The 115,343-nt window shown below is 59.7% G+C and carries 106 protein-coding genes and 2 riboswitches (2 of these 108 only partly in view); of the genes, 26 read left to right on the forward strand and 80 right to left on the reverse strand.

The window, feature by feature from the left end:
* The 40 genes from K419_RS0103900 to rnr form a co-directional block, all read right to left on the reverse strand.
* Positions 1-614, reverse strand: the 5' portion of a protein-coding gene (locus K419_RS0103900) for a glycosyltransferase (RefSeq protein WP_026840429.1). It extends 148 nt beyond the left edge of the window; the window shows 614 of its 762 coding nt (coding positions 1-614); its start codon is at positions 612-614; its stop codon lies beyond the left edge, outside the window.
* Between the two features lie 4 nt (positions 615-618).
* A complete protein-coding gene (locus tag K419_RS0103905) occupies positions 619-1,857 on the reverse strand; it encodes a glycosyltransferase family 4 protein (RefSeq protein ID WP_026840430.1) in 1,239 nt (412 codons plus the stop codon).
* Positions 1,858-1,860: 3 nt separating this feature from the next.
* Positions 1,861-2,634 (reverse strand): class I SAM-dependent DNA methyltransferase, encoded by a 774-nt coding sequence (locus tag K419_RS0103910; RefSeq protein WP_026840431.1) that lies wholly within the window; start codon positions 2,632-2,634, stop codon positions 1,861-1,863.
* Positions 2,631-3,749 (reverse strand): DegT/DnrJ/EryC1/StrS family aminotransferase, encoded by a 1,119-nt coding sequence (locus tag K419_RS0103915; protein ID WP_026840432.1) that lies wholly within the window; start codon positions 3,747-3,749, stop codon positions 2,631-2,633. The genes K419_RS0103910 and K419_RS0103915 overlap by 4 nt, the downstream gene beginning before the upstream one ends.
* The gene (locus K419_RS0103920; RefSeq protein ID WP_026840433.1) at positions 3,742-4,182 is read right to left on the reverse strand and encodes a cupin domain-containing protein; all 441 of its coding nucleotides are present in this window, start codon (positions 4,180-4,182) and stop codon (positions 3,742-3,744) included. Before K419_RS0103920 ends, K419_RS0103915 begins: the two co-directional genes overlap by 8 nt.
* Entirely contained in the window at positions 4,179-5,045 is an 867-nt protein-coding gene (locus K419_RS22720; RefSeq protein WP_026840434.1) for a hypothetical protein, read from the reverse strand. The genes K419_RS0103920 and K419_RS22720 overlap by 4 nt, the downstream gene beginning before the upstream one ends.
* A 14-nt stretch (positions 5,046-5,059) precedes the next feature.
* Positions 5,060-6,073, reverse strand: a complete 1,014-nt coding sequence (locus K419_RS0103930; RefSeq protein WP_026840435.1) for a glycosyltransferase — start codon at positions 6,071-6,073, stop codon at positions 5,060-5,062.
* Complete coding sequence (locus K419_RS0103935) at positions 6,063-7,436, reverse strand: class I SAM-dependent methyltransferase (RefSeq protein ID WP_026840436.1); 1,374 nt, start codon at positions 7,434-7,436, stop codon at positions 6,063-6,065. Before K419_RS0103935 ends, K419_RS0103930 begins: the two co-directional genes overlap by 11 nt.
* Positions 7,437-8,246, reverse strand: coding sequence for a glycosyltransferase family 2 protein (locus K419_RS0103940; RefSeq protein ID WP_026840437.1), 810 nt, complete (start codon positions 8,244-8,246; stop codon positions 7,437-7,439).
* Positions 8,234-9,064: a 6-hydroxymethylpterin diphosphokinase MptE-like protein gene (locus K419_RS21545; RefSeq protein ID WP_084154110.1), complete on the reverse strand. Its 831-nt coding sequence runs from the start codon at positions 9,062-9,064 to the stop codon at positions 8,234-8,236. Before K419_RS21545 ends, K419_RS0103940 begins: the two co-directional genes overlap by 13 nt.
* A 23-nt stretch (positions 9,065-9,087) precedes the next feature.
* Positions 9,088-9,837 (reverse strand): SDR family NAD(P)-dependent oxidoreductase, encoded by a 750-nt coding sequence (locus K419_RS0103950; RefSeq protein ID WP_026840438.1) that lies wholly within the window; start codon positions 9,835-9,837, stop codon positions 9,088-9,090.
* Positions 9,834-10,778 carry a phosphoglycerate dehydrogenase gene (locus K419_RS0103955; protein ID WP_026840439.1) on the reverse strand — a complete coding sequence of 315 codons (945 nt, stop codon included), beginning with the start codon at positions 10,776-10,778 and terminating at the stop codon, positions 9,834-9,836. Before K419_RS0103955 ends, K419_RS0103950 begins: the two co-directional genes overlap by 4 nt.
* Entirely contained in the window at positions 10,775-11,461 is a 687-nt protein-coding gene (locus K419_RS0103960) for an acylneuraminate cytidylyltransferase family protein (protein ID WP_026840440.1), read from the reverse strand. Before K419_RS0103960 ends, K419_RS0103955 begins: the two co-directional genes overlap by 4 nt.
* A gap of 127 nt (positions 11,462-11,588) precedes the next feature.
* Entirely contained in the window at positions 11,589-12,551 is a 963-nt protein-coding gene (locus K419_RS21550) for a glycosyltransferase (protein ID WP_051292861.1), read from the reverse strand.
* Between the two features lie 29 nt (positions 12,552-12,580).
* On the reverse strand, positions 12,581-13,465 hold the full coding sequence (locus tag K419_RS22725; protein WP_051292862.1) for a class I SAM-dependent methyltransferase: 885 nt from the start codon (positions 13,463-13,465) through the stop codon (positions 12,581-12,583).
* Complete coding sequence (locus K419_RS0103975; protein ID WP_026840441.1) at positions 13,466-14,431, reverse strand: radical SAM protein; 966 nt, start codon at positions 14,429-14,431, stop codon at positions 13,466-13,468. It lies immediately after the preceding gene.
* Positions 14,432-14,479: 48 nt separating this feature from the next.
* Complete coding sequence (locus K419_RS21560) at positions 14,480-15,235, reverse strand: FkbM family methyltransferase (protein ID WP_226377617.1); 756 nt, start codon at positions 15,233-15,235, stop codon at positions 14,480-14,482.
* A gap of 10 nt (positions 15,236-15,245) precedes the next feature.
* Positions 15,246-16,082, reverse strand: coding sequence for a class I SAM-dependent methyltransferase (locus tag K419_RS22730; RefSeq protein WP_026840442.1), 837 nt, complete (start codon positions 16,080-16,082; stop codon positions 15,246-15,248).
* Entirely contained in the window at positions 16,082-17,380 is a 1,299-nt protein-coding gene (locus tag K419_RS0103990; protein ID WP_026840443.1) for an ABC transporter ATP-binding protein, read from the reverse strand. The genes K419_RS22730 and K419_RS0103990 overlap by 1 nt, the downstream gene beginning before the upstream one ends.
* Positions 17,380-18,243, reverse strand: a complete 864-nt coding sequence (locus K419_RS0103995; protein ID WP_026840444.1) for an ABC transporter permease — start codon at positions 18,241-18,243, stop codon at positions 17,380-17,382. The genes K419_RS0103990 and K419_RS0103995 overlap by 1 nt, the downstream gene beginning before the upstream one ends.
* Positions 18,233-18,961: a glycosyltransferase family 2 protein gene (locus tag K419_RS0104000; RefSeq protein ID WP_026840445.1), complete on the reverse strand. Its 729-nt coding sequence runs from the start codon at positions 18,959-18,961 to the stop codon at positions 18,233-18,235. The genes K419_RS0103995 and K419_RS0104000 overlap by 11 nt, the downstream gene beginning before the upstream one ends.
* A 4-nt stretch (positions 18,962-18,965) precedes the next feature.
* Positions 18,966-19,958 (reverse strand): glycosyltransferase family 2 protein, encoded by a 993-nt coding sequence (locus tag K419_RS0104005; protein WP_026840446.1) that lies wholly within the window; start codon positions 19,956-19,958, stop codon positions 18,966-18,968.
* On the reverse strand, positions 19,955-20,794 hold the full coding sequence (locus K419_RS0104010; RefSeq protein ID WP_026840447.1) for a decaprenyl-phosphate phosphoribosyltransferase: 840 nt from the start codon (positions 20,792-20,794) through the stop codon (positions 19,955-19,957). The genes K419_RS0104005 and K419_RS0104010 overlap by 4 nt, the downstream gene beginning before the upstream one ends.
* Positions 20,791-22,518: an ArnT family glycosyltransferase gene (locus tag K419_RS0104015; RefSeq protein ID WP_026840448.1), complete on the reverse strand. Its 1,728-nt coding sequence runs from the start codon at positions 22,516-22,518 to the stop codon at positions 20,791-20,793. The genes K419_RS0104010 and K419_RS0104015 overlap by 4 nt, the downstream gene beginning before the upstream one ends.
* On the reverse strand, positions 22,499-23,362 hold the full coding sequence (locus K419_RS0104020) for an ABC transporter ATP-binding protein (protein WP_026840449.1): 864 nt from the start codon (positions 23,360-23,362) through the stop codon (positions 22,499-22,501). Before K419_RS0104020 ends, K419_RS0104015 begins: the two co-directional genes overlap by 20 nt.
* A 9-nt stretch (positions 23,363-23,371) precedes the next feature.
* Positions 23,372-24,232: a hypothetical protein gene (locus tag K419_RS0104025; RefSeq protein ID WP_026840450.1), complete on the reverse strand. Its 861-nt coding sequence runs from the start codon at positions 24,230-24,232 to the stop codon at positions 23,372-23,374.
* Positions 24,229-25,074, reverse strand: coding sequence for an ABC transporter permease subunit (locus K419_RS0104030; protein ID WP_455423167.1), 846 nt, complete (start codon positions 25,072-25,074; stop codon positions 24,229-24,231). The genes K419_RS0104025 and K419_RS0104030 overlap by 4 nt, the downstream gene beginning before the upstream one ends.
* 105 nt (positions 25,075-25,179) lie before the next feature.
* Positions 25,180-25,569 carry a hypothetical protein gene (locus K419_RS0104035; protein ID WP_026840452.1) on the reverse strand — a complete coding sequence of 130 codons (390 nt, stop codon included), beginning with the start codon at positions 25,567-25,569 and terminating at the stop codon, positions 25,180-25,182.
* 36 nt (positions 25,570-25,605) lie between these two features.
* On the reverse strand, positions 25,606-25,830 hold the full coding sequence (locus K419_RS0104040) for a type IV pilin protein (protein ID WP_026840453.1): 225 nt from the start codon (positions 25,828-25,830) through the stop codon (positions 25,606-25,608).
* Positions 25,831-26,053: 223 nt separating this feature from the next.
* Positions 26,054-27,427, reverse strand: a complete 1,374-nt coding sequence (locus K419_RS0104045) for a sigma-54-dependent transcriptional regulator (RefSeq protein ID WP_026840454.1) — start codon at positions 27,425-27,427, stop codon at positions 26,054-26,056.
* Between the two features lie 98 nt (positions 27,428-27,525).
* Positions 27,526-29,142, reverse strand: a complete 1,617-nt coding sequence (locus K419_RS0104050; RefSeq protein WP_026840455.1) for a two-component system sensor histidine kinase NtrB — start codon at positions 29,140-29,142, stop codon at positions 27,526-27,528.
* Between the two features lie 4 nt (positions 29,143-29,146).
* Positions 29,147-30,367, reverse strand: coding sequence for a type II secretion system F family protein (locus tag K419_RS0104055; protein ID WP_026840456.1), 1,221 nt, complete (start codon positions 30,365-30,367; stop codon positions 29,147-29,149).
* A gap of 41 nt (positions 30,368-30,408) precedes the next feature.
* The gene (locus K419_RS0104060; protein WP_026840457.1) at positions 30,409-31,509 is read right to left on the reverse strand and encodes a type IV pilus twitching motility protein PilT; all 1,101 of its coding nucleotides are present in this window, start codon (positions 31,507-31,509) and stop codon (positions 30,409-30,411) included.
* Positions 31,510-31,524: 15 nt separating this feature from the next.
* Positions 31,525-33,231, reverse strand: coding sequence for a type IV-A pilus assembly ATPase PilB (gene pilB, locus K419_RS0104065; RefSeq protein WP_026840458.1), 1,707 nt, complete (start codon positions 33,229-33,231; stop codon positions 31,525-31,527).
* 55 nt (positions 33,232-33,286) lie between these two features.
* Positions 33,287-34,159: a shikimate dehydrogenase gene (aroE, locus tag K419_RS0104070; RefSeq protein ID WP_026840459.1), complete on the reverse strand. Its 873-nt coding sequence runs from the start codon at positions 34,157-34,159 to the stop codon at positions 33,287-33,289.
* A complete protein-coding gene (locus tag K419_RS0104075) occupies positions 34,159-36,018 on the reverse strand; it encodes a glycosyltransferase family 117 protein (protein ID WP_026840460.1) in 1,860 nt (619 codons plus the stop codon). Before K419_RS0104075 ends, aroE begins: the two co-directional genes overlap by 1 nt.
* A complete protein-coding gene (locus K419_RS0104080) occupies positions 36,015-37,037 on the reverse strand; it encodes a lysylphosphatidylglycerol synthase transmembrane domain-containing protein (protein WP_026840461.1) in 1,023 nt (340 codons plus the stop codon). Before K419_RS0104080 ends, K419_RS0104075 begins: the two co-directional genes overlap by 4 nt.
* 28 nt (positions 37,038-37,065) lie before the next feature.
* Positions 37,066-38,037, reverse strand: a complete 972-nt coding sequence (locus K419_RS0104085; RefSeq protein ID WP_026840462.1) for a bifunctional riboflavin kinase/FAD synthetase — start codon at positions 38,035-38,037, stop codon at positions 37,066-37,068.
* Between the two features lie 15 nt (positions 38,038-38,052).
* Positions 38,053-38,901, reverse strand: a complete 849-nt coding sequence (gene tatC, locus K419_RS0104090) for a twin-arginine translocase subunit TatC (protein WP_026840463.1) — start codon at positions 38,899-38,901, stop codon at positions 38,053-38,055.
* Positions 38,902-38,982: 81 nt separating this feature from the next.
* Positions 38,983-41,196, reverse strand: coding sequence for a ribonuclease R (gene rnr, locus K419_RS0104095; protein WP_026840464.1), 2,214 nt, complete (start codon positions 41,194-41,196; stop codon positions 38,983-38,985).
* A 227-nt stretch (positions 41,197-41,423) separates the two neighbouring features.
* Between rnr and K419_RS0104100 the strand changes: the two genes are divergently transcribed.
* The gene (locus tag K419_RS0104100; protein ID WP_026840465.1) at positions 41,424-43,553 is read left to right on the forward strand and encodes a lytic transglycosylase domain-containing protein; all 2,130 of its coding nucleotides are present in this window, start codon (positions 41,424-41,426) and stop codon (positions 43,551-43,553) included.
* Between the two features lie 88 nt (positions 43,554-43,641).
* A complete protein-coding gene (locus tag K419_RS0104105) occupies positions 43,642-44,919 on the forward strand; it encodes an Hsp70 family protein (RefSeq protein ID WP_026840466.1) in 1,278 nt (425 codons plus the stop codon).
* A gap of 59 nt (positions 44,920-44,978) precedes the next feature.
* On the opposite strand, the gene K419_RS0104110 is transcribed toward K419_RS0104105, so the two are convergent.
* The 13 genes from K419_RS0104110 to K419_RS0104170 form a co-directional block, all read right to left on the reverse strand.
* A complete protein-coding gene (locus K419_RS0104110) occupies positions 44,979-45,776 on the reverse strand; it encodes a M48 family metalloprotease (protein ID WP_026840467.1) in 798 nt (265 codons plus the stop codon).
* Between the two features lie 100 nt (positions 45,777-45,876).
* Positions 45,877-46,590: a fatty acid desaturase CarF family protein gene (locus tag K419_RS0104115; protein ID WP_026840468.1), complete on the reverse strand. Its 714-nt coding sequence runs from the start codon at positions 46,588-46,590 to the stop codon at positions 45,877-45,879.
* A 169-nt stretch (positions 46,591-46,759) separates the two neighbouring features.
* Entirely contained in the window at positions 46,760-47,815 is a 1,056-nt protein-coding gene (gene modC, locus K419_RS0104120; RefSeq protein ID WP_026840469.1) for a molybdenum ABC transporter ATP-binding protein, read from the reverse strand.
* 1 nt (position 47,816) lies between these two features.
* The gene (gene modB, locus K419_RS0104125; protein WP_026840470.1) at positions 47,817-48,500 is read right to left on the reverse strand and encodes a molybdate ABC transporter permease subunit; all 684 of its coding nucleotides are present in this window, start codon (positions 48,498-48,500) and stop codon (positions 47,817-47,819) included.
* 49 nt (positions 48,501-48,549) lie between these two features.
* Positions 48,550-49,296, reverse strand: a complete 747-nt coding sequence (modA, locus tag K419_RS0104130; RefSeq protein ID WP_026840471.1) for a molybdate ABC transporter substrate-binding protein — start codon at positions 49,294-49,296, stop codon at positions 48,550-48,552.
* 22 nt (positions 49,297-49,318) lie between these two features.
* On the reverse strand, positions 49,319-50,701 hold the full coding sequence (locus K419_RS0104135; RefSeq protein WP_026840472.1) for a DVU_1553 family AMP-dependent CoA ligase: 1,383 nt from the start codon (positions 50,699-50,701) through the stop codon (positions 49,319-49,321).
* Positions 50,698-52,113 (reverse strand): radical SAM (seleno)protein TrsS, encoded by a 1,416-nt coding sequence (gene trsS, locus K419_RS0104140; protein ID WP_026840473.1) that lies wholly within the window; start codon positions 52,111-52,113, stop codon positions 50,698-50,700. The genes K419_RS0104135 and trsS overlap by 4 nt, the downstream gene beginning before the upstream one ends.
* A gap of 5 nt (positions 52,114-52,118) precedes the next feature.
* Positions 52,119-52,556, reverse strand: a complete 438-nt coding sequence (locus K419_RS0104145) for a DVU_1555 family C-GCAxxG-C-C protein (protein WP_026840474.1) — start codon at positions 52,554-52,556, stop codon at positions 52,119-52,121.
* Positions 52,553-53,239 (reverse strand): DVU_1556 family methyltransferase, encoded by a 687-nt coding sequence (gene trsM, locus K419_RS0104150; RefSeq protein ID WP_026840475.1) that lies wholly within the window; start codon positions 53,237-53,239, stop codon positions 52,553-52,555. Before trsM ends, K419_RS0104145 begins: the two co-directional genes overlap by 4 nt.
* Positions 53,240-53,261: 22 nt before the next feature.
* The gene (locus K419_RS0104155) at positions 53,262-53,744 is read right to left on the reverse strand and encodes a DVU_1557 family redox protein (RefSeq protein WP_026840476.1); all 483 of its coding nucleotides are present in this window, start codon (positions 53,742-53,744) and stop codon (positions 53,262-53,264) included.
* Positions 53,745-53,819: 75 nt separating this feature from the next.
* Positions 53,820-54,353, reverse strand: coding sequence for a 4Fe-4S dicluster domain-containing protein (locus K419_RS0104160; protein ID WP_012531048.1), 534 nt, complete (start codon positions 54,351-54,353; stop codon positions 53,820-53,822).
* On the reverse strand, positions 54,340-56,310 hold the full coding sequence (locus tag K419_RS0104165; RefSeq protein ID WP_026840477.1) for an aldehyde ferredoxin oxidoreductase C-terminal domain-containing protein: 1,971 nt from the start codon (positions 56,308-56,310) through the stop codon (positions 54,340-54,342). Before K419_RS0104165 ends, K419_RS0104160 begins: the two co-directional genes overlap by 14 nt.
* Positions 56,311-56,401: 91 nt before the next feature.
* Entirely contained in the window at positions 56,402-56,590 is a 189-nt protein-coding gene (locus K419_RS0104170) for a hypothetical protein (protein ID WP_026840478.1), read from the reverse strand.
* A 172-nt stretch (positions 56,591-56,762) separates the two neighbouring features.
* Positions 56,763-56,883: riboswitch (molybdenum cofactor riboswitch) on the reverse strand.
* 108 nt (positions 56,884-56,991) lie between these two features.
* Positions 56,992-57,113, reverse strand: a riboswitch (molybdenum cofactor riboswitch).
* 371 nt (positions 57,114-57,484) lie between these two features.
* Here K419_RS0104170 and K419_RS0104180 point away from each other — a divergent pair.
* Positions 57,485-58,225 (forward strand): hypothetical protein, encoded by a 741-nt coding sequence (locus tag K419_RS0104180; RefSeq protein ID WP_026840480.1) that lies wholly within the window; start codon positions 57,485-57,487, stop codon positions 58,223-58,225.
* 2 nt (positions 58,226-58,227) lie between these two features.
* Complete coding sequence (locus tag K419_RS0104185) at positions 58,228-58,431, forward strand: hypothetical protein (protein ID WP_026840481.1); 204 nt, start codon at positions 58,228-58,230, stop codon at positions 58,429-58,431.
* A gap of 71 nt (positions 58,432-58,502) precedes the next feature.
* Here K419_RS0104185 and K419_RS0104190 read toward each other — a convergent pair whose 3' ends face one another.
* The 3 genes from K419_RS0104190 to K419_RS0104200 all read right to left on the reverse strand — a co-directional run bounded on the left by K419_RS0104190 (position 58,503) and on the right by K419_RS0104200 (position 60,329).
* Entirely contained in the window at positions 58,503-58,721 is a 219-nt protein-coding gene (locus K419_RS0104190) for a hypothetical protein (protein WP_026840482.1), read from the reverse strand.
* Between the two features lie 85 nt (positions 58,722-58,806).
* The gene (locus K419_RS0104195) at positions 58,807-59,613 is read right to left on the reverse strand and encodes an amino acid kinase family protein (RefSeq protein ID WP_026840483.1); all 807 of its coding nucleotides are present in this window, start codon (positions 59,611-59,613) and stop codon (positions 58,807-58,809) included.
* Positions 59,614-59,669: 56 nt separating this feature from the next.
* Complete coding sequence (locus K419_RS0104200; protein ID WP_226377618.1) at positions 59,670-60,329, reverse strand: hypothetical protein; 660 nt, start codon at positions 60,327-60,329, stop codon at positions 59,670-59,672.
* 543 nt (positions 60,330-60,872) lie between these two features.
* Between K419_RS0104200 and K419_RS0104205 the strand changes: the two genes are divergently transcribed.
* The 4 genes from K419_RS0104205 (at position 60,873) to K419_RS0104220 (ending at position 65,405) form a co-directional block, all read left to right on the forward strand.
* Positions 60,873-61,301, forward strand: coding sequence for a MarR family winged helix-turn-helix transcriptional regulator (locus tag K419_RS0104205; protein ID WP_026840485.1), 429 nt, complete (start codon positions 60,873-60,875; stop codon positions 61,299-61,301).
* 13 nt (positions 61,302-61,314) lie between these two features.
* On the forward strand, positions 61,315-62,580 hold the full coding sequence (locus K419_RS0104210) for a TolC family protein (protein WP_026840486.1): 1,266 nt from the start codon (positions 61,315-61,317) through the stop codon (positions 62,578-62,580).
* Between the two features lie 53 nt (positions 62,581-62,633).
* On the forward strand, positions 62,634-63,734 hold the full coding sequence (locus K419_RS0104215) for an HlyD family secretion protein (RefSeq protein ID WP_026840487.1): 1,101 nt from the start codon (positions 62,634-62,636) through the stop codon (positions 63,732-63,734).
* 120 nt (positions 63,735-63,854) lie between these two features.
* Positions 63,855-65,405, forward strand: coding sequence for a DHA2 family efflux MFS transporter permease subunit (locus K419_RS0104220; protein ID WP_026840488.1), 1,551 nt, complete (start codon positions 63,855-63,857; stop codon positions 65,403-65,405).
* A gap of 152 nt (positions 65,406-65,557) precedes the next feature.
* On the opposite strand, the gene K419_RS0104225 is transcribed toward K419_RS0104220, so the two are convergent.
* From K419_RS0104225 to K419_RS0104295, 14 genes are all read right to left on the reverse strand, one after another.
* Positions 65,558-65,827 carry a hypothetical protein gene (locus tag K419_RS0104225; protein WP_026840489.1) on the reverse strand — a complete coding sequence of 90 codons (270 nt, stop codon included), beginning with the start codon at positions 65,825-65,827 and terminating at the stop codon, positions 65,558-65,560.
* A gap of 75 nt (positions 65,828-65,902) precedes the next feature.
* Entirely contained in the window at positions 65,903-66,184 is a 282-nt protein-coding gene (locus K419_RS0104230; protein ID WP_026840490.1) for a peptidylprolyl isomerase, read from the reverse strand.
* Between the two features lie 40 nt (positions 66,185-66,224).
* Positions 66,225-66,944, reverse strand: a complete 720-nt coding sequence (locus K419_RS0104235) for a pyridoxine 5'-phosphate synthase (RefSeq protein WP_026840491.1) — start codon at positions 66,942-66,944, stop codon at positions 66,225-66,227.
* The gene (gene glmM, locus K419_RS0104240) at positions 66,937-68,301 is read right to left on the reverse strand and encodes a phosphoglucosamine mutase (protein ID WP_026840492.1); all 1,365 of its coding nucleotides are present in this window, start codon (positions 68,299-68,301) and stop codon (positions 66,937-66,939) included. Before glmM ends, K419_RS0104235 begins: the two co-directional genes overlap by 8 nt.
* Before the next feature lie 86 nt (positions 68,302-68,387).
* Positions 68,388-68,771, reverse strand: coding sequence for a YbbR-like domain-containing protein (locus tag K419_RS0104245; RefSeq protein WP_026840493.1), 384 nt, complete (start codon positions 68,769-68,771; stop codon positions 68,388-68,390).
* Complete coding sequence (gene cdaA / locus K419_RS0104250) at positions 68,768-69,526, reverse strand: diadenylate cyclase CdaA (RefSeq protein WP_026840494.1); 759 nt, start codon at positions 69,524-69,526, stop codon at positions 68,768-68,770. Before cdaA ends, K419_RS0104245 begins: the two co-directional genes overlap by 4 nt.
* A 47-nt stretch (positions 69,527-69,573) precedes the next feature.
* Positions 69,574-70,410 (reverse strand): dihydropteroate synthase, encoded by an 837-nt coding sequence (gene folP / locus K419_RS0104255; RefSeq protein ID WP_026840495.1) that lies wholly within the window; start codon positions 70,408-70,410, stop codon positions 69,574-69,576.
* Positions 70,410-72,248 (reverse strand): ATP-dependent zinc metalloprotease FtsH, encoded by a 1,839-nt coding sequence (gene ftsH, locus K419_RS0104260; RefSeq protein WP_026840496.1) that lies wholly within the window; start codon positions 72,246-72,248, stop codon positions 70,410-70,412. The genes folP and ftsH overlap by 1 nt, the downstream gene beginning before the upstream one ends.
* Before the next feature lie 178 nt (positions 72,249-72,426).
* Complete coding sequence (gene tilS, locus K419_RS0104265) at positions 72,427-73,800, reverse strand: tRNA lysidine(34) synthetase TilS (RefSeq protein WP_026840497.1); 1,374 nt, start codon at positions 73,798-73,800, stop codon at positions 72,427-72,429.
* A gap of 255 nt (positions 73,801-74,055) precedes the next feature.
* The gene (locus K419_RS0104270) at positions 74,056-74,568 is read right to left on the reverse strand and encodes a hypothetical protein (protein WP_026840498.1); all 513 of its coding nucleotides are present in this window, start codon (positions 74,566-74,568) and stop codon (positions 74,056-74,058) included.
* Between the two features lie 224 nt (positions 74,569-74,792).
* Positions 74,793-75,635, reverse strand: coding sequence for an oligopeptide ABC transporter permease (opp4C, locus tag K419_RS0104275; protein ID WP_026840499.1), 843 nt, complete (start codon positions 75,633-75,635; stop codon positions 74,793-74,795).
* 3 nt (positions 75,636-75,638) lie between these two features.
* Positions 75,639-76,619 (reverse strand): ABC transporter permease, encoded by a 981-nt coding sequence (locus K419_RS0104280; RefSeq protein ID WP_026840500.1) that lies wholly within the window; start codon positions 76,617-76,619, stop codon positions 75,639-75,641.
* 260 nt (positions 76,620-76,879) lie between these two features.
* On the reverse strand, positions 76,880-78,481 hold the full coding sequence (locus K419_RS0104290) for a peptide-binding protein (protein ID WP_026840501.1): 1,602 nt from the start codon (positions 78,479-78,481) through the stop codon (positions 76,880-76,882).
* Entirely contained in the window at positions 78,478-80,196 is a 1,719-nt protein-coding gene (locus K419_RS0104295) for a tetratricopeptide repeat protein (RefSeq protein WP_026840502.1), read from the reverse strand. The genes K419_RS0104290 and K419_RS0104295 overlap by 4 nt, the downstream gene beginning before the upstream one ends.
* A gap of 216 nt (positions 80,197-80,412) precedes the next feature.
* On the opposite strand from K419_RS0104295, the gene K419_RS0104300 reads away from it, so the two are divergent.
* From K419_RS0104300 to K419_RS0104320, 5 genes are all read left to right on the forward strand, one after another.
* Positions 80,413-81,969, forward strand: coding sequence for a bifunctional aminoglycoside phosphotransferase/ATP-binding protein (locus K419_RS0104300; protein ID WP_026840503.1), 1,557 nt, complete (start codon positions 80,413-80,415; stop codon positions 81,967-81,969).
* Complete coding sequence (locus tag K419_RS0104305; protein WP_026840504.1) at positions 81,966-82,214, forward strand: hypothetical protein; 249 nt, start codon at positions 81,966-81,968, stop codon at positions 82,212-82,214. The genes K419_RS0104300 and K419_RS0104305 overlap by 4 nt, the downstream gene beginning before the upstream one ends.
* A complete protein-coding gene (locus K419_RS0104310; RefSeq protein WP_026840505.1) occupies positions 82,214-85,477 on the forward strand; it encodes a SpoIIE family protein phosphatase in 3,264 nt (1,087 codons plus the stop codon). Before K419_RS0104305 ends, K419_RS0104310 begins: the two co-directional genes overlap by 1 nt.
* Positions 85,478-85,544: 67 nt before the next feature.
* Positions 85,545-85,886, forward strand: a complete 342-nt coding sequence (locus K419_RS0104315; RefSeq protein WP_026840506.1) for an STAS domain-containing protein — start codon at positions 85,545-85,547, stop codon at positions 85,884-85,886.
* A 32-nt stretch (positions 85,887-85,918) separates the two neighbouring features.
* Positions 85,919-86,344, forward strand: a complete 426-nt coding sequence (locus K419_RS0104320) for an ATP-binding protein (RefSeq protein WP_012531080.1) — start codon at positions 85,919-85,921, stop codon at positions 86,342-86,344.
* 15 nt (positions 86,345-86,359) lie between these two features.
* Here K419_RS0104320 and lgt read toward each other — a convergent pair whose 3' ends face one another.
* From lgt to K419_RS0104345, 5 genes are all read right to left on the reverse strand, one after another.
* Entirely contained in the window at positions 86,360-87,133 is a 774-nt protein-coding gene (lgt, locus tag K419_RS0104325) for a prolipoprotein diacylglyceryl transferase (RefSeq protein ID WP_026840507.1), read from the reverse strand.
* A gap of 102 nt (positions 87,134-87,235) precedes the next feature.
* A complete protein-coding gene (locus K419_RS0104330; RefSeq protein WP_026840508.1) occupies positions 87,236-87,733 on the reverse strand; it encodes a DUF4124 domain-containing protein in 498 nt (165 codons plus the stop codon).
* 43 nt (positions 87,734-87,776) lie between these two features.
* Positions 87,777-88,121, reverse strand: coding sequence for a histidine triad nucleotide-binding protein (locus K419_RS0104335; RefSeq protein ID WP_026840509.1), 345 nt, complete (start codon positions 88,119-88,121; stop codon positions 87,777-87,779).
* 96 nt (positions 88,122-88,217) lie between these two features.
* Positions 88,218-89,009, reverse strand: a complete 792-nt coding sequence (locus tag K419_RS0104340; RefSeq protein ID WP_026840510.1) for a TlyA family RNA methyltransferase — start codon at positions 89,007-89,009, stop codon at positions 88,218-88,220.
* 102 nt (positions 89,010-89,111) lie between these two features.
* The gene (locus K419_RS0104345; protein ID WP_026840511.1) at positions 89,112-90,953 is read right to left on the reverse strand and encodes a UbiD family decarboxylase; all 1,842 of its coding nucleotides are present in this window, start codon (positions 90,951-90,953) and stop codon (positions 89,112-89,114) included.
* A 277-nt stretch (positions 90,954-91,230) separates the two neighbouring features.
* Here K419_RS0104345 and K419_RS0104350 point away from each other — a divergent pair, with 277 nt between their 5' ends.
* The 6 genes from K419_RS0104350 to nhaD all read left to right on the forward strand — a co-directional run bounded on the left by K419_RS0104350 (position 91,231) and on the right by nhaD (position 100,002).
* Positions 91,231-93,720: a PAS domain-containing sensor histidine kinase gene (locus tag K419_RS0104350; RefSeq protein WP_026840512.1), complete on the forward strand. Its 2,490-nt coding sequence runs from the start codon at positions 91,231-91,233 to the stop codon at positions 93,718-93,720.
* A gap of 54 nt (positions 93,721-93,774) precedes the next feature.
* Positions 93,775-95,151, forward strand: a complete 1,377-nt coding sequence (locus K419_RS0104355; RefSeq protein ID WP_026840513.1) for a sigma-54-dependent transcriptional regulator — start codon at positions 93,775-93,777, stop codon at positions 95,149-95,151.
* 268 nt (positions 95,152-95,419) lie between these two features.
* Entirely contained in the window at positions 95,420-96,430 is a 1,011-nt protein-coding gene (locus tag K419_RS0104360) for a TRAP transporter substrate-binding protein (RefSeq protein ID WP_026840514.1), read from the forward strand.
* A gap of 81 nt (positions 96,431-96,511) precedes the next feature.
* Positions 96,512-97,180 carry a TRAP transporter small permease gene (locus K419_RS0104365; RefSeq protein ID WP_026840515.1) on the forward strand — a complete coding sequence of 223 codons (669 nt, stop codon included), beginning with the start codon at positions 96,512-96,514 and terminating at the stop codon, positions 97,178-97,180.
* Positions 97,177-98,556, forward strand: coding sequence for a TRAP transporter large permease (locus K419_RS0104370; protein ID WP_026840516.1), 1,380 nt, complete (start codon positions 97,177-97,179; stop codon positions 98,554-98,556). The genes K419_RS0104365 and K419_RS0104370 overlap by 4 nt, the downstream gene beginning before the upstream one ends.
* Before the next feature lie 162 nt (positions 98,557-98,718).
* Positions 98,719-100,002: a sodium:proton antiporter NhaD gene (gene nhaD, locus K419_RS0104375; protein WP_026840517.1), complete on the forward strand. Its 1,284-nt coding sequence runs from the start codon at positions 98,719-98,721 to the stop codon at positions 100,000-100,002.
* A 65-nt stretch (positions 100,003-100,067) separates the two neighbouring features.
* Here the strand turns inward: nhaD and K419_RS0104380 are convergent, their stop codons facing one another.
* Positions 100,068-100,640, reverse strand: a complete 573-nt coding sequence (locus K419_RS0104380) for a YcbK family protein (protein WP_026840518.1) — start codon at positions 100,638-100,640, stop codon at positions 100,068-100,070.
* A 234-nt stretch (positions 100,641-100,874) separates the two neighbouring features.
* Here K419_RS0104380 and K419_RS0104385 point away from each other — a divergent pair, with 234 nt between their 5' ends.
* Positions 100,875-101,186: a hypothetical protein gene (locus K419_RS0104385; protein ID WP_026840519.1), complete on the forward strand. Its 312-nt coding sequence runs from the start codon at positions 100,875-100,877 to the stop codon at positions 101,184-101,186.
* A gap of 82 nt (positions 101,187-101,268) precedes the next feature.
* On the opposite strand, the gene K419_RS0104390 is transcribed toward K419_RS0104385, so the two are convergent.
* Positions 101,269-101,970: a helix-turn-helix domain-containing protein gene (locus K419_RS0104390; RefSeq protein ID WP_026840520.1), complete on the reverse strand. Its 702-nt coding sequence runs from the start codon at positions 101,968-101,970 to the stop codon at positions 101,269-101,271.
* Between the two features lie 246 nt (positions 101,971-102,216).
* On the opposite strand from K419_RS0104390, the gene K419_RS0104395 reads away from it, so the two are divergent.
* Entirely contained in the window at positions 102,217-103,374 is a 1,158-nt protein-coding gene (locus tag K419_RS0104395) for a PQQ-dependent sugar dehydrogenase (RefSeq protein WP_226377619.1), read from the forward strand.
* Between the two features lie 227 nt (positions 103,375-103,601).
* Here K419_RS0104395 and K419_RS0104400 read toward each other — a convergent pair whose 3' ends face one another.
* From K419_RS0104400 to K419_RS0104415, 3 genes are all read right to left on the reverse strand, one after another.
* Positions 103,602-104,381, reverse strand: coding sequence for a DUF2459 domain-containing protein (locus K419_RS0104400; protein ID WP_026840522.1), 780 nt, complete (start codon positions 104,379-104,381; stop codon positions 103,602-103,604).
* Between the two features lie 253 nt (positions 104,382-104,634).
* On the reverse strand, positions 104,635-106,524 hold the full coding sequence (locus K419_RS0104405; protein WP_026840523.1) for a UvrD-helicase domain-containing protein: 1,890 nt from the start codon (positions 106,522-106,524) through the stop codon (positions 104,635-104,637).
* Positions 106,525-106,690: 166 nt separating this feature from the next.
* Positions 106,691-109,834 carry a PocR ligand-binding domain-containing protein gene (locus tag K419_RS0104415; protein ID WP_026840524.1) on the reverse strand — a complete coding sequence of 1,048 codons (3,144 nt, stop codon included), beginning with the start codon at positions 109,832-109,834 and terminating at the stop codon, positions 106,691-106,693.
* A 478-nt stretch (positions 109,835-110,312) separates the two neighbouring features.
* Between K419_RS0104415 and K419_RS0104425 the strand changes: the two genes are divergently transcribed.
* The 5 genes from K419_RS0104425 to K419_RS0104445 form a co-directional block, all read left to right on the forward strand.
* Complete coding sequence (locus K419_RS0104425) at positions 110,313-110,678, forward strand: hypothetical protein (RefSeq protein WP_026840526.1); 366 nt, start codon at positions 110,313-110,315, stop codon at positions 110,676-110,678.
* A gap of 1,279 nt (positions 110,679-111,957) precedes the next feature.
* Positions 111,958-112,650, forward strand: coding sequence for an Npun_F0296 family exosortase-dependent surface protein (locus tag K419_RS0104430; protein ID WP_026840527.1), 693 nt, complete (start codon positions 111,958-111,960; stop codon positions 112,648-112,650).
* Between the two features lie 501 nt (positions 112,651-113,151).
* Positions 113,152-113,841, forward strand: coding sequence for a response regulator transcription factor (locus K419_RS0104435; RefSeq protein ID WP_026840528.1), 690 nt, complete (start codon positions 113,152-113,154; stop codon positions 113,839-113,841).
* Positions 113,838-115,196, forward strand: coding sequence for a sensor histidine kinase (locus tag K419_RS21575; RefSeq protein WP_051292866.1), 1,359 nt, complete (start codon positions 113,838-113,840; stop codon positions 115,194-115,196). Before K419_RS0104435 ends, K419_RS21575 begins: the two co-directional genes overlap by 4 nt.
* Positions 115,197-115,244: 48 nt before the next feature.
* A protein-coding gene (locus tag K419_RS0104445; RefSeq protein ID WP_026840529.1) for a hypothetical protein crosses the window boundary here: on the forward strand, positions 115,245-115,343 show its 5' end (the start). Its footprint extends 1,140 nt past the window's final position; the window shows 99 of its 1,239 coding nt (coding positions 1-99); it begins with the start codon at positions 115,245-115,247; its stop codon lies beyond the right edge, outside the window.

Genomic DNA, 115,343 nt, shown 5'->3' on the forward strand with positions numbered 1-115,343 from the left:
ACACGGTCGGTAGCCGAAATCCCGTTCTGGTCGAAAAGGCAGATGGGAATGGAAACCAGGTCCACGGGGAGGTCCTTGCTGAAAAAGCGCACCCAGAGCTCACCGTCCATGGCGATCCGGTACCCTTGGTCGAAACGGCCGTACCTCTGGAACAGGCTCCGGCGCAAGAGGGTTGCCGGGTGCGGCACCCAGTACAGGGGAGGCCACACGCCGGAAAGGGGGGGATGGGCGTGCCGCTCGCCGGACTGCATCAGGGAGAGCTCGAAGATGACCGCTTCCGCGCGGGTCCCCTCCAGGATGCGCAGGAACAGTTCCGCGTCGAGGTCGGGATGCACCTCATCCCTGCCGTTCAAAAACCAGATCCAGTCCGAATCGGAGTTGTCGATGCCCCGGTTGAAGGCGCTGCCGATCCCCTCCGGCTCGCACCACAGATACTCGACGCTCTCCCGTGCGGCTTTCGCCTGCACAGCGTCCCTGACCGAAGCCGAGCTGCCGTCGACGATCAGGTGCGAGACGCCGGGCAACGCCCTGAGCCGCTTGGCGCTCTCCAGGGTGGCGGCCACGCCGCAAAGATCGTCCTTGGTTACGGTTATGATGGTGAGAAAACGTGCCATGAGGTCACCGCGCCAGCTTGAAATGACGATCGCTCCAGGTGCGCCGCACGCTCCCGAACTCGTCGAGCATGGAGCAGATCCCCTTGAAGTAGCTCTCCGCGGTAAGACGCGAGGCCCTGTCGGCCCCGCGGGCGACCAGCGTCTGCCGCAGCTCGCGGTCCCGGTGCAGCCGGTGCACGGCATCGGCGACATGGTCCGGGTCCTTTGGATCGACCAGCAGTGCTGCGTCGCCCATCTGCTCCTCGGCCCCGGCGACATCGGAGGCGATAACCGGGCAGTGATGCGCGAAAGCCTCTAGGGGGGGGAGGTTGTCCGGTCCGCAATAGGTAAGAAAAAACAGGGCGAAGGCTTGGCGATAGAGGGCGCTTAGATGTTCCCGGGGCACAAAGCCCAGGAAGTGGACCTGCTCATCCAGCCCCAGCTCGGAAACCTGGCTCCGGATGTAGGAGAGGTTCCCCTTGTCGGACCCCACGAAGACAGCCGGCAGCGTCAGGCCGTGCCTTCGCCGCAGCGCCAGAAGGCTTTGCAGCACGCCGTAATGGTTCTTGTGCGGCCAGAATTGCGCCGGGTAGAAAAGGTAGCCCCCCCGGATGCCGTAGCTCTCCAGGACGGCCAGGTCCTTGGCAGGATCGGAGTCCCAGTGAAAGGTCGGGGCAGGGAAAGGGAGGATCCTGATCCGTGCCGGGGGGATCTGGTAGAAGTTCATGATCTCAAGCATCCCGGCTCTGGTACCGGTGACGACATAGGCCGCGCGTTGCAGCAGGTGGCGGTATCCCTCTTCGCGCGACTCCCATTCGTGCTCGATGCTCACCTCAGGAAAGAAGGGGTTGACGCGGTGCTGCAGATCCCAGACCGTGGTGATGTACGGGATATCCTTGCAGAGGCAGGAAGGGACCACCGACCAGATCACGTCGATCCCCTCTTCACGCAGCAGCGCCTTCACGGGATCGGCCCAGCGGTCGAAGAACCGCGAAGACACGCGGCGGGAAACGGCGGCGGCGAAGCAGGCGATCATAACGCGGCAGGCCTTGGCGACGCGGTTTCCGCGATTCGGATCGTCGCACGGTACCACCTTCAAACCGGTAGAGAAACCCGTGGAGGCAACGGCGCTGGTGGTGAAGAAGACGAACTCGTGCCCGCTGGCAGGGCCCAGCGACTCTATGGCACGGAAGATCTCCTGCTGCAAGGTGTACCCGCCGCCGATGCTCGGCGCGTAGTCGCCCATGAAGACTGCAACCCTCATCGATTACCCCGCTTTCCCAACGAAGCATACCCCCCAGGTATCGTTCCCAGGCTCCTTGCCGGTCAACCACTCTTCGACCTGTGCCATGCTGAAGCCATTGCCGGCGTGGTAGCCGGCCATCTCCGGCATGAACAGGTAGCGCATCGTGTGCGTTTCGCTGAGACTATCCACTCTTCCCGTTGCTTTTTCCGTGATCAAGACCTGGTAGTGGACCGCCACGGTATTTGCGTTGCAGTTCACCTCCGGCTCTGCGATGCGGAGGATCTCCATGACGTCATCCTCGAGCCTTTTCACCCGAACCGCGGGAGGGTCAGAGAGCACCGCAGGGCCGTACCAGCAATCGAAGAGGAAGAGCCCCCCCGGAGCAACATGCGCCTTCGCCGTGGCAAAGGCTGCTTGCAGGTCGTCATTGGTTGTCTGGTAACTCATGACGTGGAAAAGTGAGACAACGACGTCGAAGGTTTCACCCAGTCGCGCCGTGCGGATATCCCCTTGAAGAAAGCGGAGTGCGGCCGACGCGGGATCGGAATGCATGTCAGCCAGACGCTTGGCCGCCATTGCCAGCATTTCCGCGGAGAGGTCCATCCCGGCAACCTGGTACCCAAGCTTCATCAGTTCGAAGTCGTGTCTGCCGGTGCCGCATCCAAGGTTTAGGATACTCTTGGCGCCCGGGCAGTGTTTGCGGATCAGCCTGTCGACATACCGCGCCTCGCCGGCGTAATCCTTGTCCTTGTACAGCAGGTCGTAGTAACGGGAGTAATCACTGAAGCAGTTCATCCGAGCACCTCTCTTACTCCCCTTGCCACCCTTTCCATCTCAGGTTCAGTCAGAGCCATGCCGCTTGGAATATAGAAGCCGCGCCTAGCCAGGCGTTCCGCGACAGGATAGCACTCGGCAGTGAACAACCCGCGTTTCTCGAACACGGGCTGCTCGTGCATGGGCCAGAAAAAAGGACGGGTGCCGATACCAAGGGCAGCGAGCCGCTTCATCGCCTCTTGCGCATCAAACGGCACCGTGTCTTCCAGCACCAGCCCGTAAACCCAATAGATGTTCTCGGCATAGCCGGTCCGGGGAAGAGGCATCTGGATTCCCGCCGTGCCCCTGAGCAACTCCGCGTAGCGCCCCCCCATGACCCGCTTGCGGGCGACGAACCGATCAAGCCTTTCAAGCTGGGCCAAGCCCAGCGCCGCTTGCAGATTGGTCATGCGGTAGTTCCAGCCGAGCTCCTCGTGCACGAAACGCCTGTGCGCCTGGAAGCAGAGATTACGCAGTCCTCTGCAGCGTTCGGCTAGATCGGGATCGTCGCAGACGACCATGCCGCCTTCACCGGTCGTTACGTGCTTGTTGGGGTAAAAGCTGAAGGTGCTGATGTCGCCGAATGAGCCACACGATCTGCCGCGGCAGGTCTGGCCGTGCATCTGCGCCGCGTCCTCTATTATCCTGAGATCGTGTTCTCTGGCCAGCTCGAGGATAGGGCCCATATCGACAGGGAGACCGTAGATGTGCACCACCATGATGGCCTTGGTACGCTCGGTGATCCTGCCGGCGACCTGCTCCGCCGACATGTTCCAGGTGACGGGGTCAGCATCCACCAGCACAGGCGTGGCGCCGGCCCGCACAACGGCGGCGGCGCAGGAGATGATGGTAAAGGTGGGAAGTATCACCTCGTCCCCGGGTCCAAGCCGCAGGGCCTGGACTGCGATGTCCAGCGCGCCCGAACCGTTGGCGACGGCTACGCCGTGCTGCCGCCCCACCCTCCCGGCGAACTGCTCCTCGAACTGGCGTACGAAGGGCCCTTCGGAGGAGATCCAGCCGGTATCGATGCACTCCTGCAGGTACTTTTTTTCGTTGCCGTCCAGCAGGGGCTCATTGACCGGGATGAAGTCACTCAATAGGTTTCACCACGGCATCTGCTGCAGTTATCCCCGCGAAGCGGGTCTTGTCAGCCTCGCCGGCGTACGGTCCCTGCTTCACCTCGACCATCTCGATCTCCTCCAGCGCCTCGAAGCCGTGGCCACCGGAAGCAAGGAGAATGACGTCTCCTGCCTCAAGGATCCTGCTTTCCAGATAGCTTCTGTCCTCGTCATAAAAGTCGACGCGCAACCTCCCTCGCTTGAGAAACAAGACTTCCTGCGTGTTAAAGACTTCGCGCAAGACCGGGTTGTGAACGTGGGGCAGGATGATCGCCCCGGCGGGATGCCTCATATAGGCTAACTGCTGTGAGAACGCATCGGGCGTGAAGAAGTGGACTCCCGGTTTTGCAAAGGAGTTGGTGACGATTATGGCCAACGGAGTGCCGGCGTGGGTCACTTGCTCAAATGTCACACTACCTCCCAAGGCAACTCGAGGAGTTCCGCTCTCTTGGCATCGCGTGCCGCCAGCACCTTCGGATGCGTCAGACAGGATTGCACCGAAACCTCAGGCAGGAAGGAACCCGCGAGGTCATTACGCACGAAGAAGGCGTTGAAACCGTATCTGTTGCACCCCACCAAGCGGTATCCTTTGCGGCGCGCCAGTTTCACGAAGGCAGACAAACTGGCTCCGAAATAATCGGGATGAACTGAGAACCTATCGAAGTCCGGGCGGTAAGGCACTGTCACAGACTCGTCAGGATAGAACAGGTCCTGGTACTCAACCATTACCACACGCGGCAACACAGCATCAAGGCTTTCCCAAAGCCAGTAGTCGACCCCGTCCACATCAAGGGAGAAGAGATCGATTTCGCCCGAGAAGCCTTCTTCTGTTATCAACTGATTGATGTTCTCCGCCGTGACCCAAGCCTGCCGCAGGCGCGGCGGCGACAGCCAGGTGTCCGCATGACGCTGGTAAAAGACCCCCGCTTCAGCTACGAGCTGGGCACTCCCCTCAACAAGCAGGGCGTGGCAGCCCCAGTTGGTTATGAGATTCGTGGTGTTACCACCTGACGGCAAACCAGCGGCTATGTCCAGCACCACCCTGTTGGTGAAGCCGATCAGGGCAAAAAGATATAGGAGCAGGCCGTCCTCGTCGGTTTGCGAATAGACCCTGAAACCGGTATCCCTGAAGCAGGGAAGCACGGCACCGCGGGACAGCATCTCCTGATACTGGAAAAAGAGATTACGCTGGATGAGTTGACTGTTTTGTCGCGATTCAAACGGTAGTGAGGCATCTAAGGCGTTGCCCAATTTTCTCAGCAGGAAATCTTTCATTACATCTCCGCTCATCACATCTTTATCTCGAGCTCGTCAGTGTCGCTGTTCAGCCAATCGTCGACTTCGACGATCTTACGGAAGTTGTCATCAAAGTACAATTTTTTATCGTAGACGTAACGGTTGTAGAGGTAGAGGATGCGCGCCGGCAAAAAGTGCCATGATTCCAGGCCGAGCAGGATCTTGGCCATGGTCATGACAACCAGTTTTACGGCGCCTACCGTTGAGCGCTTGAACATCTCAGGGAGTATCCGTCCTTTCCGGCGGTGGCTGCGGTATGCCGTGTAAGAATCGCAGAACCCCTGGTTGCCGACCCTCTTGAGGAGGTACTTTGCGGTCATCCTCTGCGGCGGGATGAGGTGGCGAATCACGGAGCGCCCCGTATAGGCGAACTTGTACCCCAGGGCCTTCACCTTCAGATTCAGGCCGGTCTCGCCATCGCCGACCCAGGTGCCCGCGGTGTTTTCGGGGTTGAAGCCTCCGGCGGCGAAAAACGCAGCGCGGCGGATGCCCTGATGACAGCTGTAGACCATGTCGTCGCGGGAAACTATCAACTCCTCCGCCTTGTCCCGGGCAGTGAGGCTCAGGTATGCGTTCCACAGGTGACGCTTGACCCAGGCCGGCGGCTCAGTTTGAAACTGGGGAAGGATGAGTCCGGTGGCGCAGCCGACATCGGGGAAAAGTTCGAAGACCCGGACCAGTTCGGACAGAAGCCTGGGATCTGCCACCATGTCGTCGTCGGTGAAGTACAGGATCTCGCCGGCTGCCAGTTTCGCCGCGCTGTTGCGGGCGAAATGCACGCCCTGGCGCGGCTCGAAGCAGTAACGGACCGCCACTGGAGCACGGCCGAGATATTCTGCCACAACTGCGGAGGTGTTGTCAGTAGAGTTGTTGTCGGAAACTATTATCTCATACCGGTCCCGCGGATAATCCTGATCAATAAAGCTTTCCAATGTCATCGAGAGCAGCGCCGCCCTGTTATAGGTCGGGATGATGACTGATAGGTAAGGCGCTGGTTCACTCCGCATCGCGGTTGCTCCCGATCTCGCCCACGAAAAGGACGCGGTTCTCCTCAAGCTCCTCAACATGGCGCAGCTTGAAGAACTTCTCGAATTCGGTCCGGAACCAGTCCTGGGTGTACCAGACAGGCAACGGCGGCGCCACAGTGCCGTTCCAAAGGCCAAGAGGCATGAACTCGATGAAGACGTATCTGGCACTGTACTTGGAGACGATCTCGAAGAAGAGTTCAAGGGGGAGCTTGCGCCCCAGCACCAGGTGGTGTACCACCGCCAGCACCACCACCGCATCGGAGCAAAAGCGCAGGTACGGCGGAGGCTCGTAGTAGGTCATCAGCGGGTACATGATGTCCAGCAAAGCGGCGGTGAGCGGGAGCCCCTTGTCTTTGGCGTTTTCGTACATGGCGTCGACGGCGTTCTCGTCGCAGTCGGTGCAGACCACCTTGCTCACCTTGCTCCGCTTCAAAAGGAGTTCGGAAAATACTCCCTGATTCCCCCCGAGTTCCACGACCGAGCGGATCTGGTAGCTGTCGATCAACTCCATGATCCTTACGAAGCGGCGCGAGGGAAGAGGCTCTCCGTTGGGGTCGTGGTAGGCATCGTGGTAGTCGCCCCAGGCGCTGCCGCTGCTCCTGATCCTAATCCCCGCCGTCTTATCCAGCAGTTTTTCCAGGTTGAAGGGGTTCAGGGCGAGGCGTTTTTTCAGCGCGAGCACAAGCGACACCCCCCGGCGCAGGTGATCGGGGTGCAGCGCCCTGAGCGGAGGGTACCGGTAGAGGAGATAGTTCTCGCAGGTCATGGCGTCGGTGAGGCTCAGACTGAAGAGCGACCTCCTGGCCAGATAGGAGTTGCCCTTGCTCCAGAGCCTCAGGGGATAGAGATAGGAGGTGAGAAATTCGTCGTAACAGGCCCAACCGTTGGTATCGGCGACCTTGATGAAGCTCCCCAGATCGACAAAAAGCGGGGTCGCGTGGTCGAAGCAGATGTTGTAGGGGTGGCAATCCTTTGTCTCGTACCCGAACTTCCGGGCGGCGAGGTTCACCCGGAGCACCGTGACGGCGGCCTCCCGGAGCATGGCAAAGGACCACTCGAAGGGATAGCTGATGTTGTCCACCTTCCGGTGCTCGAGCACCAGGCCGTACCCCGCGAGCTGAAACTGCGTGACCCAGGTCTGGGGAAGAAGTTTCTCCGCGACCAGGGCCTCGACGAGGCCGCAGGAGAAAAGCCCGAGGACCTCCGGCACCATATCGGCGTAGATGCCCCTGAAGATCCGTCCCCGCCACCTGAAGATGCGCCCGCAGGCGTCGACGCTCATCTTGGCGAATTCGACCTCGGAGAGGTCAAGCTCCTTTATTTCCGGTTCCGTCTGGTCCAATCAGCCCCCATTTCCGGTCAGTAATCTCGCCGCGACAACCTTGACCCGGCGCAGGCAACGGTTGCGCGGCCACTCGTAGCGCAGCATCAGCTTCAGTCTTCGCAGCAGCGGCAACTGCTTCAGGTGGCGATAGACCACCTGCCTTACTACCCGCTGCGTCTCTCCGTTTTGGTCCTGCTCATAGGTCTTGGTGCCGCGCAGGTACCGGTAATTGCCGAAGGTGCGGTCCAGGTAGACGACGTTGGCTGCCTGGACCGCCTTCAGGATGAATTCGACGTCCATGGCGTAGTGCTCGTCCAGGTCGTAGAGCCCGATCTTGCGGTGCAGCGAGGCGTGGTAGAAATATGCCGCGGGGTTCATCGGGAAGGCCTCCATGAACCTTCCGGACAACAGGTTCTCGTAGCTCATCCTGAACGGCCTGCTGACGAAGAGGAGCTTGCCGTCGTCGTCCCAGACGTTGCAGTTACCAACCAGCAGGGACGGGTCAGGCAGCCGCTCGAAGAGGGCGATGGCCGCTGAAAGCGTCCCCGGCTCGTAGAAGTCGTCGACGTTGAGGAAGCTCACCACGCTGCCTGCAGCCATGCCGAGTCCCTTGTTCATGGCGTCCGACTGCCCCCGGTCCCTTTCCGAGATCCAACGGATGTGGCTGTGGTTCGCGGCGTAGCGCCGGATGACGTCGACGGTCCCGTCAGTCGAGCCGCCGTCGACGACGACATGTTCTACACCAGGGCGCAGCTGTTCGATCACGTTCAGGATGCAGGACTCCATGAACCGGACGCCGTTGAAAACCGGGGTGATTACCGAAAGCATGGCGCCCCTGACCTTTGTCGTGACATCTTTTTCTTGCACATCTTCAATGCCTGCTCGTAGGAAACCTTGTCGTAGATCTGCAGCTTGCCGTCCACGGTGGCATCGTGTATCTGCCGGCCATCCCTGTCGTAAAAGAACTTGGCAAGGCGATAGGACAGCTCGGATGCTTCCAGATCAGGCAGATGCCACTGCTTCTGGCTGAAGTAGCGGGGGTCGAAATGATTTTGATCCTCCCCTGAGAGGAGCTGTTCTTCATTGGGCGCGCCCACCGCCTTGAAAGAGTGGTCGACGCCGACGAGGAACACGTTTTGAAACCCCATGTAATATGCCAGTTGCATCGCGACATAGGTTACGGTGTAACCCTCAGTAATGGGTTGCTGCAACTCCCGGTAGAAGGAGTACGGAGCGGGAAAATAGGAGTCCGTTGCCAAAAGGTATATGTGCTCAAGCTCGCGCACGATCCCTTGTGCAGCCCCAAAGGAAAGAAACGAGGGGCAACCGAGAGATTCGAACTCCTCGGCGCTTTGCTTTATCACCAGATCGTTGACGGCAACATGGTAGTCGAGGACGAGGTCAACCCTGTCGAAAAGAAGATATATCTTGTTCATTCCGAAGGTGTGGTAATCGTTGAGCAAGGAAAGGTCCATCTTGTTCAGGGACGGTCCGTTGCCTATGATGAAGCAATCCTCGCCACGATGGATGTCTTTGAACCTGGACAGCCGCCGGGAATGACGAAAGTACCACTGAAGGTACAGCCTGTTGTTCCGGTATTTGAGGATGGTGCTCAACTCATCCAGGGGCTTGGTCAGAAATCCCATCTGTGTCATCTACTCCGAATTTGCTATTCAGTTGAAAGCCGCGCCAGCGCCCCGCCGTCTATGGTAAGGCACTGCCCAGTGATGAAAGAGGAACACTTCCCATCTGCCAGAAAGAGGATGGCCTGCGCGATCTCTTCCGGACGCCCGACGCGGCCGATGGGGGTCGATTCCCCCAGCCGCCGCAGAAGCTCGGTGGTATCGGAGCCCCTCAGATGTCCCCTGCGCAGCCCGGATTCGAGCATGGGGGTGTCGATGGCGCCGGGGTTTATGCTGTTGACCCGGATGCCTGCGGATGCAAATTCGAGCGCGGCAGCACGGGTGAGAGCAGCCACCCCCCCCTTGCTGGCGGCGTACCCCGCGATTTTCTCGCTCGTTACCTGGGCATGCACCGATCCGATGTTCACCACGGCCCCGCCGGCCTCGGCCATAAGTGGAAAGGCGTGCTGGATGGAGAGGAAACAGGAGCGGAGGTTCACGTGCATGACCGTGTCCCACTCCTCGAGCGTCGTCTCCAGGAGCGGCTTGCATACCTGGACAGCCGCGTTGTTGACCAGCGCGTCGAGGCGCCCGGCAGCCTCCTTCACCTCGGCAAAAAGCGGCTCAAACACGGCGGGATCGGCAAGATCCGCCTTGATGAAGCGGAAAATGGGGGCGACTTCCGCAGGCAGGCGGCAATCGACGCCGATGACCTTCCACCCCTCGCGGGCGAAAAGTGTCGCGGTAGCAAAGCCAATCCCTCCTGCCACTCCTGTAATCAGTACCGCTCTGCTCATGACTCGCTCTCCTTGAGTACTTCCAGCAAGTTACGAATCGAATTCTCATGCACGCGTTCCCATGCGGCCTTGCTGCTGTTGGAATTGTGGGGAGCCAGTAAGGCTTGGGCCATATGCCTCAGAGGGCTCTCCGGGGGAAGCGGCTCCGTCTCGAAGACATCCAGACCTGCGCCGGCTATCTTTCCCTGCTGCAACGCCCTCACCAGTGCGGCTTCGTCCACTATTGGCCCGCGGGCGGTGTTGACCAGGACCGCCTGCTGCTTCATCAGGTCAAAAGCCGCGTCATTCATCAGGTGACGACTGGTGGGGTTGAGGTCGCAGTTGATGGTGACGAAATCGGATTGACGCAACAGCTCCTCCCAGGAAACCATGGTCACCCTGTGCTGCTCCAGGAATTCCTGCGGAACCTGGACCGGATCGTTGCCGAGGATGCGCATGCCGAACGCGGCGGCGCGGCGCGCGACCGCCTTCCCGACGTTCCCGACACCGATGACCCCGAGGGTGCACTCGCATAGCGAGGTCCCCGATATTTTCACCCAGTGTCCCTGCTTCATCTCGCGGTCCATCCAGGGGGTCCGCCTGGCAAAGGAGAGGATGTAGGCAAGAACTGAGTCGGCTACGGGCTCACTGAAGGCGTTCGGGGTGTTGCGGACCGCGACGTTCCTGCGGCGGCAGGCATCGAGGTCGAAGGAGTCGATCCCGGTTCCCCATTTTGAAAGCACCTTCAGGCGGGGGGCGGCTTGCAGCACCTTTTCGGTGAAACGGTCATCGCCGGCTATGACCCCGTCGATATCGCCTATCCACCTGAGCAGTTCGTCCTCGCTGAGGCGCTCGGTCACCGGGGGAAGGACGACCTCTATGCCATGCTCCGCGAAGACGGGGCGGAAACGTTCGATCTCAGGCTGCATGTAGGGAGCGGAGACGAGCACCTTCCACTTCATAGCCTCCCCTCCGTGTCCCTTCTTCTCTGGTACAGGATCTCGGCCACCTGGAAGTCGATATCGGTGTCGATATCGGTCGCCTCCAGGCGGTCAATCTCGAACATGAGGGGGCGCGACCCGATGCGGTTGCCGCACCTTTTCAGGCTATCGGCGCTGAAAAGGTACAGGTTGGAGTTTTCCTCGAAGATGGGGGTGAGGTCCTGGGTGCGCAGAAGTTTCTTGGGATCGTGATTGACCGGCCTTCCCTGGGCGTCCCAGAAACGGGAATGGATCGCCGTCACCGAGAAAAGGGAATCGTACTCCGGCAGGAGGTCGAAGAAGCTGTTCAGCGCACGGTTGACGGTCTCAGCGGTCAGCAGGGGGTTCGTGCTGTGGGTCTGCAGATACCACTGAGCCTGCAGCTGGCCGACCGTGTTTACCAGGACGTCGTTCATCGAGACTTCCCCCCCCCTAAGGTGCACGGGTCGCTCAATCAGGCGAACCTGGGGGAAACTTTGCGCGGCGTCCCCGAGGATGAAGGAACTGTCGGTATCGATGACTATCTCGCTGACCAGCGGTGCAGCAAGGAGGGTCTCCACCACGTGGTGATAAAGCGGGCGTCCTGCAAAGGAACGGTAATTTTTACCCGGCACCCTTTCGCTACCCTGCCTCATGGGGAGCAGCGCCGTCACTTTCTGGGACATGTCAATTCACCTGCTTTCCTGATAATGGCGCGGGCGGGCGCGCTTCAGCCCCCGACACCGATAAGCCTCACCCCCGGGGCAAGTATCCGCTGCGCGGCATCCACCGGGGACGGAGACGTCGATAACTTCAGTCATAGCTGATCAGCCGCTGCTTCTCGTTGCGAAGGGGCCCCTTGCTCTTCGAGAGCCGGTTGGGGTAATAGAATCGGCTCGCCAGTTCCGGGGGAACGAACCCCCTCTGCCTGTACCCGCGGTAGGTCCCGAAGAACTGCATCCACCTGAAGAGGATTACCCCCGCGATTTTGCGAAAAAACGATCCTTCGTGCCAGGCATGGCAGCAGTCCGAAAGCGCGTTGCCGACGAAAAGGAGCAGGAAATCGGAGGGGGAAAAGCTCCTGTCGGGGTAAATCCGCTTGAAAGCAATCGCCTCGCGGCGGTACCTGTTGTAGATCTGGGCCGCCTTCTCCTCATGAACGTGAACGATCTCTGCCTCGGCGCAGTAGGCAATCTTCTTGCCGGCTTCGAAGAATCGCTTGGCCCACTCCAGGTCCTCAAGGCCGGTAAGATCGCGGTTGTAGTGGTGCTCCTCCCACAGCGATCTGCGGATGGCGGCGTTCGCGTTATTGCAGAAGGGGTGCCCCTGGTCCGCGAGGCTCTCCTCCGGAAACCACTTCTTGTAGATCTGCTGCTCGGAGTACCACGCGTCGGCAGCCCCCCTTTGCTTGCCATACACCAGGGCAACCTCGGGGTCCGCAAAGGGCGCCAGAAGCCTTTCCAGCCAGTCGGTGTAGAGCGGGTAGACGTGAGCGCTAGCGATCACGATGAACTCGTACGAGGCGTGGGAGCAGCCGAGGTTCAGCGAGTGTCCGAAGGAGAACTCTTCCGGTTGCATACGCACTATCTTGACCGGGAACCTGCCGGCGATGGAAAGGGTCGCGTCGGTGGAGCCGGAGTCGACCACTATGATCTCCGTGTTCCTCACGCTCTGAGCCACGAGACCGGCAAGAAGTTTGCCGATATGCCTCTCCTCGTTGTAGCACCTGATCACTACCGAACAGCCCTGGCTCTTCACGTTGCTTGCATCACCCATCTTTGCAACCCCACTCCCTTTTGCCCCAGTCATGCTCCATGGCAGATGGAGCGCAGAGCGTGATACACCTTGTACAGCAGTAAACGAACCCTTTGCGCACGCGGCACGATCTGCCGGCACAGCGCGAGGTAGACGGTGAAGGCGGCTTTAGCCATCCCCCCCACGGGACGCTTCCTCAGTTCAGTGGAGATGGAGTGGCAACCGAACCGGCGACCTGCGCCGTACTTCGCGGCGAGCTGGGCCAGGCTTGCCGGGGCGGGAGGGTCGCAATCGAACCGGATCTTCTGCATGAGCAGCGGGCTCCTGTCGAAAGCCGCCAGGTACTCTTCGAGATGGCAGCGGTTGAGGCTGTCGTCGAAATAGACCCACTGCACTATCGGCTCGATGAGTTCCTCGGTTGTCGGGCCTGACCGCAGGTAATCGCGCATCTCGTCGGCGCCCCACAGAAGGTGTGCGTAATCCGGAATCGGGTTTTTCCCCGGCTTCCAAAAGCGCGCCTCCTTGTTGCCAACCACGGCAAAGACATGGTGACCGCGCGCGCTGGACCAGATCGGGGAGAACTCGGTATGAAAGACGCCTCCCGGCCGCAGCACGCGCTCCACCTCCGACAGAAAGAGGTCGAGTCCCTGGACGTGCTCCATAGTGGCCACTGCGAAAACAACGTCGAAGGAGCATTCCCCAAAGGGGAGCGCCCTTCCGTCCGCTCGAAGCAGGGACACGTTGCTCGGGAGCTCCCCCGCGGGGGCGGGAAAGCTCTCGGAGGGGTTGATGCCGACCACCCTGGCCCCGCTCAGCTCGGCAAGGGCGCAGGCGACCTCGCCGCCGATGTCGCTGCCTATTTCCAGGATGTCGCGGGTCCCCCGCGGCAGCAGGCGCATCACCTTTTGCACTGTGTCGTTTTGGTACGGGAGCATCTAAAACCCCTGGTCGATGGGCTGCTCGTTCTCCCGGCCGGCGAGGCAGACGGGGCAAACGGGATTTTCGAAACTCCCGGTCTGGAACTCGCCCTGCAGCCTCTTCGCGCGCGGCCCCTTCAAAATGCGGGCGCGGCTCTCCTCGAGCAGGTTTCCAAGCTTCGCGTGCAGGTGGATCCTCGGGCAGGCCGAGACGTCTCCATTACTGGAGATGTAGAGCTGCTGCCACGCGGCACGGCACGACTTTGGTTGCGGCGCGTCCAGATACCTGGGAACGCTGAATTCCATCCCGAAGGAACGGGCTTTCTCCTCCGCCGCGTCGATGATGCGGTTGGCAGCCCGCTTGTCCCTGACGGACTCGTCCGAGAGGTCAAGCCCCTTGTTCAGGATCAGGTGACGCCCGACGATGTTCTCGATGCCGACCGACCGGGCCAGCTCGACAAATGCCGGCAGTTCGCAGAGGTTCGACTCAACAAGCGTGAGGTTCGCCGAGATCCGGGGATACCGGCTGCCGCGCGCCTGCTTCAGCTCGGAAAGCATCTTCAGGTTGGCCAGGACCTTGTCGAAGCTTCCCCCCTTGCGGAGCTTCTCATAGGTCTCCTTGCCGGCTTCCCCGATGCTCACCACAAAGTCGTTCAACTGCGCGTCGATGAGGGCAGCGGCGATTTCCCCGGTGAGGATGTTGCCGTTCGTATAAATGGCGGTGCAGGGGATGCCGTGCCTGCCGACGGTCCTGACGATCTCCGCCGCGTCCTTCGCTATGGAATATTCCCAGGCGCAGGAAAGCTGCAGAGCGCTGATTCGCTTGTCGAGCTTTCCCAGTATCAGGTCGAGTTGACCGGGGGGCATGCAGACGACCTTGTCGTTTTCCCTGCTGCAAAACGAGCACCTGAGGTTGCACCCGTTGGTGGTGTCGATCAGGACGTTGTATTTCTGCCTGGCGAAAGGACGCAAGGTGCGGACCATGCCGCATCCTTGCACAAGCGCTCTGGTCAAGACGCTGGCAGGCAAAAGCTACGCCCCCTTCACAAAGATGCAGTGGATCTGGTCGTGGCTCTCTACCATCTGAACCGTACGGTAACCAAAAGATTGCACCAGTTCCATCACCTCATCGGGTGAAGAGCCGAAGTTGCCGAGGAATTGGGGATGAACCTCCATGAAGATGACGCGGGGAGCTTGGGTCGAGCGAAGCAGTCCCTGCATCCCCCTGAGAGCAAGGATCTCCGCTCCCTCGATGTCAATCTTGACCAGGTCCGGTGCGCGAATCTCCCCCCTCTTCAGAGCGTCATCTATGGTGTCGGTCTGGACCACCTCCCGTCCCCGTTCTCCCACCTTCCTCAAGCTGGGCGAGTTGCCGCCGGCGCCGTCGGTAAAAAGCTCGGCCTCTCCCGCCGTGTCCGAGACCGCCCACGGTACGACCGTTACCTGGTCCAGTTCGTTGAGACGGAGGTTCTTCTTAAGCCGCGACCGGTAGTAGGGGTCAGGCTCAAAGGCGTAGACGTCGGCGCCCAGCTTCGCGGCGTGGACGGTCACCAGGCCGACGCAGGCGCCGATGTCCAGAAGCGTCCGCCCCGGCTGCACCTGTTCCAGTATCTGGCGGGTAAAGGCCTCCTCGCCGCCGAAATCCTCGATGCGGTGGGCCTCGACCCCGTTCGAGACCTCGAACAATACTCCATCCGGAACGAAGTCGGTAAGGGTCGTGACCCGTGGGTAGCCGCCGCTGTCATTATTTTTTATGCGAAGCAGCAGTAAAAGCCTGTCAACCAGCATGGTCACCATCTTATGACTTTCTCCATACGCCGCAAAGCACCCCCTCGATGTGTGTCTCGTTGGTCGCTTGAGCGTCTTCCATAGGGATTTTGCGCCAGGTAGCCTGTCCCGGCAGCTCCGGGATCGAATAGGCAGGCACCGGTTTCAGGACCCTCGCCGGGGCCGGGAAAAGGCGCGCCGCGATCCGTCCCCTGGTCTGCGGCGGGGGGGCGCAGAGGTTCTGGTAATGGGCGTACTGGTACTCGTAGTAGTCGAGCCTCACCGGTTGTGCCAGCCCGTTGAACCTCCCGATCGACTCCCCGGTGTAGGTCCGTGCCGAGCCGAGCACGACCTTATCGTCGAGGCCGAAGGGGAAGGTCATCACGATGAGGCCGCCCGGGGCAAGGACCCGCAAAAGCTCCTTGAAAGCATTCAGGTCCCCCTCCGGGTCGACCTCGGGCTTTTGTTCCGCCACCACCTGCGGGTCGGCGAGGCCTATGTGCTCGATCACGCTCACTGCCAGGATTCGGTCGAAGCTGTCGCTTTGGAAGGGAAGGTCCCTAAGATCGGCGCGGTGGAAAGTGACGTTCTCAAAGGGGGCGTACGGTTCGTCGTAATCGGTAGCGTGGACTTCGATGGGAAGCTGCTCCAACCAAAGGTGCCAGGCCTTGTCCGCCTTCACCGTCCCTACGTCCAGCACCTTCGTCCCCCCGGCAAGCTGCCAGGCGGCGAAGGGGTATTCGACGCAGCGGCTGTGCAGCAGGTCGACGGGACGATGAAACAGCGGATTGGGCTTCACGTTGCCGGCGGCGTCCAGTTCGTAGATAGGCACGGTGACCTGACCCGCGTTGCAGTTTACTCCGGCCACTAGACGGGCTCCTTTATCATCTCGGTTGTCCACTCCAAGGGGACGGCTATAACGCCGGGCCGCTTGTCGGCATAGCTCAAGAGGGACGAGGGACGGGAATGCAGCTCCACCCCGAAGGCAAGGACGTCCTCCAGCCGCTGGTAGGTGCAGGTGTTCACTATCCCGGTACTCGTGGTTATGGAGTAGGAGCCTGACTTAAAGAGCGGGGACGGGAGCTTTATGCGCGACCGGTACAGCCCCTTAGGGCGGCTGGCGCGGCGGTCGAGAACCGTATCCGTGTCGAAGGAGAGGAAAAGTGTGGCGCCGTTTCGCTTCAGCTCGAAGTTCACCACCACGTCGGAGAGTTCCTGAAAGACACGGTACTCGAACTCCAGACAGATCGGGTCGAAGACGTCAAAGCTCCCGGTCGGCTCCCCATTCTGATTGACGACCCGCCCAGACACGATCTGTAATTTAAGCGACGGGTCCTCCTCTTGCTGAAAGGAGATGGAGTCGGGCCGAGTTCCGACTGCGTTCAGGTATTGTTCTATCGCTGCGCCGCTTTCCCCCTCAAAGGCGATACGGCCGGCGTCGAGCACGAGGCAACGATTGCAAAGGGCACGCACCATGTCCATCTGGTGGCTCACGAACAGCACGGTCCTTCCCTGCCTGCCAACCGCCTGCATCTTGCCAAGGCACTTCTTCTGAAACATCGCGTCCCCTACCGCCAGCACCTCGTCCACGATCAATATCTCCGGCTCGAGGTGTGCTGCCACTGCGAAGGCGAGGCGCACGTACATCCCGGAGGAGTAGCGTTTGACCGGGGTGTCGATGAACTTCTCGATCTCAGCGAAAGCGATGATCTCGTCCAGTCTGCTCCGTATGTCGGCCTTGCTCATGCCGAGGATGGCGCCGTTTAAAAAGACGTTCTCGCGGCCGGAAAGCTCGGGATGGAACCCGGTGCCTACCTCGAGAAGGCTGGCAATGCGCCCCTTGAAACGAACTTCGCCGCGGCTAGGCGCCGTCACCTGGGAGAGGATCTTCAGCAGGGTCGACTTCCCTGCGCCGTTACGCCCCACGATGCCGAGAACTTCCCCCTGCTCTACCCGGAAGGCGACCTCCCGGAGGGCCCAGAAGCGGTCGCAACCGGAGCCGCCAGCGCAGGCAGTGCTGCCGGCGTAGAGGGGCGCGTTGGGATCCTCGCGGCGACGCAGCCTCGCCCACCAACTTTGCAGGTCGCGCGACAGGGAGTGGTGGCTGATGCTACCCAGCCGGTACTCTTTCCAGAGGTTCTCAACCTCGATGACGGTATCACTCATCAAACGGTATCCATGAACGATTTTTCCACCCGGTTGAACAGCACCACCCCCGCCAGGAGGACGGCTACCGTCAAGACGAGGCTGGCGAGCCAGCTGTGGAGGTCGAAGGAACCTGTGCCGAGAAAGGCATGACGGAACACTTCGATGAGGGGCGCCATGGGGTTCAGTAACAGAAGCCAGCGCCATTTTTCCGGGAAGGCGGAGGCCGGGTACACCACCGGGGTGGCGAACATCCAAAGCTGCATCCCGAAACCGACCAGGTGCGAAAGGTCCCGGTATCTGATGGTCATGGAGGAGACCACAATGCCGCAGCCAAGTCCTAGCGCTGCCATCTGGAGCACCAAAAGCGGCAAAAGCACCATCCCCTGCGGTTCCGCCCAGAGATGACCCGAGCGATAGTAAACCAAAACGGCCAAAAACAGAAGGAATTGTATCCCGAAGGCAACGAGGTTACTGATAACCACGGAGATGGGGACGGTGAGCCTTGGGAAGTAGACCTTGCCGAAGACATGGGCATTGCCGACGAAGGTGTTCGAAGTGCTGACCAGACAGTCGGCGAAGTATTTCCAGCAGATGAGGCCAGAGAGGTAGAAAAGAAAAGGGGGTGCGCCGTCGGTCGGTATCCTGGCGACTTTTCCGAAGATGACGGTGAACACGAAGGTGGTCATGAGCGGCTGCAGCAGAAACCAGAGCGGACCCAGGATGGTCTGCTTGTAGATCGCCACGAAATCGCGCCAGACAAAAAGCGCTATCAGGTCCCTGTACTTCCATATCTCTGCGGGACGGAGGTCGAACCACCCGTTACGCGCAGAGATGACCTTGTCCCATCGGGCGGCACAGGCCCTTTTCGGTTCATCTATCATCGCTCTTCCTGTATGACACGGGGCGCATATTTTTCAAAAAGGGAAAGATCCTCGAGCAAAGATAAGCCGAGAGCGCGACAACTACCCATAAAGGCCCGAAGTTCTTTGCGATCACCCTGAGCGATTCCCCGTAAGGCTGCCGATCGCTCACACCGCCAGGGCGGGCGTAGCAAAGAAAGCCGGAACTGTACAAAAATCGCGCCCCACCCTTCCAGAGCCTCTGGTTCACGTCGAAGTCGGCGTACACCGGGAAAGCCACGTCGAAGGGAGGCGCTGGGTGCAAAGCCTTCTGCACCAGCAAGGCCTGGTGATGCATAGTGTTGTAAAGTTTCAAATGCAAGTCGCATCTCGGCGTGAAAACAGCCTCCTCCCCCATCAGAACCTTACCGTAAATCACATCGGCGTTTTTGAATTCCTCATCGCCGGGAAGGGATACGATGCGGTCCCCCGCTCCCAGGAATAGAACGAAGCTGTCGTCGTCTGCGGCCTCCCACCCCTTGTTCATGGCGTGGTAGATCCCGGCGTCCGGCTCGCTGACCCAGTAACGAAGCCGGTCGGCGTGGCGACGGATGATGTCGATGCTGCCGTCGGCGGAGCCGCCGTCGATGACGACGTATTCCAAGTCCCGGTGCTTCTTTTGCTCCAGGACGTTGAGCATGGTCTCTTCAAGAAGGCCAGCGTCATTACGAACCACGGTTATGACGGAGATGCGCGCCACGAGGTCAGCGCCTCGGCTCGCGCGCGGACGGCAGACCGCCGGTCCCTTCTCCGAAGAGAAGTTTGTAGATCATCACGGCGCGGTCGGTTTTCAGGAGCAGCAGCCGCAGCAGCATCGCCCCGAGCAGCACCAAAGAGACCGTGGGCAGCGCCTCAGGGTAGTAGCGCCGGGTGAAAACGATGCGGTTTCGCACGTTGAAGTAGTCACAGGTATAGCTTTTCTTCCGGGGATTGCTGCGGGTGCCGATGCTCCTTCCGACCTTGTGGTAGACAACGCTCTTCGGTGCGTAGGCAAGGGTAAAACGCCCCCGGGCCCGGTTGGCCCAGTCGGCTTCCTCGAAGTAGAGGAAGTAGTCTTCGCACATAAGCCCGATTTCCCGGAGGAACTCCTTCGACACCAAAAGCGAGGCCCCCTCGACGTAGTTCAGGGAGCGCTCGGCCGCGGCCGGGTCCGCTTTGAACCAGGGGGGGACGAAGCGGCCGTAATGCCAGGGGAGCCCGACCCACCGGCAGTAGTGGCCGCCGCCGTAAGCCTGCACCTTTTCTCTGCGGCCGTAGTAGCGCACGGTGGAGCCGCACATCCCGGTCGAGGGATGCTCCCGCATGCGCCGCATCAGGGCGCTGAGCGCGTCAGGCTCGACCACCGTGTCGTTATTCAGAAGCCAGGCGTAGCCGAAGTCGTCGCGCGCCAGGGCATAGCGGAGCGCCACGTTGTTGCCGCCGGCAAAGCCGAGGTTCTCGCCGTTTCTGATCAGGACGAAGGGGTGTTCCCAGGAGGGGATGCCACCGGTCACGGCCTCGGCGGCGGTGTACTCGGCCCAGTCCATCTCCCGCTCTTCCATCCAGTCCCGCAGCTTGTGCAGCGACTCGTCCCTGGAGCCGTTGTCGCAGATGACAACGGTGCAGGGGGAGTAATTGAGCGACAATAGGCTCTCCAGGCACTCCACCGTGTCCTGCCAGCCGTTCCAGTTGACGATGACGATATAGACCTTTTTCACCAGTAGATGCTCCAGCCGACCATCGCGACCCAGACCACACCTACGGGGAGGAGGACCCGGTCCTTCAAGAGCGATTCGGTCGGGTCGCCGCTTTGCCCGGACTGGACGCGCAGGATGTAGCGAAACAGCCCGAAGCAGCAAAGCGGGACGCTGTAGATGAGGGTGTGGCGGCTGATAGTGTACATGGCGTAGGTCACCAGCACGGCGCCACCGCTCATGTACATGATTCCTTCTAGAAATCCGGCGGGGTAATGCTCCAGATTTTCCCTGTGGTTCACTGCGCGTTCGCCCAAAAGACGATATTCGCACAGCCTCTTTCCGGTGCTCAGGAAGATGGAGAGAAGAAACACGCTCATAAAGAGCCAGGGCGAAATCTCGATGCGGAACACTTCGCCGCCGGCCTGAAGGCGGAGCAGAAAACCGGCAGAAATGCAAAACAGGTCGATAACTGGATAGGCCTTGAGCGCAAATGAATAGGAAAGCGTCACGCCCTGGTAGCAAAGCAGCAGGGTCAGGAACACCTTGGAACAGGAGACGGCGAGCACAAGCCCTGCCACAAGCAGCAGCACGGCCAGCAGTACGGCACCAGTGACGCTGACCCTCCCCGAAGGGATGGGGCGAAGGCTCTTTTGGGGATGAATCAGGTCGCGGTCGCGGTCCATCAGGTCGTTGAAGATGTAGCCTGAGCTGGAGACGCAGCAAAAGGCCAGCAGCGGGACCAATCCTCGCTCCAATTGCCCCTGTACCAGCAGTTGTCCCCCCAGAAACGGAGGGAAGAACAGCATCAGGTTCTTCAGCCATTGGTTGAGGCGAAGTATGGCAAAGTACGCTTTCATGGCCGGCTTCCCAGGTGGAGCAGCTGCTTCTTCAAAGCGGGGCGGTAAAGGGCATCGTGCGGCGCAAACTGGTAGGCCTTGAGAAAAAAGGATTTTGCCTCGCCTAAGGCATTCAATGCCAGAGCGAACTTGCCGCACTCGTAGAGCCAAAACGGATCGAGGGTTTTCTCATGCAGCAGCACCAGCGTGGCGATGATGTCGCGGGTCAGGTTCGTCTTGTCTTCCCCGGACAGGGAGGCAAGCCGCTTGCGGTCGGCGGTTTGCAGCATCTCGAGAAACACCGGCGGAGCGCCAGCCTTATCGGGAAAGAGGCTGAAGAAGTAGCTCCTGACGCCGGGATAGTCCCCTTTGGCCAGTATGGTAGCCATGATGTTGCCTTTGATGACGTACTTCGCCGAAGGGCGGTGATTGAGACGGTCTGCGCTGGCGAAGGCCTGGGCCGCAGCATCGACACGGTTATCCCTGAGAAGCAGCGCCCCCAGTTCATTATACAGCGGGGCGAAGTATGGCGACTTCACCAGCGCATCACGGTAGAACTGCTCCTTGTCCTGCCAGAGCGCGTTTCTTTGTTGGCACACCAGGGCGGATCCGGAGACAAGCAACGCCAGTACAAGGAGGGCTGCAACCTGAACCTTGCGCTCACGCCCGGAGAGAAAGGAGCAGACCCCCAGCGAGAAAAAGGCTGTCGGCAGGTATAGGTAGCGCTCGGCGACCGGCGTCCAGGAGATGTTACGCAGCACCAACACCAGGGCTGGAATGACCATGAGCGCCGCGGCGGCGAAAAAGCAGGAGGCCGGTTTCCCCCTGCGCAAAGAAAGCGGCAACCCTAGCGCCACCATGATGCCTAAAAGCGCGTATGGAGCAGGGATGTCGGTGATGGCGAAGTTCAGCGGCAGCGGAAACAGCATTTTCCTGCAGTAAAAGCCAAAGGCTGCAAGGATTGCTTGTAAATTCGTCCCCAAACGCGCGTCGTTCGGGGAAAGGAGCCGAGCTATGGCACTGAAGCTCCCGGAGTGCTGCATGACCAGCAGGAACAAAAGCCCCCCCGACACTAAAGCCGCAAGGAGCAGCAGCGCGACGGTACGCCGCGAGACAAGGGCCTGCCGGGGCAGTAAGCCATAGGCCAGGATCAGCGCGACCGGGATGAATGCGAGCGCCACCTCCTTGGTCAGTGCGGCGCAGACAAAGAGGGCGCCAGCCATGAGAAGCGACGTAACTTTGGGACTGTCGAGCCACTTCACCCAGAAAAAGCAGGCGGAAAGGCAGAAGAGCGCCAGCATGGGATCGGTCCTGCCGGCGATCCACCCCACCGCCTCGACGTTCACCGGGTGCAGTGCGAAAAGGAAAGCCGCGCCAAGAGGGAGCAGAGGGTGCGCCTCCGGCTGGCGGCTGCAGAGAAGGCGTGCCAGCGCGAACACCAGCGCCGCGTTCGCCAGGTGCAGCAGTACGTTCTCAAGATGCATGGCGCTCGGCGCCATGCCCCAGAGGCGCTGGTCAATCCAGTAGGACAGTTCCAGCAGAGGACGGTAATAGTAGCCCGTCCCGGGGGCAAGCACTTTGGAGAGCGAGGGCGAACTCGAGTAAAGGGAGACGATACCGGGATCATCGATGGTGTGGATCCCGCCGGTGAGTGCAGGGTAATAAATGGCGATGACCACTGCGGCTAGCAGCAGAAAGGAGAGCAGCGACTGTTGCAGCGGCTTTTTACCGAGCCACAAGTTCAAGGAAGAAGGCCTCCATGTTTTTGCGACGCGGCTCGATTTTCTCTATGGCCAGCTTCTGGTCCAGCGTCTGCTTCAGGAAAGAGGGGAGCTCCTCCTTGTGCACGAAGAGCTCCTGCACCTGTCCGTCAGCACTCGCGGCCGTGACGTCATACCCCTCTACCCCGCGCTCAAGAATGTTCTCCACGCGATCCACGGCGAGGAGGTCGCCCTTGTTGATCACGGCGACCCTGTCGCACACCTTCTCCACGTCGTCGGTGATATGGGTGCTGAAAAACACGCATTTGCGGCGTTTTTTCAGGTCCAGGATGATCTCTTTGACCAGGGCGCGCCCCAGCGGGTCCAGACCGCTCATCGGTTCGTCCAGTATGTAGACCTCCGGGTCGTGGATGAGCACCTGGGCAAGCCCAAGGCGTTGCACCATGCCTTTGCTGTAAGTGCGAATCAGACGCTTGCGGGGTTCCCATAGTTCGAGCAGGTTCAGCACCTCCTGGACGCGACGGGCCGCGTCCTCAGGTGACATGTCAAACATCTTGCCGACGAAGCGGAGATACTCCTCTGCACTCAGGTAGTCGTAGAAGGCAGGATTTTCGGGAAGGTAGCCGACCTGCCTGCGGGCTTGCGGGGAGGCGATGTCGCACCCCAAGATGGAGGCTGCTCCGGCAGTGGGGCGGATCAGTCCCATCAAGCATTTGATGGTTGTGCTCTTTCCTGCTCCGTTTGGTCCCAGAAAGCCGAAGACCTCACCTTGCTCAATGTCAAGGCTCAATCCCTTCAGGGCTTCAACCGTCCTCAGCTTTTTCGTCTTGTAGCTCTTGGAGAGCCCTCTGATCTCAACTGCGTACATCGATTTTCCTCACTTTTTTCCGGTGGCAAAGGCAAACTTGCTGGTTGTGGAGACCTTGCCGGTGGCTTCGAGGTAGAAGGCCCCCCCATAGGGATCAGACGGCTTCGGGTCCAAAAGCCCTGCATGAACAAGTTGCTCGACCGTAGCGGGCGGAGCGCCATGTTGAGCAGCGAAAAGGTCCCTGGCGACCTCGATGCGACGTGCCTCTTGAAAGGCCTGCAGGCGGATCTGGTAGCTCTTCCTGATGGCGGGGTTGTTGGCGGTCCGCACCATCCCTTTCAGGTAACCAATGGCCAACTCAGTTTGACCGGACTCCTGCAGGTAGCGCCCAGCAAGTTTTATGTGCAGGTCCATGCCGCTTAAATCTCCGGCCTTTCGGTAGTACTCCGCTGCCTTGGGGTAGTCCTTGAGGAAGAAGGCGTGATTGAACCCGGCGAAGAAGGGGAGGTACCAGTCCCAGGACCGGTACTGCATCCCGTACTTCAGCATCTCGTTCGCCACTTCGATCTGCCCGGCATCCCAGGTCAGGAAGCTTTGGGCGAAATAGTAGCAGTCCATGTTGTAGGGATCGAGCCGAACCGCCTGGTGCAGCAGACGAGACATCCCCTGCAGATCAGCAGGCTCGGACAACCGCCCATTTTGCATCTTGCCGATCAGGCCGCCGAAGTACATCGTCACCTTGAGCACCAGCGAAGCGCCGACGAACTCCTTGTGATCGGCGCTCAAGGGCTTCAGGACCTTGATGCTGGGAACGTAGCCAAGCTTCTCCGCGATCGGCTTGTTGCGCATGTAGGAGGCGAAAGGGGAGATCAACAGTGAGTAACTGACCAGACCCACCATGAGCAGCGCCAGCGGGGCACGTTTGGTCACTGCATCTCCCTCCTATCGAACAGGAGAGCGGCAGCGCCCAGCAGGATGGAGGTGTAGGCGAGGAAATAGCCTAGCGTGATCATCAGTCCGTTCGGGTTGGGCTGGATACCGTATATGGCGTTCACGTTCAGGTCGAACCCGGCCAGGTTAGGCAGCAGGTAGTACAAAACGGTGGCCGCCGACTTCAAGAAGGGGGAAACCGCGTTGGCCGAGGCGGGCATGTGCACATACTCGTACACCTGCTGCGTGATGCCGCTGGCGAGGAAGGCGCAGATGGTGCCGAAGATGGGGAGAAAGAATGAGGTGCTCACCGTCGACAACAGCAAGGCCACCCCGACGAGGAGGATGTACTTAAGCGTGGCGAAGAGCAGCGCCAGAACCAGTGCGCCCCAGAGAACCGGCCGGTCAGGGGGGTACATCAAAACGGCGAATTTGATGGCGAGCAGGGCAGCAACAGCCAGAACCGCTGCAGTGATGACCAGAAATAGCGCGAGCCCGAAGAACCTGCCCAGGAGGTACGAGCTGCGGCTTACCGGCAGGCTGATCACACTGAAGGTGTAGCGCCGTTCCATGTCCTTCCAAAGCGAGGTCGCGCCCAAAAACACCGAGAGCAGCAGCAGGATGAAAGAGATCAAAGACAGGGAAAGGGTGATCGATGTTTCCACCACCTGACGCATGGAAAGGGATGCGGCCGAGGGAATGAAGAGGAACAAGACCGCAAGTGCCATGATCCCCTGAAAAACGCGGTCTCTAAAAATGCCTTTCAACGTAATCTGTATGATGCTGGTCACAAAGACAGCTCCCTTTGAAAAAAATCCACTCTTATTCGGCCTCAGCCCCACGCGCGATCCCGCGCCGGTTCGAGATGGTTTGTCGCACATTAAAAAGGAAAAGCGGAATGCCGAAACATCCCGCTTACCTGTCTAGTTGTCAGCTTATACCGGTTTTTAGTAGGAGGTCCAGCCATTGCCTACGAAGCTGGAGGTGGCTGCCGAACCCGAGGTGATGCCAGTCAGCATTGTGGTAGCGAGGGTTCCGGAGGTCACTTGCCTCCAATAGATGTTGTTGACGCCGTTGCAGGTACCGAAGACCTTAGAACCGGTGGTGTGCTTGGTTATGATCAGGTAGGCGGTGTTGCCCGGGTAGTCGACCAGCCCGTTAACGCCGGTGGAGGTCTTAACGAGCGAGGTCGGTGCGGCTAGAGCTTCAGCAGCGCCGGTACCACCGTAGATTGCCACAGCACCGCCGGTGGTCGGGACGTGAGTAGCAAGCGGCGCAGCGAAAGCCGCGGTCGAAGCGAACACAACAAGCGATGAAAGCAGAGCCATTTTCTTCATATATCCTCCCATGAATCGTTAAATTTATATGCCTAGTTAGTGAACGTCGTAAGCTGCGGGATAGGCCTGGAAATCAGCCTGGTATGCTTCCTGGCCTGTCTTCCAGTTCTTCAGGTCAGAATTGGACGCAGCGTTGTAGGCCTTCTCGCGGTACGCGGAGAACTGCGGGATTGCGATGGCGGCGAGGATACCGATGATCGCAACGACGATCAAGAGCTCGATCAGGGTGAAGCCTTTGTTGCTTCTGAGTTTGTTTAACATCTGTTTCTCCTTTTCGTTGGTGGGTTGCCGACTCTAAAGATCCAGGTAGAAACCTGTAACCTGCTCAAGACGACATCTCATTAGCAAGTAGCGGGCCAACAGCGGAAAAACCTACAACACCCTGAAGTAGCATACTTATTGCCGAGAAATATTAAAGCCGCGATTTTTACCAAAAGCGGCACTGCGACAATTTTGGGTCCAACAAGGTGACGTTTTTCGTCACCTACTCCTCGTCCATGCCGAATTTCGCCAGTCGGTAGCGGAAGGAACGGAAGGTCATCCCCAAGAGCGCCGCCGCCCGTTTCTTCACTCCTCCGCACTTATCCAGCGCCTGCACCAGGAGCTTTTGCTCCAGGTTGTCCAGGTACGCCTGCAGGTCCATCCCCTCTTCGGGGATCTCCGTCTCGCCGTTTGCCGGGGTAACGCTTTTATGCTCGCGCACGCCGGCGGGGAGGCAGTCGAGGGCGATGACGCGGCTTCCCAGCACCACGCAGCGCTCCACCAGGTTCTCGAGTTCCCTTACGTTGCCGGGGAAGGGGTAGTTGAACAGCGCCTTCAGCGCGTCCGGGGTGATGATCTCGTCGGCGCCGGACCAAAGGGAGTACTTCTTGTAGAAGTGCTCGACCAGGGCAGGAATGTCCTCGGCCCGCTCCTTGAGCGACGGCATGCGGAGCATGACCACGTTGAGGCGGTAGAAAAGGTCCTCGCGGAAGCTTCCCTCCCGCACCTGCTCTTCGAGGTTGCGGTTGGAGGCGGCCACGATGCGCACGTCCGCCTTGAGCGAGGTGGCGCCTCCCACCCGGCGGAACTCGCGCTCCTGCAGCACCCGCAAAAGCTTCGCCTGCAACTGCAGCGGCACCTCGCCGATCTCGTCGAGAAACAGCGTCCCCCCTTCGGCCTGTTCAAAGAGGCCGGGACGGTCAGCGATGGCGCCGGTAAAGGCCCCCTTGGCGTGCCCGAAGAGCTCGCTCTCGATCAGGGTCTCGGGGATGGCGCCGCAGTTGACCGCGACGAAGGGGGCGCTTTTCCTGGGGGAGTTGTAATGGATCGCCTTCGCGGCCAGTTCCTTGCCGGTGCCGCTCTCGCCGGTGATGAGCACGTTGGCAGTACTGTCGGCCACCTTGGCGATCAGGTCGTACACCTCGCGCATCTGCTTGCTCTTGCCGATCAGGCCGGAAAAACTGAAACGTTCCTGCACCTCGGCCTTCAGCCGCTTGTTCTCCTGTACCAGGCTCTGCTTTTCCAGGGCGTTTCTGACCAGCACCTTCACCTCTTCCACCTTGAAGGGTTTTCCTATGTAGTCGTAAGCGCCAAGCTTCATCGCCTCGACCGCCTGCTCGGCCGTGGTGAAGGCGGTAATCATCAGCACCGCTGTCTCGGGGGACTCGCTCTTGATCCTGGAGAGGAGCTCTATTCCCCCAAGCCCGGGCATCAGGACGTCCGAGATCACCATCTCGTAGCGCTGCTCCCCCATGCAGCGCAGCGCGTCCTCAGCGCTCTCGGCCTGGTCCACCAGATACCCCTCCCCTTCCAGCAGGATGGAGAGAAATTCACGCATACTCAGTTCATCGTCGACTACCAGTATCCTGGCGCGCATCGCTTTACCTCTCAGACAAAATGGGTGTTCCGTTTGCCGCGGCAACCCTCGTGTTTTGATGATCGTCGGTCAGATCGAGCCCTTCAGCGCATATCCGTTCACGCGGGAAGATAGAGGGTGACCGTGGTCCCGGCCCCTTCGGCGCTGTCAACGACCATGCGGCCTCCGTGGGTCTCGACGATACGGTAAACGGTGGCAAGACCGAGGCCCGTCCCCCCCTTCTTGGTGGTGAAGAAGGGCTCGAAGACCCGCTTCACATCCGCCTGGTTCATCCCGGAGCCGCTGTCCCTGACGCTGATCCGAACCTCGCCCTTCTTTCCGCTGCGGACGGCGCTGGCCTCGAGGACGATGGCCCCTTCCCCGGCTATCGCCTCGGCGCTGTTCACCAACAGATTCCAGAAGACCTGCGAACACTGGTCCTTGTCGAAGACCACCACCAGGTCATCGGGCACCCGGTTCTCGATAGTCACCCCAGCGAGGCGCGGGTCGGTGGATAAAAGCGAGCAGAGGTCGGCGATAACCTGGCGCAGCTTGAGGGGGATCTTCGTGGGCTGGGTAGGTTTGGCGTAGAAGAGGAAATCGCGCAAGAGTCCGTCCAGGCGGTCGGTCTCCCTCAGGATGATGGAGAACAGGCGCTTGTCCTTCTCGTCGACCCTGGGCCTGAGCGCCACCAACTGCACCGACCCGCTGATGGCGGCGAGGGGGTTCCTGATCTCGTGCGCCATGCGGGCGGAAAGCTCCCCGACGGCGGCGAGCCGGTCCGCTCGTTTCAACTCCGCTGCTAGACGCTTCATCTCGGTCAGGTCGTGGATGTCGAAGATCGCACCGACGGTAACGCCGTCCTTGTCCGTGAGCGGCACCGACTTGAAGGAGAGGAGCAGTTGCCGCCCGTCCCCCCCCTGGTGCCGGAACTCGCCCTGTCCCCCTTCGAAGAAGCAACTGTCGAAGGGGGAGAGCCCTGCGATCGCCTCGGCCAGCGGACGGTCGTAGGCCTGCTGCTGCGAGAGCCCGGTCAGATGCTCCATGTAACGGTTGAAGACGCGGATCCTTCCGGCGGGGTTGATGGTGAGGAGCCCGGAGTCGATCGCCGAGACGATGCAGGAGTTCAGCCGCTCCAGTTCCTCGTAGTCGATCACCTTCTCCTGGAAGGCGCTTTCGGAGCGCCTGGCCCTCTCGGAGAGGTGCCCGGCGAGAATCGCCGTGAGGAAAAACGCGGCGCAGTAGAGAAAGATCAGATAGAAGAGGTACTCGGCCCCGTACTGATGCGCCGGGGAGGGGGAGAGTCCCAGCGGAACGAGCTTGCCGTAGTACTGGAAATCCAGGATAGCCCCGTAGAGGATGACGCAGAGCGAGGCGGTGTAGTACGCCTGCGAGCGGGCCAGGAGCGTGCTGGCGCTGATGATCGAGAGGAAGTAGAGAAAGGCGTAGGGGGAAGTCACCCCGCCCGAGATCAGGATCATCACCGTGACCAGGATCAGATCCCAGACGATCTGGGCGTAGGTGAGGGTGCGCACCTGGCGGGAGTAGTACAGCACCGCCAGCGACCCGAGGGAGAAAACGTAGGTGGCGACGATAAGCCTTATCAGCACCTTCGGGGCGACGTCGCCGCTTACGTCGTAGGTATGTACGTCAAGATACAAGGTGGTGACCAAAAAGACGGACACCACCAGCAGCCTAAGCAGTATGAACCAGAAGACCCTTTTCCTGTCGATCATCCAATCAACCGCCGACCGCGCCGGCGAGCTTGAAGATCGGCAGGTACATCGCGATGACCAGGCCGCCAACCGTAGTCCCCAGGAACACCATCAATAGCGGTTCCATCATCGAGGTCATGGCGCCGACCGCATCGTCGACCTCGTCGTCGTAGAAGTCGGCGATCTTGTTGAGCATGGCATCCATGGCGCCGGTCGCCTCGCCCACGGAGATCATCTGCACCACCATGGGAGGGAAAACGCCGCTTTCGGCCAGGGGCTCGGCGATGGTCTTCCCTTCGGAGATGGACTGGCGCACCTTGTAGATCGCCTCCTCGACGATCTTGTTGCCGGCCGTCTTGGCAACAATCTCCAGGCCGTCCATGATGGGTACGCCGGAGCTGATCATGGTCCCCAGGGTGCGGGTGAACTTAGCCACTGAGACCTTCCGGATCAGGGGGCCGGCTATGGGAGCTTGCAGCGCGAACCGGTCGATCTTCTTCCTGCCGCCGGGGGTCGCGTAGTACTTGCCTATGCCCCACTTGATGCCGAAGAGGGCGGCGATGATGACCACTATGTACTTGGTCAGGAAGTTGGACAGGGCGATGACCATCTTGGTCGGCATCGGAAGCTCGCCCCCAAAGTCGGCGAACATCTTGGCGAAGGTGGGGATGACGAAGATCAGGATGACGCCAACCACGATGACCGCGATGGACATGATGGTGATCGGGTACACCATGGCGCCCTTCACCTGCTTCTTCAGCTTCATCGCCTTCTCGATGTAGGCTGCGAGCCTGGCCAGGATGGTGTCGAGGATACCGCCGACCTCGCCTGCAGCTACCAGGTTGACGTAGAGCTGGTCGAAGGCTTTGGGGTGTTTGGCGAGGGCGTCGGCGAAGGTGGAGCCGCTCTCCACGCTCTCCTTCACCTTGACCAGGATCTCCTTGAAGGTCTTGTTCTCCTGCTGTCCGGACAGGATGTCCAGGCACTGCACCAGGGGGAGGCCGGAGTCGATCATGGTGGCGAACTGGCGCGTGAAGACCACGAGGTCCTTGGTTTCTATCTTCTTCGCGCCGGAGCCGGGGAGCTTCAGCTGTATGCCCAGCCCTTTCCCCTGTTCCTTCACCGTGATGCCGGAAAATCCGTATCTTTTGAGCTGGGACTCGACCTGGGCCGCGTTTGCGGCCTCCATCACCCCCTTCTGGGTGCTTCCGGCCTTGCTCCTTGCTTCCCAATCAAACTTAGGCATTACTTACTCCTTTTGCAGCCCCGCCAAGGGACCGGCTGACCTTACCTCTGGGGGGGACGCCTGACCTGCCCGGCAGCCGCCCCCGGTGCGAGCATCTGCTTCAGTTCGTCCGGCTCGGAGGAGCGCCCGAGGGCGTCTTCAACGGTTATGATGCGCTTGGCCAAAAGGTTCATCAGGCATTGATTCATGGTCTGCATGCCGAACTTCTCCTGGCCCACCTGCATCTGGGAATAGATCTGGTGCACCTTGTCCTCGCGGATCAGGTTCCTGATGGCGGGATTGGGAACCATGACCTCGAGGGCGAGCGCCCTCCCCCCGCCGTTTGCTTTCGGTATCAGGGTCTGGGACATGACACCTTCGAGCACGAAGGAGAGCTGCGTACGCACCTGGGTCTGCTGGTAGGGAGGGAAGACGTCGATGATCCTGTTCATGGTCTGGGCGCAGGAGTTGGTGTGCAGGGTCGCGAAACAGAGGTGGCCGGTTTCGGCGAGGGTAAGCGCCGCCTCGATGGTCTCCAGGTCGCGCAACTCGCCGATCAGCACCACGTCCGGGTCCTGGCGCAGCACGTACTTGAGCGCGTGTTTGAAACTCTTGGTATCCGCCCCGACCTCGCGCTGGTTCACGATGCATCCCTTGTGCGGGTGCAGGTACTCGATCGGGTCCTCGACGGTCACGATATGGTCGTGGCGCTCCAGGTTGATCCGGTCGATCATGGAGGCGAGTGTGGTGGACTTGCCGCTGCCGGTAGGGCCGGTAACTAGGATCAGGCCGCGCGGCTTGTCGCAAAGCGTCCTCACTACCGGCGGAAGCCCCAGTTCCTCGAAGGTGAGGATCTTGTAGGGGATCACCCTGAAGACCCCGGCGACGGCGCCGCGTTGCACGAAGATGTTCCCCCTGAAGCGCGATAGCCCCTTGACGCCGAAGGAGAGGTCGAGTTCGTTCTCCTCCTCGAACTTGTGCTTTTGCGAGTCGGTCAGGATGCTGTAGCAAAGCTGCTTGGTCTCGATGGGGGTCAGAGGCGGGATGTCCATCGGGGTAAGCTTGCCGTCGATGCGGATCTGCGGCGAGGTGTTGGTGGTTATGTGCAGGTCGGAACCGTTACGTTCCACGAGTTCCTTCAGCATTTGGTGAAAGTTGATCATGAGTACCTCGTCTTGTTAGTCGTCCGCAACCGTCACCCTCAGCACTTCCTCGAAGGAGGTGACCCCCTCCACCAGCTTGGTAAGACCGGACTGGCGCATCGTCTTGATACCCAGCCGCATCGATTCCCTCTTGATCTCGGCCGTATTGGCCCCGTTCAGTATCAGCTCGCGAATCGGCTCCAGCATCGGCATGACCTGATAGAAGCCGACCCTCCCCTTGTACCCGGTCCCGTTGCACTTGGGGCAGCCGGTCCCCCTGTAGCAGACGGCGGATTCGGCCAGCTCGCGGGGAAGCCCCGCGTCGATAAGCGACTGGGGGGGAACCTCCTCCACCATCTTGCATTCGCTGCAGACCCGGCGCGCGAGCCTTTGCGCCGAGATGAGGTTGACGGCCGAGGCGACGAGGAAGGGCTCGATCCCCATATTGAGCAGGCGGTTGATGGTCGAAGGGGCGTCGTTCGTGTGCAGCGTGGAAAGCACCAAGTGGCCGGTGAGCGCTGCTTTCACGCCGATCTCCGCGGTCTCGAAGTCGCGGATCTCGCCGATCATGATGACGTCGGGGTCCTGCCGCAGGAAGGCGCGCAGGGCGGCCGCGAAGTTGAGCCCTATGTCCTCGTGCATCTGCACCTGATTGATGCCGGCGAAGTTGAATTCGACCGGGTCCTCGGCGGTGGAGATGTTCTCGGTGACCTTGTTCAACTCGGAAAGGGCCGAGTAGAGGGAAACCGTCTTGCCGCTGCCGGTAGGGCCTGTGACCAGAACCATGCCGAACGGCTTGTGGATCTCGCGCTGGAAGTGCGCCAGCGCTTCATGCTCGTAGCCAAGCTTCGACATGTCGAGCTGCAGGTTCGATTTGTCCAGAAGACGCAGAACGATCTTCTCGCCGAACAGGGTGGGGAGCACCGAGACGCGGAAGTCCATGTCCTTCCCCCCGCCCAGCTTGATCTTGATGCGGCCGTCCTGCGGGAGTCGCCTTTCCGCGATGTCCAGCTCGCTCATGATCTTGATGCGGGAGGTGATGGCGTTTTTCAGCTTCAAGGGGGGCTTCATCACCTCGTAGAGCACGCCGTCGATGCGGTAACGGACCCGGAAGTACTTCTCGTAGGGCTCGATATGGATATCGGAAGCTTTCTTCTTGATGGCGTCGGTGAGGATCAGGTTCACCAGCTTGACGACCGGGGCGTCCTCGGTGGCGCGCTCCAGGGAACCTACGTCCACCTCCTCGTCGTCCCCCACCACCTCGAGGTCGTCGATCTCCAGGTCGTTCATCACGTCGGCTAAAGACGCGGATTGGTCGTAGAGCTTGTCGATGGCGGCCTTGATGGAACTCTCGGCCACCACCACCACCTCGACGTTGTATCCGGTCATGAACTTGATGTCGTCGATGGCGAAGATGTTGGAGGGGTCGCTCATCGCTATGATCAGCGTGGAGCCGGCCCGGTTGACCGGTACGATCTGGTATTTGTGAGCGATCTCGGCGGGAATGATCTTAACCACCGAGGGCTCCACCTCGTAGTCTGCGAGGTTTATGGTGGGCACGCCGTATTGCTTGGAAAGGAAGGAGGTGAGGTCTGCCTCGCTGATCAGGTTCTCTTTGACCAGTATCGAGCCCAGACGCAGTTGGCCTCCGGCCGCTTTTTGTTCGGCCAGAGCCTGCTTCAACTGCTCCTTGGTTATGAGGCTGTTGCTGACCAGCAGCTCACCCAGTCTGCTTACGTGCATAGGTACCTCAGGGGGTTAAAGAACCTGTGAATGGTATTTTGTAATGACAGTAATGTCAAGGGTTACCTGGGGTTGAGAGCCGGGCGGCCAGCGCCTTTTCCATGCACCCCTCCGGAGGGATGGCCCCGGTCCAGATCCGGAATGCCGCCTCCCCCTGCGCGGCCAGCATCCCCAGCCCGTTCGCCCACGGCACGCCGGCGGCCTCCGCCTGAGCCAGCAAGGGGGTTACCGGAGGCGCATACACCATGTCGTAGACGCAGGCGCCGGGCTTCAGCGTGGCAAGATCGAGCCCGGCGAAGGCGTCCCCCGCCATCCCCACCGAGGTGGTGTTGACCACGAGGTCGAAGCTGGACATGTATCCCTTATCGGATAGCTGCCCCAGCGGCTGAAACCCGAAATCGGTCCCGGCAAGGCGCGCCCGCATCGCCTCTGCCAGGCCGCGCCCGGCGCCCAGGGAGCGGTTCGCCACCTCGACCCTGCCGGCGCCGGCAAGTCCCAGCGAGGCAACGGCGCTTCTGGCAGCACCCCCGGCTCCCAGCACCAGCACCGAGCGCCCCTCGGGGTGGAAGCCGAGCTTCGAGCGGAGCGCGGACAAAAGCCCGATACCGTCCGTGTTGTAGCCGGTGAGGGCTCCTTCCTCTACCGCGACCGTGTTCACCGCGCCGATCAATTCGGCTTCCGGCGTGACCCGGTCCAAAAGGGGCAAGATCGCCACCTTGTGCGGGATGGTGACGCTGAAGCCGACAACACCCAGCGCGGCGAGGCCGGCTATCCCTGCGGCAAGGCGCTCCGGCGCCACCGGAAACGGGACGTAAGTAAAGTCGAGCCCGAGAGCCTCGAAGGCGGCATTATGCATCGGCGGCGAAAGCGAATGGGAGACCGGCCAGCCGATGATCCCGGCGACCTTGGTCTTTCCTGTAATAGTCATCAGCGCACCCCGTAGCTTCTGAGAATCTGCAGCGCCTGCTGCCCCGCCTGGGGCGTGATCCGCCCGGCCAGATCCAGCGCCCACACCCCCGCATCTTTGCGCCCCAGCTTCAGCAGGTTCTCACCTGACTCCAAAAGCGCCGCGCCGTAGATGAGGATCGCCTTGCCGGTGTCCAGGTCGCGGAAGAACATGTCGCTTTCCCCAAGGAGCCCCCGGGTGGAGTAGAGCCCCCAGATATCGGAATCCGAAGGGACCGGGGGAAGGTTCGAGGGGTCCAGCCGGTAGATGATGCCGCGCTGGTGCAGCTGGAAGGTCTGGAACTCGACCGAGTACCTGGTGGAGAAGTCGATGTAGACCGGGCGCTGCGCGTACTGTTCCATCACGGACATGAGCAGGGTGTTCTCCGGGTAACGCTGGTCCGGCCGGAGGGCGTACAGGCTCGAGTGCTGGAAAAGCACCGGCATGCTGTCCAGGTACCAGTCGAAGACCAGGTGCGGGGTATGCGGCAGGGCGGTGTCCTCGCGCATCCGCTCCACCCCCTGCAGGTACCAAAGGGGGAAGGCCCCCGAATCGCCCCAGGTGTACATGACGGCGTTCTGCGGCAGGGACCTGAGCGTATTGGAGGCGTAGTCGAAGGCGATGTAGTTCTGGTGCTGGTCGTTCTCGCGGTAGTTCATCACGCAGACGGCGACCGGAAGCGCGAAGAGGAACAGGAGCATCCCGGCCCGCAGCGCCGCGCGATCGGGGAGGTGGTTCCCGATCTCCCTGATCATGACGAAGAGCCCGACCCCGATGAAGACCGCGCTCAGAAGGTAGAGCGGGGTGAAGAACTCCTCGGTGAGGAAGATCATATCGCTGGGTGTGTTGAAGTAGCCGACGATGACCAGAAGGAATGAGGCGAGCGCGATCAGGTACCCAAGGACCAGGTACCTCTTCTTGGTGAGGGCGAAACCGGCCAGCCCCATCACCAGCAGCAGCATCCCGAATATGGTGAACTCGTAGGGGATATTGAAGGCGTTCACCTGTGCCCACAACAGCTCCGGGCCGCGGGACGGCTTATCCACCGGATACCCCTTCCTGAGCAGGTTCCAGAGGAACTGGGTGAGGTTCTTCGAGTCCCCCCAGTTGAGCAACGGCTTTTGCAGCGCCCGTACTACCAGGTGCAGGTGGATGGCGAACCCTAAGAGGCCGAAGGCGAAGGCGATGAAAAACTCCTTCACCCGCAAGACCACGCGCCGGTCCGCCGAGATGAGGAGCCAGGCGTAGGTCGGTATCATCAGCACGATGATCTGGTGCGCCCCGGTGGCAAGCCCGACCAGGAAAGCCCCGAGGTAGACGTAGCAAGGGCGCTCGCGCCCTTCCAGATAGCTGTCGCGCCAAAGGAGCATGAGCCAGAAGACGATGGCGCAGATAAACGCTAAGAGCGGATACGGCTTGTCGTGGTTCGACTGCAGCCAGAGCCTCGCGGTGCAGGCGAAGGTGAGCGCGGCGCTCAGGGCGCTGAGCCTCGCCGGGAGGGTGCCTAGCCGCTCTGGCTTAGGCCCTTGCTCGTCCCGGAGCAAGACCATGGTCAGGAAATAGACGCCGTAACAGGCAGCGGCCGCCGAGATGGCGGTGGCCACGTTGACCCTGAAGGCGATGCTGCCGAAGGGGAGAAAGGTAAAGGGCTTGCCGTAGTTGATGAACAGGGGGTATCCGGGGGAGTGCGCGGTCCCAAGCGAAGCGATGGCGGTGATGAACTCGCCGCTGTCGAAAAAGGTGACCGTCGGCGCCAGGGTCAAAAGGTAGATGAACAAAGGGATGATGAAGGCCGCGATGGAAAAGGGGTCGAGCCTTCTGAGGGTTCCGTTCATGTTCACGTACGGGCTCCTGATTCGTTGTTTTCGCTGATTTGCTTCAGGGACAGCTTGTCCCGCCAAAGGCAGAAGAGTCCGGCCGGGATCACGGGCAAAAAGCCCAGGGCGTGAATGACTATGGCGATGCTCAGGGCGCGCTCGCCGACGATGTCAAAGGCTGAGAGCGCCGTGACGCAGGCAAGGTGATAAGTCCCGACGAACCCGGGGGAGGCCGGCACCATCACCGCAAAGACCAGGAACACCATGATGAACATGGAAGCCGTCAGCGGAAGCTCAACGCCGAAGGCACGCAGCAGCAGATCTATCGGCCAGATCGCGGCGCCCCAGATCAAGAACGAAGTGGCGGCCGTCGCCGCCATCCCGGCCGCCCCGGCCGGCATGCGGATGCCGGAGATGAAGGAGCCCAGAAGCGACGAGGCCTTTTCCGAGGCTTTTGCGGAAAAAGGCGCCAGAAGCCGGGCGACAAGCATCAGGGTCCAGTCGGTCCGCTTCCTTAAAAGCGCCAGGAACAGCAAAACCCCGAGGTAAAGGATGAAGGTGATATAACCGCCGGTGACAAGGGCTTGCTGCATCCCTTCCTTACCGGCGGGAAGCCGGATGGTGAAGAAGGTCGCGACCAGCACCAAAAGAACGGTGAAGCCGTCGCAAAGCCGGTCCACCACCAGCGAGGCGAAGACGGCGGAGGTGTCGATCCCCTCCTTGCGCCCGAGGACGTAGGCGCGCACCAGCTCGCCCAGTCTTGCCGGGAGCAGGTTGTTCGCCATGTACCCGATCAGGGTGGAAGGGAAAAGGTTGGAGAGCCGGGTGTTCTTGATGGGCTCCAGGAGGAACTTCCAGCGCAGCGCCCGGAAGTAGTAGCTGACAAAGGTGAGGATGATTGCGGGGGCCAGGTAGCGGTAGTCCATTCCGGCGAAGGCTGCCGCCATCTTGGCGAAATCGATCTTCCTGAAGAGCAACAACAGGCAAAGCGCGCTGATCGCGAGGCCGACCAAGAGCTTCTTATCTAGTTTTTCCTTGAACAATTTGGCTCCTGTCAGCGACGGCGTTAGGTTAGTTGCGGCATTTGAGGGGGCCCCAGTCGCCGGCCCCGACCGGTTCTGCATCCTGCAGGATGCCCCGGCAGCGCGCAACGTCCAGCGCGATCTGTTCCTTGAGCGCCTGGAGGTCGTCGAAACGGCGCTCCTCCCTGAGCCTCTCGATAAAGAACACGGTGACCTCGCGCCCGTAGAGGTCGCGGTCGAGGTCGAAGAGGAATACCTCCAGCGAAAGCGCCCCGTTGCCGAAGGTGGGGTTCGTTCCTACGTTGCAGGCGCCGTCCAAAAGCTCGTGGCCGATGCAGACCTTCACCGCGTAGACCCCGGCCGCCGGAAGGAGGTCCTTCTCCATGGCGAGATTCGCGGTGGGAAAGCCGAGCCCCCGGCCGCGCTGGTGGCCGTGCACCACGGTGCCGGTGATGGCGTAATGCCGCCCCAGGACGCCGACCACCCCTTCCACGTCCCCCTTGCTCACCATGTCGCGCACCTTGGTGGAGCTGTAGACCGTGGCGCCGTTGGAGATGGGGTCCAGCACCTCGACGCTGTAGCCGTAACGCTCACCCATCCCGCGCAGCAACTGCACGTTCCCTTCCCTGCCGCGGCCAAAGGCGTAATCGTAGCCGATGACGAGGCTTTCGACCCCGATGGCGTCCACCAGCACCTTTTGCACGAAATCGGCGGCGGGAACCGCGGCGAACTCCCGGTCGAAGGGGATCTCCAGCAGGTAGTCGATCCCGGCCGACTCGATGAGGAACTCCTTCTCGCGGCGCGTGGTGATGAGCCGGATCTCCTTGTGGGAGCCGAGCACCTTCAGCGGGTGCGGCACGAAGGTCACCACCACCGAGACCCCGGAAAGCTCAGCAGCCCGTGCGCGCACCCTCCGGAAGATCTCGCGGTGCCCCAGGTGCACCCCGTCGAAGTTGCCGATGGTGACCGCCGGGTGGCGCAGTTTTTCCTTTATGTCTGAGATGCTTCTGAAAATAACCATGTGCGATGCGATTCCTTAAGCCTCAGCCGGTTCCGCCTCCACCTGCGGCGCCTTCTTCTTACCGAAGAGAAGGGCCACCCAGACGCTGACCTCGTACATGAAGTACAGAGGGAGCATGATCACGAACATGGTGATGAGGTCGGCATGAAAGGCGGCGACGATGGCGCTCGCCAAGAGGGCGTACTTCCTGCGCGTGGCCAGCATCTTGTAGTTGATGATGCCAAAGCGCGCCAGAAGCAGCGCAAGGATAGGGAGTTCGAAGATCAGCCCGAACATCAGGATGAGGCGCAGGCAGAAATTTATGTAGGCCGAGATGTTGTACCAGCTCTGCAGCCCGGTCGCCTCGTAGGAAAGCGAGAAGTTGATGATGACCGGCCAGATGATGACCAGAAAGAACATCGCCCCGACGCAGAAGGCAAGCGACGCCGTGGTGACGAAGGGGACCACCATCCGCCTTTCCTTGCGGGTAAGCCCGGGCGCCACGAAGAGCCAGAGCTGATGGAAGAGAACGGGAAGCACGATGACGAGCCCCGCCAGCATCGAGATCTTGCACTGGACGAAGAAAGGCTCCAAAGGCGCGCTGTAGTTCAGCATGCGCGGCTTCTGCGCCACATCGTGCTGCTCGCCCAGCTTGAACTGCTGGTACGCCTGCGGGTAGCGCTCCTTCACCTTCTCATAGACGCTGTTCTTTATGTCGGTCAGGTAGGTCTTTCCGGTCAGGGGCTGTTCGACGAACTTCAAAAGGTCGGTGGAGAAGTTCCAGGCGGCCCCCATGCCGATCACGATGGCGACCACGCAGACGATGAGCCGCTTCCTAAGTTCGACCAGGTGTTCCATGAACGGCAGAACTTTTTCTTGAACCATATGCCCTATATCTCCTAATTAAAGCCGCGCCGAGCTCAAACAAATTTTATAGCACAGCGGTCAAAGCGAGCGCAACAGCTTTCAGCGCCGCCGGGGCTTGGGGCGCTTCCCCTTGATCGGTATCCGGCCATAGCTGTTCCTGACATCCTGGATCGGCTCGATGGGGCGTTTTTCCAGGGTCCCCACCAGCGAGAACTCCACCTGCTTGCGCGCCTCGTTCACCGCGGAGACCTTGACCCTGATCTTGTCCGCGATGCGGTACATGGCGCGGCTCCTCTCCCCGACGAGGGCGTGGCTCTTCTCCAGGTGCACGTAGTAGTCCATCGGGAGCGTGGCGACCGGGACCATCCCCTCCACGAAGAGGTCCACCAACTCCACGAAGAGCCCGAAGGGGGCGACGCCGGTGATGTAGCCGTCGTACTCCTCGCCGATCTTGTCCCGCATGAACTGCATCTTCTTTAAATCCACCATCTCCCGCTCCGCCTCCATGGCGACCCGCTCCCTCTTGGAGGTATGCGCCGCGGTCTCGGGGAGCCTCGCCTCGAGCCGGTCCTTGTCCACCTGCTTCATCTTCTGCGACAGCACCAGCTTCAGGATGCGGTGCACCACGAGGTCGGGGTAGCGCCGGATGGGCGAGGTGAAGTGGGTGTAGCTTGCCGCCGCAAGGCCGTAGTGCCCGAGGTTCTCGGCGCTGTAGCGCGCCTGCTTCATGCAGCGCAAGAGCACCTCGTTGATCAGGCGCTCCTCCGGTTTACCCTCCACCTCGGCCAGGAGCCTCTGCAGCTCCAGCGGGTTCACCTTTTCGTCCTGCAGCTTCAGGATATAGCCGAAGCCGAAGACGAACTCGGCGAGATCCTTCAACTTCAGCGGGTCCGGGTTCTCGTGCACCCGGTACAGGGAGGGGACCGGCGTATTCTCCAGGAACCCAGCCACCGCTTCGTTCGCGGCGAGCATGAACTCCTCGATGATGCGGTGGGCCAGGTTTCTCTCGGCCCTGACGATGGCGGTGGTCTCCCCCTGCAGGTCGAGGACGATCTGGGGCTCGGGGAGGTCGAAGTCGATGCTCCCCCTGGTGCGGCGCACCGCGTTCAGGCGCAGCGAGAGATCCTCCATGACCTTGAGATCTTCAACAAGGTGGGCGTTCTGCTCCACCGCCTCCGGATCTCGGTCCACCAGGATCCGCTTCACCGTCGTATAGGTAAGGCGCGCGGCGCTCTTGATGACGCTCGTGTAGAAGCGCGCGTCGACCCGCTCGCCGGCGGCGTCGAAGAGCATCTCCGCGGTCATGGTGAGGCGGTCCACCTGGGGGTTCAGCGAACAGATCCCGTTGGAGAGCTCTTCCGGGAGCATGGGAATGCAGCGGTCCGGGAAATAGACCGAGGTCCCCCTCAGGTACGCCTCGGTGTCGAGCCTTGACCCCTCGACGACGTAGTGGGAGACGTCAGCTATGGAGACCCAGAGCCGGATCTTGTCCCCTTCGCGGGCGACGGAAACGGCGTCGTCGAAGTCGCGCGCCGTCTCGCCGTCGATGGTGACGGTGAGCCTTTCGCGCAGGTCGGTGCGGCCGGCCACGGCCTCTTCGGTCACCTGCTGGGGCTGTTTCTGCGCCTCCTCCATCACCTTCTCGTCGAAGACGTGCGGGAGCTCGTACCTTTTGATCACGGTAAGCGCCTCGACCTCGGGGTCGTTCGCCTCGCCCAGCACCTCCGTAATCCTTCCCTCCAGCGGACGCGCGCCCGCGGGATAGGCGGTGATCTGCGCCAGCACGATCTGCCCGTCCCTGGCCTTGGCCGCGCCGCCGGCGGCCCCCGGGGTAACGAAGAGATCCCGCCCCAGTTTCGGGTCGTCGGGGATCACCCTCCCCCCCTTGCCGATCGCCTCGAAGCGCCCGACGATCTCGGTGACACCCCGCTGCACCAGGGCGGTCACCCTCCCCTCCCGTTTGCCGTCGCGGCGCGTCGAGACTACCTGGGCCTCCACGATGTCGCCGTTCATGTACTCGGTGAGATAGCGCGCCGGAACGAAAAGATCCTCCCCTCCCTCTTCAGGCATGACGAAGCCGTAGCCGTCGCGGTGGACCGAGAGCTTGCCGCGCACGCCGTCGCCGGAACCGGCCAGCGCGTAGATGCGCCCCGGCATCTTGACGATTTCACCGGACTCGACCAGGAAGTCCAGTTGCTGGTCCAACTGATCCCGGTCGCGTCGGGATATATTGAGAGCCTTCAGCATCTGCCGGTACGGGATCGGTTCCCCCTTGGCCAAAAGCCTCATGACCGCGTCCTTACCCTTGCGCATGAAAACCCCCTTCGGGAAAAAAGCATATGTAAAAAATCATAGTTGTGGATAATGCAGAAGCGTTCCGTGAAAGTCAAGAAGCGGGAACGGGCACGGTCGGATAAGCATCTCCTATGAACCAGCCGGATCATCGCCGGCTTTCCCCTTACAAATTGGCCATTGCCTTTTCGGCTTCGCTCCGGTAAGAATACGGGTCGAGCTTTTTTGCCGAACCCAAGGGAGAAATGATGTTTAACCGCACCGCCATTGCCGCAGCCGCCGTACTTTTCTGCACCGCCCTTCCCGCCTCAGCACTGACCTTCAAGCCCGCCGACGAAGCACTGGCAAGCGCCGCCTCCCGCATGCGGGCCAAGGATTACCGTAGTGCCAAAGAAGCTGCGTCGAAAGTAAACGACAAAGGGGTCCGCAGCTTCATGGTCGGCATGGCGGCGGCCCGGCTGGAGCAGTGGGAAGAGGCGGCAGCGCAGCTTCCGGCCGCGGCGGAGGGGTACCCGATCCTCGCCGATTACGCGCTCTACTACCAGGGGCTCTCCTTAACCAAGCTGGAGCGGCACGACCAGGCTCTCACTTTCTTGTACCGGCTCCTCAAGCATTACCCGGAAAGCCGCCTGGTGCGCGCAGCCCTCATCCTGTACGCCGACACCCTCGCGGCGGCGCGCCATTACAACGAGGCTCAACAAAGCTACGCCACCTTCGTCGAGCGCTACCCGTCCGGCAGCGACTCCATCTCCGCGCTCTACGGCTCCGCCCTTTGCAAGGAGAAGCTCGGCGACCCGATTGCGGCGGCGAAAGTCCTGCGCGGTATCTATCTCAACTACCCCGCCTCCTCCTTTTCCGACAAGTCCGCCCGCGACCTGCAAAGGCTAACCGGCGCCGGGACCAAGGTCGATCCGTACACCGGCGCCGAACTCTTCAAGCGCTGCGGCACGCTGTACGGGCTGGGACGCTATCTGCAGGCGGCAGAGGCCTACGCGGAGATACCGCTTTCCGGGGAGAGCGCCGATTTCGTCGCCAAGCTCAAGCTGAAGAAGGGACAGGCGCTCTATAAGGCAAGGCGCTACCAGCAGGCGCAGGCGACCTTCTCCAACATCTCCGGCGCCCGCCACGAATCAGATCTCTGGCTGGCGCGGACCCTGGACAAGACCGGGGAGCAGGACCAAGCCTTCAAACTGTACATGCAGCTGGCGCAGGACCGGAACAGCGGGAATGCCGGCCAGGAGGCGCTCCTGGAGGCGGCGTACCTGAAAAGGTTCCAGCGCAAGTGGAGCGAGGCGCTGCCGCTTTTCAAGCAATACCTGACAGCCGTCCAGCAGAAACCATCCAACGTGCTTTGGGAATCCGCCTGGGCCAGCTACCAGTCCCGCAATTACCAAGACGCCGCCGCGCAGTTCAAAAAGCTCACCGACCGCGAAGACCTGCGGGACAAGTCGCTCTACTGGCTGGGCAAGGCCCTCGCCGCCACCGGCGACGCCAAAGGTGCGCAGCAGGCGTTATCGACCCTGGCAGCGGAATTCCCGCTCGGGTACTACGCCCTGATCAGCAACAACCACGCCGGGGAAGAGCTCCCGCTCCCCCCCAAAAGCATCATCGAGGCGCTGCCCATGCCTTCCGGTTTCGAACGGGAAAAGGCGCTGATCTCGCTCGGATTTTACGATGAGGCGGTCAGGGAACTCTCGATCGGCAAGAAGAACAGGAGTGCTGCCGGCATCGCCCGGCTCTACCTGGAGATGGAGAATTACAACGGCGCCTTCCACGCCATGTCCAATGAGAGGCCAAAGCGCGGCGACAAGGACAACGCCACCATCTGGGGGGTCGCCTACCCGCTCGCGTACAAAGAGGACGTGGCGCGCCACGCCGCCGCCAACGCCATACCGGAAAGCCTCGTCTACGCCGTCATGCGCCAGGAGAGCAACTACTTCCCGGCGGCCCTCTCGCCCGTCGGCGCCGTAGGTCTCATGCAGATCATGCCCGCCACAGCCGAAGCGATGTCTAAAGGGGATTCGAAGCGCCTGACCACCCCCGAGCTGAACATAAGGCTCGGGACCAGGCACCTCAAAGACCTGCTGGATAGCTACGACCGCAACTTAACCCTCGCTATCGCCGCCTACAACGCAGGGTCCGGCAACGTGAAACGGTGGCAGAAAGGGTACGGCCATCTGCCCCAGGACGAATTCGTGGAGAGTATCCCTTTCAAGGAGACGCGCGAGTACGTGAAAAAAGTGGTGACCGGCATGGAGATGTACCAGCGGTTGTACCGCCTTCCCCCCTACCAGCAGCCGAACCTGCAGAAGAAGGTGGCCCCTGCAAGTGGGCAACCCGGCGAGCAGAAAGTAGCGCAGGCGATTTCGGGACATTAGGAGAGGCCGCTTGCTGGTTCCCAAGCTGCAATTCGGGAGTCTCTGCTGCGCAGCCGCTACTTTCCACCCATCAGGAGCAGTTACACCCATGCAGATAGTTTTTGGTATCGATTTTGGCACCACCAATTCCGCCCTCTCCATCTACCGCAATAACAAAGTCGAAGTCGTGAACGTGGACGAACTGAACGCAGGCAGCGCACTGATGCGCTCGGTACTGTACTTCACCGAGGATCAGGTGATCTTCGCCGGACAAGAGGCGATCAACACCTACATCAACGAAGGCGCGGCAGGCAGATTCATGCAGTCGATAAAGACCTTCCTTCCCAACAGCAGCTTTGAAAGCACCGAGGTCTTTGGCAGGAAGTACGGCATCGACGATCTGGTAGCGATCATCCTGAGGAAGATCAAGCAAAGGGGCGAAGAGTACGTCGGCTGCAGCGTCGACACCGTGGTGCTGGGGCGGCCCGTGCTCTTTTCCGAGGACCCGGCGAAAGACGCACTGGCCCAAAAGCGCCTGGAGCAGGCGGCCCGCAAGGCAGGCTTCAAGCAGATCTTCTTTCAGTGGGAGCCGGTGGCGGCCGCATTGGCTTACGAGGAGTCGCTGGCCGCGGACGAGGAAAAGCTCGTCTTCATCGGCGACTTCGGCGGAGGCACCTCCGACTTCACCGTCATCAAGGTGCGCGGTGGCGACTTTGCCCGCTCCGACCGCCGCAGCGACGTCCTCTCGCTGGGAGGCGTTTACACGGCGGGGGACAAGTTCGATTCGCAGATAATGTGGGAGCGGATAGCCAAGTACTTCGGCCGGGGTGTCAGATACAAGGGAATGGGAAAGGACGAACTGTTCGACATACCACTCAGCATCATCTACACCCTGTGCCAGTGGCACAGAATTCCGCTTTTGAGGGCAAGGAAAACCAGGGAACAGATCAGGCTGATCAAGCATGCAGCGACAGACAAGCAAGCCATAGAGAACCTTGAGCACCTGATCGGCGACAACTACGGCTTCTTCCTGTTCCAGTCCATAGAGAAGGCCAAATGCGAGCTCTCAGATCAAGAACTGAGTCACGTCCGCTTCAGCGAGCGCGATCTCTGCATTGAGGAACCGGTAACCAGGCAGGCTTTCGAGGAGTTGAATGGCGAGAATCTCGCTAGAATCGCGGACTGCGTAGACGAGGTAGTGAGAAAATCCGGCGTCCCGCACAGCCAAATCGACACCGTCTTTCTTACCGGCGGCACGTCGCGCATCCCGATGATCCGCAGGCTCTTCGAGGAGCGTTTCGGCGCGGAGAAGTTGGAGAACAAGAATGCCTTTACCAGTGTCGCCCACGGATTGGGGACCAGCGTCCCGCTCTTCGTGGCATGCTGATTCCGGCTGCCGGTATAGGCGCTTGCGGTTGAGCTGCAAGGATCGGGTCGAGTTGAAGATTATGCTCTTCGCAATGAGCCGATAAAGCTCTGCAACATCTCGTCCACCTTAAGGTTGAAGGCAGCAGCGAACTCTGCTTCGAACGGGTTCCCTTCCTGCAACCCTTTCACGAGCGTCTCAAACTGTGCCGGGTACCTGCCGGCCATGTATTGGACGAACATGCCGCTCTGGCGGTAAAAGATCCTCGGCTCCAACCCTTTCGAACCTGGGAGGGTGAGATTTAACAGGGCCCCTTCCGTCTCCGGGGTGAAATGGATCCCTCGCAGAAATTGCTCTTTCGCCTCTGCTTCGCTGACTGAAGTGGCGCCTCCGCCATCTGCGACGTAAATGGCAAGCCCCTCGCGAAACCAGCGAGGCAGGCTGCGATTGTAGGTAATAGTTCCGAGCGTCTGCGACATCTGGACGTGCGAAAGCTCGTGCCCCAGCATTCCACGAACCTCGTTCATCTTGCCCAGGAGCTGCCCGGAAAGGTAAATCTCGCTCCCCAAACCCGCCCCTTTCACTACCTCCGGAACGCCGGCATATCTTGCAAAGCTTTTGGTACCGGCAAATGCATAAACCTTTACCGGCGCTTTGAATGCACCGTATTGCCTTGACTCAACCGCATTCATCATCTGGGGCAACTGCTTGGCCGCTTCCTCGGCAAGAGTCTTGGCTCCTCTTTCATAGAGAATGCGGTTGTCAGAAGGGAGCACTTCAAAGTCAGTGGTGAATCTGGCTACCTTGCTCCCCACGAATCCGCATCCGCTCAGAGTAACCATCGTCAAGAGCAATGCCCACGTAGATGCTGTTTTCATTCTCTCCCCACCACCCAGTTAGAAAATTAGAGATCAATATAAATAAATCACTCATCAATGTCAAAGGCTGATTGCTGTACTGTTGCAGGGGGTAGGTCTGCTAACGGCTCTCGGCTTCAGTGCAATACATAGCGTAATGAAGGTCGGTGTTCTGCTTGTATCCGCGAGAAGACCTGGCCGCTATGAGGTTGATTAGCGGGTCGGTGAGTCCGTTCAGGAAGGCATAGCTCATGTTGTCCTGCATGTGATGAACAGCGTGACGCTTTTTGGAAAGAAGAATCCCCAGATTACCGAGTCGAAGAGCGATGGGAGACATGGAGGTATGGCATAGGTAATGTGACACTTCAGCCAAAGAGGAAAGGATGCCGGCATAAACCAATATGTGAAGCAGAAGCGGACTTACAGCACCAAACTCCGCCGCGAGTGCCAGACAGAACAAACAGGGGACAAGCCAGACTTTGGACCCCGACTCGACGAAATAGACCAGCGCCAGGTTTTTCGGCTGATAACGAGGGGTCTTGTGGTGCAGATGAAAATTGGCGACAAGGGGACCGTAGAAGGAGTCATAGCGATCGTTATTGTCCATGTACAAGTGTACGAGTCCGTTAACAAAGTCAGCAATGAGCCAAGCGGCAGTAATAGCAATAACCTGCCCCAATATTCCGACGGAGATCGGCAGGACCCGCCAGAGCAGCCAGGCCTGCAGGAAGACATTAGCAACCGAGATAAAAGAACCGAAGAGCTTGTACCCTGTCCTGGTGGTATACAGCTGCATGGCGACATTGAATTCTCTTTGTTTTTCTTCAAGCGTCACTATAGATTCTCCAGAAGTCACCAACGCGTTAAACCATTCATTGCCTCCCAATATACTGGCCGAGTATTATCTATGTCAAAGGTGAACTGGATTCAGGGCATTCAGCTACCACCTCATGTCAGCGCCGAAGCCTTCCCGATACTGAGCGCAAGTGAAAGACTTCATCAGGCTAACCCCTTCTGCGAAAAGCAGAAGCCTTGATCGCCGCATAAAGTTGACTGCCGACACCAATATCCAGTTCGTCTGCGGCCTGGTTCACAACCTCTGCAACCAATCGTCCCTCGCCGCTGGCCAGTTCCACCCCTACCTTGTTGCCTGAATTAAAGGTACTGGTCACCGTGCATTGCAGCAGATTCCGCGCGCTGATTACCTCGGGGTGCTTCTTGCACAGGATGATGTCCTTGGATGAAAGTTCGAAGAGTGCCTCATGCTGCTCGCTGCCTGCGGAGATAAGAAGTTCGCCTGCGCCCCATCTGTAAGCGTACAGGTCATTTGCCCTACGGCGGCGGGTGAGTTTCAGCAGATTGATGTAGCCTACCGGACTAAGATCCATACGGGACCGGGCAAGTTGCTCGGACGTCGTCTGTGCGACGATCGCACCGCCCGATACGACAACAACCTGATCCGCCATGAGCCGCGTTTCCACGAGAGAATGCGAGATGAAGAGATAAGGAATCCGCAACTGCTCACTGACTCTCTTGAGATAGGGAATAATCTGAAACCTGAGAGTATCGTCAAGGGCCGACAGAGGCTCGTCCATCAGCAGAAGCCGGGGATTGGAAAGCAGAGCACGCCCAAGCGCTACCCGCTGTTTCTCGCCACCGGAGAGGTTGCTGATGCCGCGCCTCAGTAGATCCTTCAGGTTGAGCACCTCTACCAGTGATTCGAAATCAATGCTGCGATGCTCAGGTCTGCAGCGCCGGTATCCATACAGCAAATTGGCCTTCACGTCCAGATGTGGGAAGAGACAATGTTGCTGAAATACAATGGCGATCCTCCGTTGTTCCGGCAGGACATTAATCGCTTTACTGCTGCTGTATAGACAGTCCCCATCGACGCTGATTTCCCCCCGATCCGGCTGCTGCAATCCGGCCAGCAATCCGACCAGGGTTGACTTGCCGCTGCCCGACGGACCGAAAATGCCTATGCGCTCACCTGTCATCGCCACATCTGCCTGCAAAGAGAAGCCTCCGAGCTGTTTTTCCACGGAAATCCTGATATCCATTTCACCTCCTCCTTGCCAGCTTCTTGTCGAATACTTCATGGGAGAAGAGAACTACCACTGAAATGGCGATGGACACGGCACAAAGCGACAGTGCAAGATCTTCGCTTGTGGGGGAACTGGCATAGTCGTAGATGGCCAGCGGGATGGTCTGGGTGACGCCGGGAATATTGCCGGCCACAATGATAGTCGCGCCGAATTCTCCAAGACTGCGGGCAAACATAAGGGACATACCGGCTATGATTCCGTGCAAAGAAAGCGGCAGAATTACGGTAACTAGGGTGTCATGCCACGTGGCGCCTAGAGTTCGCGACGCCTGAATCAGTTGCATGTCAATTGACTCCATCCCGATCCTGATGGACCTGACCAACAGAGGGAACCCGACACAGGCAGATGCAATAACCGCAGCCTTCCAGGTGAAGATGAGCCGGATCCCGGCTGCATCCAGTAGCGAACCGAGCCACCCGTTCTTTCCCAGCAACAGAAGAAGCAAATAGCCTATTACCACAGGAGGGAGCGTTAACGGTAGGTTAACCACTACTTCAAGCAGCACTTTCCCCTTGAAATCGCCAAAGGTAAGCAGGTAGGCAAAGGCAACCCCAAAGGGAAGCGATACGGCCATAGCCGCCGCAGCCACCTTTATGGAGAGCCGTATGGCATCGTAATCAGTGCTTGTCAGCGCGAGCATTTGCATCTCCAGGATAAAAACGGGAGGTTCGATTCAGGCTGTACCGGCGTTATTTCAAAGCAAAGCCGTATTTGCTGAGAACGACTTTGGCCTCCGCACTTTGGAGGAACCTATAAAATGAAGCAGCGTCACTGTTCTTCGCTCCGGTGACAGTCAGAGCCATGGGGTAGATCACCGGCGGATAGAGTCCCTGAGAAACGGTGAAGAGAACTGTTGCCTTCTTTGCCTGCAGCGCATCGGTCCGGTAAACAAATGCGCCGTCCACCTCTCCCCGTTCGGCGTAGGTGAGACAGTCGCGCGCGTCTCTGGCCATGACCAGCTTGTTCTCCAATTCTTTGTCCTTGCCGGCTCTTTTGATAGCCTCCATGGCATATGCTCCTGCCGGAACACTCTTCGGGCTGCCGACAGCGATGCTGTGGAGTTTGAAGAGATCATTCATGCCGGATACCTTCTTGCCTGAAGAGCCTATAAAAACCAGCGTATTGTAGGTGAAGGTGCCGATACTTGGTGCATCCATCAGTTTCTTGTTCTTCAAGTAGCTCATCCACTCAAGGTTTGCTGAGATGAACACATCTGATGGCGCACCGTTTTCTATCTGCTTTGCCAGAGCGCCCGAAGCACCATAATTTTTCTGAAATCTTACGTCGGGATGCTTCTTGGCAAAACCGTCAGCCAATTCATTCACCACGTCCTTTAGACTGGCGGCGACCGATAGTTTGACCTCGCCAGCCAAGGTCCGCACCGGCAATAGCAGAAGACAGAAAAGACACAGCAGCTTGATTGTCGGCTCTTTCATTTATTCATCCTCTTGCCCTCATTCAGACGCGAAGCGCGGATATGACCGCTGGACAGCTTGAGGCTCTCGGGGATAGATCTATTCCCCGCCTGTCCAGGATCTGACGCTTGGCAACGCCCGTCCCCGGCCATCCGGCCGGGCAGAACGTGATGCTCCCCAAGGCCAGTACCTTATCCCGCCAAAGCACCCTCGTGGATTCCCGGCTGAGCAGAGCCGACCTCGCCTTTCGGGCTACCTGCTCCTCCTCCCCTTTAACGGTCTGAAAACAAAGACGAAGCTGGTCCCGCCCCACCCGCACCTCGATCTCTGCCCTGTAGTCCAGCACACCCGGGATCGCGAAGAGCGCCTCGTCCAACTCGTTCATTCGAAGACGTCTCCCGTCCTTGAGAGCGACTTCCGCCGCGATCCTCCCCTGCACCCGTCCCAGGCGCTTCAGCACGGTGCCGCAGGGGCAAGGTTCTTTGATAATACGTGCCAGATCACCGGTCCGGTAACGCACCAGCGGCATGCCGCGACGGGAAATGGTCGTGAATACCACCTCCCCTTCCTCCCCGTCGGCCACAGTCAATCCGGTGCCAGGGTCGATGATTTCGGTGTAAAGATCCGCCTCGCGCAGGTGGTACCCCTCCCCGGCCTGGCATTCGACCCCTCCTCCCAGGCCGGTCTCGGTCATGCCGTAATGTGTCAGCACCCGGCAACCCCAAAGCTGCTCCAGCTCCCGCTCGATAGCCTCGGGAACGTAATCGGTGGAAAGAAGGACGCTCTCCACCCACCCCCTCGGAATCGCCCCCGCGAGGTCCCCGCGTGCCAGGGCCAGCATCTGGGTGGGGATTCCGACCAGGCAGGGGCGGTGGTGCTTCATTATTTCAGCTCGCGCCGCAGCCGGGTCACGCACCGCCCCCCAGACCACCGGGTTCACCTTTGTCCTGACCAGGGCCCGCGCCAACAGGTCCCCCACGCTGTCCCGCAACTCCCCGGGGAGAAAGATGAGCACCGTGGCGCCCGGAGTCACCAGGGTCGCCATCCCGTGCGCGAAGAAGTCGACGGTGGCCTCCAGGTCCTCGGCTGTGAAGTAAATCCTCTTGGGCTGGCCGGTGGTTCCCGAACTCTGCAGCGTTACCACCCTTTTGATCTCGTCCTGCGACGTGCACAACATCCTCCCCCCCTGCTCCCGAAGGTCGTTTGCGGTCGTGAAGGGTAGCTGGGAGAAGCTTTTAAAGTCAAAGGTGGACTCCGAGTCGATGCCGCAGAAGAGGTCGCGGTAGAAGGGGCTCTTTTCCCTGACGTAGGCGACGGTCTCACTCAGTTTCCGTAATTGGTACCGGGCGATCTGCTCATCCAGGGTTCCGTCATGGTGACCACTCACCTTTCCGCGAAGCCATCCCTCAAGCGGGGTCATTTTCATAGTCCGTCTCCTGGCTGCTTTCTGTAGAGGCTTTTCCCTTCCCGGCTGGTGAGGTTGTAGGCGCAGAAGGGGACCAGCTTTCCGTCGGGGGATATCACCGAGATGCAGCATCCCTTCAGCCGCTCCAGATCAAGGTTCTCGGCATCCTGAAAGGCCATGGCGGATATGGTGAAGCTCCTGGTTGAGACCTCCTTGAGAAATACGTCCAAGTCGACCGGGCCCTCGACCCGGGTGGTCTCAGGTCCGGTCCCGCCGCGGCAGCACGATCCGGAGGTCGAAGTGGCGTTGGGAAATTGAACTCCAGGTGGCAGTTTCCAGCGACGCGACACCGTATCCACCGTTTGCCTGATGCCACCGCTGCCGCACTCCGTCGTACAGCAGGATTCGCCGCCCGCAGCCCCCAGCGGGCGCAGTCCGCCGTTTGCCGAGTAGACGTAGGTGGCGTGCATGGAGCAGTGGGCATGTTCCCCGCCGGGGGGAGAAAAATCCTCCACCTTGAGCAGTTTTCCGGTTTGATCTTGGAGGCACCTCATCAGTTCGGGTAGGGTGAACCGGTCCGCGCCACACTCTTCCTCCGGGAACCGGCCGAAATAGCTGACCGGCTGGAAATGGATGCCCCGCACGACCGGGGCAAGCTGCAGGGCTTGCCGCACTATGGCTCCGACAGCTTCGGTGTTGACTCCTCTGACCAGCGTCGGGACGAAGACCACCCCGAGACCAGCCTCTCCGGCATTTCTGACGGCCAAAAGTTTCTGCTCCAGAAGCGCTCTTCCCCTCAAGGTGCGGTAAATCTCGTCGTCAACCCCGTCGAACTGGAGGAAGACCGACGAAAGCCCCGCAGCCTGCAGCCGCTGCGCGTACGCTCTGTCACTGGCAAGGCGCAGGCCGTTGGTATTCACCTGGATGAAGGAGAAGCCGATCCGCCGCGCTGCTTCCACGATCTCCGGAAGGTCGTCCCGCAGGGTCGGCTCGCCCCCCGACATCTGCAGGCTGCACGCCCCCGCCGCCGCCATGGCCCGTTCCAACAACCAGGAGATCCGCTCAAGGGAAGGATCCCCTGTCCCCTTGGGGCCGGCATCGGCAAAGCAGACCGCGCATTGCAGGTTGCAGCGGTCCGTCACTTCGAGCAGGACGGAACAAGGGAGCTGCCGATGGTCGCTGCAGAGGCCGCAATCGAAAGGGCACCCCTTGTCGAGGGTTCCATAGCAAAGTTCGGGATGGACGGGCGCTTTGGGCCTGCGCCATTTTGCCAGCGAAGGCTCTCCGCGCCAGATGAGGGTCTTGAAGGCGCCGTGTTCTGCGCACCGTTTGACTTGGAACACCTCGTCGCCCTGCAACACTCGTTCGGCCGGGATTCTCTTGAGGCAAACGGGGCAGACGCTCTCGGTTGCATCGGGACCGGTTGTTTTCATGACCTTTATCCTTTCCCATTTGCGGGGTCGAACCCGTGGTTCACCAGTATTTCCATGCATTTGTTATAGGTTTCCGCCACAATCTGCCCGCATTTGCCGTGTCCGGGACACCTCTCCAGAATTTCATCACAGCGCGTACCGCCGTACTCACGGGCGGCAACCTCCCTGAACCACCCCGCCAGTTCACCCATCATCGTCATATGCCGCTCGTCGAGGGCCTCTTCCTCACCCCCTTTGCCAGAATACAGAGAGATAACGCAGGCTCCCCCGGAAAGGGCTCCGCAGAACTCGCCGCTCCAGTTGCCGAAGCAGAGTCCCCCGAGGGATCTCACCAGGTCGTCATTGGTCTTCCCTCGGGCCTTGAGGGCTAGTATTACGATGAGTTGTGCGCAGCAGTACCCTTTGGGCCTCAGCTTTATCAGCTGCAGGAATATATCGTTCATGATTTTCCCTCCCTTCCGTTTCCTGCTGCTTCGAAAATCGTCTGCTCTTTCCGGGCAACCAAAAGGTAGTAGCTGAGGCCGCACCCCGAAAACTGCAGCAGGGATTTGCCGGCGAAGATCATGCGGACTGCGAACTCCTTGAGCAGCCGGTCGTGCACTTCCCAAAGCAATACGGTGAAACCGCGCTGCGATAGCGAGTCAAGGAGCTCCTCCTGCGAGAGAAGCCAGTACGCGTCGCCCCCGTTGCCGTGACCGCCTTTGCTGAAAACGTCGCTTAAGACCAGAAAACCTCCGTCCTTAACCACCCGCGCAAACTCGTCGAGAGCCGCCGGCTTGTCGTCGACAATTGAAAGGACGCATTCGCAAAAGAGGGCATCGAAGGTTTCCTGCTCGAAGGGGAGATTTTCCGCCCGCCCGTAGACGAGTCGAGCCGTTTCCAGCCTGGCGGCTGCCACCGCGAGAAGCGGCGCTGAAGCGTCGACTCCTGCCAGCCGGAAAAATCGTGTTCGTTCAAGGTGCAGCAACGTCCCGCCCGCGCCGCAGCCGATATCGGCGACCACAGAACCAGCCGGAAGATCGCAGACCTCCAACGCCCTCTCCGTCAGCGCCGGGCCACCCGGACGCAGGCACGTCCCCACTGCGTCATGAATCTCCAGCCAGTTACATGCAGTATCGTTCATCATTGTCACCTTCCCAGCGGTAGCACTACTTGTCTTCCAGCGCCTGCTCTGCCTCGGCCACCTTTCCTATTGCCAGTTCCTCGTCGATCAGTATGAATCCGCAACTGGAACAGGCCGGAAGATTGATGGGGAATATCGACTGCATGTACTGAAGTCGGACTGTCTGAACTTCAAGCGGAGTCCGGCACCGATCGCAATGCCAGTCGCTCCCGGCTCCGGACTTGACCCATTCATTCGTGCTTCCGCTCGACTTCAACACCATCCTGTGCGAATAGGCGGTAAAGACACGATAGGCTTCATCGGTCCGGCTGTACTCCACCCAGTAGGTGACCGCTTTCGGGCGGTAGAAGGCGAGAGACCGGCCGGTACAGCGGTGGACCAGCTTCTTCCCGGTCACCTCGGCATGATGGATGACTTTTTGTACGTCCTCTCTCAGGATCAGGCGATCCTCCAAAAGACGCTCACCCTCCTCGGAGACATCTAAAACAATCTGCTCATAAGAGTTCATAGGTTCTTCCGTCATCATCTCCCCCCGGCTTTAGCCGGGGGGAGCGTGTTGTACTAACGGTTCCGCAACCTGCAGCTACCCCTTCTTTGCCATGCGGGCGACTGTGTCTACTACATTTTGCAACCCGTGTTTCTTTGCGAACTGTTCCAGGCCGATCTCCATCTGGGTCATATTCGGTTTTTCCTCTTCCACTTCCTCTTCCCGTTCCTCGTAGCTCAAGGCGTCCACGAGGCACCACTTGACACAGATCGGCTCATCTTCGCCATCGCACATGTCGCACTTGAGAGGAAGGCCGGAGTCGGGCTCCTTGAACAGGTCCCTTGCCGGGCAGGAAGCACGGCAGGAGTCGCACTCGCGGTACTCCTTGCCATCGATGATGTACTTGTTTCTCCCCATGCACTCGGCCTCGGTGTACTCGCCGGCAAAAACGGGTAGCCAGATGTCCTCAAGCCGGTCGGTGATGATCTGGATGCGGGACCGTCCCGGATTGTTGCTGCTGTATGGAGGAACAGCGTGGAAAGCCGAACACATCACCTCACAGGTCCGACAACCGTTGCACTTGTCCGCATTGACTGTGATCGTTCTGATCTTCTTCTTAATTTTCGCCATTTTTCAGTATCCCCCTTTTTTCCAAGTCGTTAGCGACATAGCCCAGTCCCAGCTCTTCCAGCTTTTCTCTAGTGGGAATACCGTCTTCGTTCCATCCCTTGTATTTGTAATAGGTCGACAACAGTTCTTCTTCCAGTTCGGGGAATCTCTTTTTCCAGTGATCTGTAGGCGGCTTCTCATCGGCCCTTCTGATCCCTTTCCTGTTGTTGTATGCCCTGTGCAGGTTCCGATTCCTGTTGGCGATTTCTTTCAGCCCATCCTCGTCCAGGTCCATTCCGGTCGCGGCAGAGATCAATTTGGGATAGTTGTGGATGTGGTAAGGAGGTTTCAGGCAGAACGACGACATGCCGCAGCACATGCCTACTGCATCGTCGATGTTGTGCATCATCTCCATCCAGTCGACGATTTCGGAGCACATGTCCGGTGTCGGATAATACGGGATTGCCTTTTCTCCCCTCAGTTCCCAGTCCAGTACCCATTGCTTGAATTTATCATGGGGAATTTGGGGCCAATCCCTGACGAACTCCTCTCTCTGCTCCGGGGTTGGAAAAGCCGACTGGGGCCATTGCCCTTCCATCTGGGTGATGCTTATCTTCTCGTTGGTGGCGTACATGAGGAAGTAGAGCGGATCCAGCGTTCCGAGCTTGACCGGAAGCTGCTCGTGCTTCTTGATGGTGTTGTGATCGAACGCCTCGGCGCCGTTGCCGATCTTGCGCGCCGCGAAATAAACGCCGTCAGCCAGGACGTCGCCGATTCCTTCCCGCCGGACGACCCTGTCGAGGAGCCAGAAGAACCTTCCCTCTTTGTCGGATGGACATCCGGCGAAGTCCTTGTCCGTTAGGATGCCCGCTTCATAGAGTTCAACGGCGAAGGCAAGAATCTGGGGGGTCGAGAAGGAGTCGACGCCGTACTCGGTAGCGCGTTGCAGGATCTTCCAGGAGAAGTCCAAGTCATCGACGTAGGCCGCCATGGCATAGGTGAGTTTCCCGAAGCATTTCGCCATATATCGCGGGGTATCTTTGTGGGAAATCAGCGCCCCGCAATGCGTAGGACAGTTAAAGCAGCTTATCAACCGCTTTACCGCGGCATGTTGTGACTTCGACCAGGATTCGTCGATTTCTTCGGTCCAGAAGTCTCTTCTCCTGGTGCGGGCATTGCCCCAGGCAAAGTTCTCCGTGTGCCACTTTTCGTCCGTATGCAGCATCTCCTGCGGCGAGCCGATGCCGGACAAGATGGTCATCACGTCCTTGATGGGGTTGGCCCACCTGTACTTGATGTAGTCCGTCACCCCCTTCATCTGTTCCATGAACTCTTCAGGCCGGGCGAGATAGATGTCCTTTGTTCCACGAACGGCAATTGCCTTTATCTTCTTGTCTCCCATGACAGCGCCGCCGCCGAGCCTGCTGGCGCTCGACCTGGACTGCTCGATAGAAGCCGTGAAGACCCGGTTCTCGCCGGCAAGGCCTATTGCCGCCACCTGTGCTTTGGGCAGATTCAGTTCTTTTCGAATAAGCTCCTGAGTTTCAACGGCGCCTCTTCCCTGCAGATGCGAGGCGTCGCGTATCTCTACCTTGTCGTTGTTGATGTACAGGTACACCCAGTTGGGCGACTTGTTCTTGAAGATCACCTTGTCGTAGCCGGCATACTTCAGTTCCGCCGCGAAAAATCCCCCCATCATGGGGTAGGCCAACGTCCCCGACTGCGGTGAAACGAAGGTGACAACGGAACGGTTGGCACTGAAAGCAGGCGTAGCATTCAAAAGGCCGGTACTGAAGATAAGGTGGTTTTCAGGGTCAAACGCCTTAACCTCTGGCGGGACCCGGTCCCAATGTTCCTTGATGCTGGTACCCAATCCTCCCAGATGAAGTTGCATCAGCTTGGGGTCGGTTGCTACGCGTTCGATGTTCCCCGTCGCCAGGTCGATTTCCAAATAGTATCCTGCCTCTGCGTATCTCATTTTCACCTCTCTTTAGATGTGCACATTCCATGTCTTGATGTCTGTCTTATCTACCAATGCGCTCGTAACGTTCCTCCTTGGGCTATCGCTTTCATTCACTTTCTTCCACGCGAAGGCAGGTCTTGACCGAATGCTGGCAAAACCCTCCGCACGGTTCATTGATGCTGATTCCCTGCCTGCAAAGATTTTGTTCCATTACCTTAGGGTCGACCGCCACACGGTCTATGTTTCCCGTCAAGACGTCGACTTCGAGATAGCATCCCGCTTCTGTGTATTTCATTTTCCTTTCCTCCTCCCTGTTTGATTTGGTGATCAGCCAATAAAGTCATCTTTGCGGTTGCGTCTGTTGATGAACGCTCGCGGCCGGTGCCCGGCAATCGAGTTTGGGACGCCCTGTGAATAAAAAAGGGGCGTCTCTTGGATAGAGAGGCCCCTTGACGGTTCCGGACGCACTCCGGCCGTTGGGGTCTCCTTTGCAAAAGGGAGGCACCGCCGTTTCCAGCGATACCCATAGGCCGGCCCACCTTGAGGGAGATCCCTTTTAGGCGCCACGGCTCGGAGACTGATTTTTCGGATTTTTGTTTGCCGCTACACTCACTCTCGCTTGGGTGCGGCTTCAAGTACAACAAACGCAAAAGGGGCATCTCTGGGTAGAGAGGCCCCTTGACGGTTCCGGACGCACTCCGGCCGTTGGGGTCTCCTTTGCAAAAGGGAGGCACCGCCGTTTCCAGCGATACCCATAGGCCGGCCCGCCTTGAGGGAAGATCCCTTTTAGGCGCCACGGCTCGGAGACTGATGTTTAAGTTTTTACAGAATCAAGGAACTGTCTGGCATGAAACCCGGCCTGCAGTTCTGCCTTTACCAGTCCATTAATTATTTCCGGCAAAAAGGTACTTTAATACCATTATACTGTCAAGCAAAAATCGGCGGGCAACAGAAGGATATCCCCGCCTTGGTAAATGCTGCACCTCTTTGCTCTCATGTCGGTCTGGAATCAGCCATCATAAAGCACCTCCCGCGGCTACTACAGCTGTGGACAGCGCCAAAAATTGTTCTTCCGTATACGCAGGAGTTGTGTTAAATGCTTTGCCCATGACCGACCATCTCTCGGAGCTGCGCTGCTTTTCCCTGTCCACCGTTATATAAATTTCTATACGTCGGAAAAGGACCCAACATGAAGGTTTTGATATCAATCGATGACACTGACAATTTAGAAAGCAGGGGAACTGGGGAAATAGCATCTCTGATAGCTGAGGCGCTTGAGGCAAATGGTTGGGCGAAAACCGGGATAGTGACGCGCCACCAGCTTCTAGTTCATCCGGACATACCGTACACCTCCCACAACAGCGCTATGTGCTTTCCGGCCGACCTTCAGGAAGGAGCACTGGAGCCTGTCATCGCGTTCACCTGCGGGTTTCTCGACCATGAATGTGCAGCGGGTTCCGATCCGGGATTGTGTGTTGCTCCTTTGGAACGGCTGGGAGACGGGGCGGAGCTGATCGATTTTGGACAGAAGGCAAAACGGCAAGTGCTGACCACGCGCAACGCGTATGAACTCGGGGGGCGTCTCGGGCTGCATCTTTCGGAGCATGGCGGGACAGGGCAGGGGATTATAGGGGCACTGGCCGGTGCGGGATTGAGGCTTTCAGGTAACGACGGGCGAATGAAGGGAGCGTTGGACTTTAGCGGCAGGAATCTCCTGCGTCTGGAGGAATTGCTGGACCATCCTCATATCGATGCGGTGCGCCCTTTTGATGGAGGAGAACTTTCCCCTGACGCGCTTGTGGAGATCGGGGAAAAACCTAAGACGGTGCTGCGACATGGCTTGTCTGTCCTCTTTGTCAGCCCGCTCAGTCGCGACGGAAGCGAGGCTAACTGGCAGACCACGCATAGAAAGCAGCTTCGGGGGTATTGATCATGTGGCAAGTAGCCTGGAATGGAACAAGAGAATTCACCTTGGGCAAAGAGAGCTGGGGGGCCGCCGCCAGTGCCGCGCTGGAATGTCAGAGCTTTGCCGAAGACGTTGAGGAGGAACTGGTCGCCGAGGACGAGCGCTCCTGCTACAACTGCCGCTACCGGCGCTGGAACCCCGCTTCGTTCACCTGCCTCGCAGCACCATGAGCACTGCGAACCGCGGTAACAAAAATGGGGGTGTCCGCCGACACCCCCCATTTCTGCACCTCTTACGTTAACTAGTCACCTTCAGTCGTTTCTCCCTGGTGCTTAGGCCCGCGCGGCAAATGGACCAACTCTGCTCCCACAGAGTCCGCGATGAACTTAAGCTCGCACATCCGTATGTGCTGTCCGTACACCTTGAGGTTCAGGTCCGAAACCGCCACCACGACGTGTCGTGGCTGATGGGCTCCGTCCGCCATCTTCGTTCTCTCCCGGTAAAAGATTTTTCCTGACATGAAAGGGTGCCTCCTTTCCTTTTTTTCCTCCCTTGGAGGATACGGCTCTATTGTATATCGTTGGCTGCGCACAAACCAAGCCTTTTCAGACTGTTATCACGCTACCCACCTTCTCTCCGCGGATGGCCCTCCCGATGTTGCCGGGCTTGTGGCCGTTCACGATACGGATTTCTCTTACGTTGACCATGTCCCGCAGCAGGTAGAGCATCTTCCGCTCCAAAACCAGGTCCTCCATGTCCCTTTTGATCAGCTCACTGACGGTGATCTCCTCGATCAACTCCGCTTTAGGGTTGACGCGGGGGTCCTCAGTGAAAAGTCCATCGACGTTTTTCACCAGGATGCAGCTTCTTGCTCCCAGCACCTCGGCCATGAGAAGCGCCCCGGTATCCGTGCGGTGCGGAGGTATCAGCCCCGCCTCCGGAGGATGTTCATAGAGGCCGTAGGGCGGTGTGCCATGAATAACCGGAAGGAGCTTCAGATGGAGTAAGGTGGGGAGGTCGAGAAGCTCCCCCGTCTTAACCCGGGTCCCCCCCCACTTGGAAAGCAGCAGGGTCACGATCTCGGCATTCTGTTCGCTGATCTTGCCTGCCAGTTCTGCAAGGACTCCTGTAGGCATGCCAAGGTCAATGCCGATGTCCAAGATGTGACGCACCCTGACACCGCCTCCGGTCACCACCATCAGCTTGTGCTCCTGGGAAAGTTCACCGATCTCCTGCATCACGGGAAAGACAACCTGGCTTCCGTAGTCGATGAGCCCATGCCCCCCAATCTTGACCACGTTCAGGTCCGGAACCAAACGAAGCGTCGGCGTGCCACCCGCTCTGTGCCTTAAACCCTTTCGGACCAGCGTCTCTCCCTTAAGATGCGACTCAATCTCATGCCGTTCAGCCATTGCACAACCTCCTGTGTTTGCATACTTCTATCCGTCAATCCGATTTACCTTAACTCTCAGTACTCCCGTAACAGTTTTTTCGGCAAAGTCTCCCACTGCGCTTTAGCCGCACCTATCCTCCTGGCAGATAGAAGGAGCACCGAAATCCCTTCCCGCATCACCGTTTTCGGCTTTTCCCCTATCAGGACACATTCGTTCTCGTCTATGGCGTCCCCTGCCACAGAACGGACCGCCTCAACGTCCGCCTGCTCCAATAGGTCACGTACCCGCCAAAATTCACCGGGCTGAGGCCCTTTCAGAGCCCCCCTCATCCGGCCATCGTTCCCCCAGAGACGCAACCCTACCCCGGCGAGAGCCCCGATGACGCCATCCCCGGTTCCGCCATGTTCCGACAGGTGCACTCCGAGCCGACTTGCCAGGAACAGCGCCTCTTCCTTGGTCAGGATTTCGCTTTTCGCGCGCCGGCCGAATCCAATCAGTTCCTCCCCATTGGTAATCCGGTCGACAGCGGCGATGCAAAGCCCCGGGTCGGAACCGTCCGCACACTCACGCCCCAGGAGCCCGCTGCAAAATGTTGCCAGCGCGTGGATACGCGTCCCGTCAATATCAGCCGGAAAGCACATGGCGCTGTTATGAGAGGTGTACGGTATATCCGGGTGAACCAGCAACTGGTGCCTGGTGATGAAGCCCGGGATTCCAAAGCCATCACGCAGCATTGCCTCTGCTATCAGGGCTGCAATTGCTCCAGTTCCCTTGCTGTCCATATTGTCAGTGTCATCAATTGCGAGCAGTATTCGCACGGAAGCTTCTCTCACTATAAGTGGAGTAAGATACAAGTGGGTAGTGTACATCCGAATTCTTCAAATGAAAGTCAGTATGCGCATAAGGCACAAGCTTCAGAATAAGAACTATGAGGACAGGAGTATTTCCTCCATGGTAGGGCGCCTTCTTTCCTTCCACTCTTATGCGGGTCTATGTCGTTAACGAGATGAGTTAAAAGCTGCCGATCCATCCTGCGCCGCTGGTCGCATCTAACTGTGTCTGCCGCTGCAGCATCATCTACAAGGAGGTATTGCAACAGAAGCAGCGCTGTGCCTGCCTGATTTATTGACAGCATACTGATTATATGCATAATGACACACCTGCCGCAGCATGGGTATGATATACTGCCGCGATTTACAGCTGTTAAACTGCTTTGGTGCTTTGTTTTTTCGCGCGCCGTACTCACGGGTAACCGCTTCGAGAGGAGGGGGCTTTGCATGCCAGCAAAAACACCGATCGAGATAGAGAAGACCGTGGGATTTCTCTTGTCCAAGGCTTATCAGCGCGCGAGCCTCATCTTCAAGGAACACTTCGACGACTACGATCTAACACCACAACAATTCGGTCTGCTAGGTTTCTTGTGGCAAGAGGATGGGTTGAGCCAGTCGGTGCTCTCGGCTAAGAGCCAAATCGACAGAACAACCATGGGCGGTCTGATAGACAGGCTGGAAAAAGAGGGGCTCGTGGCCAGACAGGCGGACCCTGACGACCGCCGCGCCTATCGCATCTGCCTCACGGCAACAGGAAAGGCGCTGCAGCCGGAACTGACGCCGCTGGCACTGAAAGCCCAGCGCAAGCTGGTAGCGAAACTGACCTCCGAAGAACAGGAAACCTTGAAGTCGCTGTTGGAAAAGATCCGCAGCTGATCCGGGAGCTTTCATGCGAAGAGCATTGATTATACTGGCATTGATGGCGCTCACTGGAACAGGCGCGGCTAACGCCGAGACCCTAACTCTGCAGGAGTGCCTCACCAAGGCCGCTGCAAGCAGCAGGGGGCTCAGGGCCAGCACCCATGACGTGGCGATCGCGCAGGAACAGATTTCCATTGCCCGCAGCGCAAGGCTGCCGCGGGTGGACCTGCAGGCCGGGTACACCGCGCAACTGGACCCACAGGCTGTGAAGTTCGGCAACATCGTCCAGGAAACACAGGATGCCCGCTACCCCTTCCTGAACCTCACCATTTACAACACCCTGTACGATTTCGGGCGCACCGGCGCCCGCGAGGCGAGAGCCAGGCTGCGGCGCGACGCGGCGCAGTTTTCCCATCTTGGGCAGGAGCAGGACCTGTTCCTGGAGGTGGTGCGCGCCTACTTCGGCATTCTCGCCGCGGAGAAGCTGGTCGGCGCTGCCAACGACGAGGTGGTCCAGATGACCGCCCACCAGAAGACGGCCCAGGCGCTGTTCGAAGAGGGCGTGGTGACACGCAACGACCTCTTGCAGGCCGAGGTCAGGGTGGCTTCCAGCAGGCAGAACCTTTATGGCGCCCTGAACCTGATAGAAAACGGCTGGCTCTACCTGAACTATCTCACCGGCGCCCCAGCCAGTCACCGCGCCGACCTCCAGGAACAGATCGAGACTCCCCCCCTTCCCGACCAGCAGTCTGTCCCCGACCTTTCCAAGCGCGCAGAGATCTCCGCACTCAGGGCTGTGGTCAACGCGGACGAGCACGCCGTCAAAGAGGCGAAGAGCGATTATTATCCGGAGATCTTCGCCAGGTTCGGCCTGGACTACCTGGACAACAGCAAGGTCCGCGAGCAAACCATCTACGCTGCGACGCTTGGGCTCAAGGTGAATCTCTTTGACGGAGCCGCCAAGGAAGCGAGGATCCGCCAGGCGGTCGAATCGCGGTCGAGAGACGAAGAGCGGATGAGGGACCTGGAAGAGCGCGTCAGGCTCGAACTGTCGACGGCACAAAACGACATGAAGGTCGCGCTCACGCGGCTCAAGGTTGCCGAGAAGGCAATAGAGCAAGGAAGGGAAAACCTTCGCATTACCCGCGACAGGTACCAGGAAAAGGTCGGCACCGCCACCGAGGTTATCGACGCCCAAACCCTCCTTACCCAGACCAGGACCGACTACTTTCGCAGCGTCTTCGATCTCCAGGTAGCCGCAGCCCGGGTGAAGCGGGCGACGGGAGAGCTGTAATACACAAGGCGGCACTTTTTCTACGCCAAGCAAACTTCTTGAGGTTCATATAAATGGCTGAACATACGACCGAGACTACTGAGAATAACGGGACCAATCCTGCGCCGGACGGCGAACGGAGGGGGCTCAACAAGAGGCAGCGCGGCGGCATCCTGCTCCTCGTGATCATCGTTATCGGGGCGCTTTTCGGCGTGCACCGCTGGGTCCGCAGCAAGACCCACATCGAGACGGACAACGCCTTCATCGAGTCGCATGTCCACTCCATCGCGAGCCGGGTTCCCGGACTGGTGCACCGGGTTGCGGTGGTGGACAACCAGTTCGTGCGCAAGGGAGAGCTGCTGGTGGAACTCGACCCCTCGGACTACCGGGCGCGCGAGAACAGCGCCGCGGCTTCCGTGGAAATGGCCAAGAACGAGACCTCAGGCGACTACGCGCAAGTCGAGAGCGCCCGGGCCAACATCGGCTTGGCGTCCGCTCGCCTGGAGCAGGCGAACTTGGACCTGAGACGGGCCGAGGCGCTTTATGCCAAGGAAGTTATCCCCCGCGAGCAGTTGGAGCGTCAGCGCACCGCGCACCGTGTCGCGCAGATGCAGCTCAAGGAGGCGCAGGAAGCGGAAACAAAGGCGAAGGCTATGATCGGCATTTCCGGCACCGGCTCCAAGGACGCCAGGGTTGCCGAGAAACAGGCGGAGTTGGAGACCGCGCGCCTGAACCTCTCCTATACCCGCATCGTCGCCCCCGGCGACGGCTTCGTGACCAGGAAGGGTGTCGAGCCGGGAAACTACGTGCAGCCGGGCCAGGCGCTGATGGCCGTGGTGCCGCTGGAGGGGGCCTGGATCACCGCGAACTACAAGGAAAGCCAACTGGCCAAGGTGCGGCCGGGGCAGAGCGTCGAGTTCACTGTAGATACCTACCCCGGGCGGACCTTCACCGGAAAGGTGGAAAGCATCATGGCCGGAACCGGCGCCGCCTTCTCGCTGCTGCCGCCTGAAAACGCCACGGGAAACTACGTCAAGGTGACCCAGAGGATCCCGGTCAGGATCGCCATTGACCGCAGAAGCGACCCCGAGCACCTGTTGCGGGTCGGGATGAGCGTGGTCCCCACCATCCTCACCGGACAGACCTTCGGCGACGTGGTCGATTTCGGCCGCTAAAGCACCTTCACCCGCCCCCTGCCCCTCCCGTCAAGGGAGGGGAGACCACAAAGCACCGGCTACACCGGTGATACATTTTCCCCCTGATGCTGCGAGTTGAAGGACACCCCTGGCGGCCCCATGAAAAGCGCTGAAGAAAAGAATGTAAACAAGTGGCTCATCACCATTACGGTGATGCTGCCGGCCATCATGGAGATTGTCGACACCTCGGTCGCGAACGTGGCGCTCCCGCACATGCAGGGGAGCCTCAACGCCGGAACCGATGAAATCACCTGGGTCCTCACCTCCTACCTGGTCAGTAACGCAGTCGTCCTCCCCATGACCGGGTGGCTCGCCCGCATGTTCGGGCGCAAAAGGTTCCTCATCACCTGCATCACCCTCTTCACGGTCGCCTCGCTTCTTTGCGGCGCCGCCCCCTCTCTGGGCATGCTCATCTTCTTCCGCGTCTTGCAGGGGGCCGCCGGCGGCGCGCTCATTCCCATGAGCCAGGCGATCATGATGGAAACCTTCCCCCCCTATCAACAGGGAATGGCGATGGCCATCTTCGGCGTAGGCGCCATGTTCGGCCCCATCATCGGACCGGCCTTGGGCGGCTGGATCACCGACAACATGAGCTGGCGCTGGATCTTCTACATCAACATCCCCATCGGGGTCATCGCGGTCATCATGGCCTCCTTCTTCATCTACGACCCGAGCTACCTGAAACGTACCAAGGTCGCCATCGACTACTGGGGGCTCGCCCTTCTCACCGTGGGGCTGGGAGCCCTGCAGATAGTGCTCGACAAAGGTCAGCAGGACGACTGGTTCAACTCCCCTTTCATCGTCGGCTGCGCAGTGGTCACAGCAATCGCGCTTTCCGCCCTTGTTTACGTCGAGTTGACCCACCCGCATCCCATCGTGAACCTGAGGCTCTTCAAGAACGTCTCCTTCTCGTCGGGAAACCTGATCATGTTCGCCGTGGGATTCTGCCTTTACAGCTCGATCATGCTGATCCCGCTGTTCCTGCAGACCCTCATGGGTTACAACGCCACCATGGCCGGCATGGTACTCGCTCCGGGCGGCATCGCCACCCTCATCTGCATGCCCTTCGTGGGAGCGGCGATCCAGCGCTACGACGGCAGGAAGGTTGTTTTCATGGGGCTTATCATAGGGGCTACTTCCATGTTCATCATGCAGCGTTTCACCCTGCAGGCGGCCTACATGGACTTCGTCTGGCCTCGGGTGGTGCTGGGCGTGGGCCTTGCCATGATCTTCGTGCCCCTGACCACGGTCACCCTGGCAACCATTTCCAAAGAAGAGATGGGGAACGCGACCGGCATCTTCAACCTGCTCAGAAACATCGGCGGGAGCGTCGGCATAGCGATCGCGGCCACCATGCTGGCGCGTTACTCGCAGTTTTATCAGACCAGCCTGGTCGCACACGTAAACCCATACAACCCGCTGTTCCAATCCCAATTTGGGACGCTGAAGGGGGCCCTCTTGGGGCGCGGCCTCGATCCCGTCGCTGCCGAGAAAGGCGCCATGAAAGTACTTTACGGGACCGTGAGCCGGCAGGCCTACATGCTCTCCTACAACCGGATCTTCTTCATCGTTGGTTTGGCCTTCCTCATCATTATTCCGCTTTTGTTTCTGCTGAAAAAGCCCGCCAAGCACCTGCCGCCACCGGCGTAAGGCAATTGACAATGGACAATTGACAACGTTTCCTCAGTCCACCGAGCCCATTTCGTCGATAGGGTCCATGCGGTCCATCGCAGCAGACAAGGCTTAAATGAAAAGGCGGGGTGATCTCTCACCCCGCCTTTTCTGTTCCCATGTAGCAGCAGCTACTTCTTCTTTTCCGCCTCTTCGGCGGCGCGCTTCTCGTGGGCCTCGCGGGCCTGATCCATCGCCGCCCAATGGGCGTCCCAGTCCTTCTTCCTGATGAGGTGGAGCAGAACGCTGCCGATGACAATGCAGACGCCGAAGAAAAACTGCATCACCCTGAAGCCGTCGGCGACTCCGTAGACCATGCAGCCTACGCCGACCAGGCCGAGCAAAAAGGGGGCGCTGAAGATGAGATCTACTACGGATTGTTTCTCTTTAGTTTCTGCCATCGGTTCCCCTTTTTTCTTGGCGCCTGAAAGCTACCCTCACCCCTGCCCCTCTCCCAGAGGCGAGGGGCAAAACAGTTAGGCGGTGCGGCTCATGATCTCGATCAGGTGGTAGCCGAACTGGGTCTTGACCGGCCCGAGGACCTTGCCGACTTCGCCGCTGAAAACCACGTCGTCGAATTCCCTCACCATCTGCCCCGGGCGGAACTCGCCCAGACGCCCCCCCTGGTTCCCCGAGGGGCAGAGGGAATTCTCGCGGGCGCAGTCGCCGAAATCGGCTCCCTCTTCTATCTTGGTCTTGAGCGCTACGCACTCCTGTTCGGTAGCCACTAAAATGTGACGCGCACTAGCTTTTGCCATCTGTTTCTCCTTTGTTCGTTGCTTTCATCCCGCCTGAAGCTCAGGCGTATCTCACCAGCTCGGACATGTCGCGCACGGCGCGGTCCAGTCCCACCAGGATGGCGCGGGACATGATGGAATGTCCGATGTTAAATTCCTCGATGCCGCCGATGGCCGCCACCTTCTTCACGTTGCTGTAGTTGAGCCCGTGCCCGGCGTTGACGCCGAGATCGAGCTTGCGGGCGAGCTTCACCGCGTTCTCTATCTTGATCAGTTCCAGTTCCTCTTCCTTCCAGGTCTTCGCCTCGGCGAAGGAACCGGTGTGGATCTCGATATAGTCGGCGCCGATCTTGTTGGCCACCTTGATCTGGTCGGGGTCCGGATCGATGAAGAGGCTGACGATGATCCCCCCCGCCTGCAGTTTCTCGATGGCGACCTTGAGCGCCTCCTGGTGGATGCGCACGTCGAGCCCCCCCTCGGTGGTCAGCTCGGCCCGCTTCTCCGGGACCAGGGTGCACGCCTCGGGTTTGACCGCGAGCGCTATGGCTACCATCTCGTCGGTAGCGGCCATCTCCAGGTTCAGCCTGGTCTGCACGGTCTGGCGCAGGATCTTCAGGTCGCGGTCCTGGATGTGCCTGCGGTCCTCGCGCAGGTGGATGGTGATGCCGTCGGCACCGGCAAATTCGGCGATGGCGGCCGCGGCGACCGGATCCGGTTCCGTCCCTCCCCTCGCCTGCCGAAGCGTCGCCACATGATCTATGTTCACTCCCAGTCTAGCCACGCGCCTCACCTCCCAGCTTCTGTGCCACGATGGAAGCTATGTCGTTTGCCCAGCAGCGGATATCCCCCTCGTCGCTTCCTTCCAGCATGATGCGCAAAAGCGGCTCGGTGCCTGAATAGCGGATGAGGACCCGTCCCTCGCCCTTCAGCTTCTCCTCGACGTCGTTGATCATCTTCGCTATCTCGGGGACCTTCATGATGTCGGATTTCTCCCCCAGGCGAACGTTGACGAGCACCTGCGGCAGCGGATCCATGACCAGGGCGAGCTCGGAGAGGCGCTTTTGGTGACGCTGCATGATGGCGAGCACCTGCAGCGCCGAAAGAACGCCGTCGCCGGTGGTGTTGTGGTCGAGGAAGATCATGTGGCCAGACTGCTCGCCCCCGAGGTTGTAGCCCCCCTTAAGCATCTCCTCCACCACGTAGCGGTCGCCGACCGCGGTCTTGATGACCTGGCCTCCGGCGCGCTTCATGGCGATGTCGAGCCCCATGTTGCTCATCACGGTCGCCACCAGCGTGTTCTGCTTCAGGGTCCCCTGCCGCAGCATCTCGGTTGCACAGATCGCCATGATGCGGTCGCCGTCTACCACGTTGCCGTACTCGTCCACGAAGATGACCCGGTCGGCGTCGCCGTCGAGCGCTATACCCAAATCGGCGCCGTTTTCCTTCACCGCCTGGCTCATCACCTCGGGGTGCAGCGATCCGCAGTCGGCGTTGATGTTGGTGCCGTTGGGTTTGACGCCGATGGAGATGACCTCCGCGCCCAGTTCCTCAAAGACAGCGGGAGCGACCTTGTACGCGGCGCCGTTGGCGCAGTCGAGGACGATCTTAAGCCCGGAGAGGTCGAGATCCTTGGGGAAGGTGCTCTTCAGGAAGACGACAAAGCGCCCCTGGGCGTCGTCGATGCGGTACGCCTTCCCCACCTCCTTGGCGGTCGGACGCAAGGAATCGATCCGCTTGGAGAAGATCAGCTCCTCCATCATCAGCTCGGTCTCGTCGGGAAGCTTGAAGCCGTCGCGCGAGAAGAACTTGATCCCGTTGTCCTCGAAGGGGTTGTGGGAAGCGGAGATGACGACGCCTGCGTCGGCGCGCATGGAGGAGGTGATGTTGGCGATGCCGGGGGTAGGAAGCGGCCCTACCAGGAGCACGTCCACGCCCATCGAGCAGATGCCGGCCATGAGCGCGCTTTCCAGCATGTAGCCGGAGAGGCGCGTGTCCTTGCCGATCACGATACGGTGGCGTTTCTTGCCGTTTTTGAAGATGTAGGCGGCCGCGCGGCCGATCTGCATCGCCATTTCTGCAGTCATCGGATAGACGTTGGCCACACCGCGCACCCCGTCCGTTCCGAAAAGCTTCTTCATAGAATCACCTCATATGATGAATTTGGATATTTCACTGCTGATCGGGCAGCGTCTTAGGCCGCCCATGGGTGCTGCACTCACCCAAGCTACTTTCTCTGCGCCAGCACCACCGTAACCGTCTCTGGGAAGATCCGGACCACCTTAAGCTCCGGGTCGAGCCCGAAAGAGCCCTGCGTCGGGGCGATGACCATCTCACCCAGCCCTGCCGTGGAGAGATCGACTTCGCAACGGACCGGGCGCAGGGGGAGGAGTAAAAGCAGGATCTGCGGCCCCGACACGATCACCTGGAGGTTCTCCGGAGGGGGCGAGTCGACCCACACCCCGGACGGCAACCGCTCCAGCGAGACGGGGACGTTCAACTTCATCTCCGCCGGGCGCTCCAGGATGACGCAGGACCAGATCAGCACCGCCAGGAGCACCGAGAGCGCCTTCACCCCCTTGGACCATTCATGCGACTTGGCTTGGGTCATTTAAGCCACCTCGGTTCCACCAGTCTCCTCAGCGTTTTGCCGAGCGACGGCATGTCGACGACGTCGGTCTTCTTGCCGCCGACCACTATCGAAGCGGTTCCCGTTTCCTCGGATACTACGACCACCACCGCGTCCACCAGTTCGCTCAGCCCCATCGCCGCCCGGTGCCTGGTCCCGAGGCTCTTGCTGACCTCAAGGTTCTGGGTGAGCGGCAGGAAGCACCCCGCCTTGGTCAACTTGCCGTGCTGGATGATGACCGCGCCGTCGTGTATCGGCGAGTAGGGGAGGAATATCGACGAGATCAGCTCGCTGGTCACCTTGGCGTCGATGTCGGTCCCGACGGCCAGGTAGCTGTCCACCTGGATGGCGCGCTCGATGACGATGAGGGCGCCGATCCGCTTCTGGGCCAGCCCGGCGACGGCGAAAACAAGCTCGTCGATGACGTCGGACATCTCCACGTCCTTTTCGGTACGGCTCCTGGTCAGCGTGGCGAAGGCCTTGCGAATGTCGGTCTGGAAGACGACAGCGAGCATGACGACGGAGGAGGCGAGGAAGAGGTCGATGAGGAGCCGGACTGTGTGCAGGGAGAAAAAACGCGCCAGAAGGTGGCCGGCCACGAGCGCCGACAGCACGGCGAGGATCCGCAGCGCCAGGACCCTCTTCAAGAGCCGCGAGAGCCGGGTGACGATCAGTATCGTAAGCGACAGGTCCAGCAGGTCCCGCAGCACGGCTATGTTTTGCAGCAATAGATTCATCCGCACCAATCGGGAAGCGGCAACCGCTTCCGGGTTTAGGCCGGGGGCTACATGAGCGCCCGCGCCATGACGGCGACGTCCTTCATGGCAGCCACGTCATGCACCCTGATGATGGAGGCGCCGTGCGCGACGGACATAGCCACCGCGGCAGCAGTGCCGAAAACTCTCTCTCCCCCTCCCCTGCCGGTCACCGCCCCCACGAAGGACTTCCGGGACGGCCCGACCAGAATGGGAAACCCCAGTTCCCGGAACTCGGCGAGCCTCTTGATCAGCTCCAGGTTCCCCTGGACGCTCTTGCCAAAGCCAAGCCCCGGGTCGACCACGATGCGCCCGTCGGCGATGCCTGCCTTACGCGCGAGGGCCACGCTCTGCTCCAGGTACCTTTTCACCTCCGCCATGAGATCGTCGTAGCCGGTCTCCGCCTGCATGGTGTCGGGCATGCCGCGCGTATGCATCACCACCACGCCGGCGTCGGCCTCGGCGGTGACGCGTGCCATGTCCGGGTCGAACATGAGGCCGGTGACGTCGTTGACGATCTCGGCCCCGGCGGCGCACGCCGCGCGGGCGACCTCTGCCTTGTAGGTGTCGATGGAGATGGGGACCTGTATGCGGCGGGAGAGCGCCTCGATAACCGGGACCACCCGGTCCAGTTCCTGCGCCGTTCCCACAGCCGGGGCGTTGGGGCGGGTGCTCTCGCCCCCGATATCGATGATGTCGGCTCCCTCGCGCTCCATCTCCTGCGCGCGCTCTATGGCGGCGTCAAGAGAGAAGAAGCGACCCCCGTCCGAAAAGGAATCGGGGGTCACGTTCAATATGCCCATGATCAGCGGGCGCTCAAGCGAAAGGGCGCGGCGGGAAAGCTGCCACGTTTCGGTTACTGCCATCACTCAGCTGCGGTCGGTTCCGGCGCGAGCTGCTCGCCGGCGATGATGCGGTCGACCTCTTCGCCCGAGAGGTTCTCGCGCTCGATGAGCGCCAGAGAGATCTTGTGCAGGGAGTCGAGGTTTCCTTTGAGCAGCTCCTGTACCCGTGCGTAGTTCTGCTCCACGATGAGTCTGATCTCGTGGTCGATCTCGATGGCGGTCGCCTCGGAGTAGTTCTTCTGGTGCGCCATGTCGCGCCCGAGGAAGATCTGCTCGTCCTTCTTGCCGAAGCTGACGGGACCGAGCTTCTCGCTCATGCCCCACTCGCAGACCATCTTGCGCGCGATTTCCGTGGCGCGCTCGATGTCGTTGCCGGCGCCGGTGGTCATGGAGTTGAAGATGACCTCCTCGGCCACGCGGCCGCCCAGAAGCACCGCGATGCGGTCCAGAAGCGACTCGCGGGAGTAGCTGTGCTTGTCCTCGATGGGGAGCTGCATGGTGACGCCGAGCGCCCTGCCGCGCGGGATGATGGAGACCTTGTGCACCGGGTCGGTGCCAGGGATCAGCTTCGCGATCAGGGTGTGCCCCGCCTCGTGGTAGGCGGTGTTCTTCTTCTCTTCGTCCGAGATGACCATGGAGCGGCGCTCGACACCCATGAGGACCTTGTCCTTCGCGTCGTCGAAGTCGATCATCTCGACCATGCTCTTCTCTTTCCTGGCCGCGATGAGGGCTGCCTCGTTGACCACGTTGGAGAGGTCAGCGCCGGAGAAGCCGGGGGTGCCGCGGGCGATGACGCCGAGATCGACGTCCGGGGAGAGCGGGGTCTTCTTGGTGTGCACCTTGAGGATCATCTCGCGACCCTTCACGTCCGGGCGCGGTACCACGACCTGGCGGTCGAAACGGCCGGGGCGAAGCAGAGCCGGGTCGAGGACGTCGGGGCGGTTGGTGGCGGCGATCAGGATGACCCCTTCGTTGGACTCGAAGCCGTCCATCTCGACCAGGAGCTGGTTCAGGGTCTGCTCGCGCTCGTCGTGCCCGCCGCCGAGACCGGCGCCGCGATGACGGCCGACAGCGTCGATCTCGTCAATGAAGATGATGCAGGGCGCGCTCTTTTTCCCCTGCACGAACAGGTCGCGCACGCGGGAGGCGCCGACGCCGACGAACATCTCGACGAAGTCGGAGCCGGAGATGGAGAAAAACGGAACCCCGGCCTCGCCGGCTATGGCGCGGGCGAGCAGGGTTTTGCCGGTTCCCGGGGGGCCCATGAGGAGTACCCCTTTGGGGATGCGGCCGCCCAGCTTGGTGAACTTCTTGGGGTCCTTAAGGAAGTTGATGATCTCTTCGAGCTCGTCCTTGGCCTCCTCGATGCCGGCCACGTCCTCGAAGGTGACGCGACCCTGGGCCTCGGTGAGGAGCTTCGCGCGGCTCTTGCCGAACGCCATCGCCTTGCCGCCCCCTCCCTGCATCTGGCGCATGAAGAAGATCCAGACGGCCACGAGGAAGATGATCGGGAACCAGGAGACTAAAAGCGAGAACCAGGAGAAACGCTCCTCCTCGGGGCGGGCGGAAACTGCGATCCCCTTGGCGATCAGCTTGTCGGTGAGGTTGGCGTCAGCGGGCTTGTAGCTTCTGAACTCCTTGCCGTCGGCGAACTTGCCGATGATCTCGTTACCCTGGATCACGACCGATTGGACCGGGCGGTTGACGTTCTTCACCTTGCCGGTCTCCACAGCCGAGATGAACTCGCTGAAGTCGAGTTTCTCCTGGGTCGGCTTTGGTTTGTTGAACAGGTTGAACAGCAGGATCATCATCAGGCTGATGACAAGCCAGAGCGCCAAGTTCTTATAAAATTGATTCAAGATTCCTCCCCGTTTGTTTCGTATGCTGCAAGCCCGCGACCTGCCGATGAAGTTCCGGCCGCGCTCGCGGGATGCCAAGTTTGTCTAAGAGTCGGTTTTACGGCCACTTATGAGAGAGAAAAAAATGCGTTCAAATGAACAAAAGGATTACCATAAAGGGTGCTGGTTGACAAGAGCTTTAAGGTGTAATTTCAAGAATTTCCACCCGTAAGACCGCGTCAATCCGGGGTGTCACCCGGCCCCGCTCCGCAAGTCTCACCCCCGGGACCCAGGCAATTTCCCCCTCGCTCAGCAAAAGCGGTATGCGTCTGCGCAACTTGGGCGGCACCTTCTCATTTATGAAAAGGTCCTTGATTTTCTGCGCTCCGCTCATGCCCAGCGGCGTGAAACGGTCGCCGGGCCGGAAGCCGCGCAAAAGCCAAGGGAAAGGGACGGCTTCGGGCGAGAGAAAGGCGCTCCAGCGCGACCCGGTGTCGAGGCTATCCGGACGCGGCAGGCGCTCTACCAGCAGCACCCCTCCGCCGGGAAGCGGGTAGCGCCCCTCCCCCGCAACCACCTGCTCCCATAGGGGTGGTGCCTGATGGGCGGCGTGGCCGAGGGAAAGTGAGCCGTAGCAGCGCGAAACCCGGCATGCTCCCGGGAGCGTTGCCTCTGCGTTGGGGCGGGTGGACGCGGCAAGGAGGTCGATAGCCTCCAGGTGCGCAAGGCCGATCCGCATCAGGTCGCCGCGCAGCTCCGTGAGCGCGCGCCGGTAAAGGCGCAGGCGAAGGGCGCGCGGTTCCTTCATGAGCGGCTCGACCTGGAAGCGGACCTGCCCTCCCTCGTTTACGGCGAACCTTTGGTAGGCGGCTTGAGTGAGCCCTTCCAGCAGTTCCTCGTCCCCGGCGAGTATCTCCGCGGTGGCGGCCAGACGCTGCGAGACCTTGGGGTTGTAGCGCCTCAATAACGGGATCAGCTCGTGACGGATGCTGTTCCTGAGGATGGCGGTGTCGGCGTTGGTCGAGTCAGTCCGGAAGGTTAGCCCCCGCTGTTTCAAGTACTGCTCCAGCTTTGCGCGGGAAACCTGCAACAGCGGGCGTTTCAGCTTATCGCCGGCCGTACCGGCCATGGCGGAGAGGCCTGTCCCGCCGGAACCGCGCAACAGGCGGATCAGCACGGTCTCGGCTTGGTCGTCTTGGTGGTGCGCCAGCGCAATGCTGGAGGCTCCGAACTGCGCGGCAGTCCGCTCCAAAAAGGCGTAGCGCGCACGGCGACCGGCGTCCTCCAGGGAGAGCCGCTCGCGGCGCGCCAGATCTGCGACGTCGCAGCTTTGGGAAACGAAGGGAAGGTGATAGTTGTCGGCGAGGGAGGCGACAAAGGCCTGGTCGGCGTCCGATTCGGCGCCCCTCAGGCAGTGGTTCAGGTGGGCGACCACCAGGTGCAGTCCGCATTCCAGCCGCGTCATGATGTCCAGGAGGGCCACGGAATCGCACCCCCCAGACACCGCCACGACAACGGCCTCGCCCGGGCGAAAGAGGTTCTGGTTACTTACTTTGGTAACTAAGGTCTTCAATAGACTCCTAAAGGTTCACCCCGAAAAGGCGGAACACAGAGGTCGCGGAGGTCACAGAGGTTTTTTTGCGGGAAAGTCAAAGTCTATGGATTTTGCTTTTCCTCTGTGCCCCTCCGTGGTTAAAGCTTTTGCTTCTGTCTTTAGGTCTAAGCTTTTCCCCAAGAAGATTTTGTTTTTCCCCTGTTTCTGTTTTCCCTCTGTGTCCTCTGTGTCCTTCTGTGGTGAAAGGTTTTTGCCTCTGGTTTTATCTCTGCTTTAGTCCTTGAGCGTGCACTCCTTCTCCCAGTCGAAATAGCCGTCGCCAGTGATGTCCCAAAAGGATTCGATGCGCTGCGCGTAGTAATCGAGCTGCGAGCACTCAGCTTCGATCGCCTGGAGAAATTTGAGGGAGATGAGTTGGTGGCCGTACAGAAACCGGTAGAACTCGCGGATGCCGGCGAGGTATCCATCGATCTCGGTGGCGAGCGGTTCCATGGTATTGACGATGTACCAGTTGCCGGCGAACTGGCGCACGATGCCGGGGCGCTCGTCAAAGAGGCTGCGCCCCTTGATGGAAACGACGAAATCCCTGACGAAGTAATCGGCGGCGCCGGCAAGTGCGGTGGCGTCTTCGGGAGAAAGCCCGGCCATCTGACTCTCGGCGTAGAACCGGTGCAGCAGGTCGCTGCAAAGCTTGTCCACCCTGACCTCGTCTTCCAGGGTGGTCGGGACGTAATCCTTCTTGTCTACCTTCAGCACATCGAATGCCTCTTCGCAAAGCTCTGCCATGGTGCTCCTCTTATCCTGAAATCTGTTCAACGTTCAAGGTTCGGTACGTTTTTCCTCTTGGAGCCACAACACCTTGCGGCTTCTGTGGCCGTCGATACGAAGGCCCCAATGCAGATGACAACGTCGAACGTTGAACATCGAACCGGTGTTGTAGCCGTCGAGACGCGTGAGCCAAAAGCAGATGGCAACGTCGAACGTTGAACGTCGAACGTTGAACCGGTTTTCTACCTCTGCCTTCTCGGGTCCAGCGCGTCGCGGATCCCCTCCCCCACCAGGTTGTAGGAGAGGACCGTGACCAGGATGGCCACCCCCGGGAACAGGGAAAGCCACCAGGCGAACTCGATGTAGTCCTTGCCGGAGGTGAGGATGTTGCCCCAACTGGGGGTCGGCGGCTGCACCCCGATGCCGAGAAAGGAGAGCGCGGACTCGGTGAGGATGGCACCGGCCACCCCAAGCGTCGCGGAAACCAGCACCGGGGAGAGGGCGTTGGGGAGGATGTGCCGGAAGATGATGCGTCTATCCGACGCCCCCAGCACCCTCGCCGCGGAGATGAAGTCGCGGCTCTTCAGGGAAAGAACCTCGGCCCGCACCAGGCGCGCCACCCCCATCCAGCCGGTAAGCCCGATGATGACCATGATGTACCAGATGGACGGCTCCAGCATGGCGATCACCGCCAGGATCAGGAAGAAGGTGGGGAAGCAGAGCATGATGTCCACTATCCGCATCAGCACCGAATCGACCCAGCCGCCGTAGAATCCCGCGAAGAGCCCCACCACGGTCCCTACCGCCACGGCGATGCCGACCGCCACGAAACCGACCTTGAGCGAGACGCGCGCGCCGAAGATCACCCTGGTGAGGACGTCGCGCCCCAATTCGTCGGTGCCGAACCAGTGCTCGGCGGAGGGGGGGAGCAGCACGTGCCAGGCGTCGATGGCGTCGGGATCGTACGGTGTTATGAAGGAGGCGGCGAAGGAAAGAAGGAACAATAGCGCGATCACCCAAAGGCCAGCCAGGGCGAAGCGGTTGGCGCTGAAGCGTTCCCAGAACTCGCGAAGTGGTCCGTTCATGGGCTAGCCCCTCCCGTGCCGGATGCGCGGATCCGCAACGGCATAGCAGAGGTCGGCCAAAAGGTTGCCGACGAGCGTGAGCCCGGCGCCAATCACGAGGATCCCCATGACCAGCGGGTAGTCGCGCGCCATTACCCCCTGGTAGAAGAGCTGCCCCATCCCCGGGATGGAGAAGATGGTCTCGAAGATGACGCTGCCGCCGATCAGGGCGGGAAGCGAGAAGCCGAGGAGCGTGATCACGGGAAGCAGCGCGTTTTTCAGGGCGTGCCGGTAGATCACCACCCGCTCCCTCACCCCCTTGGCCCGGGCGGTGGTGATGTAATCCTGCGAGAGCACTTCGAGCATGGTGGAGCGCATGTAGCGGGAAAGGCCGGCGAGGCTTCCGAAGGTGGCGATGGAGATGGGAAGCAGAAGGTGCTTCGCCAGGTCCCAAAAACGGGCCAGCGTGGGAAGCGCGTCGCTCCCCAGCGAATGGATCCCCGAGATGGGGAGCCAGTTCAGCTTCACGCCGAAGAAGTACATGCAGAGCAGCGCAAGCCAGAAGGTCGGAACGGCGAACCCGGCAAAGACGAAGACCGAGATGGCGCGGTCGAGAAGCGTGTCCCGGTGCACCGCCGCGAGGATACCGATGGGGAGGGCGAGCCCGAACTCCAGGATCAGCGCGATCACGTTCAGCGAGATGGTAATGGGGATCCGTTCCTTGATCTTGTCCAGCACCGGGCGGTTGTCCGGCGCGAACGAGCGTCCGAAGTCCAGGTGCGCCAGGTTGGAAAGCCACATGCCGTACTGCACGTGGAGCGGCTTGTCGAGGCCGTAGAACTCGCGCAGCCTCGCCCTAGCCTGTGCCGAGACCTTCGGGCTCATCGCCGTCTGCATCTCGACCGGTTCCCCCGGCGCCAGATGAATCACCGTAAAGGTGATCAGCGTGATCCCGAGCAGCAGCGGGAAGAGCATGAGTAAGCGTTTTATCAGGTAGTTAGCCATTGAGAACCAGATTAAGATTAAGATAAAGATAAAGATAAAGATAAAGGAGAAGCTTTTTAAAACTTCAACCTATTCGTCGATACAGATCATTCAGGATCCCCACTATCTTTCCAGAGCGGGAAGTGCGCCATAAACAGATGAGTGGCGATAGATAGTTGTTGAGTTTTTCGTTGTCAATTATCAATTGTCAATCGTCAATTGGTTGCCGTCGTCAATCGTCAATTGGTTCTCGTCGTCAATCGTCAATTGGTTCTCGTTGTTCACTGCTCCACATACCACTTGATCAAGTTGTAGCTGATCCCCGCAGGTGCAGGCTCGATCCCCTTGATCCTGGAAGTGACCACCGGCAGCGCGTCCGGGACGTACAGGAAGGTGTAAGGCTGGTCCTGTGCCAGTATCTCCTGGATCCGGTAGTAGCTCTCGCGCCGTTTGGCCATATCGAAGGTGCCGCGCCCCTCCACGATCAGCCGGTCCAACTCCGGGTTCTTGTAGCCGATGAAGTTCAGCTCCTTGGGGCCGGTCTTGGACGAGTGCCAGACGTCGTAGAGGTCGGGGTCCTGGGAGATGGTCCAACCGAGCAGCACCGCCTCGAACCTACCCTTGTCGATGAAGTTGGTGAGGAAGGAGGCCCATTCCATGACGCGGATCTTCACGTCGATGCCGACCCGCTTCAGGCGCCGCTGTATGATCTGGGCGCATTTGAGCCTCTGGTCGTTCCCCTGGTTGGTCATGATGGTGAAGCTCAACGGCTTGCCGTCTTTGACCAGGATGCCGTCACTCCCCATGACGTACCCCGCTTCCTTCAAGAGAGCCGCGGCGCGGGCCGGGTCGTAGCCGGGGTCCGCCTCGATCCTCGGTTTCCAGGCCCAGGTCCCCGGCTTGTAGGGGCCATGCGCTATCTGCCCCATCCCGAGCAGGACGCCCTGGATGATCTCTTCCTTGTTGATGGCGCAGGTGAGCGCGCGGCGCACCCTCACGTCCTGGAACATGGGAAGCCGCAGGTTGTACCCCAGGTAGGTGTACGCGGAGGCCGGGTAGCGGTACTTGTTGAAGCGGGAAAGGAACTCGCGGCTTCCGGTCTGGCGCTGATACTGCACCGGGGAAAGCCCCATCATGTCGATGCCGCCGGCCTTCAGCTCCATGTACATGGTGGAGTTGTCCGGGATGATGCGATAGACGTAGGGCGAGAGGTGCGGCGCCCCCTCGTAGTAATGCGGGTTCGCCTCCAGGATCAACCTCTGTCCCGGCACCCACTCCTTGAAGATGTAGGGGCCGGTACCGACCGGCTTCCTGGAGAGCGGGCTCTTGGTGATGTCCTTCCCTTCCAGCAGGTGCGCCGGCAGCACCGGCATCCCCCACGACGCCAAGGCCGGCGCGAAGGGCTTGGCGTAACGCACCTTGAAGGTGTAAGTATCCACCGCCTCGGCGGTCTGCACCTGCTTGAAGTCCTCCGCATATGCGGTCGGCGTCTTGGGGTCGATGGTGACCTTATAGGTATAGAGGACGTCGCGGGAGGTGAAGTCGTGGCCGTCATGCCACTTGACGCCGCGGCGCAGGTGGAAGGTGATGCCGAGGCCGTCGGGAGAAACCTCCCACGACTGGGCCAGGTCCCCCTCCAGCTTCAGGTTCTTGTCGTAGCGCACCAGCCCGTTGTACACCAGGCCAGCCACATCGCTGGAGGCGGAGTCGGCGGAGAGTATCGGTATCAGGTTCGAGGGCTCGCCGATGCTGCCGGTAACAAAGGAGCTGCCGCGGGAAGCACCCCCACCCTGCGCGCGCGCCTTGTCCTCAGGCGCACCCTTGGCGCAACCGGCAAAGACAATGAGGGCGAGAAGGAGGGGGAAACAGCGGGAAAAGGTCATTTTTCCCCGCTCTCCTGGCGGCAGTGCCGGATCTTCTCGGCTAGCTCGGCGTTCTGCTCGGGCTCCAGCTTCTGCAGCTTCCGGTACAGCGGGAGCGCCTTCTTGTAGGCGCGGGCGGCGCAGTAAGCGTCGGCGAGATGTCCGAGCACCGTGGCGTCCTCGTCGGAGAGCTCCGCTGCCCGCTCCAGCTGGGCGACCGCCTCGTTGTACCGCTTGAGCTTGAAGTAGGTCCAGCCGAGGCTGTCCATGATGAAGCCGTCGTCCGGCTTCAGCTCGACCGCCTTCTTCAGGTAGGAAAGCGCCTCCTCGAGGTTCACCCCCATCTCCGCATAGGTGTACCCCAGGTAGTTGAGCGCGTTGGCGTCGTCCGGGGTCGCGGCGATGACCCGCTTCATCATGGCGACCGACTGCTCTTTCTGCCCGAGTTTGTCGTACAGGATGCCGAGGCGGAACAATACGCGTGGGTCGTTCTGGAGCTTGTCGTCCATGGAGTTCAGCGTATCGACCCCTTCCCGGTAGCGCTCCATCGACTCGTAGAGGCCGGCCAGATGCAGGTACGGCTCGATCCGCGAAGGCTGATCCTTGATCTCTTCCTTCAAAAGGGCGATCCCTTTCTCCGGAGTTCCCTTTTCCTTGTACAGGTAGGCCAGGTGGCCGACGGCGTCGGGATAGTAGGGAGACTCCTTGGGGACCTTCAGGAATTCGGCGATGGCCAGGTCGGCAGACTCCTTCTCTTCATAGGCGGTAGCGAGGTAAAAACGGACCTGCTGGGCGGCCGGCTCTACGTCGAGGATCTCCTGGAAGGTCTTCACCGCTTCGTCGTAGCGCTCCAGCTCCAGGAACAAAAGCCCGATCTTGCGGGAGTTCTCGAGCGTCTTCCCCCCCTTTTCCTGCAACAGGGCGAGCGCCTCGCTAAGCCGCTTCTGCTGGATGTAGAGCTGCGCCAGGTGCTGCACGACGTTGGCGTTGGCAGGGTTGATATCGAGAAGCCCCTTGTAGCTATCGATGGCGTCGGGGATGAGCCCCTGGGTCTCCTGCGAGATCCCCATCTCGATCAGCGCCTGCTCGAAGTCCGGCTTCAAGTCGAGGGCCTTCTTGTAGTAGCCGAGCGCCTCGCGCGGCAGACGCATCTGCTCGTAGGTCTTGGCAAGGTAGTAGTAGCCGAGCGCCGAATCGGGCGAAGCCTTGACCAACGCCTTCAGGGTGTCGACCGCCTGCTCGTACTCGAAACTCTTCAGGTAGTAGATGGCGACGTGGAGGTAGACCTCTTCTTTCGTCGGGTCGAGCTCCATCACCTTCTTGTAATAGGGGATGGCCTCCTTCTCGCGCTGCATGGTCATCAGGATGTTCCCTGAAAGAAGCTGGGCCTGCAGGAAAGCGGGGTCGATCTTGATGGCGGCCTGGCTTTCGGCCAGCGCCTCTTCCGGTTTATTCTGCTGCAAGAGGATCTGGGCCGCCGCCGTGTGCAGATAGGCCGCCGCCGGGTCGGATTCCATCGCCTGGCGCAAAAGCACGAGCGCCGCATCCTGGTCCCCCTCGGTGGCGCGCAGGCGCGCCAAGGCGAAGAGGTACATGGTGCGTCCCTCTCCGGGACCGGCCGACGGGGCCGCAACAGCCTCGAGTCCGGCCGAAGGGACCGTGCCGACGGCGTGCTCGCTGGCGCAGGCATTAATTAACAAAGTGAGGGAAAGGAGCGCTAGACACTTCTTGGTCATGAGGTACCTGTGATCGGTAGATTTCCGCGGCAAAAATCGAAAAAACGCGGCACCCCAGTGGGATACAGTATCCCAGGGATGGCGCGGCTAATTACACGAAAAGCTAACATAAATAGGTAAAAGCGTCAAACAACAATTGCTGTATTTTATGCTATTGCGCCTGAAATGCTCTATGATAGTATTCTGTAGTCAAATCATCGGTTTAACGGCAAAAGCATGATTCGAAAGCTTATAAAATCGCTACTTGAAGCAAAGGCTTACCCCGAGCCCACGGCCGGGGTGCGCCTCATCGAGACCCACGTTTCCTTCATCTTCGTTACCGACTGCTTCGTTTACAAGGTCAAAAAGCCCGTCGATTACGGTTTTCTCGACTTCACCACGCTGGAGCGCCGGCGCTTTTACTGCGAGGAAGAGGTGCGGCTGAACCGGCGCCTCTGCCCGGACCTCTACCTGGGCGTGGTGGAACTGCGGCGCAGCTCCCAAGGAGCTTCCTTTGCCGGCGGGGGAGAGCTGCTCGACTACGCGGTGAAGATGAAGCGGCTTCCCGAAGAGCGGATGCTGGTGCACCTTCTGGAGCGGCGGGAAGCGGGCGTCGCCGATATGAACCGGATCGCACGGGTGGTGGCCGACTTCCATGCCAAGGCCTTGCGTAGCGCAGAGATAGACGCCTGCGGCCAAACCGCCCTCATCCGCCGCAACTGGGAGGAGAACTTCCGGCAGGCGGCGCCATTCGCGGGGGTGACCATATCCGCCTGCGAGCTTGCTGACATACGGCGCTTCGCCGAGCGGTTCCTGGAGCAAAACGAGGAGCAATTCCGCCTGCGGGTGGCCAAAGGGTACATCAGGGAGTGCGACGGCGACCTCCACTCGGGCAACATCTGCCTCACCGACAAAGTCTGCATCTTCGACTGCATCGAGTTCAACGAGCGGTTTCGCTACATAGACACGGCGGCGGACCTCTCCTTCCTGCTGATGGACCTGGAGTACGCCGGGCGCCCGGACCTGTCGGAGGCGCTCCTGGCGGCCTACCAAGAGGCCGCGGGGGACCGGGAAATGGGGAGCCTGCTCCCGTTCTACAAGACCTACCGCGCCTTCGTGCGCGGCAAGGTGACCAGCTTTTTGCTGAACGACCCCGACCTACCCTCCACGGAGCTTGCCGGCAAAAGGGAGACGGCCCGGCGCTATTTCCGCCTGGCCCGCGGCTATACGCTGAGGGACCGGCTCAAGCCTTCCCTGGTGATCACCTGCGGCCTCATGGGAAGCGGCAAGAGCACCCTGGCCCGGGAACTCGCCCTCGAACTCGGCTTCCAGCTGCGGCGCTCGGACGTGCTGCGCAAGGAAGTAGCCGGCCTTCCTCTGCAGCCGGTGGCGGAAGAGTACCGGGGGGGCATCTACAATGCCGACATGGACCGCGCCACTTACGCAGCTCTTTTAGCCGAGGCCGAAGAGGCGCTCAAGGCGGGCAAGGGGGTGGTGGCCGACGCCACTTTCCGCCGCGCCGCCGACCGCGAGGCCTTCCGGGCGCTGGCCGAGCAGCTTGGCGTTACCTGCTACACGGTCGAGACCCGCTGCCCCGAACTCATAATCCGGCAGCGGCTGGAGGCGCGCCGCGGCGACGCAAGCGAACTCTCCGACGCCAGGTGGGAGCACTTCCACCGGCAACAGGCGGAGTTCGAGGCGACGCAAGCGGGGGAGTCCATCCAGGTCGACTCCACCCTCCCCCTCTCCACCGAGGCCGACTTGGTGTTGCGCGCAATGGGGTTACTGCCATGAAGACCTCCATCAGGGAGCTGCTGGTTAAAAGGCTCAAGCTGAAAGACACCTGGGTGATCTGCTTCGTCCTCGGCATGATCATGATGAACTACCCGTTCATCAGCATCTTCAACAAGCCCGTCTTCCCCTTCGGGATCCCGCTGCTTTACCTGTACCTGCTCTGGGGATGGATGTTCTCCATCTTCATCGTCTACCTGTTCAGCCGCGCCGCACGCAGAGACACTGACGGAAAGGGGCGCCCCTGATGCTCGATGTAAACTGGGTCTGGGGCACGGCGCTCCTTTATATCGTCATCCTGTTCCTGGTCGCCTACTATGCCGACCAGAGGCAACGGGAGGACAGGAGCATCACGGCGAATCCAGCCGTGTACGCCCTCTCCATAGCCGTCTACTCCACCTCGTGGACCTTCTACGGCAGCGTCGGCAAGGCCGCGACCACGGGCATCGACTTTCTTCCCATCTACCTTGGCCCCACGCTCACCGCCTTCACCTGGTGGTTCCTGCTGAAGAAGATCGTCAGGATCTCCAAGGAAAACAACATCACCTCCATAGCCGACTTCATCAGCTCCCGATACGGCAGCTCGCAGTGGCTGGGAGCCATGATCACGGTGATCACCCTGATGGGGATCATGCCGTACATAGCCCTTCAGTTGAAGGCCGTCTCCACCGCTTTCACCATCATCACCGGTTACCACGACTTCCACGTCGGCGTCATGGAAAGGGTCTACACCCCCTCCCCCCACCCCGGGCTCTTCACGGCGGCCCTGCTGGCCCTGTTCAGCGTGGTCTTCGGGGCCAAGCACTTAGCCTCCACCGAGCGCCACGACGGGCTGGTGGCCGCCATCGCGCTGGAGTCCCTGGTAAAGCTCGTGGCGATGCTCGTGGTCGGCTTCACCATCACCTACTTCGTCTTCGACGGCATGGGGGACATCTTCACCCGCATGTACCGCAAAGACCCGGCCCTGCTCACCCGGCTCATCACGCTGGGGGGGACCGGCGAAAACTCCTACTCCTCCATGTTCAGCCTGCTCACCCTCTCCATGAGCGCGGTGATGCTGCTGCCGCGCCAGTTCCAGGTGATGGTGCTGGAGAACGCGGACGAATCGCACCTGAACGCTGCTTCGTGGCGCTTCCCCGCCTACATGTTCCTGATGAACCTGTTCGTGATGCCTATCGCGCTCGCCGGGGTGCTTTTGACCGGCTCCAACGTGGGGGCCGACTTCTTCGTGCTCACCCTCCCCATGCAGCAGGGGTACCCGTGGCTCGCCCTGCTCGCTTTCCTCGGGGGGTTCTCCGCCTCCGCCGGCATGGTGATGGTGGAGTCCATCGCCGTTTCGACCATGCTGCTGAACCACGTGCTGATGCCGGTCGTGATCAGGTTCAAGCCGCAGTGGTGGTTCCCCAAGCTCCTCATCAACCTCAAGCGCTTCGGCATCGTACTGGTCATCCTTTTGGGCTACCTGTACCAAAGCGTGGTGGGAGAGAGCTACATGCTCGCCAACATGGGGCTCATCTCCTTCTCCGCGGCGGTCCAGTTCGCCCCGGCGCTGATAGGGGGGCTGTACTGGCCACGGGGGAACAAGACCGGGGCGATAGCGGGTCTTTCCTGCGGGTTTGCCGTCTGGTTTTACACGCTGCTGCTCCCCTCCCTGCTGCAGGCCGGAGGGTGGCAGGACGACCTCCTTTTGCAGGGCCCGTTCGGCATCGAGTTCCTCAAGCCGCAGGCGCTCTTCTGGCTGACCGGGCTCGACCCCTACAGCCATACGCTCTTTTGGAGCATGTTCATGAACATCCTCGCCTACCTCTCCCTCTCCATCCTCCTGGGACAGGGGGAGAAGGAAAGCGAACAGATGAACCGCTTCGTCCGGGTCTTCTCCCCTGAGAACCTGGAGCCGCAGTGGGAGACCAAGCGCCTTTCCAAACCGGTCACCATCGTGCAGTTCGTGAACCTCATGTCCAAGTTCATCGGCGAGCAGCAGGCGCACACCGCCATCACCGACTACCTGGGGGACCGGGAGATAGACAGCAAAGGGGGGGTCTCCGAGTTCGAGCTCCCCAACCTGAAGCGCTTCGTGGAGAAGACCCTGGCGGGCTCTTTGGGCGGCGCCGCCGCGGGCGCCGTGGTGGAAAGCTTCCTCTCCGACATAGGCTCCCGGATGGAGCCGGTCTTCGACATCTTTTCCACCGTGCGCACCTCAAGGGACCAAAGCCGCGAGGCGCTCTCGGTGCGCCTGCGGGCCTCGGAGATCATGAACCGCTCGCTGGAGCTCGACATCATCATGGGGGACCTGCTCGAGCTGATACTGCGGGAGTTCAAGCTCGACCTCTGCGTCATCAGGCTCTTGAACGACGAAGGGATGCTGGAGGTGCGCTGCCACCGCGGTTACGGCGGGGAGCGCATCATCAGCGAAGGAAGGACGCTGGAGATCGACACCCACGTAGGGGAGGCGTTCCTGGGAAGGCGGACGGAATTCGTGAACGACACGGCCTTTCTCACCAAGGCCATCGCCAAGGAGATCGCCAACAGGGAAGGGATCCGCTCCTTCGCCCACATCCCCATCGCCAGCGCCGGAGCCCCCCCGGTCGGCGTCCTCTCGGTCTTCTCCCGATCCATCGTCGGGCTTTTCACCGAGCAGTTCGTGGAGCTCTTGGAGAGCCTCGCCGGGCAGCTGGCCCAGGCGGTGAACATCGTCGAAGAGCGCGAGGCGAGAGAGCGCGAAAGGCGGCAAAAGGAAGCGGCGCTACTGGAGAACGCGCGGGTGACCCGCGACCTCGAAATCGCCAAGCAGATCCAGCTCTCGCTTCTTCCCGAGTCCGCCCCGCGCCTCAAAGGGCTCAGCATCGCCAGCCGCTGCATCCCCGCGGCGCACGTCGGGGGGGACTACTACGACTTCTTCGAAAGGGGCGAAGGGCGGGTCGACGTCATCATGGCGGACGTCTCCGGCCACAGCGTAGGCGCCGCCTTGATCATGGTCGAGACCAGGAGCGTGCTCCGGGCCCAGATGAAGGAAACCCACTCCGCCAAAGACGTGCTGAGGCTTTTGAACGAGCTCCTCTACGACGACCTAAGCGGCGCCGAACTCTTCATCACCATGTTCTGCGCCAAGTACGACGGGACCACCCGCACGCTCTCCTACGCCAACGCAGGGCACAGCCGCCCCATCCTCTTCCGCGCCGGCGGGTGGGAGGAACTCGACGCCGAAGGGCTGATCCTGGGGGTCGAGCAGTCTGTTTCGTTCGAGGAGAAAAAGGTGAGCTTGGAGACTGGGGACCTGCTCCTCATCTATACCGACGGGATCATCGAGGCGGAGCACGAAACGGGCGAGCTTTTCGGGGTCGAGAGACTGTGCCGACTGGTCTCGGGACTGGCCGACGAGGAACCGGAAACTGTGATCGAGCGGGTCCTTTCAGAGGTCAATACTTACTCATGGCCCCATCCTTTACAGGATGACATTTCCATGGTAGTCATGAAGGTGTTAAATAATGAGGCAGAGACCGCCTCTTGCTAAATGTCAGCAGTTATTGCACAATAAGTCAGGCATCATAAGCATCTGACCTCAAGACAAGGAGACCGCCATGAATCTAGCCAGCGAAACAAGGAAGGACGTAGTTATCTTATACGTCAAGGAAGAGAGGCTGGATGCTCACAACTCGACAGAACTTAAGAGCGCCGTGCAAAAGCTCTTCGAAGATGGAAAGAAAAACGTCCTGGTAGATCTCAAGGATGTGCGCTTCATTGACAGTTCCGGCTTGGGCGCGCTGGTATCTGGCTTCAAGAACGCCATTTCTCATCAAGGAAACCTGAAACTTTCTTCGCTGCAGTCACAGGTGAAGTCAATGTTCGAACTGACCCGCCTGCACAGGGTGTTCGAAATCTTCCCTTCCACCGTGGAGGCTATCGAAAACTTTCAATCCTAAAGCGAAGGCAAGGGTTATAAGCGAGGCGCCAGATGGAAGGAAACACGATCGAGGTCGACATAAAGGTCCCCAACAAGACCCGTTACCTGAGTCTTATCGGTAAGATCGGAGAGGACATAGCGCGGGAGCTCGAGCGCTACAGCGGCGACAAGGAAGTCCTCGCCTACCATCTGAACCTGGTGCTCACCGAGGCGATGGTGAACGCCATCAAGCACGCCGGGCCAAAGGAACCGGAGAAGCTGGTGCGCATCGTCATCACCTTGCACATGGACGACCTCACCATCAGGGTCTACGACGACGGGCAAGGTTTCGACATCAATTCGATCCCCGCCCCGAACTTCGAGGAACTGGAGGACCGGGGGCGCGGCATCTTCCTGATCCGCACCCTGATGGACTCGGTGTGCTACCGCAAGAACTGCAAGGAGAACATCCTGGAGATGAAGAAAAAACTCTCCTGACCCCCCCCCCCCGCATCACCCCCTTCTCAGGCGGTACAGCGCCATCACTCCGCCGACAATGAGCATCGGCAGGCTCAACAGTTGCCCCATCGAAAGCCCCCCGAAGAGAAAACCGATCTGCTGGTCGGGTTCCCTGAAGTTCTCCAACAGAAACCGGAACAAGCCGTACAAGGCAATGAAGGACCACACCACCACGCCGTCGCGGTTCACCTTGCGGGAGATGGCGTAAAGGATGAGGAACATGACCGGACCTTCGAGCAGCGCCTCGTAAAGCTGCGAGGGGTGGCGCGGCAGCGGTCCTCCCCCCGGAAAGACCATCGCCCAGGGGACGTCGCTCACCCGGCCGTAGAGTTCGCCGTTTATGAAATTGCCGATCCTGCCGCAGCCAAGCCCCACTGGAGCGGCGAGGAAACCGATGTCGGCCAGGCGGTAAAAGTGGAGCTTGTGCCTGCGGATATAGAAGATGCTCGCCAGCACCGCCCCGATAAGCCCGCCGTGAAACGACATCCCCCCCTCCCAGACCGCGAAGAGCTTCAGTGGGTTGGCTATGTAGTAGGCGAGGTTGTAGAACAGGATGTACCCGAACCGGCCGCCCAGGATGACCCCTACCGCCACGGTGAAGATCAGGTCAGCGACGTCGTCCTTGGTCAGAGAGAGTCCCTTTCTCCTAACGCCGGACAGGATGATGAAATAGGCCGAGATGAAACCGATGATGTACATGAGACCGTACCAGCGAAACTCCAGCGGTCCCAGGCGCAAAAAGACCGGGTCGATGTTGGGAAAAGTCATTTAACGCTCCGAAAGCTTGATTCTTATCAAACGCCGACCCCGCCGGCGCCGGCAATGGGCGCAGCAGAGCCGGGATGGCGCGGGTCGAGGCGCCGCAACGCGCTACCTCCTGAAGTCGGCCGGGAGGTCATAGCGGTCCGCGGTCGAGTTCAGCTGGTCCAGCTTATTCTGCAGCTCCTTCACCCTTGCCTCGTTGTGCTTGATGCTGTTCTGGATGTTCAGATATTCCGAGCGGGACATGCGGGAGGTGTCCCCAAGGCGCACTTTCAACGCATCCAAATCGGTCTGTGCGGTTTGCAGGCGCGAGTTCGCCTGCAGAAACTCCCTGCGCCAGGCAAGCTCGTCCTTGCCCCCGTAGGTCTTGCTCTTCTCGTTGTTTTTCGCTCCCTTTTCCCCGCCCCCCTTGGGGCTGGCCGTCTCGGACGCGGCAGCGGGAGGCTCCTCGCTCCCTAACCTTTTGGCCTTCTTCCGGTACTTTTTCGGGACCTTCCCCAGATCCTCGGCGAAGTTCACCGTGCCGCGCTCGTCGGTCCATTCGTAGGTCTCCGCCAGAGCGGACAGCGGGTATAGCAAGAGCAAAAGCAAAAGCAGCTTCTTCATGTCAGTCTCCTTGTGCAGATCCTTTATGGATTACGGTTCGGGACTACCCTGGAGGCCACCCGAGCTTGCGTCCGGCAAGCAGGTGGAAATGGATATGGAAAACGGACTGGCCGGCGCCGGCGTTGGTGTTGTTCACCAGGCGGAACCCTTCCTCGTCCACGCCACGCTCCCGGGCGAGCTTGGCAGCCGCCCGGTGGATCGCCCCGATGATCCGGTCGTCCTCAGGAGCAAGCGCCAGCGCGTTGTCGAGGTGCTTCTTGGGGATGATAAGCATGTGCAAGGGCGCCACGGGGTTGATGTCCTCGATGGCGAAGAGATCGTCGTCCTCGTAGACCTTCTTGACCGGAATTGCGCCGCTGGCCATCTTGCAGAACAGGCAGTCGTTCATGTAACACCTCCTTTAAAAGTCAAACTCCAGAACCTTTAGCCACGGAGAACACGGAGAAAATCTGAGAGCGTCTCTGTTCCTCTGGGACCGCCTTGGCTATTCCTCAGTGACCTCTGTGTTCCGGGATTCCAGGGGTTGCAGGGTTTGCAGGTCCCCCTGCTTCTTCAGATGGATCAGGAACTCCTTGTTCCCCTTGGGTCCGAGGATGGGCGAATCGCATACACCCAGGACCAGCAGCCCCAGTCCCCTGGCCAGCTCGCCGATGCTCTCCACCACCTCCTGGTGCTTCTTCTCGTCCCGAACCACCCCGCCCTTCCCCACCTGGCCGCGCCCCACCTCGAACTGCGGCTTGATGAGCGCGACCACGACGCCGTCGGGCTTGATCAGCCTGAGCGTCGGCGGAAGCACCTTGTCCAGCGAGATGAACGAAGCATCGATCACCGCCAGGTCCGGGGATTCCGGGAGCATCCCCGGCTCCAGGTGGCGGATATTGGTCTTCTCCATGCTCACCACCCGCGAGTCCTCGCGCAGCTTCCAGGCCAGTTGCCCGTAGCCGACGTCCACAGCATAGACGCGGGTAGCGCCCCTTTGCAGCAGACAGTCGGTGAAGCCTCCGGTCGAGGCGCCCACGTCGATGGCGCAGAGTCCGGCGACGTCGATACCGAAGCGCTCCAGCCCCTCGGCGAGCTTCAGCCCCCCGCGGCTCACATAGGGAAGCGGCTCCCCCTTGAGACGGATCTCGGCCTCGACCGGGACCATGAGCCCCGCCTTGTCGGCCAAGTGGTCGTCAACCACCACCTGCCCCGCCATAATGAGCGCCTTGGCCCGCTCCCTGGAAGGGGCGAGCCCCCGTTCCAGCACCAACTTGTCGAGTCTTTCCTTGGTCAAGTGAACCTCAAATCAAAAAACTAAAAGCTCAAACGAAAGCTTTCACCCCTGGTCCACAGAGTCCACAGAGTCCTCTGTGGTGAGTGCCTTTGCTTTTAACAGCTAGTACAACCCATGCAGCGGCCCACCTGGGGCGGCCAACTGGTCCAGCTTCCGCTCCACCGCCGGATCCTCTACGAGCGGCGGCGCGTGGTGCGGCTTGACCCTGGCGTCTATCACCAGAGGCCCCGTGCACCCCCACTGCTTGCAGACCATGCCGGCCCCGACACCGTAGATGTCGGCGGCGGGGTCGGAACGGGTGAAGGTGACCCAGAGGAAGTTGTCCAGGTGCTTTGCGGCGAACCTGCTGTCGTCGCAGACGACGATCAGCGGGAAGCTCTCCAGCCCATCCACTGCCTCAAGCGCAGCGCAAAGCGCCTCCATCTGCGGGTCCGCCTCCCCCTTCGGGATCGTGCAGGCAGGCCCCCGGACCGCGATGACGCCGGGAAGACAAATACAGGGATCATCGAAGCCGTCGGCGAGCCTCAACGAGGACGGGAGCTCGCCCCCGAGGGTGCGGCGCTTTTCGCCGACGGCGGCGAAAACCACCTTCGAGCCGCTGTTCAGCCCAGAGCCGGAATAATCGAGCGTGTCGATGGTGGTAGCGGTCTGGAAATGCAGATCCCGCTTCAGGTCGATCCGTTCCAGCACATGCCGCAGGAAAGCGGGAATGTCGTGGATGTCGAGCTGAGGCGCGTCCTCGTGGGAGGCGATCATCAGGTACTTGGCCAGGGAGAGCTGCCCCTGCCCCAGCACCGCGTTCGCGATGGTAAGAAGTTCCTGCGGAGTCCGGCGCTCGCCGTAAGGGACGTAGCGCTCGCTCCCCAGGGCCAAAAGCAGCGGGTGCACGCCTGCCGCGTCGACCGCGTGTACCGCCTTGACGCCCGGTATCACCGTGGGGATCAAGGGGCCGGTCAGTTCGTGAATGAAGGCGCCGAAGGAGGTGTCCTCCTGCGGAGGGCGCCCCACCGTGGTGAAGGGCCAGATGGCGCCGTCGCGATGGAGGACCTCCTCGACCTGGAGCACGGGGAAGTGGTGCGCCAGGCTGTAGTAGCCGAAATGGTCGCCGAAGGGTCCTTCGGGAAGGGTCTTGTTGGGGTCGATGACGCCGGTGATGCAGAAGTCGGCCTGCGCTGGGATCGGGAGCTGCCCGGGGCGCTGCACCATCTCGATCCGGTGCCCGGCCAGAAGCCCCGCGAAGGAGAGTTCCGGCATTCCCTCGGGCAAGGGCATCACGGCGGCAACGGTCATGGAGGGTGCGCCCCCCACGAAGATGTTCACCCGCAGCGGCTCGCCCCGCTCGATCGCTTCGGCATGGTGGAAGCCGATGCCGCGATGGATCTGGTAGTGCACCCCGATCTCGGCGTTTTGTCGGTACTCACCGCCGGAGATCTGCACCCGGTACATGCCGAGGTTTGAGTGGCGCAGTCCGGGCTCTACCGTGCTTTCCGAGTAGACCTGCGGCAGCGTGATGAACGCTCCGCCGTCGTCCGGCCAGGACTTCAGCTGCGGCAGTTTATCGATGGTGGTCCGGTTGGCGAGAATGGGGCCATCCCCAACCTCCTTGGGAAGGAGGTGCCATGCGGCGGGGACCGCACCCAATAAGGAAGCGGGGTCTTTCAGTGCCGATTTAGGATCGATCTTTAGCTGCACCAGGCGTTCAACCGCTTTCAGGGTGTCCCTGAAGATGTACCTGGTCCGCTCCAGGGTTCCGAACAGGTTCCCGAGCATCGGGAAAGGGCACCCTTTCACCCGGGTAAAGAGAAGCGCCGGGCCACCCGCCTGATACACCCTGCGCTGGATGGACCCGATCTCCAGGTCCGAAGAGAGCTCCTCGTTTATCCTAACCAGAGCGCCGGTCCGCTCCAGGTCCGCCACGCACGCTGCCAGATTCTTATATCCCAACCAACGCCTCCGCGATTTTGCCTGTAAATTAGCCGGTCTATTTTTAAAGCACCCCCGCAACCAAGTCAACACAAAACGCCCCCGGCAGCGGTAGAAGCAAAACCATTGGCCACAGAGAAAATCTGAGGAATTCTGAGGAGCGGGACCCTTTCTCTTCCCCGCCACAGATCGTCGTACACATTAAAACGAAGACTGTTCTGAAATACCGTTTTGTGATACCCTGCCAGCCGACTTGAAAGCCAGTCCCGCGGCATCACGAGTTTTTTGGAGAGTCTCCTTGCCACGCCTCACGCTTTTCAAAAAGATCCTGGTCATCACGCTGCTGCTCTCCCTGCTGCCGCTGTTCGTCTCCTCGGCCATCCTCCTGATGAACCTGCAGTCGATCAGCACCAAGCTCACCGACGAGATCTCCCGTACGGACGACCGGCAGGCGACCCAGTCGCTGCAGATGAAGGCGCGTGACCTGGCCGAAAACATCCGCGATTTCCTGCACCAGTGCGAAAGCGACCTGCTCTTTCTTTCGCGCTCCCGCCTGGACCGCTCGACGCTGCTCGACTTCTACCAGACCCGCTTAAGCGAGGTGTGGCAGCGCGGAGGGAGCGCCACCGCGACCCAGGGAACCCACGAGTTCCGCCCCATCTACCGCTCCATAGCCATCATCGACCGCAACGGCATGGAACAAACGGTGATCCGAAACGGCCAGCTCGTCCCCAAGGAGCAACTGCGCGACGTGGCGGACCCCGCCAACACCGAGTTCAAGAGCGAGGAGTACTTCCGCCGGGTGCGGGCGCTAAAGCCCGGCGAGATCTACGTCTCGCACCTCACCGGTTTTCACGTCTCCAAGCAGGAGCAACTGGCCGGGGCCAAGGACCCGGAAAGCGCCTACGACGGCAAGAGCTACCAGGGGGGCATCCGGTTCGGCTCGCCCCTCTACGACTCCAAAGGGAAGTTCTCCGGGATGGTGCTGCTGACCTTGGATCATCAGCACCTCATGGAGTTCACCCAGCACATCGACCCCGGCAAGGGTTTCGCCACCCTATTCCCCTCCTACCAAAGCGGCAACTACGCCTTTCTCTTCGACGACGAAGGGTGGATCATCACCCATCCCAAATTCTGGGATCTCCGTGGGGTGGACCAAACGGGCAGGCTTGTCCCGCCTTACACGGCGCATTCGAAAAAGGAGGACGTCGACAGCGGCCGCATCCCCTTCAACCTGGACCACGCCGGTTTCATCCACAAAAGCTACCCCACCGTCTCCGCCGCCGTCCGCAACCGCCAGGAAGGATTCGTCGACATCACCAACGTGGGGGGCGCCAAGAAGATCATGGCCTACGCCCCCATCTTCTACGACACCGGGGACTACGCCAGGCACGGCGTCTTCGGCGGGGTAACCATCGGCTTCCAGGTGGACCAGTTTCACGAGGCGTCCAGAAAGGGAAGCCGGCTGATCGACAGGCAACTGGGGGAGCACCGCCGAACCAGCGCCCTCATCATCCTGGCCACGGCACTCGTCTCGGCGCTTTCTGCCTGGCTCTTGTCCCGCGGCATCAGCATCCCGCTTCGGCAGCTAACCGAAAGCGCCGGCAAGCTTGCCGCAGGCGACAGCCACGTCAGGGTAGCGGTGAATTCCAGCGACGAAATCGGTGTCCTCGCCAACACCTTCAACTATATGGCGGACGAGCTGGACCTAAGGAAGCAGAGCATACTCTCAACGCTGGACGAATTGCGCAAGTCGCGGCTGGAAATCCTCGACGAGCGCAACTTCAAGGAGAGCGTGCTGGAAAGTATCTCCAGCGGCATCGTCACCTTCTCCCCACAGGGGCGCCTCACCTCCATCAACCGGACCGGCCGCCTCTTCCTCGGCGAGGGGCTCGCAGCAGAGACGCATTACACCGAGGTATTCAAGGGGTGGGGCGTCCTGAACGAGCGGATCTCTCAGGTCCTCTCCAAACAATCGGGGTACGGGCGCGAGACCTTCCGCTTCGATCACGGCCCGGGCAAGACCCATTTCGACGTAGGGTTCTTCCCCATCGGAGCCGACGCGGAGCAGGGGCTCACCGTGACGCTGAGAAACGAGACGCAGCGGGAGAACCTGCAAGAGGAGATGATGCGCCTGGACCGGCTCGCCTCGCTGGGAAAACTTTCCGCCGGCATCGCCCACGAGGTGAGAAACCCGCTCACCGGCATCTCGTTGCTTTTGGACGACCTGCACGACCAGGCGAGTTCCAGCCCGGAGGACCGGGACCTGATCAAGAAGGCCCTGGCGGAAATCGAGCGGGTGGAAAAGCTGGTGAACGCGCTTTTGAACTACTCCTCGCCGGTGCGCGCCGAATTCAGGGAATGCGACCTGAACCGCCTGGTCTGCGACACGGTCCTACTGATGCGGCGCCAGTGCGAGAGACAAAAGGTGCAGTTGAACCTGAGCGAGGGGGAAGTCCCCCCGCTGCGGCTGGACCCGGAAAAGATAAAGCAGGCCGTGCTCAACATCATCAAGAACGCCCAGGAAGCGCTCCCGGAAGGGGGGCGGATCGAGGTAGCCACCTCGGTCCAGGACGGGTACGCGGTGATCGGCATCGGCGACGACGGACCAGGCATAGCGTCTCAAGACCTGCCGCTCATCTTCGAGCCTTTCTTCACCAGAAAAGGGGCCGGGACCGGCCTCGGACTCTCCATCACCCAGAGGATAGTCGAGGAACATCATGGGAAGGTCCGCGTGGAAACCGCACCGGGAGCAGGGACCAGATTCACCGTCGAACTTCCTTTGTGACCCCCTAGGCTCCTCCCTACGCAACAAAAATCAGCAAAAGTGGGAACAGAAATCATGGAAAAGATTCTGATCATAGACGACGAAGCCTTCATCTGCGAAAACGTGCAACGCATCCTCTCCGGCGAGGGGTATGAGGTGAGCGCCGCCGGTTCGGGAAAGGAGGCGCGCGACATCGTGGCCGGCGAAGAGATCGACCTGGCCCTGCTCGACCTGAACCTGGGCTCCGAGGACGGCATCGAGGTCCTCAAATCGCTCAAGGAGACGGACCCGGAGCTGCTGGTGATCATCATCACCGGGTACGGCTCGGTGGAGAGCGCCGTCGAATCCCTACAACTGGGCGCCTTCCACTACATGAAAAAGCCCTTCAAGGCGGACGCCCTCAGGCTGATCGTCAAGCTCGCCCTGAAGACCCAGACCTTGAAGCGCGAGGTCCGCAAACTAAAGCGCGACAACTCACCCCTTCCCGGGCGCTCCCCAATAATCGGCAAGAGCGAGGCGTTCCAGGAGATGGCGGCTCAGGTGCGGGAGATCGCCCGCATCCCCTCGACCGTGCTCATAACCGGCGAATCCGGTACCGGCAAGGAGGTGGTGGCCCGCGCCATCCACGACCTTTCCGACCGCAAGGAACACGCCTTCATCGCCATCAACTGCGCCTCCATCCCGGCCCCTCTTTTGGAGAGCGAGCTCTTCGGGCACGAGAAGGGGGCCTTCACCGGCGCCGTCGGACGCAAGAAGGGGCTTTTCGAGGAGGCGCACCACGGCACCATCTTCCTGGACGAGATCGGGGAAATGGACATGGCCATGCAGGTGAAGCTTTTACGCGTGCTGCAGGAAAGAACCATCAGGCGGGTAGGCGCCGTCAAGGACATCGAGATAGACGCGCGGGTCATAGCCGCCACAAACCGCGACCTCGCCAAAAGGATCGAGGAGAAGAGTTTCCGCGAGGACCTCTTCTACCGCCTCAACGTGTTTCCCATCAACATCCCGCCGCTTCGGGAGCGCCCCGCCGACATAGCCGCGCTTTCCGCCTATTTCCTGGACAGCTTCAGCCGCTCCTTCGGCCGCGACTTCCGCAGCGTCTCGCCCGAGGCGGAGCAACTGATGGCGCAGTACGCCTGGCCCGGCAACGTCAGGGAGTTGAGGAACGTAATAGAACGGATCTGCATCATGCGCAGCGGCCCCACCCTGCTCCCGGAACATCTGCCGCAGGAGATCAGGAGCAGCCTGGCCCCCTCCCCCTTGCCGGCCGAGCTGCCCATGAGCATCGCTGCCGACCTTGGGCTCGAAGAAGCGGTCAGCGCCATCGAAAAATCGCTCATCCAGCAAGCCCTCCAGAAGACGGGGTGGAACGTGCTGCAGACGGCGGCCAACCTGAAGATCCCCCGCGGCACCCTGCGCTACAAGATGGAGAAGTACGGCCTGATGCAATAGCCCCGCTGCACCCCAGCCCCTGGCAACTATCCGCCACCTCTGTGGCGGATTTCAGCCACTGCCACTTTCATAAACCGACATTTTATTTCCACCTCGCGCATTAATTCAACCACTTACAGCTTTTCATTAGTGGCATCGCTGTTGCATTAGAACAGCGTGTCGTATACGGAGCGGCAATATCCCCGTCACCGTTTGCGCGTTCCATCGAGTTCGAGGCGACAGTCGCCTGGACCAGATAAGGCAGCACAAACCCCAAGGAGGAACACCTATGAGTCTCAAAGCATGTCTGAAAGCATTGGCCATGGCAGCAGCGCTCGCTCTGCCGCTGAACGCCGTCGCGGCGCCGGCGCCGATCGTGATCAAGTTCAGCCACGTCGTGGCGCAGCACACCCCCAAGGGGCAGGCGGCCGACTACTTCAAGAAACTGGCTGAAGAGCGGACCAAGGGAAGGGTCAAGGTCGAGGTGTATCCGAACAGCCAGCTCTACAAGGACAAGGAAGAGATGGAGGCGCTGCAGCTAGGTGCAGTACAGATGCTGGCCCCTTCCCTGGCCAAATTCGCGCCGCTGGGCGTGAAGGAGTTCGAGGTGTTCGACCTCCCCTTCATCTTCGACAACTATCAAGAGCTCCACAAGGTAACCCAGGGTCCGGTCGGCGCGAAGCTCCTGAAAAAGCTCGAGCCCAAGGGTATCCTCGGCCTCGCCTACTGGGACAACGGCTTCAAGGTGATGAGCGCGAACAAGCCGCTTAAGTCCGTCGACGACTTCCGCGGTCAAAAGCTGCGCATCCAGTCCTCCAAGGTGCTCGACTCCCAGATGCGTTCGGTCGGCGCCATGCCGCAGGTGCTCGCCTTCTCCGAGGTGTACCAGGCCCTGCAGACCGGCGTCGTGAACGGCACCGAGAACCCGCCTTCCAACCTCTACACCCAGAAGATGCACGAGGTGCAGAAATACGTGACCCTCTCCGACCACGGTTACCTTGGCTACGCCGTCATCGTCAACAAGAAGTTCTGGCAGGGGCTGCCGGCCGACATCCGCACCATCCTCGAAGGATGCATGAAGGACGCGACCAAGTACGCGAACGAGATCGCCAAGAAGGACAACGAAGAGGCGCTGGCCGCCGTCAAGAAGTCCGGCCGCAGCCAGTTGATCAGCCTCACCCCGCAGGATCGCGCCGCCTGGAAAAAGGCGATGGACAAGGCGCACAAGGATAACATGGGGCGCATCGGCGCCGACATAGTGAAGGAAGTCTACGCGGCCACCGGCTACAACCCGAACTAGCTTGACCGTTTCACCGCAAAGCAAAGGCCGCTGCGGCTGCCGCGGCGGCCTTTCATCGAGCTTTCCCAGGAGACGCCCATCATGATGAAGTATCTTGACCATTTAGAGGAAATAATCATCACCTTCCTCATCGGCGCAGCGACCGTCATCATCGCAGTCGCGGTCGTCCATCGTTACCTGTCGGGGTTGCCGATTCCCGCCCTGCAGGACTGGCTGCTCGGCATCAACCTGAGCTGGGCCCAGGAGCTCTGCATCTACATGTTCGTCTGGATGGCCAAGTTCGGCGCTGCCTACGGCGTTCGGTCGGGGATCCACGTAGGCGTCGACGTACTGGTGACCCGGCTACCGGACTCCTGGCGCAAGACCACCGTGGTCATCGCCATCATCGGCGGCGCGCTCTTCACCGGGCTGATCGGCACCCTGGGCGCCAAGTTCGTCTGGGAAAACGGGTTTCACTACGCACTCTTCAACAAGCTCGGCATGAACGTAGCAGAACTGATCGAAGGGCCGATTACCCCCGACCTAGAGTGGCCTACCTGGGTCGTGTACTCCGCCGTCCCCTTGGGGTCCTACCTCATGTGCTTCCGGTTCCTGCAGGTCGGCTGGAGCTTCTTGCACACGGGAGAGCTGCCGCACCATGACCACACCCACGTCGACGGCATCGAAGAGGTGGGGACCGTGGACTCGACCCAGGCGCTCGAGGAATACGAAGTACACAAGTTCAACGGCAAGGACGGGGGTGTGAAATGAGTTCTGCAGTTGCTGGATGGGAGCAGTTCTCCAAGAAAAAAGCGGCGACCTGGCTTGCGGGGATCGCGGTAATCCTCGGGCTGATAGCGACGCTTGGGAGCACCGGCGTCGTCTTCGCCTTGCTGCTCGCCCTGATGCTGACCGGCATGCCGATTTCCATCGCGCTCGGCCTCACGGTCCTCACGTTCCTCTTCTTCTTCTCCGAAGTGCCGACCGAAGCGGTAGCTATGAAGCTCTTCACGGGAATAGAGAAGTTCGAGATCATGGCGATCCCCTTCTTCATCCTGGCGGGAAACTTCCTGACTCACGGCGGCGTGGCTAAGAGGATGATCAAGTTCGCCACCTCGATGGTCGGGCACTGGCACGGCGGTCTCGCCCTGGCGGGCGTCATGGCCTGCGCCCTCTTCGCTGCCGTTTCCGGATCCAGCCCCGCCACCGTGGTCGCCATCGGTTCGGTGATGCTCCCCGCCATGGTGCGCGCAGGCTTTCCCAAGCGCTTCGGAGCGGGTGTCATTACCACCTCCGGCTCGCTGGGGATCCTGATCCCCCCCTCCATCCCGATGGTCATCTACTGCGTCGCCACCAACTCCTCCGTTGGAGCGATGTTCATGGGTGGCGTAATACCGGGCTTGATGCTGGCCACCCTTTTGGGGCTCGTCTCCTGGTGGAAGGCGAAGAAGGCGAACTACCCGCGCATGCAGAAAGCGACCTGGGGGGAGCGTTTCCAGGCCTTCCGTGAAAGCATCTGGGGGTTGCTGCTGATCGTCATCGTCCTGGGCGGGATCTACAGCGGCCTTTTCACCCCGACCGAAGCGGCGGCAATGAGTGCTGTCTACGCCTTCTTCATCGCCGTCTTCGTCTACCGCGACGTTCCGTTCAAGAAGATCCCGAAGGTGCTGCTCGACTCGGCCAGCATGTCCGCCATGCTGCTGTACATCATCACCAACGCGGTGCTCTTCTCCTTCCTGATGACCCACGAGCAGATCCCGCAGCTCATGGCGGACTGGATACTGGCGCACAACCTGGGCGTGGTCAGCTTCCTGCTGGTCACCAACGTGCTGCTGCTGTTGGCGGGGAACGTGATGGAGCCCTCCTCCATCATCTTGATCCTCGCGCCGATCCTCTTCCCGGTCGCTATGCAGCTTGGCATCGACCCGATCCATTTCGGCGTGCTGATCACGGTGAACATGGAGGTGGGCATGTGCCACCCGCCGGTGGGGCTGAACCTCTACGTCGCCAGCGGCATAACCAAGATGGGGATATCGGAACTAACGGTGGCCGTGTGGCCCTGGCTTTTGGCGATGATTGGATTCATGCTGCTGGTCACCTACGTCCCGATCATCTCGCTCTGGCTACCGAAGGCGTTGGGGTACTGACGGAGGAACGGTTTTAGCTGTGCCGGATAGGGGCCCGTGAAGCGGGCCCCTATTTTTTACAAGTCCCCGCCCCCGGAGGGGGAGGGTCAGGGAGGGGGAGTTCGGTTTAAAAGCTTTACCCGCCGCCCGAGTTGCGCTAAGAATGCTGCGAAAGGACAAACCATGCTCGCCTCCATAGTCGTCATCTTCGTCATCGCCTACCTGGCGATAGCCCTTGAGCACCCGATCAAGATCAACAAGTCCTCCTCAGCCCTTCTTGGCGCCGGCCTCCTTTGGTCCACCTACGCCCTTTGCAGCGGCAACCAGCACCTGGTGGAGCAGCAGCTGAACGACTCGCTCGCAGCAACGGCGCAGATTGTCTTCTTCCTGATCGGAGCGATGACCATCGTCGAGGTTGTCGATGCGCATAACGGCTTCGAGGTGATCACCTCAAAAATAAGAACTGGAAAGTTATCGTCGCTCATGTGGCTGGTAGGCTTCGTCACCTTCTTCCTCAGCTCGGTGCTCGACAACCTGACCACCACCATCGTCATGATCTCGCTGGTGAAGAAGCTGCTGGACCGGCACGAAGACCGCCTCTTCTTCGCCGGCATGATCGTCATCGCGGCCAACGCAGGTGGAGCCTGGACCCCCATCGGCGACGTCACCACCACCATGCTCTGGATCGGGGGGCAGATCACCACGCTGGCGATCATGAAGGGCGTCCTCATCCCCTCCCTGGTCAACCTGCTGGTGCCCCTGACGGTAGTGTCCTACCTGCTGCGCGGGCGGGAGGTGGTGGCTCCGTCCACCATCGAAGAAAACGGACAGTTGCAAACCACACGCTTCGAGAAGAACCTCATGTTCCTCCTGGGGATCGGCATCCTCGTTATGGTCCCGGTCTTCAAGACCGTAACCCACCTCCCCCCTTTCATGGGGATACTGCTGGGGCTGGGCGTGCTCTGGCTTGCGGGAGACCTGGTGCACCGCAACAAGGAGGAGTTGGACAAGCAGCACCTGACCCTGGCCCACGCGCTGATGAAGATCGACATGAGCTCCATCGTCTTCTTCATCGGCATACTCTTAGCCGTAGCCACCCTGGAGCACACCCACATCCTTTCCGCCATCGCCGCATGGCTTGACCATAGCGTCGGCAGACTGGACGTCATCGTCACTTTGATCGGGCTGGTGAGCGCTGTAGTCGACAACGTACCGCTGGTGGCAGCCAGCATGGGGATGTACGACCTCGCCAAATATCCGGCGGACAGCTTCCTGTGGGAGTTCATGGCCTACTGCGCCGGCACCGGCGGCTCCATACTGATCATAGGGTCGGCCGCCGGCGTGGCGGCGATGGGGCTGGAGAGTATCCACTTCTTCTGGTACATGAAGCGCATCAGCGGGTTGGCGCTCCTGGGGTATTTCGGCGGCATCGCCGCCTATTTAGTGCAGGCGAGGCTCTTCTGGTAACGTTACGTCTTAACGTTACAGGAGAGCCTGTTTTTTAGGGGGAGGGAGTTATTGCGGTGGGTGATTCAGCCCCAGGTTCTGAAGTTTCCGGAGTCGATGTGGACAAACCCCGGTTGGGGGTAGTAGCCGACCCCGCCGGCGGCGAGGGTCAGGGCGGTGCGGCGGATCTGGTCCAGCCCGAAGCTCGGTATGGCGAGGTCGATCGCCCTCCCTTTCATATGCAGGCTGTCCTTCGCCACCCCTTTGGATTTGCTGCGCAGCATCGCATTGTAGGCGGGGGAGCGGTAACCGGAGATGATATGGATCTCGTTGTTCCCGCCGAGCGTGTTGTCGAGCCGGTTCAGGTACTCGATCACCCTCAGATCCATCTTGGTCATTTCGTTCGTGTAATGGCAGCGAAAGAGCCAGTTGAGCGCCTGCAGCGCCTCCTGGCAGTATTCCCCCATGGCGTTTCTGTAAGTGACGGTGAGACGCTCGTTGAGGTTGAGGTTGTACAGGGAAAGCTTCCCTTCAGCAAGAGTGCCCGCTTCGTTCCCGTCGACAATCTTGGCAAAAGCGGATTTGGCACCCAATAGAGTAGCGGCGAAAAAGGCCGACGATTTAAGAAACATCCTGCGGCAAAGCATTGTATCTTTCAAACAATTCTCCTCAAAAACGGATACTTACCTACCAGACGCACTACCTTGCTACCATAATGCAGCACCCGATGTCAACCCGCCCGAGAAAATTTACGGTTTGCCTCTCTCCTGAGCTTTTACTCAGATCTCCTCAGATTTTCTCCTTGTGAAGGGTTTCAGGTTTAGGTTGCTAATGTGGCTTTTAGTGATTTTCTCTACGGGGTGGCGCCAATCCAGAGATGAACGGGACCTGCCGTGAAACTACCCTATGCCACGAAAACCACTGCCATGATGTCCGGAATGAGCTTGGCCGTCATGCTGTCAACGGGTGAGCACCTCACCGGCCCGGTCAGCGCTCTCTGCAGCATAACCGGCGCCATCTGGTTCCCCGTCTCCATAGCCGTATTCGTCCACGGAAAGCAGACCCTCGAGTACAAGATCCAGTCGCTTCGGGGCGAGCGACCCTACATCGACATCCCCAAAGACATCACCCCCCGCGCCCTGATCTGGTTTTCCTCCACCCTCGCCACCGGCTGGGCCCTGAGCCGCTGGTTCGAGCAAGGCTAACGGCACTAAAAAAGGGGCAGCCCTTTCCGGAGTGCCCCTTTCCCTGCATCGACTATCGCAATCCCGACTTGTACTTCCCTTGTCAGGAGTCAGACGAGGGAGTCCCTTCTCCAAGTACCTGTCTGATCGCCTTTATCATCTCAACCGGAGAAAACGGTTTCTGGATCATCTTGAAGTTTTCCTTGGCCTGCAGATGGTCCGGGCGGTACCCGCTCATAAAGAGGACCTTCGCTTCTGGGTGCAACTCTTTTATCTGCCTGAAACAGGTGAGCCCGTCCTTGCGCGGCATGACCACATCCATCACCACAAGATGAATGTCGTGGTGGTTCTGCTTGTACTTCTCCAAGGCATCCTGCCCGTCTTCCGCGAGTATGACAGTATAGCCGTAGCTGACGAGGAAGTCGGAAAGCATGTCCCTGAGCTGCTTTTCGTCATCTACAACGAGGATAGTTTCACTACCCTGGTAGCAAGTATGCCCGTTGTTCATCATAATCTCCATACTGCTGATCCAGTCGATCTTGCCGCAACCGCCATCGGCCCTCAGCTTTTCAGGCATGTTTATCCTGAGGATAAACTCCGCTTCGTAAAGAAGACTCGACGCAGTGGAATTCAGCGCACCCGCGAGAGCGAAAACAGATACAAGGCTCGGCTGTTGTTTGCCGCCTTCAAGGTTTGAAATGAATTTGCGGTCCAGGCAGCTGGCTGTGGAAAGCTTTTCCTGAGAGAGGTTACGCTCTCTTCTCAGTCTTCTGATAACTATGCCAAACGCCTCTTCAATGGTCACTAATCAAGCCTCCGGTAAGTAGGACATACCTTATATCAGAACTTATTTAAAATTACTGTAGACAATTAACCTCATTACCATGAAAACACTTCAATGTAAACGTTGCAAGAACGTTACCCGATCAATTCGTGCGGTTTTAACTGCGAATCGTTCCGTGACCAGATTAGCCCTGCGATTTCTCGCATACTGAAGGTGATATAATCTGCGTTTTGAAAAATCAGGCAAAGAGGGGGAGTTGTGCCAAGCATGCGAAACCTCGTCCTAAATGTGGCTGCAACCTGCGCCTTGGCAGCCGTCTTTGCGTCCGTCGCCTGCAGCAGGGAGAGCGGACCGTCAACGCAGGCAACTGGGTTCCCGGCAGCCATCACCCTGGCGCCGGTTGCCAAGGGGCTGAAGCAGCCGACAGCGATTGCCAACGCTGGGGATGGAACCAACAGGCTGTTCGTCCTGGAACAACGAGGGACGGTGCGGATATTGCGCAACGGCGTTCTCGGCAGCGAGCCTTTCCTCGACATTCGGCTGCAGGTAAGGTCCGGTGGGGAACAGGGGCTGCTGGGAATCGCCTTCCCGAAGCAGTTCCGCTCCGTCAAAACCTTCTACGTGAACTACACCAACAGGGTCGGCGTAGGGAACACGGTGGTGGCTAGTTTCAAAGTAGGCACAGACCCCGACCATGCAGATAACGCCTCGAAAAAAGAGATATTAGGCATCGTCCAACCCTATGCCAACCACAACGGGGGGCATCTGGCCTTCGGGCCCGACGGTTTTCTGTACATAGGGACCGGCGACGGGGGGAGCGCGGGGGACCCGCACGGACACGGGCAGAAGCGTAACACGCTGCTGGGCAAATTGTTGAGGATAGAGGTAGGAACGGGCGCAGCCCCCTATGCCATCCCCAAGGGCAACCCCTTCGGCAACGAGATATGGGCCTACGGGCTGCGCAACCCCTGGCGCTTCTCCTTCGACCGCGCGGACGGTGACCTGTACATTGCCGATGTGGGCCAGAACGAGGTTGAGGAAATCGATTATGTGGCGGCAGGCACCGGGAAGGGAGCGAACTTCGGTTGGAACGTCATGGAGGGGAGTCGCTGCTTCAAAAAGGAGAACTGCGATAAAGCCGGCATGGTCCCCCCGGTTGCTGAATACTACCACGGCAAAGGAGATTGCTCTGTGACCGGCGGATATGTCTACCGAGGGAAGCTGGAGCAGCTAAAGGGCATCTATCTTTACGGAGACTTCTGCAGCGGACGGATCTGGGGGCTGCGCCAAAGCGGCGGCAGATGGGTGAGCCGGCTCCTTCTTGAGACTCCATACCGGATTTCGACGTTTGGTGAGGATGAACAAGGTGAGCTTTATGTAGCCGACTATGGCGAAGGCACCATCTATCGCATAGGCGTCCCGTGAGTCAGCCAATACTGAGTAAGCAAATAAACTCTTCAGTCACAACGTGAGCGACATATGGCACAGGGATGCGAGATATCACACTGCAGCTTTTCAATAAGGCAGATGCACAATTAAAAAGGTTAAATTTGCGCTTTACATAAGTTATAGATCATGATACAACGCCAATCACCTGGTTGGTTGAAGTTGTTTGACCCTACCCCCTGTTTGCCTGGCAGGGGGTTTTTTTGTCACGGTAGGCCTCCTGGTCCATCAGCCATTACCCGGCTCCCCCCTGTTTCTTCGGTAAATGTCCGTAACTTCAGATACTCCTTTTGGGCAGCGTTTACCTGTCTAATTACACTTGCGGCGCGCAAGGTGAAGACGGTGTCCATCGGCACGCCGCCGCTCTTCAGCATCTTCGCTGTCCATCTGTTGCATGTATTGGTGATGAGATAATAATCTTCAGCCTTGAAGAACCTGTTTTCTCCCGTCGGGCGTCCCTTCAACGGATAGGGGCTGTTATTCCGGTCGAAGGTGAAGCTTGCGCGCAATTCCTTTTTCAAATGCTGCAGACCCGTTTCCGACAAGTTGAGCTGAATAACGCCTCTACCGTTGTAGAACGCTGCTGGAGGTGTCGGAAGGGAAACGACATGCATCACGCTCGGGTTTCTCCAAAAGACAGCCTTCAAGAAGATGGAGGCGGTGACTTTTTCCGCTTGGTAGAATTCCGCCTCACCCCAGCCGAACTCGTAAAACTGGCCGGGGTTGACATAGTGTTGGACAAAACCAAGTTCCGGTCCCAGATCCTCCTTCGACAACACGATGCCGGTGTGCCATCCGTGGGTTACCACGTAAACCGACCGCTCCTCAACCTTTGAGACCGGCATATATTTCCATTTCCTGTCCGAGGCACATCCGGTCAGGCATGACACCAGCACCAGGAAAACAACCAGCAGCGCCCGCCCTTCTCTCAGCAGCAGGCGCTCCCAGGGCGACATCCCAGTATGTGCGAAGTGTGTTTTTTCCATGTGCACCTCCCGGCCTTAAATAATGCCAGAAAGCTCTTCATTGCCTATGCCCTTGATCTCGTTCTCAAGATGCCAGAAAGCTGTTGATCTCGTTCCCAAGTTCCACCTTGGGAACGCAATGCCGACACGAAACTCCAGCTTCCACCAGATAACAACTTGAAGCTTGCATCCTTGGGTTCCCAAGCTGGAGCTTGAGAACCAGAGTAATTTCAGAATTGGCGAGGCTCTTCCCCAACTCCCCTCTCCCTTCCTTTCAACCAAGCCCCTTCGCCAGCGGCTGATGGTGAACGATGTGCAAGCTCTTGCAAGCGCGTGTAATCGCCACGTAAAGCAGGTTCCTGTCAGGATCCGTGTGGCGGTAGTCGTACGAGCTGGGGTTGTAGAGGATGACGTGGGAGAACTCGACCCCCTTAATGGCATGAGCGTGAATGACCTGAACGCCCGGCGCGAAGGAAATCTCCCCCTCAGGGTGCAGCCCTTGGACGCCGGCAAGCGCGGCATGAAGTGCCTTGACGTCTGATTTTTTTTTGCAGATGACACCGGTAAGAGAGCCCGGAGCAGCCTGTACTAGTCCTTCAACGACCTGCCGGATCTTCGCCATCGACTCCGCAGCGCTCTTAGTCGCGTGAAATTCAACCGCGCCGGTGTGAGCCTTCGAAGTATCTACCTTCCGGCCGCTGACCTGGGCGGCGAGATCAACGATTTCCTTGGGACAACGGTAAGAAACAGTGAGGTTCTCCTTTTCGAGCCCCTGCGAGTGGAGCTGGGCCATGACGCTCGAAAAGCCTTGGGAATCGAGGAAGCTGAGGATCTGTTGTTTCTCGTCGGCGCAGATGGTGATGCTGCGCGCAGGGGAAGTAGCGGCCACGATGGTACGCAGTTCGAGCGACGAGAGGTCCTGCGCCTCATCGACCACGATGTGGTCGTAGGCGTTCAGCGCCCCCAGGACGACGGTGCCGGCAGGTCGCCGCAGTTGCGCCAGGCGCAGCAGGATGCTTATATCTGAAAACGAAAGCACTCGCTCCTTTGCATCGAACTTCCTTTTCGCCTCCTGCTGAAACCCCTCACCCGAATCCGTGAACAACGCGGCGACCACGTACTCCTGCATCAGGAAACGCCACAGGTCGGTGACCGGTTCTACCTTTGCCGTCTCCTTCACGTACTTGGCCAGCATGGCCGGCATCATGCTGCTTTTCTTCTGCGCGCCATAGGGGTCGTCAAAGCTCGTTTTGAGCGAGTGGACACCAAGAGCGGCAAGCGCCGTCAGCGACCAGGCGCTGTAGGTATCCACCCGGACAGGTCCAAGAAGGGTGTCGCTGCTCTGCTTCACGTAGTCGCGCAGCACACGGTTGAACATGAGAACGACGCAGCGCTCCGGGCGGTACTTCTCCGGCGCGTCGAACATGAGAAAGGAGAGCCGATGCAGCGCCACGGTGGTCTTCCCCGCGCCGGCCGCGCCGTTTATCACCACCACCCCTTCCCTCTGCTTGGTGATGGCGCGAAACTGCTCCGGGGAGATCAGTGACGCGATGGAATCCACCATCCGGTGGTCCTCGGTCCGCTCCTTCGTGTCCGCGCTCGTCTCGCAGGCCGATCCGTTCTTATGCCACTCCCCGCTACGCAGCTCATACACCTCCGAAGGGGTCTCGATCCGGTTCAGGGCCTTCCTGTTTATGGTCACCTTGTCCCTGCGGGTGATCACCCCTTCCCTCTCGACCCCTCTGATGGTGAGCTCATACTCCTCGCCCACGTCATAACCCTCGTAGAAAGGGCCGGTGACCTCGGCCTTTCTCCAGTCGACGATGGCGACCCGCTGCCCGTCCATGAGCGTCTGGTTGCCGATCAGGTATTCTTTTCTGCCGATCCTGCGATCGTTGTCGTGGATGCCGAGAATGCCGAAGTAAGGGGAGGCTTGCTGTGTGTATTCGTGAAGGTATTTGCGTGGAGAGTGGTGGCCGTGTTCAACCAGCTTCTCGGTGAGGTCGTTCTTCTCGTGCCACCCCACCGCGTTGAGGCGCTCCTGTTCCAGTTCCTTCGTATATGCTTCGTGCTTCGCTATCGTCCGCAGGCGGTCGACCGCGTACCGCTCTATTGCCTCATGAATCTTATCCAGCCGCGTCACTTCCTGTTGCACAATTTCCATCAAATCTCCACCAGCAGCGTGTCTCAGACGGCATACGTCTCAGCCGTCACTTTTCGAAAAGTCGGCATTTTGTCAGATCTCGCGGCGGACATCAATCCTTTCTTGAAGGTCGGACCTCTGACCTTCTTGAACGGCGTATCAGCTCGGCCAAGCACCGTCTGCCTGCTCATCGGTCCAGCATCTCCCTGACCTTGCGCAGCAGTTCCATCGGCTGCACCGGTTTCATGACCAGTTCGATCCCCTCTTCCGACACCCCTCTGTTCTGGATGAAGTCCGCGGTATAGCCGCTCGAATACATCACCTTCACCCCCGGTTGCAGCAGCGAAATCTCGTCGTAGGCCACCTTGCCGTTTTTTTTCGGCATGATCATGTCCATGAGGATCATCGCTATCTTTTCCCTGTTGGCGGCGAACTTCTCGACGACATCCTGACCGTCCACCGCCTGGATCACCTCGTAACCGTACTGGCTAAGGATAGACACCGCGAGCTTGCGGACTTCCGCATCATCCTCGGCCAGAAGGATCGTTTCGCTTCCCCCTATCGGCGCCTGCACCGGAACGACCTGGGGATCCGACCCGCCCCGTTCGGCCTCCTGCACCGGCAGGTAAATCCTGAAGGTGGTGCCGTGCCCCGGCTCGCTGTAGACGTTGATGATCCCGCTATGCTGCTTGATGATGCCGTAGACGATCGCCATGCCGAGGCCGGTCCCCTTGCCGACCTCCTTTGTGGTATAGAATGGCTCGAATATCCTCTTGCGGGTCTCCTCATCCATGCCGCTGCCGCTGTCCGACACGGTTACCACCGCATAGCGTCCCGATTCCGCTCGTCCGAACTCGTGGTCAGAGGGTGCTTCCACCGTCTGCAGCCCAGCCTCGATGGTCAGTATCCCCCCTTTGTGCATGGAATCCCGCGCATTGGTCGCCAGGTTGATCAGCACCTGCTCGAGTTGCCCCACGTCGGCGTGCACGATGAGACGGTCCCCGTAGGTTACGGTTTTCAGGTGTATGTCCTCTCCGATGACCCTGAGGATGAATTTCTTGAAGTTCTCGATGACCTCGTTCAGGTCCACGGGTTCCAGGCAGATCACCTGCTTACGACTGAAGGCGAGCAACCCCTTGGTAAGGTGCGCCGCACGTTCAGCCGAGGACAGGATATGATCTACCCATTCCTGCTGCTTCATGCCGAGGTTTTCTTTCATCTTGAGCATGTTGCCGTAGCCGGTGATCACCTGCAGGATGTTGTTGAAGTCGTGGGCGATGCCGCCGGCCAGTTGTCCCACCGCCTCCATCTTCTGGGACTGCCGGAGCTGTTCTTCGAGGTGGATCCGCTCGGCAAGCATCCTGGACAACTTTATCGAGGTGAAACTGAGCGTGGAAACCATCTTGGTCAGTCCGGCGTAAAATTTCATCCCCGCGTCAGCCGCTTCTCTGGTGAAACGAGGGACCCGATCCAGCGCGGCCAGGTACTGCGTCTCGTCGAACCCGTAGCGCCTCCCCTGCTCGCGGAAAAACTCCAGGTCGGGCGGGTCGTCCTGGTAGAAGAACTGCCCGATGAAGACGTTGCCGAGATGCTTCCCCCCCACCTCGATGGGAGTCACCATGTCCCACATGTTGTTCTTGCAGCGGTAGAGCTTGTAGGTTCCCGCCGCCACCCCTTCGGTAAGGACGGTGTCGCTTTCCAGGCAGTTTTTGCATGCCTTGGCGTGGACCCTGTGGAACTTGGTGCAGATATCCTGCCACCCTACTGCGACCAGCACCTTGCCCGAGACATCGAGAACAGCCCCCAGCATCCCCGTGATCCTGTAGAAATCCTCCATCATGGCCTGGAGCATCTCGCTGTCGATGATATCCGAGAGTTCCAGGGCGCCGATATCCCCTTCAGGTTCCAGGATCGCCTTCAATTTGTGCCGCACGGTCTCCTCGCTCTTTTTGAGCGCTACCTCCGCCCTTCTGCGTTCCTCGACCTCCTCCTCGAGCAGCACCGTCTGTTCCTGCAGCGATTCCTGCGCGATCTCCCGCTCAGCCAGTTCCTCCTCAAGCTGGTCGCTCTTCTTCTTCACCTCGTCCTCAAGAAGCTTCAGTTCGGTTATATCGGTCGATATGCCGCAAAGGCCGTATATGGCGCCGCTTCTATCCCGGAGCGGGAGCTTCACCGTCCAATAGCAATGCGGCTGCTCATTCTCTGCCACCAGATTGGTCTCTTCCCTTTTGACCGTGAGCCCCTCCTCGAGCACCGGACGGTCGCTGAGGACTATCTCCTCCACCGATTCCGGGGAGAAAAAGGCGGCGTCGGTCTTGCCCACGATCATTTCCTCGGGTTTACCGAACAACTCGCAGACCTTGCGGTTCACATAGGTGTATCGGTAATCGGTGTCCTTTATGAAGATGTGGGCGCCGACGTTGTCGAGGATGGTGTCGAGGCGCAGCTTGCTTTCGCGTAACGCAGCTTCGGACTGTTTGCGTTCACAGCTGCGCCTGTAGAAGAAATAGGCGGCAAGGCACGCCACGAAGAGCGCGAAGGGAAGCAGGTACTTCAACATGTCTATCAATGTCGGCTCTTTGGTCTCGTACACGCCGAACCATTTTTGGTACAGCTTGTCGTAGTCCCCGTCAGCCTTGGCCAGGGCCAGCCCCTCGTTCAGCGCGGCGAGGAGGTCCGAGTCGCCTTTGTGCACGCCGAAGGTGAACTTCTGCGCATAACCGGCCTTGATGCCCAAGGCCCGGACGTTGTCGATGCCGAGCTCCCGCAGCGTCTGCATCCCGGCAAGCTTGCTGAGCAGCATGGCGTCGTGCTTACCGGAGGAAAGGAGCCTGAGCCCTTCACGGGCGTCGGCGACAAGCGCCAGTTGTTTTTGCCATCCTTTGAAGACCGCATATTCATGGGCCAGGTCCGATTTGAACACGATGATGGACTTCCCCGCCAGGTCAGCCTCGGAGCTGATGTTGGAGTCCCCCGTGCGCACGAAGATGGCGCCGTTAACGGTGACGTGCGGGACGCTGAAGTCGGTGTAGCGATGCCGCTCCTCTGAGGTGGCCATATTTATCAGGACGTCGACCTTCCCTTCCCTGAAATCCTGGAGCAGTTCACCCCACGGCCTCACCCTGATGGTATATTTCAGCCCCGCTTCCCGGGCAACTTCCTTCCAAAGCTCCACCGCGAAACCGCCGGCAGTATCGTCGGTACTGCCGATGGAGAAGGGAGGAAAATTCTCCTCGCTGCCTACCACGAGCGTTTTCTGGGAGAGATCGGCGGCCGACGCCGTGGAAACGGAGACAAGCAGACATGCGAAGAGGATAAGACGTTTGAGCATTCCGGGTCCTTTAGTGAATGTGAGGTTTATAGGCCGAGGCACACGGCGACGAATGCCTCCTTAATATCCTCATAGAAGACCTCAGTGAATAGATTCACTGTCTCAAAGACTGACATAAGCTGCAGAAGGCTATTAATGAGTAGAGGGCCAACATAAGATAACAGAGAAAACGGACTGGTAAAGAGGCCCATGCAGTCATAACCAGCAACATACGCATTAAAAAAAGAGGCAACGGCATAAGCTGCAACCTCTTTGTTCTTTCGCTCCTCAACCTTCCTCACTGGGCAAATCAAGCTCGCCCCCCTCTCCCCCCTTTTGCAACCTTGCCGATGCAAGATCATTCCTGTATCCGCAGGCGCGTCCCTTGTGCCCAGGAAAGCCGGCCGCATTTTTTTCTGCGAAGCACTTGCCATTAAAACAATCCAATATAAGATTGGGGGCGTGCAGGGTGACCGACCAACAACAGCAAGGAGGACCTATGCTACGCTTATCGTTAGACCTGTCAGGTAAACCCGCTGTGTTCCTGAGCAACTGTTTCCGCTACTACAACGGGTTGAGCAGCCTGGCGATTTACCGCAACCCTCCCGAGCAAGCAGTTTCTCTAGTGCGGCTAAAAGAGGGGGTAGATCTGTACGAGCTGAAAATGGAAGGCGCCGTAAATTATGATCGCCTCCAGATCAAGTTACGCGACGACGCGCGGAAACAGCTCACCGACCTGTTCAAGAAAGTCCTGGCTTACCTGCAGATGGTTGCAACGGAAGAAGACATCCCCGCGCTGATGCAGGCAGGGATCGAAGTGAAGGGGCGTGCTCCCAGGAAAAGGACCGTGGTCGCACCGGCATAGAGTTAACCAACACAATCAGGTGGCAACTTATCGCCAAAGCGCCTTCAGGAATCCCCAAAGCTTATCCGGTTCCTGAAGGCGTTTTCGTCCACACTCCCCCAAAGGCGCTCACCACCACACAGTCCGGACTACCACCCTCGTTTATTGATATCCCATCGGTTTTCCCCGGTCCTCCGGTTCCGCTGACTGGATCTCCGTTGAGTGTAGCTGGCGCGACGTATTACCTAGATGGCATGCCGTTTAACCTTAGATGGAGCACCGTTTAAGGAAGATGGAGCACCGTTTAAGGAAGATGGTGCGCCGTTTAAGGAAGATGGTGCGCCGTTCAAAAAAGTTGGAACGCCATTCAAGAAAGCTGGGGCGCAATTCAAGAAAAGTTGGAGCGCCGTTCAAGGAAGTTGGAGCGCCGTTCAAGGAAGTTGGAGCGCCATTCAAGGAAGTTGGAGCGCCGTTATGTCTAGATGACGCTCCGCTTAGCTTATTCGTAGCTCCATACAACATAAACGGCATGCCGTAATTTCTATTTGGCACTCCACTTTTACTAATCGGAGGTCGCAGTTTCGGTTGAGCGTCGTAGCGTACAAGTAAATTGGAGCACCAGTTAAACTAACCGGCATGCCACATAAGTTAAACAGCCTTCCACTTTTGCTAACCGGAGCACCACTTTTGTAAAACGGACCTCCATCACAGCCTATCGGCCTGCCATAAAAATGAAATCGGCGCTACCTTACAACCTATGCGAGCTCCCACTCCCCTCGAACAGACCACTGTTAAATTTATCCGGACCTCCAACTTCTTTAAACGGCATGCCATCCATGGTGATCGGAGTATCAACATGTTTAAATGGCATGCCACTTAGCTTGATCGGACCGCCGCTTTAGTTGAACAGCCCTCCGCTATAATTGAACGGCATTCCACTTTAGTTGAACGGCATCCCGTTTTTCTGAACCGGACCTCTGACATTGTTGAATGGCGTCCTAGGTTAGCTGATTAGGAAGGGTGGAGGGCGATGGTGATGATCCGCTTTAGCCTGAGTGGTGTCAGCCGGCGCGGCTCCACTGCCGTGGGTTGCAACATCAGTTCCCCGTAGTTTTTAACCAAAGGGTTGTCAGGTATTTTTACAATATAGTTGTCGGTGTTCTTTACATCTGAAGCAGCACAGACCCTGCGTAATTTTTTAACGGTGCATATAAATTAGGTTTTTTTATTTGGCAGGTAATTTGCTGTAGACCTGACAGCGTTGGAGCGCACTATACCCCGGTTAAGGAGGAGTACAGCTATGAAAAAACTGACGGCACTACTTGCAGGAGCGATGTTATTGCTGGCAGCAGGAGGGGCCAGCGCTTACACCATTAACTACAACTTCGCAGCGCCATTGCCTGTGAACGGGGGGTATAGTTCTCCGTACAGTGGCGTTCAAGTAGAAACTTTTAACTCTGCTCCGCTTTGGGCCTGGTCGGGGGACTATACTATTCGTACCGGCTCAGCAAGTGGCGTAGCAGCTGCTCCGGCATACATGAATCCGCTGTCAACTGCCGATGCTACCCGATATATCGCAGTACCATATAGTGATTCGACCGGTACTGCTATAGCAGCCCGGACTCAGGCGTTGCTCGGCGATACTTTTAACTATTTCGGACTCTGGTGGGGCTCTATTGATGGGGTCAACGGCGGTCTCGGAATCAACAACGTGCTCCAGTTTTATAATGCCGGCAATTTAGTCGAAACCGTCACCGGGGCCCAAGTCATTGATCCCTTAAAGGCATCCGGCAGCTGGACCAGCTCTGACAACAACCGGTATGTTAACCTTTTGGATCTTCCCGAGTTTGATTCATTCTCACTCACCAGCTATGGTCGGGCCTTCGAGGCAGACAACATCGCTGTTGGTGTAGTCCCCGAACCTTCCACCATCCTCCTCCTCGGTGGCGGTCTTGCCGGTCTTGCCTTCTGGAGAAGAAGGAAAACCGCGTAAATATTATCATTAGTGCCGCACAAAAAGAGCTTTTATAGAAGGGAACTCTTTTTGTGCGGCACATCCCCTGCCCATAGCCAAGGCTTTTCACGCTCTTGCCCCAGTAAAAACCTCGCCGAACAATGTCTGCCCTGCCCCCTCTCTTCCCTCGCATTCCTAGCCATTGACAAATTGTTAGCCATTGATGATTTCTATCAACGTGCGGGCGTCAGCGTCACGATCGATGATGCCCTCTCCTCTTTCTGCAGCCAAAACGACTCCGCCGCGAGAATTCCCAATAATCGCGCTACGTCTGCCCCGTTTTGCCAAGACGTGCCTGTTGCCATCCAACGTAAGTCGTCGACAACACAACCCGGACCATTCTCTCCCCCGCCTCTTTGGTAACTATTCCAGTACAGGCAGCTTCCTCTAGCCACCAAGGCAATCCTGAATTTTTAGTCAGAATAACTTCAGTTGTGTAATTGGAAACTTTCTATAACATTAAGGACAAGGAGGGAGCTGATGCACATTCTGGTGATCGAGGATGAGCCTAAGGTCGCGGGAGCGCTGAAGAAGGGGCTGGAGGCGGAAAACTACAAGGTTTCAGTCGCCGGCAGTGGTGAGGACGGGTTCTTTCGGCTTAACACGGAGGTCTTCGACCTTGTCCTTCTTGACCTGATGCTACCGGGGCGCGATGGAATCGAGGTTCTCACCGCACTTAGAAAGCAGGGGTTCGAGACGCCAGTTCTGATTCTCACTGCGCGGGATTCTGTCGATGACAGAGTACTGGGGCTTGACAGCGGCGCCGATGACTACCTGGTGAAACCGTTCGCCTTTCCGGAACTGCTGGCCCGGATACGCCTCGTCCTGCGCAGGGAGAAGAAAGAGAAAGAGCAGGTGCTGAAGCTCTCCCTCGCCGACCTCGACCTGGATTTGGTGACACGAAAGGTGGTGCGCCACGATCATGAGATCGAATTGACCACGCGGGAATTCGAACTGTTGGAGTACCTGCTGCGCTACAAGGGCAACGTAGTGTCGCGTGAAATGCTGTCGAGGGACGTCTGGCAGGTTAAGGATCGCTCCACGCCGCTGGATAACGTCATCGACGTCCATATTGCGCGCCTTCGTCGCAAGATCGACGGTCCCTTCGAGCTGAAGCTCCTCAAGACGGTGCGGGGTCTGGGGTTCACAGTAAACGGTGAGGTGATATGAGCCTGAAGCTAAGCATACGCCTGCGACTGACCCTGTGGTACTCCGCCGCCCTTGCGGCAATCATCCTCTGCTTTACCCTCGGGGTCTACTGGTCGGTGCGCTCTAGCTTGCTGAACAGCCTGGATGCCCAGTTGGAGCGTGACTTGGCTACGGTTACCCGAGTTGCCCGGGACCAGCCCAATGAAATAAATGAACTGGCACAGCACGGTTCGGTCGATCTGTTCCAGGTGCGAGAGAGAAATGTCGTGCTGGCGGAAACGGGGGATTGGAGCAGGGCGGCAATGGAAAAGGCTCCGCCCTCCCCGACTCACCAAAGGCCGTGGTCATGGGTTGCGCCAAGCGGCCTTGGATTTCGTCTGAAGGCGTTAACGGTGACGGCACCGGGGCGCGCATACCTGATTACGGTCGCTGAGGACGAGGCGAACCTCCGTGCCAGTCTGAAAAGCCTCAGCACCATACTTTCCCTTGGAGTGCCGTTGGCGCTGGTTCTGGCGCTGATAGGCGGCTACCTCTTAGCCGGTCGCGTCTTGGCGCCCATCGAGACCATGGCGGCGAAGGCCCGAGAGATCACGGCGGATCGGCTTTCAGAGCGGCTGCCGGTCGAGCAAGATGACGAATTCGGCAAGCTTGCCCAGGTCTTCAACCAAACCTTCGCCCGTCTGGAGGAGTCGTTCGACAGGTTGCGCCGGTTCACCTCGGACGCGTCCCATGAACTGAGGACGCCACTCACTGCGATTCGGAGTGTAGGAGAGGTAGGGCTGCGCAAGGGTCTGGATGCCGACGCGCTGCGAGAGGTGATATCCAGCATGCTTGAAGAGGCGGACCGGCTGACCAAGCTGGTGGACAGTCTGCTGACCTTGAGCCGGGCGGAATCGGGGACGTTAAAACTGAGGCCAGAGCCGACCAACCTGGTCGCCTTGGTGTCGGAGGTCATCGAATGCCTGGAGGTGTTAGCGGAAGAGAAAGAGCAGAACATAGCACTGATGGCCTGCCAAGAAGTGGTTGCAGGCATCGACCGCGGGACGGTACGCCAGGCGCTGATGAACGTCCTGGACAACGCGATTAAGTACTCACCGCAGGGAAGCCGGATAAGTGTCTGTGTCGAGGTATCTGCCGGCGAGGCTACCGTCGAGATCAGTGACGGTGGCCCCGGTATCGCCCCCGAACACGCCAAGAAGGTATTCGACCGTTTTTACCGCATCGATAGCGGGCGCTCCCGGGAGGTGGGCGGAACTGGCTTGGGACTGGCCATCGCCCGCTGGGCGGTGGAGGTAAACGGAGGGCGCATAGAATTGGAGAGCGAGCAGGGCAAGGGGAGCATCTTCAGAATCGTAGTCCCGGTCCAGAGGACTTAACCTTTGGTGCCGTATGATCAACAGCAATACGACAAAAGGAGGAATTTGATGAGAAAAACTGTCGCAGCTAGCATCAAAACCGGAATGGTGCTCTTACTGGCAAGCACGGCCACTGCCGCCATCGCCTTCGCGGAGCCGACGACCTTC

The organism is Citrifermentans bremense R1, assembly GCF_000426865.1.
Taxonomy (GTDB): Bacteria; Desulfobacterota; Desulfuromonadia; order Geobacterales; family Geobacteraceae; genus Geomonas; species Geomonas bremensis.

Bases quoted from the DNA above. Each gene is read 5' to 3' on its own strand.
- K419_RS0103905 (WP_026840430.1), bottom strand. From the start codon at position 1,857: ATGAGGGTTGCAGTCTTCATGGGCGACTACGCGCCGAGCATCGGCGGC.
- K419_RS0103910 (WP_026840431.1), bottom strand. From the start codon at position 2,634: ATGAACTGCTTCAGTGATTACTCCCGTTACTACGACCTGCTGTACAAG.
- K419_RS22720 (WP_026840434.1), bottom strand. From the start codon at position 5,045: ATGAAAGATTTCCTGCTGAGAAAATTGGGCAACGCCTTAGATGCCTCA.
- K419_RS0103930 (WP_026840435.1), bottom strand. From the start codon at position 6,073: ATGCGGAGTGAACCAGCGCCTTACCTATCAGTCATCATCCCGACCTAT.
- K419_RS0103940 (WP_026840437.1), bottom strand. From the start codon at position 8,246: ATGCTTTCGGTAATCACCCCGGTTTTCAACGGCGTCCGGTTCATGGAG.
- K419_RS21545 (WP_084154110.1), bottom strand. From the start codon at position 9,064: ATGGGATTTCTGACCAAGCCCCTGGATGAGTTGAGCACCATCCTCAAA.
- K419_RS0103950 (WP_026840438.1), bottom strand. From the start codon at position 9,837: ATGAGCAGAGCGGTACTGATTACAGGAGTGGCAGGAGGGATTGGCTTT.
- K419_RS0103955 (WP_026840439.1), bottom strand. From the start codon at position 10,778: ATGAAGTGGAAGGTGCTCGTCTCCGCTCCCTACATGCAGCCTGAGATC.
- K419_RS0103960 (WP_026840440.1), bottom strand. From the start codon at position 11,461: ATGTCCCAGAAAGTGACGGCGCTGCTCCCCATGAGGCAGGGTAGCGAA.
- K419_RS21550 (WP_051292861.1), bottom strand. From the start codon at position 12,551: ATGGGTGATGCAAGCAACGTGAAGAGCCAGGGCTGTTCGGTAGTGATC.
- K419_RS22725 (WP_051292862.1), bottom strand. From the start codon at position 13,465: ATGCTCCCGTACCAAAACGACACAGTGCAAAAGGTGATGCGCCTGCTG.
- K419_RS0103975 (WP_026840441.1), bottom strand. From the start codon at position 14,431: ATGGTCCGCACCTTGCGTCCTTTCGCCAGGCAGAAATACAACGTCCTG.
- K419_RS21560 (WP_226377617.1), bottom strand. From the start codon at position 15,235: ATGCTGGTTGACAGGCTTTTACTGCTGCTTCGCATAAAAAATAATGAC.
- K419_RS0103990 (WP_026840443.1), bottom strand. From the start codon at position 17,380: ATGAGTGATACCGTCATCGAGGTTGAGAACCTCTGGAAAGAGTACCGG.
- K419_RS0103995 (WP_026840444.1), bottom strand. From the start codon at position 18,243: ATGATAGATGAACCGAAAAGGGCCTGTGCCGCCCGATGGGACAAGGTC.
- K419_RS0104010 (WP_026840447.1), bottom strand. From the start codon at position 20,794: ATGAAAGCGTACTTTGCCATACTTCGCCTCAACCAATGGCTGAAGAAC.
- K419_RS0104020 (WP_026840449.1), bottom strand. From the start codon at position 23,362: ATGTACGCAGTTGAGATCAGAGGGCTCTCCAAGAGCTACAAGACGAAA.
- K419_RS0104035 (WP_026840452.1), bottom strand. From the start codon at position 25,569: ATGAAGAAAATGGCTCTGCTTTCATCGCTTGTTGTGTTCGCTTCGACC.
- K419_RS0104040 (WP_026840453.1), bottom strand. From the start codon at position 25,830: ATGTTAAACAAACTCAGAAGCAACAAAGGCTTCACCCTGATCGAGCTC.
- K419_RS0104045 (WP_026840454.1), bottom strand. From the start codon at position 27,427: ATGCGCGCCAGGATACTGGTAGTCGACGATGAACTGAGTATGCGTGAA.
- K419_RS0104050 (WP_026840455.1), bottom strand. From the start codon at position 29,142: ATGATCGACAGGAAAAGGGTCTTCTGGTTCATACTGCTTAGGCTGCTG.
- K419_RS0104055 (WP_026840456.1), bottom strand. From the start codon at position 30,367: ATGCCTAAGTTTGATTGGGAAGCAAGGAGCAAGGCCGGAAGCACCCAG.
- K419_RS0104060 (WP_026840457.1), bottom strand. From the start codon at position 31,509: ATGATCAACTTTCACCAAATGCTGAAGGAACTCGTGGAACGTAACGGT.
- pilB (WP_026840458.1), bottom strand. From the start codon at position 33,231: ATGCACGTAAGCAGACTGGGTGAGCTGCTGGTCAGCAACAGCCTCATA.
- aroE (WP_026840459.1), bottom strand. From the start codon at position 34,159: ATGACTATTACAGGAAAGACCAAGGTCGCCGGGATCATCGGCTGGCCG.
- K419_RS0104085 (WP_026840462.1), bottom strand. From the start codon at position 38,037: ATGGTTATTTTCAGAAGCATCTCAGACATAAAGGAAAAACTGCGCCAC.
- tatC (WP_026840463.1), bottom strand. From the start codon at position 38,901: ATGGTTCAAGAAAAAGTTCTGCCGTTCATGGAACACCTGGTCGAACTT.
- rnr (WP_026840464.1), bottom strand. From the start codon at position 41,196: ATGCGCAAGGGTAAGGACGCGGTCATGAGGCTTTTGGCCAAGGGGGAA.
- K419_RS0104100 (WP_026840465.1), top strand. From the start codon at position 41,424: ATGTTTAACCGCACCGCCATTGCCGCAGCCGCCGTACTTTTCTGCACC.
- K419_RS0104105 (WP_026840466.1), top strand. From the start codon at position 43,642: ATGCAGATAGTTTTTGGTATCGATTTTGGCACCACCAATTCCGCCCTC.
- K419_RS0104110 (WP_026840467.1), bottom strand. From the start codon at position 45,776: ATGAAAACAGCATCTACGTGGGCATTGCTCTTGACGATGGTTACTCTG.
- modC (WP_026840469.1), bottom strand. From the start codon at position 47,815: ATGGATATCAGGATTTCCGTGGAAAAACAGCTCGGAGGCTTCTCTTTG.
- modB (WP_026840470.1), bottom strand. From the start codon at position 48,500: ATGCTCGCGCTGACAAGCACTGATTACGATGCCATACGGCTCTCCATA.
- modA (WP_026840471.1), bottom strand. From the start codon at position 49,296: ATGAAAGAGCCGACAATCAAGCTGCTGTGTCTTTTCTGTCTTCTGCTA.
- K419_RS0104135 (WP_026840472.1), bottom strand. From the start codon at position 50,701: ATGAAAATGACCCCGCTTGAGGGATGGCTTCGCGGAAAGGTGAGTGGT.
- trsS (WP_026840473.1), bottom strand. From the start codon at position 52,113: ATGAAAACAACCGGTCCCGATGCAACCGAGAGCGTCTGCCCCGTTTGC.
- K419_RS0104145 (WP_026840474.1), bottom strand. From the start codon at position 52,556: ATGAACGATATATTCCTGCAGCTGATAAAGCTGAGGCCCAAAGGGTAC.
- trsM (WP_026840475.1), bottom strand. From the start codon at position 53,239: ATGATGAACGATACTGCATGTAACTGGCTGGAGATTCATGACGCAGTG.
- K419_RS0104155 (WP_026840476.1), bottom strand. From the start codon at position 53,744: ATGAACTCTTATGAGCAGATTGTTTTAGATGTCTCCGAGGAGGGTGAG.
- K419_RS0104160 (WP_012531048.1), bottom strand. From the start codon at position 54,353: ATGGCGAAAATTAAGAAGAAGATCAGAACGATCACAGTCAATGCGGAC.
- K419_RS0104165 (WP_026840477.1), bottom strand. From the start codon at position 56,310: ATGAGATACGCAGAGGCAGGATACTATTTGGAAATCGACCTGGCGACG.
- K419_RS0104170 (WP_026840478.1), bottom strand. From the start codon at position 56,590: ATGAAATACACAGAAGCGGGATGCTATCTCGAAGTCGACGTCTTGACG.
- K419_RS0104180 (WP_026840480.1), top strand. From the start codon at position 57,485: ATGAAGGTTTTGATATCAATCGATGACACTGACAATTTAGAAAGCAGG.
- K419_RS0104185 (WP_026840481.1), top strand. From the start codon at position 58,228: ATGTGGCAAGTAGCCTGGAATGGAACAAGAGAATTCACCTTGGGCAAA.
- K419_RS0104190 (WP_026840482.1), bottom strand. From the start codon at position 58,721: ATGTCAGGAAAAATCTTTTACCGGGAGAGAACGAAGATGGCGGACGGA.
- K419_RS0104195 (WP_026840483.1), bottom strand. From the start codon at position 59,613: ATGGCTGAACGGCATGAGATTGAGTCGCATCTTAAGGGAGAGACGCTG.
- K419_RS0104200 (WP_226377618.1), bottom strand. From the start codon at position 60,329: ATGCTGCGTGATGGCTTTGGAATCCCGGGCTTCATCACCAGGCACCAG.
- K419_RS0104205 (WP_026840485.1), top strand. From the start codon at position 60,873: ATGCCAGCAAAAACACCGATCGAGATAGAGAAGACCGTGGGATTTCTC.
- K419_RS0104210 (WP_026840486.1), top strand. From the start codon at position 61,315: ATGCGAAGAGCATTGATTATACTGGCATTGATGGCGCTCACTGGAACA.
- K419_RS0104215 (WP_026840487.1), top strand. From the start codon at position 62,634: ATGGCTGAACATACGACCGAGACTACTGAGAATAACGGGACCAATCCT.
- K419_RS0104220 (WP_026840488.1), top strand. From the start codon at position 63,855: ATGAAAAGCGCTGAAGAAAAGAATGTAAACAAGTGGCTCATCACCATT.
- K419_RS0104225 (WP_026840489.1), bottom strand. From the start codon at position 65,827: ATGGCAGAAACTAAAGAGAAACAATCCGTAGTAGATCTCATCTTCAGC.
- K419_RS0104230 (WP_026840490.1), bottom strand. From the start codon at position 66,184: ATGGCAAAAGCTAGTGCGCGTCACATTTTAGTGGCTACCGAACAGGAG.
- glmM (WP_026840492.1), bottom strand. From the start codon at position 68,301: ATGAAGAAGCTTTTCGGAACGGACGGGGTGCGCGGTGTGGCCAACGTC.
- K419_RS0104245 (WP_026840493.1), bottom strand. From the start codon at position 68,771: ATGACCCAAGCCAAGTCGCATGAATGGTCCAAGGGGGTGAAGGCGCTC.
- cdaA (WP_026840494.1), bottom strand. From the start codon at position 69,526: ATGAATCTATTGCTGCAAAACATAGCCGTGCTGCGGGACCTGCTGGAC.
- folP (WP_026840495.1), bottom strand. From the start codon at position 70,410: ATGGCAGTAACCGAAACGTGGCAGCTTTCCCGCCGCGCCCTTTCGCTT.
- K419_RS0104270 (WP_026840498.1), bottom strand. From the start codon at position 74,568: ATGGCAGAGCTTTGCGAAGAGGCATTCGATGTGCTGAAGGTAGACAAG.
- opp4C (WP_026840499.1), bottom strand. From the start codon at position 75,635: ATGAACGGACCACTTCGCGAGTTCTGGGAACGCTTCAGCGCCAACCGC.
- K419_RS0104280 (WP_026840500.1), bottom strand. From the start codon at position 76,619: ATGGCTAACTACCTGATAAAACGCTTACTCATGCTCTTCCCGCTGCTG.
- K419_RS0104290 (WP_026840501.1), bottom strand. From the start codon at position 78,481: ATGACCTTTTCCCGCTGTTTCCCCCTCCTTCTCGCCCTCATTGTCTTT.
- K419_RS0104295 (WP_026840502.1), bottom strand. From the start codon at position 80,196: ATGACCAAGAAGTGTCTAGCGCTCCTTTCCCTCACTTTGTTAATTAAT.
- K419_RS0104300 (WP_026840503.1), top strand. From the start codon at position 80,413: ATGATTCGAAAGCTTATAAAATCGCTACTTGAAGCAAAGGCTTACCCC.
- K419_RS0104305 (WP_026840504.1), top strand. From the start codon at position 81,966: ATGAAGACCTCCATCAGGGAGCTGCTGGTTAAAAGGCTCAAGCTGAAA.
- K419_RS0104310 (WP_026840505.1), top strand. From the start codon at position 82,214: ATGCTCGATGTAAACTGGGTCTGGGGCACGGCGCTCCTTTATATCGTC.
- K419_RS0104315 (WP_026840506.1), top strand. From the start codon at position 85,545: ATGAATCTAGCCAGCGAAACAAGGAAGGACGTAGTTATCTTATACGTC.
- K419_RS0104320 (WP_012531080.1), top strand. From the start codon at position 85,919: ATGGAAGGAAACACGATCGAGGTCGACATAAAGGTCCCCAACAAGACC.
- lgt (WP_026840507.1), bottom strand. From the start codon at position 87,133: ATGACTTTTCCCAACATCGACCCGGTCTTTTTGCGCCTGGGACCGCTG.
- K419_RS0104330 (WP_026840508.1), bottom strand. From the start codon at position 87,733: ATGAAGAAGCTGCTTTTGCTTTTGCTCTTGCTATACCCGCTGTCCGCT.
- K419_RS0104335 (WP_026840509.1), bottom strand. From the start codon at position 88,121: ATGAACGACTGCCTGTTCTGCAAGATGGCCAGCGGCGCAATTCCGGTC.
- K419_RS0104355 (WP_026840513.1), top strand. From the start codon at position 93,775: ATGGAAAAGATTCTGATCATAGACGACGAAGCCTTCATCTGCGAAAAC.
- K419_RS0104360 (WP_026840514.1), top strand. From the start codon at position 95,420: ATGAGTCTCAAAGCATGTCTGAAAGCATTGGCCATGGCAGCAGCGCTC.
- K419_RS0104365 (WP_026840515.1), top strand. From the start codon at position 96,512: ATGATGAAGTATCTTGACCATTTAGAGGAAATAATCATCACCTTCCTC.
- K419_RS0104370 (WP_026840516.1), top strand. From the start codon at position 97,177: ATGAGTTCTGCAGTTGCTGGATGGGAGCAGTTCTCCAAGAAAAAAGCG.
- nhaD (WP_026840517.1), top strand. From the start codon at position 98,719: ATGCTCGCCTCCATAGTCGTCATCTTCGTCATCGCCTACCTGGCGATA.
- K419_RS0104395 (WP_226377619.1), top strand. From the start codon at position 102,217: ATGCGAAACCTCGTCCTAAATGTGGCTGCAACCTGCGCCTTGGCAGCC.
- K419_RS0104400 (WP_026840522.1), bottom strand. From the start codon at position 104,381: ATGGAAAAAACACACTTCGCACATACTGGGATGTCGCCCTGGGAGCGC.
- K419_RS0104405 (WP_026840523.1), bottom strand. From the start codon at position 106,524: ATGGAAATTGTGCAACAGGAAGTGACGCGGCTGGATAAGATTCATGAG.
- K419_RS0104415 (WP_026840524.1), bottom strand. From the start codon at position 109,834: ATGCTCAAACGTCTTATCCTCTTCGCATGTCTGCTTGTCTCCGTTTCC.
- K419_RS0104425 (WP_026840526.1), top strand. From the start codon at position 110,313: ATGCTACGCTTATCGTTAGACCTGTCAGGTAAACCCGCTGTGTTCCTG.
- K419_RS0104430 (WP_026840527.1), top strand. From the start codon at position 111,958: ATGAAAAAACTGACGGCACTACTTGCAGGAGCGATGTTATTGCTGGCA.
- K419_RS0104435 (WP_026840528.1), top strand. From the start codon at position 113,152: ATGCACATTCTGGTGATCGAGGATGAGCCTAAGGTCGCGGGAGCGCTG.
- K419_RS21575 (WP_051292866.1), top strand. From the start codon at position 113,838: ATGAGCCTGAAGCTAAGCATACGCCTGCGACTGACCCTGTGGTACTCC.